The following is a 111,389-nucleotide window of genomic DNA, read 5'->3' on the forward strand; positions in this document are numbered from 1 at the left end:
ACGACCGCCGCGACCACCGTCGCCGCCACCAGCGCCGCGCCGGCGACCCACAGCAGCGTGCTCGTCCCCTCGTCCATCCGTCCACCTCTTCCAGCGTTCCTGCCCGTCCGGTCGGAACACGTCTGCCCCGCTTCGGGCCGAGCGCTCCTCCCCGCCGGGCACGGGTTGCGGAGGCGTCAGGTGGTCGACGGGACGTCAGGACGGAGTCGGGACGGCGTCCGGCCGGCCGCCGACAGGCCGCGCAGGGCGGCCGAGGTGGCTCCGTCCGCGGCCGTGTAGGCGATGACCACTTCGTGGGGGTCGCCCGTTGTGCGGAAGGTGTCCCAGGACAGGCGCAGCTGGACTCCGGACGGGCCGTTGATCCGGGTGCTGCCGCGGGTGAGGTCGACGACGACCTGCTCCGACCACAGCCGCCGGAAGCAGTCGTCGGCGTCGCCGAGTTCGCGGATCTGCCGCGCCAGGGCCCGGTCCCGGGGCCGGGCTCCCCACTCGGTCCGCAGGTAGGCGACCGTTTCGCGCGCCTTCAACTCCCAGTCGGCGTACACCGTGCGCGCCCGCGGGTGGGTGAAGACCAGCCAGCCGATGGTGCGGCGGCCCGGGGGGACCAGCGCGAAGTCGGTGAAGACCGCGGCGGCCAGGCGGTTCCACGCCAGCACGGCGCCGTCCCGGCCGACCACGTACGCGGGGGCGTCGGTGAGGGAGTCGAGCAGGTGCTGGACGCTGTCGCGCACGCCCGCGCCCGCGGGCTCCTCGGGCGGGTGCGGGGACGGCCGGGCGAGGCTGTGGAGGTAGCCGCGCTCGCCCGGCGTCAGGCGCAGGGCGTCGGCGACGGCGTGCAGGACCGCGTCCGAGACCCGCCACGCCTGGCCGCGCTCCAGCCGGATGTACTGGTCCACGCTCACGTGCGCCAGCAGCGCGACCTCCTCCCGGCGCAGGCCGCTGACCCGGCGGTGGCCGTCGTCGGGGAGCCCGACGTCCTGGAGCCGCAGCCGGGCGCGCCGGGAGCGGAGGAAGTCCCGGATGGCGTTGGTGGTTTCCACGCCCGCATTCTGCGAGGCGATCGCGGTCCGCGACAGACCGCAACCGGCCACTGTGCGCCCGGCGGCATCCGGCCGGGCCGGCCGCCAGGGCAAGGCTTGCCCTCCCCGGCCCGGGTGCCGCGCGGTGATGCTGGCCCTCCGGACGCGTCGCCCGTCATCACCGTCGAGGGAGTCCTCCGTGCCGATCACCGCTGTCAGGAGGCGTGGCGTCCTGCCCGCCGCGCTGCTCCTCTGTGCCGGGCTCACCGCGGCGGGGGTGGTCGGCGCGGAGCGGGCGCACGCCGACCCCGCCCCGCCGCCGCCCACCACGAGCTGCAATCCCGCCACCGACTCGTCCTACTACGGCGTCACCGCCGTGGTCACCCCGGTGGTGACCGACTTCCTCGCGGTGAACGTCAGCGACGGCACCACCGGCCAGCGCACCGAGACACTCAGCCAGGTCAGCACGGTGAGCACCACGGTCGACAACAGCGTCGAGATCTCCGCCTCGGCCGGCCCGGTGTTCGTGAAGGTCGGGGTGAAGGTCGGCTTCTCGGTGTCCGGCACGACGTCGTCGACCAGCACCGGCACGGTCAGCACCACCTGGAACTTCGCCAAGGCCGGCTACTACGGCCTCTACCGCGGCACCCGCCGGGTGGACGGCACGTACGCGAAGTACGTCTGCGCCCGGACCGGGCCCGCCACCGGGGTCTGGATCAACGCGCAGCGGGGCGGCTACGGCACCTACACCACGTACGAGACCCCCGAGATCGGCACCGTCACCCGCAACTGCGCGGCGCCGGAACCGGCCGGCACCGTGCGCCGCGCCGCACAGGACCGGCTCGGCGCGTGCTGACCCCGACCACCCACTCCGAGGAGAACGCCATGCTCGACGTGTCGCGGCGGACGCCGCGTTCCGCCTCCCGGACGGTTCGGGCGCTGTGCGCCGCCGCCCTCGCCCTGGCGGCGCTGGTCGCCGCCCCGACCTCCGCGTCCGCCTCCTCCGACCCCACCCGGGACGGCTGGGCGTGCGCCCCCGGGTACTACCGGATCAACACCTCCGGCGGCATGGTCTTCGACCTCTCCCAGGGGCCGGACAGCAAGGGCGCCGTGGTGCAGTACCAGTACCTGGGGCTGGCCAACCAGCAGTGGCGGGTGTGCCACTGGACGGCCGACACCTCGTCCACCACGTCCTACATCTTCAAGAACCGCATCAACGGCTACTGCCTCACCATCTGGAACAAGGCGACCGGCGACGGGGCCTGGTTCATCGAGGGCGACTGCAACGGCTGGATCTACGACGACCAGAAGTTCTGGCTGAACTACCTGCCGGGCACCTCCACCTTCGCCTTGCAGGTGATCTCCTCCTCCTCGTGGGTCTCGGTGGAACAGGGCGCCTACGGCGTCTCGCGCGCCCACCTCGTGCAGTACGCCGACCACGCGGGGGTGTTCTCCCTCTCGCCCGCCTGACCGGGCGGCACCGCCCGACCGGACGGCACCGCCTCCGGCCGCCCCGCGGCCACGGCCGCGGCCCGGGACGGCCCCGCCGTTTCAGGCCGCGGCCAGGTCCGCGCGGCCGAACAGCAGGGCGTAGCCGCGGGGCAGGTGGGCGAGGAGGCGGTCGGTGAGGGGGGCGTCGGTGAGGGTGGTGAGGGCGACCAGGACGGAGGAGGCGTCCCAGCGGGCGGTGGTGAGGCTGGTGCCCAGGGTGTGGGCGAGCGTCTCGACGAAGGCGGGGGCGCCGACGGGGCGGGGCAGCGGGATCCGGGCGGTGAGGACGGCACGGGCCCGCTCGGGCAGGGCCGCGGCGAGGTCGCGGCGTTCGTCTCCGGTGAGCTGGGAGCCCAGGACGGACAGGACGGCGTCGAGGACGCGTTCGGCCTCCTCGTCGCTGGAGTAGTGGCCGAAGTCGCGGACCTGCTGGAGGAGGTGGCGGTAACGGGTCATGGCCGTGGGACCTTCCGGGGTGGGCCGCCGACGGCGGCTGCGGTCGGGGTGGGGGTGGCGGGATGGTCGGGGTGGTCGGGGTGGTCAGGGGCGTTCGCCTGCGGCCGGGCGGCCGAACAGCAGGTCGTAGCCGGGCGGCAGTTGGAGCAGGATGCGCCCGGTGAGGTCCTCGCCGGCGGCGTCGGCCGCCGTGGACAGGACGACGCCGACGTCCCACAGGGCCGTGGCCTCGGTGGCGCCCTCGATCCAGGCGGCGGTCGCGCGGACGAAGCGGTCCGGGCCGAGCGGCTCGGCGGCGGGCAGCGGGTTGAGCAGGATCGGGGCCATCGCCCCCGGCAGGCGGGCGGCCAGTTCGGCGCGCACGTCGCCGACCAGGTGGGCGCCCAGCAGGGCCAGGACGACCCGGGCCGCGCGCTCCGCCTCCTGCGGGGTGCCGTACTCGCCGCGCTCCCGGACCTCGTCCAGGAACGCCTCCCGTCGAAGAGTCATCGCGGTTCTCCCTCCGTCTCTCCCCCGTCCCGAGGGCCACCGCGACCGGTGCCCGGTCTGGGTGCCCGGTCGGGCTCGGCTGCCGGGTACCGGTGCAGGTCCGTGAGGTTGAGCGGGCGGGCGGCGCGGCGCCAGGACCCGCCCACGGGCAGGCGGGCGACGCGCCAGTCGTTCACGGCGTTGCCCCGCTCCCCCGGCCGGCCGGCCACCGGGCGGCCGGGGTTGGAGGGCGTTCCGGCCGCTCCTTCGATCGCGGGGGGAGCGGGATCGGGGGCGGCTCGGAACGGCGCCGGGGAACGGTCTCCGGGAACGGCTTCCGGGAACGGGTCAGGCCCGGATCTGCTTGCGGTCGCCGGTGTGGCCGATGGCGATCTTGCGGGGCTTGGCCCGCTCGGCGACCGGGATCTTCAGGGTCAGGACGCCGGCGTCGTAGTCGGCGCTGATCCCGGCGGGGTCGAGGGTGTCGGAGAGCACGACCTGCCGGGAGAACACGCCGAGCGGGCGCTCGGACAGCTCCCACTTCACGCCCTCGCCCTCCTGGTGCGGGCGGCGCTCGGCCTTGACGGTCACCATGTTCCGCTCGACGTCGATGTCGATCGCCTGCGGGTCCACCCCCGGCAGGTCGAAGCAGATCACGTACTCGTCGCCGGTGCGGTACGCGTCCATCGGCATCGGGGTCGGCCGGGACCAAGTGCCGGCCGTGTTGACGAACTGCTGGGTCAGGCGGTCCAGCTCGCGGAACGGGTCAGTGCGCAGCAGCATCGCGAAACACCTCCATGGATCGAATGGGTTGCCAGTGCGCTTCACCTGACACCTTTGTAGCGCGTCATCCATCCGATGACAAGCCGTTGCGTCGCCGATAGAGTGACGGCATGAGTGAGAAGCCCCGCAGCGCCGCCCCGGACGGCCCCCCGCCGCCCGAGCCCGCCTCGTTCCTAGCCGCCGCGGCGGCACTGGCCGCCATCGACGACGCCGTCCGCACCGCCCACGCCCCCGCGTCCCGGCCCCCGGCCGCCGCCACCGCCCCTGACGCGCGCCCAGGGCCCGAGCAGGCCCTGGCCGCGCTGCTGCTGCTGCGCGAACTGCGCACCGAACTCGCCGGCTGGGAGGCCGGCCTGGTGGAGACCGCCCGGGAAGCCGGCGCCACCTGGGCCGACCTCGCCCACCCCATGGGCGTGGCCAGCCGCCAGGCCGCCGAGAACCGCTACCTGCGCCTCAAACCCGCCACCGGCCGCGGCAGCGGGACGCGGACCGCCACCGGCGCCGAACGCGTCAAGGCCGTCCGCGACCGCCGCGCCGCCGACCGCACGGTCACCACCTGGGCCCGCGACCACGCCGCCGAACTGCGCGTCCTCGCCGCCCAGCTGACCGCCACCCCCCTCCCCCGCGACGCCCGCCCGGCCCAAGCCGCCCTCACCACCGCCCTCGGCGCCACCGACCCCGCCGACCTCCTCCCGCCCCTCACCGCCATCCGCCCCCACCTCGACACCGGCCAGAACGACCTCGCCACCCGCCTCGACACCCTCCTCCACCACACCGCCCGCCTCCGCGACAGCAGCGACCGCCGCCGCGCCTGACGCCGTCGCCGCCACCGGGGAGGGCGGGTGGCGGCGGATGTTCACCGGAGACGACGCCGTCGGGAGGTCGGGCCGTGGGGAACCGGCTCCGACCGCGTCGGTGTGGAGGATCGGCTCAGCGGACTTGCCGGACCCGTTCTTCGCGGCCGCCGTCGATGCGGACGAGGAGGACGCGGTGAGTGGCCTGAGCGGTGGGTGGCCTGAGCGGCGGACGTCGTGGCGCACGATCTCGCACCCGGTGGTCGTCCCACCTGCGGCCACCGGTCGGTCTGCGTGCCGGCCCAGGTGGGAGGGGCGACAGGAGCGCGGGGGCGGGAACCGGAGCACGTGGCGCCGAACGGCGGCCGCACCTACGGCAGTTGGGCTCCTGCCCCGGTGGACGCGGGCGGGCGGTGGAGGGCGGGCGGGGTGGGCGCGTCCGGGGCCGGCTCCAGGAACGGGGAGCGGTCGACGGACAGGGGGCGCGGGTGTCCGCCTGCCGGGAGGGCCTGGTCGGCTGCGGGTTCGGAGAAGGCCAGCCCCAGGGGGCGGCGGTCGGGACTCATGGGCCCAGTCTGCCCTACCGCCGCCGGACGGCCCGCGTCCGGCCGCTCCGTTCGCGCGGCGGCGGGTGCGGCTGTTGTCCTGCCGGACCTCGACGGTCGCGCGTCGCGGGCCGCCCCGGGCGGGCTGAGCGCCCGGGGCACCGGTGGGGTCGGACGCCGTGACCGACCGGCCCGGGGTGCGGTCGGATTCCGGCTCCGGCTGAAGTACCGGGCAGCGGCCAGGCGTTGGGGGCGGGGTGCTCAGGCGCCGGTGGCCGCGTCGGCGGCGGAGTCGTCGCGGGAGGTCCAAGCCGGGGCGGCGCCGACCAGGGAGTCGAGGCGTTCCAGGCGCTGGGTGGTGGCGGCGTCGGTGGGGGTCATGACGACGATCCGGGCGTCCCGGGCCCGGTCCAGCCACAGGCTCTGGAACTGGACGTCGAGGGTGCCGACGCGCGGGGACTGGTAGCGGCGCAGCTGGGTGCGGTCGCCGACGACCTCGTACGACTCCCAGTGCCGCACGAAGTCCGGGGACTCCTGGCGCAGCCGGGTGATCAGGGCGTTCCAGCGGGGGTCGTCGCGGTGTTCGGGCTGGCGGGTGCGGAGCTTGGCGGTGATCTCGCGCAGGACGGTGTCCTCGTCGAGCAGGCTGTTGCGCCAGCTCGGTTCGGTGAACATCAGCCAGGCGCAGTTGCGTTCCTCGACCGGGTAGGCGTCCAGGTCGGCGAACAGGTAGCGGTAGGTGCGGTTGGCGGCGACCAGGTCGTAGCAGTCGGTCTGCACGGCGGCCGGGTACGGCAGCAGTTTGGCCAGCAGGGCGGTGTGCTCGGGGCGCAGGTCGATCGGCGGCCCCGGCTCGGCGGCCGTGCCGCGGCCCGCGAGCGCCATCAGGTGCCGGTGCTCGGCGGCGTCCAGGCGCAGGACCCGCGCGACCGCGTCCAGGACCTGGTCGGACGCGTTCTTGGCCCGTCCCTGTTCGAGCCAGGTGTACCAGGTGACCCCGACGCCGGCGAGCTGCGCGACCTCCTCGCGCCGCAGGCCGGGCGTGCGGCGGCGGCCGGCCGCGGGCAGGCCCACGTCGCCGGGGGTGAGGCGGGCGCGGCGGGCGCGCAGGAAGGCGCCGAGGGCGCTGCGGTCGGGCGTCGAGGTGGTCACCGCCCCAGTGTCGCGGCTCGCGGCGGGCGGATCCAGGTGGTGCTGGTACCCGTATGACCAGGCTCCTGGTACCAGGATCGGGCGGGGCGCAGGGTCGTGGTCATGACCGCACAGACCGTTCCCCTCACCCGTCCCGTGGTGCCACGTCCGGCGCGCGCCCTCACCGGCGGCGGCCTCGCCGTCCTGCTGCTCGCCTACCTGCCCGTGAACATGACGTTCGGGTCGGTCAACCTGCTCGAACCCGCGATCACCGCGGACCTCGGGGTGAGCGTGTCGGGCGGGCAGCTCGTGCTGTCCGCGTACACCACCGCGTTCGCCGCGACCCTCGTCGTCGCGGGGCGCCTGGGCGACCGGTTCGGGCGGCGGCGGCTGCTCGCGGCCGGGGTCGGCGCGTTCGGCGCGGCCTCGGTGCTGGCCGCGCTCGCGCCGGACCTGGCCGTCCTGGTGGTGCTGCGCGCCGTGCTGGGCGCCGCCGCCGGGCTGTTCACCCCGCAGGTGCTGTCCACCATCCAGTCCACGGCGCCCGGACGGCTGCGGGCGCTGGGCGTCACGCTGTTCGCCGCCGTCAGCGGCATCGCCACCGTCACCGGCCAGCTGCTGGCGGGCGCGGTGGCGCAGGCGGCCGGCGAGCACTGGGGCTGGCGGCTGGTCCAGGTGCTCACCGGGGCGCTGGGCGCGGCGGCGCTGCTCGCCCTGCGCACCGTGCCCGAGTCGCGCTCGACGGCCCCGCTGGCGCTCGACCTGCGCGGGGCCGCGCTGCTCGGCACCGGCCTGCTCCTCGTCGTGGTGCCGCTGACCCTCGGCACCTCCGCGGGCGGCCCGGCCCCGGTGTCCGTGATGCTGGCCGCGGGCGCCGCGGTGCTCGCCGTCTTCGCCCGCTCGCAGCGCGCCGCCGAGCGCCGCGGCGAACTGCCCGTCGTGCCGCCGAGCGTGCTGCGCACCCCGGCCGTGCGCCGGGGCCTGGTCATGACGCTGCTGTTCTTCACCGGTTACGGGGCCTTCCTGTACGAGTTCTCGGCGCTCGCCCAGCGCGCGTTCGGCGTGGACGCCTGGGGCACCGTCCTGCTGCTGCTCGGCTTCGGCGCGGCGTTCGTCGTCACCGCCCTCGTCCTGCCGGCCGTGGAACGCCGCACCGGGCGCTGGACGATGACCGGCGCGGCCGTCGGGCAGGCGGCCGTGCTGCTGGGCCTCGCCCTCACCGTGGACGGCACCCGCGGCGGGGCCCCGGCGGCCCTGCAGCCGCTGCTGATCCTGCTCGGCGTCACCCAGGCCCTGATGTACGGTCCGGTCCTGCGCACGGTCCTGTCGCGCACCCCCACCTGGGCGGCGGGCGTCGCCGGCGGGCTCTTCACCACGCTGCAGCAGCTCGGCCTCGGCCTGGGCGTGGCCGTGCTGGGCGGGCTCTTCCACGCCGTGGCCACCGCGACGGCGGGCGGTGGCGGTGCGGGCGGCGGACTGTCCCGCGGCTTCGCCGTCGCCGTGACCGTGCAGGCCGTGCTGGCCCTGGCGTTCGCCTTCCTGGCCGCCCGGATCGCCCGGGCCGGGGAGGGACACGGGGACGGGGACGGGGCGGAGGTGGAGGTGGACGCGGGCGAAGCGGACGGTGTGGCCGGTTCCTGACCGGTGGTCTTCCCCGGCCGGGCAGGAGCCGTCGCCGACCCGGGTGGTCGGCCCACTGACTGCGTCCGGGCCTGGGCCCGGTGGCCGACGGCTACCGCGCCCGGTCCCGTGTCGCTCCGGCGGGGGCGTGGACGTGGCGCCGGGGCGGTTCCCCACCGGGGCCCGGTCCCGGGCGTCCCGGACAAGGCCGATCAGCAGGCGGGCGGGCGGGCAGATGCGCGGCTTGGCATCGAGGCCCGGCCCCGGGCGTCCGGGACGAGATCGGTCAGCGAAGGCGTGCACGTCGCACCGGGGCAGTTCCACCCCGAGGCCCGGACCCCTGCGCTCTGGACAGGGCCGATCGGCGGACGGGCGGGTGCGCGGCTTGGTGCCGTCCAGGTCAGCGCCTACCGTGGGGGTATGGACGCGGAGCGCGGGGGGGTGTCGTCGGGCGGGGTGCAGGAGCGGCTCGGGCTGCGGGAGCGGTGGGGGGCGGCGCTGTTCGCGAGGGTGGCCGGGCCGGACGGGCCGGCGGTGCGGCAGCGGATCCACGGAACTCCGGGGGCGCGCTGGTTCGGCCCGGACCGGCCGATCCGGACGGTGCACGGTGACGCCTCGATGTTCGTCGGCGGGTTGGCCGCGCTGCTGGTCCAGTCGCTGCACCCGTCGGCCATGGCGGCGGTCGCCGCGCACTCCGGTTACCGCAGCGACCCGTGGGGGCGGCTCCAGCGCACCAGTACCTTTCTCGCCGTCACCACCTTCGGCACCGCGGACGACGCCCGGGCCGCGGTGGACCGGGTCCGCGCCGTGCACGCCCGTGTCCGGGGCACCACGGCCGCCGGGCTCCCCTACCGCGCCGACGACCCGCACCTGCTGGCCTGGGTGCACGCGGCGGAGACCGACAGTTTCCTGCGGGCCCACCAGGCGTACGGAGCACGGCCGTTGGACGCCGCGGGCTGCGACGCCTACGTGGCGGACACGGCCGAGGTGGCCGCCGCCCTCGGGGTGCAGGACCCGCCCCGCGACCGCGCGGCCCTCGCCGCCGTCCTGCGCTCCTACCGGCCGGAGTTGGCCAGGACGGCCGAGGCACGGGCCGCCGCCCGCTTCCTGTTGTTCCGCCCGCCGCTCCCCCTGGCCGTGCGTCCCGCCTACGGCGCGCTGGCCGCGGCCGCCACGGGCCTGCCCGCCCCCGAACACCGCGCCCTGCTGGGCCTGCCGTCCGATCCCCTCAGCGCCGCGGCGGTCCGTCCGCTCGGCCTGGCCGTGGTGCGGGCGATCCGCTGGGCGATGCCCGTGCCCCGCGAACAGGTCTGAGGCGGCGCGACGGCGCAGCGGTTCCGGCCCGGGTTCTGCGCTCGGGTTTTGCGCTCGGGCGCCGTCGGGTGGACCGTGGAGGTGGAAGCACGTCGACGTACCAGGCCACTCGGGAAATCGGGAGGACGCCATGTCCGTCAGCAACTCTGTTCCCGCCTCGGTGCAGTTGCCGGGCCACTCCATGCCGACCGAGACGCCCGAGTGCGAAGGCTCCACGACGCACGGCATCTCCACCCCCGAGCCGGTGGAACTGCACACGGCCTGGCCCGGCTGGATCCCCCTCCTGGTCATCGTGGTGATGGTCGTCTGCTGCATCGGCTTCGCCGTCGGGCGGATCTTCGCGTGGTGAGCGCGGTGAACGCGGTAAGCGCGTGAGCGTGGTGAGGCGGCGGCTCCGGCCACTGCGGCCGTAAGGGGCCGAGGAGTCGATGGCACGGGGGGTGCTGTCCGTCCGCCCTCCGGCTCGAACCTTGCCCAACCTATCGATTTTCGATAGATTTCCATCGCATCTCGATGGAAGGATGGGGCATGGGAGAGCTGGTGGTGCGCGCGCTGCGCGCCGTGCTCGCGGTGGTGTTCACCGGCAGCGTGCTGGTGCAGGCGTTGATGCTGTGGGTGCTGGTCAGCGGGAACGACCCGGAGGACGGGTCGCTCCCGCTGACTTCGCTGCGCGTGGTCACGATCCTGGGGATCGGGGCGGCCCAGGCCGCCATGGTCTGCGTGTGGCGGCTGGTCACGATGGTGCGGCGCGGGACGGTGTTCTCCCCCGCCGCCTTCCGGTACGTGGACGGCATCATCGGCGCGATCGTCGCGGCGGCCGTCGTGTGGTTCGCGGTCGCGGCCCTGAACGCGCCCGGCCAGCGGGACGACCCCGGCGTCACCCTCATCATGGGCGGGATCGGCGTGGCGGTCCTGGGAGTCGCGCTCATCGTGTTCGTGCTGCGCACGCTGCTCGTCCAGGCGGTCGCCCGCGACGTCGAAGCGGCCCGGATGCAGGCCGAGTTGGACGAGGTGATCTGATGCCGATCGCGGTCGACATCGACGTGATGCTGGCCAGGCGGAAGATGTCCGTCGGCGAACTCGCGGACCGCGTGGGAATCACGCCCGCCAACCTGGCGGTGCTCAAGAACGGCCGCGCCAAGGCGGTGCGCTTCGCGACGCTCGCCGCGCTCTGCGAGGTGCTGGAGTGCCAGCCGGGCGACCTGCTGCGCTGGGCGGCCGGGGCGGAAGCCGGGGCCGGGGCGGAAGCCGGGGCCGGGGCGGAAGCCGGGGCCGGGGCGGAAGCCGGGGCTGGGGCCGGGGCGGTGGTGGGCGACTGAGCCGGGCGCGGGCCCGGCCTGCCGTCACCGGTGCGGGTGGCCGTGGGCGGCGGCGAGCCGCCGCGTCGGCAGCCAGGCGCGGTAGCGGCGCAGGGCCCGGCGCTGCTGGAGCTGTTCGGTCAGCAGGGCGAGGGCCGGGTGGAGGCCGGGGCGCGGGCGGCTGCCGCGGGCGAGGCGGCGGAGCTGGCGGCGGACCTGGGCCATGGCGGCGGCGGAGGCGAGGGGCTTGTCCTTCCAGGTGACCGGCCGCATCCGCTGGTCGGCTTCGCGGCCGTGGCGCCAGCGGTGGGGGAGGTCGGGGGTGACGGCGAGGGCGGTGCCCATGCCGACGAGGGCGACGCCGCCGGCGAGGACCTGTTCGGCGGTGGCGCGGCGGGTGATGCCGCCGGTGAGCATCAGCGGGAGGGGGCTGGTGGTGACCAGGTCTTCGGCCAGTTCCAGGAAGTAGACCTCGCGGGCCCGGGTGCGGGTGTCGGTGGCGCGGCCGGTCATGGCGGGGCTCTCGTAGCTGCCGCCGGAGAGTTCGACCAGGTCGACGCCGAGCGGTGCCAGCCAGGCGATCACCCGGCGGGCGTCGTCGGCGTCGAATCCGCCGCGCTGGAAGTCCGCGGAGTTGATCTTCACGGCGACGGTGAAGGCGGGCGGGACGGCCGCGCGGACGGCGCGCACGGTGTCCAGCAGCATCCTGGCCCGGTTCTCCAGGGGGCCGCCCCAGGCGTCGGTGCGCCTGTTGACGAGCGGGGAGAGGAACTGCGACAGCAGGTAGCCGTGCGCGGCGTGCACCTCGACCCCGTCGAAGCCGGCCTGTTCGGCGCGGGCGGCCGTGCGGGCGAAGCGCTGCACGGTGGCCGCGATCTGCTCGGGGGTCATCGCGGCGGGGCGGCCGAAGCGGCCGCTGTGCCGACCGAGGTCGACGCCGAGGTCGGAGGGGCCCCAGACGACGCCGGGCATGTCGGAGGCGACCTGGCGGCCGGGGTGGTTGATCTGCATCCAGACCGCGGCGCCGCCGGACTTGGCGGCCTCCGCCCACGCGGCGAAGGGTTCCAGGGGCGCGGCGTCGTCGAGGACGACGCCGGCGGGGCCGGTCAGCGCTTCGGCGTGGACCATGACGTTGCCGGTGATCAGCAGCCCGGCGCCGCCGGCGCCCCAGCGCCGGTAGAGCTCGATCAGCTCCCGGCCCGGGAGTTGGCCGGTGCCGGCCATGTTCTCCTCCATCGCCGCCTTGGCGATCCGGTTGGCCAGCACCGCTCCGGAGTTCAGGGGCAGCGGCTCGAACAGTTCGCCGGACATCCGGTGGTCCTCTTCCCGTCGACTAGCATGTGTACATCGCTCACATTAGAGGAGTGATGTATGCACCGCAAACATCAGGGAGGGTGACCCATGCCACCGGCGAACGCCGCCTACCACCACGGCGACCTGCGCGCCGCGTGCCTGCGCGCCGCTCGGGAACTGCTGGAGGAGGACGGCAGCGCGGCCCTGTCCCTGCGGGCCGTGGCGCGGCGGGCGGGCGTGTCCGCGACCGCCCCCTACCGCCACTACGCCGACCGCGACGCGCTGGTCTCCGCCGTCGCGGCGGAGGGCTACGCCGAACTCGCCGGCCACCTGGCCGCCGCGCACCCCGCACCGCGCACGCCGGACGACCTGGCCGCGGTCGCGGTCGCCTACGTCCGGTTCGCGCTGGAGCGGCCGGCCCTGTTCCGGGTGATGTTCGCCGAGCCGTGCGACCCGACGGACGCGGACCGGGCCGCGGCGACCGCCGCCGTCCGGGAGTACGTCCGGGGCATCGTCCGCGACGTCTTCCCCGGCTCCGACCCGGAGGACCTGTCCACCGGCGTGTGGGCGGTCGTGCACGGCCTGGCCTTCCTGCACCTGGACGGGAAGCTGGACGCCTCCACCCCCGGGGCGGTGTCGGGCCAGGTCCACGGCGCCGTCCGGGCACTGCTCGGCGCGGCAGCCGCGCCGCAGCAGCCGGAGGGCGCGACGCCGGGGGCGGCCGGTTCCTAGCCGCGCCCCCGCCGCCCCGGGCGGGCCGGTCCAGGCGGGCCGGCCGGCCACCAGGCGGGGCGAGGCGGGTGGAGGAGCCGGGGTTCCGACCGGTGCAGAAGGCGCGGACGGTGCGGCCGTTCCGACCGGCCCGGCCCCGTCCCCGCCGCCGGGGGTGGTGCGGATCAGGCGCGGCGGGCCGGTGGGCGGGATGACAGGTCGTCAGGCCGTCAGGCCGTCTCGGGCGGCAGGTCGACGGGGTGGGGCTCGGCGAAGTCGGCCGAGCGGCTCACCCGCTCCCAGGCGCCGGCCTCGGCCAGTTGGCGGCGGGAGTGGTCGAGCGCCATCTCCACGGCGTTGACGCCGAGCAGCAGGTGGCCGGGGACCCGGTCGCGGTGGACGGTGCGCACGATGATCCCGGCCGCCCGCCGCGGGTCGCCCGCCGCGCCGGACGTGCCTTGGCGCACGAGGCGGTTCATCGCGCCCACGGTCTCCTCGTACGCCTCCGGGACGGGGTGGACGGTCATCGACGCGCCGGCCCAGTCGGTGGCGAAGCCGCTCGGTTCGACGACCATGAAGCGGATGCCGAACGGGGCGGTCTCCGCCGCCAGCACCCGGGTGAAGCCGTCGACGGCGAACTTGGCCGCCTGGTAGGAGGCGAGGCCCGGGGAGCCGCCGACCCGCCCGCCGATCGAGGAGAACTGGACGACGGTGCCCGACCCCTGCCGTCGCAGGGCGGGCAGCGCGGCCTTGGTGACGTGGTAGACGCCCCAGAAGTTGGTCTCGAACTGGGCCCGGAAGTCCTCGTCGTCCGCGCTCTCCACCGGCGAGACGTTGGCGTACCCCGCGTTGTTGACCAGGACGTCGATGCGGCCGAAGCGGGCGAGCGCGGCGTCGACGGCCGTGCGGGCCGCGTCGGGGCTGGTGACGTCCAGCGGCAGGGCGAGGACCCGGTCGCCGTAGCGGGCCAGTTCCTCGGCGAGGGCTTCGGGGCGGCGGGCGGTGGCGACGACGAGGTCGCCCGCGTCGAGGGCGGCGGCGGCCAGGACGCGGCCGAGCCCGCGGGACGAACCGGTGATGAACCAGACCTGCCGGGTGCTGTGCGCGTGTTCGCTCATGCAGTTAGTACAACACCGTTCTCCAAATAAAGCAACGCCGTTCTCTTATCGGCTCCTATGATGGGGCCATGAGTCAGCCAGCCTTCCGACGGGCCCGCAGCGCCGAGGCCAAGCAGGTGCGCGAGACGGCGATCCTGGACGCGGCCCGGGCGCTCGGCCGGGAGCGCGGCATCCGGGACGTCAGCCTCACCGACATCGCCGCCGAGGTCGGCATGCACAAGTCGGCGCTGCTGCGCTACTTCGAGACGAGGGAGCAGATCTTCCTCGAACTCACCGCCGAGGGCTGGCGGGAGTGGTCCGCGACGCTCCGCGCCGAGCTGGCGGCGCGGACGGCCGCCTCCCCCGCGGACGTCGCCGCGCTCCTCGCCTCGACGCTGGCGGACCGCCCGGTGTTCTGCGACCTGCTCGCGCAGGCGCCGCTCAACCTGGAGCGCAACGTGTCGCTGGAGGCGGTGCGCGCGTTCAAGCTCCTCACCCTCCAGGAAGTCGCCCTGATCGGCGAGGAGTTGGCGCGCCTGCTGGGCCTGTCCGAGCAGCAGGTGCTCGACCTGGTCGCCACCGCCACCGGGATGGCCGGCGCCCTGTGGCAGATCGCCAGCCCCGGCCCGCTCCTGCGCGAGCTCTACACCTCCGACCCCCGCCTCGCCCACGCCGTCGTCGAGGTCGAGCCCCGCCTGCGCCGCGTCCTCACCGCCTTCCTGACCGGGACCGGGGCGGCCGTCGCCGACTGAGGCGGCCGGACGCCCGGTTCGGCGCTTGTGCGGGAGGAGCCGGGGCAGACGGCGGGCGTGACGAGGGGCGACGAACACGACGACGGGCGCGGCACGGCCGCGGACACGGACACGAACCCGGGTGGCGGGAGCGCCGGGAGTGCCGGGAGGAGAGAGGGCGGCGGGCAGGGGGACGGTGAGACCAGGGGCACGGTGCTGATCGCACTGGTGGCCAACCTGGTGATCGCATTGGCCAAGGTGGCCGGCGGGCTGATCGCGAGTTCGCCCGCGCTGCTGTCGGAGGCCGCGCACTCGGTGGCGGACAGCCTCAACGAGGTGTTCCTGCTGGCCTCGCTGAGCCGCAGCCGTCGGCGCGCGGACGCGCGGCACCCGTTCGGGTACGGCAAGGAGCGGTTCTTCTGGTCGATGCTGGCGGCCGTCGGGATCTTCGTCACCGGCGGCTGCTTCTCCTTCTACCAGGGCCTGCACACCCTGCTGAACCCGGAGGCCGAGGAGACCGGCGGCTACCTGATCGTCTACGTGGTGCTGGCGGTGTCGCTGCTCGCGGAGGGCGCCTCGCTGGTCAGGGCGACGGTGCAGGTCCGCGGGCAGGCCAAGCGGGCCGGACGCGGCGTGGTGGCGCAGCTGCGGCGGGGCGACGACCCGACCGTGCGGACGGTGTTCGCGGAGGACGCGGCGGCGGTGCTCGGCGTGCTGCTGGCCCTGGCCGGCGCGGGGCTGCACCAGTGGACCGGACAGCCGGTCTGGGAGGCGGGCGCGGCGCTGTCCATCGCGGTGCTGCTGATGTACGTCGCCTACCGGCTCGGACGCGACGCCAAGGACCGGCTGGTCGGGCAGGCCGTCGACCCGGTCCTCCAGCAGCGGGCGCTGGAGGTGCTGACCGAGCGGCCCGAGGTCGACACCGTGACCCGGCTGCTGACCATGCAGCTCGGCCCGGACTCCGCCCTGCTCGCGGCCCGGATGGACCTGGTGGACGGGCTGGACAGCTCCGGGGTCGAGCGGCTGTGCGTGGAGCTGAGGCAGCGGATCAGGTCGGTGTGCCCGGACTTCGACCAGGTCTTCCTGGACATCACCGCCGCCGACGAGGACGAGCGGCGCCGGGCGACGGAGCGCCGGCGGCGGCTGCGCGAGACGGTGGCGCGTCAGGCGGCCGACGGGGGCTGACCGTTCGCGCCGCCGGGCGGCGTTCCGGCGGCGCGGACTCCGGCGTCCCCGGCGGTACGGCGGGGGCGCCCGCGAACTGACGCCGCGACGGGCGCGGGCGGGTGGTTCGTAGGATGGGGTCGGTCCCTCCGGGGAGGGGGGACCGGGCGGAGGTGTGATGTCGGATCACGTGGTGCGGCGGTTGCTCGGCCGGGAGCGGGAGTCGGGGGCGCTGGAGGAGCTGCTGCGGGAGGTGCGGGAGGGCCGTAGCCGGGTGCTGGTGCTGCGGGGGGAGGCCGGGGTCGGCAAGTCGGCGCTGCTGGACCTGGTGGCCGAACGGGCCGGGCGGGCGGGGCGGTTGCGGGTCGTCCGGGCGGCCGGGGTGGAGGCGGAGGCGGAGTTCGCCTACGCGGCGTTGCAGCGGTTGTGCGCTCCGCTGCTGGACGGGCTGGACGGGCTGCCGCCGGTGCAGCGGGAGGCGCTGCGGGTGGCGTTCGGGCTGAGCGCGGGGGCGGCGCCCGAGATGCTGCTGGTCGGGATGGGGGTGCTCGGGCTGTTCGCGGAGGCCGCCGCCGGCGGTCCGCTGGTGTGCCTGGTGGACGACGCCCAGTGGCTGGACCTGATGTCGCAGCGGATCCTGGCGTTCGTCGGCCGGCGGCTGGACGCCGAGTCGGTGGCGCTGGTGTTCGCCGAGCGGACCGTCGACGGGGTGGGTGACGCGGGCTTCGCCGGACTGCCGGACCTCCCGCTGCGCGGGCTGGGCGACGCGGAGGCCAGGGCGCTGCTGGAGCGGGTGCTGCCGGGGCCGGTGGACGCCCGGGTGCGGGACCGGGTGGTCGGTGAGACCGGCGGGAATCCGCTCGCGCTGCTGGAGTTGCCGCGCGGCCTGTCGCCCGCGGAGTTGGCGTTCGGGTTCGGCGGGCCGGGGGCCGGTCCGCTGGCGTCCCGGGTGGAGGAGGGGTTCCGGCGGCGGGTGGCGGCGCTGCCGGCCGACACCCGGGCGCTGCTGCTGGTCGCGGCGGTCGAACCGGTCGGCGACGGGCCGCTGCTGTGGCACGCGCTGCGGCTGCTGGGCATCGGGCCGGAGGCGGCGGCCCCGGCCGAGGCGGCCGGGCTGGTCACCCTGGGCGCCCCGGTGCGGTTCCGGCACCCGCTGGTGCGGTCCGCCGTGTGGCGGGGCGCGGACGCCGCCGCCCTGCGGTCCGCCCACCGGGCGCTGGCCGAGGCCACCGACGGCGGGCGCGACCCCGACCGGCGGGCCTGGCACCTGGCGCACGCCGCGGCCGGGCCGGACGAGCAGGTCGCCGCCGCGCTGGAGGACACCGCCGACCGGGCCCTGGCCCGTGGCGGCCGGGCCGCCGCGGCCGGTTTCCTGGAGCGGGCCGCCGCGCTCTCCCCCGAGCCGAAGGGGCAGGCGCGGCGGGCGCTGGCGGCTGCGGCGGCCTCCCTCGCGGCCGGGCTGACGGCCCGGGTGCCGGACCTGCTGGCCGCCGCCGAGCTGGGGCCGCTGAACCTGGTGCAGCAGGCCGACGTGCACCGGCTGCGGGCCCGGGCGTCCGCCCTGCGGGACCGGGGGGCCGGGGCGGTGGGGCCGCTGCTCGACGCGGCGGAGCGGCTCGGCGGGCTCGATCCGGCCGCCGCGCGGGAGACCTGCCTGACCGCGTTCGGCGCGGCGGTCCGGGCCGGCCGCCACGACCGGGCGGCGCTCGGGCGGGTCGCGGCGGCCGCCCGCGCGCTGCCGCCCGGGGACGAGCAGGCCGGGGTCCTGCTGCGGGCGCTGGCCGCGTGGAGCACGGACGGGCCGGTCGCCGCCCAGCCGCTGCTGGCCCGGGCGCTGCGGTCGCGGACCGAGGTCGAGGACCCGGCCCTGCTGTGGGCGGTCGTGAACGCCGCCGCCGAGCTGGGCGACCTCCGGGCCTGGCTGGACGTCACCGACCGGGCGGTGCGCTCCGCCCGGGCGACCGGGGCGCTGTCCACCCTGGCGGCGGCGCTGCCGTACCGGGCGGCCGCGCTGGGCTTCGCGGGGCGGTTCGCCGAGGCCGGGGCGCTGCTGGCCGGGGCGGCGGCCGTCGAGGAGGCCGAGGGCGCGGCGACCCGGACGGTCACGTCCGCGCTGATCGGCGCGTACCGGGGGCGGGACGGGTCGGCCCTGGCGGAGGTCGAGGGGGTGGAGCGGGAGTGCGAGCAGCGCGGTCTGGGCCGGCTGGCGGCCACCGCGGCGTTGGCGCGGGCGGTGCTGCACAACGGCCTGGGCAACTACCCGCTCGCGCTGGAGGCGGCGCTGCGGGGCACCGGGCACCGGGATCTCGCCGTGCACCACTGGACGTGCGGCGAGCTGGTCGAGGCGGCGGTCCGGGCCGGGCGGCCGGACGCGGCGGCCGGGGCGCGCGAACGGCTGGCCGACTGGGCCCGGGCCGGGACGCCCTGGGCGCGGGGGGCCGGGGCGCTGGCGGAGGCCCTGGCCGGGGCGCCGGAGCAGGCCGAGGAGCGCTACCGCGAGGCGGTCGACCAGTTCGCCCTGGGCGGGCTGGACGGGCTGGAGGCCCGGGCCCGGCTGCTGTTCGGCGAGTGGCTGCGCCGCCGGAACCGGCGGGCGCAGGCCCGCGACGAACTGCGCGCCGCGCACGGGGCGGCCGCGGCGATGGGCATGGAGGCGTTCGCGGAGCGGGCCCGACGGGAGCTGCTGGCCACCGGCGAGACGGTGCGCCGACGCGACACCGGCGGCGAGCCCGTCCTCACCCCGCAGGAGGCCCGGATCGCCCGGCTGGCGGCCACCGGGCACCCGAACGCGGAGATCGGCGCCCAGCTCTTCCTCAGCCCGCGCACCGTCGAGTGGCACCTGCGCAAGGTGTTCACCAAGTTGGGGGTCTCCTCCCGTCGCGAACTCGACGACGCCCTCGCCGGAGGGTGACGACGGGCCCGGCGGTGGCGGGCGCGGCGGCGCGACGACGGCGGATGCTGTCTGCCGGTCGGTGACGGCGCGCTCGGTGGACGGCGGCAGCGGCGGGTACCGCGACGGCAACTGCCCCTCCGCCGGTGACCGCCGGGCCGCCGCCCCGTGGTGGCGGACGTCCCCGCCGGTGGCGGCGGGCGGTGCCGCGCCCCGGCGTCGTCCGGGGCGCTGCCCGGCCGGCCGGTCGAGCGGTCAGCCGGTCGGCCGTCCGGCTGGCTGCCCGTCCGTCCGCATCCGTCATCTGACTGCACGTTGACTGGTTCCCCGGCGGGGCGTCAGTTGACCGATGTGTCCGGGTCGGTGGGTCGGCGACAGTGGGGTCGCGATTGCCGAATCCGAGGAGAGACACACATGAACCGACGGCTTCCGAGGCTCGCGGCGGCGGGGTTCTCGCTGGCGGCGGCCGTGGCCCTGTGCGCGCCGGCGGGCGCGTCGACCGGCCCGGCGGGTGGTGCGGACCGGGCCGGTCCGGGGTCCGCCGTGGTGGCCTGTGCCGCGTTCCGGCCGTCGGCGCCGGAGGGTGCCGTGGTGGAGTCGGTGGCCGCGGCGGCGGTGCCGGCGGGGACGTTCCAGGTGCCCGGGTCCCCGCCGTTGGGCGGTTACCCGGTGGCCGACGTCCCGGCGCACTGCGAGGTGACGGTCACGCTGACCCATCCGGGCGCGGACGACCGGGCCAGGGTGCAGGTCTGGCTGCCGCTGGCCGGGTGGAACGGGCGGTTCCAGGCGGTCGGCGGTGCCGGCTACGCCGCCGGGGACGTCGGCGCGGTGGCCGCGGCGGTCAAGCAGGGCTACGCGGCGGCGACCACCGACGCGGGCGTGTACACCAGTGGCCTGGACGGCGGTTGGGGGCTGGACCCGCAGGGCCGGGTGAACGCCGCGCTGCTGGAGAACTTCGCCTCGCGCTCGGTGCACGAGCTGGCGCTGGTCGCCAAGCAGGTCGTCGGCGACGGGTACGGCGGCAGCGCGTTCCACTCGTACTTCAACGGCTGTTCCACCGGTGGCCGCCAGGGCTACGTGGAGGCGCAGCGGTACCCGACCGACTTCGACGGCATCAACGCCGCCGCTCCGGGCATCAACTGGAACCAGTTCGAGGTGGCCACGCTGTGGCCGCAGGTGGTGATGAAGCAGGAGCACACCTATCCGACCACCTGCGAGTTCGACGCCTTCAACCGGGCCGCGCTGCGGGCCTGCGACCGGCTGGACGGCGTGGCGGACGGGCTGATCGGCGACCCGGACCGCTGCGACTTCGACCCGCGCCGGCTGATCGGCAGCAAGGTGGTGTGCGGGGGCGAGGAGCACACGATCGACGCGGCCGACGCCGAGGTGGTCCGCCGGATCTGGGACGGCCCGCGGGACGGCGGCGGCCGGCGGCTCTGGTACGGGCTGCCGGTCGGCGCCGACTTCTCCGCGCTGGCCGCCAGCACGCCCGGGGACGGCGGGCCCACCGGTCAGCCGTTCACCGTCCCGGCCCAGTGGGTGGCCGACTTCGTGCTGAAGCGGCCCGGGTTCGACCCGGCGGACCTGACGTACCAGCAGTTCGAGCAGGTCTTCCGGGCGGCCCGCGCCGAGTACGACACCGTGATCGGCTCCCGGGACGCGGACCTGTCGGCGTTCCGCGACGCCGGCGGCAAGCTGCTCACCTGGCACGGCAGCGCCGACCAGCTGATCCCCACCCGGGGGACGGTGGACTACCGCGAGCGCGTCGAGGCCCGGATGGGCGGCGCGGCCCGGGTCGACGGCTTCTACCGGGTCTTCCTGGCCCCGGGCGTCGCGCACTGCGGCCTGAGCGGCGGCGGCGTGGACGACCTGGCGGCGCTGACGGCCTGGGTCGAGCGCGGCCAGGCCCCGGACGTCCTGCACGCCACCCTGACCACCGCGGACGGCCGGAGCGTCGCCCGCGACCTGTGCCGGTACCCGATGGTCTCCCGCTACACCCACGGCGACCCGGCCGCGGCGGGCAGCTTCCGCTGCGTCCGGCCCTGACGCGCCCTCAAGCGCCCCTGAGTGCCGGGGCGGGCCGGTGGCGGCGTCACCGGCCCGCCCGCCCCTCACCTCCCCCACTGCGGACAAGGAGCGGACATGGACGGCAGTGATCTCTTCAACGGTTCCGCGGACCCCCGTCGGAACCCCCCGCCGAGCAGACCGCGCGCGCTCCTGCGGTCCTCCTCGCCGTTCCGCGACTACGTCCTGCACGAACTCCCGCAGGATCTGTCCGAGGTCGGCGGCGACGGCCTGACGTACCGCCAACTGGCGGACAAACAGCGCGAGTTGCTGACCGAGTACGGTCGGCGCTGCCTCGCCGACGACGACCCGCGCGCGGCCCGGGTCACCCAGCTCGACCTGCTCTTCATGCTCAACGGGTTCGTTCCGGCCGGGCCGCACGCCGCTCCGCGCGAGCTGGTGGAGCTGGTCTCCGCGTAGTGCGCGCGCTTCCCCGGCCTGGACCCGCACCTGAGCTACGAGCTGCTGATCGACGTGAACAGCGAGGAGTACGCTCGCTGCGGTGACATCCGGGTGTTCTCGCCCGGGCGGCTGGGCACCCTCGAACGGGACTTCTACCTCGGGCACCACCTCTCCGAGCCGTGGATCAGGTCGGCCGCCTACGGTCTGCGCGCGCTGGTGGCGGCGCCGGACGCCGTGAAGCCGGCCGCGGTACTGGAGGACGCCGCGCGCTGCGTCGCGGAGTTCACCTCGGACATGGCGGGCTACCGCAGGCTGTCCGGGGAGGCGTTCGGCCGCTTCCGGCCGTACCACCTGGGCCACCCCGGCGGTCCGCGCGGGGCGAGCGGGGCGTTCATGCCCAGCGTCCAGCTCCTCGAACTGGTGCTGCTGCCGCCGAGCGGGGAGTACGGCGTCTACCTGGACCAGGCGATGTCCTACTTCCCGTCCTGGGCCCGGCCGGTGGTCGCCCGCTGGCGGAGCGCCTCCGGCCTGGGCGCGAACGTGCGGCAGTCGGTGCGGGACGGCCGGCTGGTGCTCGACGACGCCGGGACGGAGCAACTGGTCCGGCTGATCGACGGGTTCGTGGACTTCCGGATGGTGCACCTGGGGATCACCCGGCGCCTGCTGCCGGAGGCGTTCCCGGACCGATCGGGGCTGACCCGGCGGGAGATCGGCGCGCAGGACGGCGAGCGGAGCGTCCTGGCCGCCGGGGACGCCCAGCGCCCCGGGGACACCGGCACCTCGGGTTTCAGCGTGCGCCACGTGCTGACGAACGCGGTGCACCGGCTGCTCGAACTCCGCCGCGAGGTGCTCGACCCCGCCGCGGCCCCGACCCACCCCCGTCCGTAGGAGGCAGGCATGGCAGCGTTCCGCGTGGCGGTCGTCGACGCGTTCGGGGCGGCCTTCGGCCACGTCGACGCGTTCGGCGCGGTGGGCGGCGAGGTCGTCCAGGTGCAGAGCACGCCCGAACTCCCGTTCGGCGTGGACCCGGTGGACCCGGGGCGGTTCGGCCGCGTGCTGGTCCACGACGGCGGGGTGGACGCCCTGGCCGAGCGGCTGGCGGCGCTGCGGCCGGTCGCGGTGCTGGCGGGCCGCGAGACCGGGGTGGAGCTGGCCGACGCGCTCTCCGAGCGGCTCGGGCTGCCCTCCAACGGCACCGCGGCCAGTGCGGCGCGCCGCGACAAGTACGTGCAGATCGAGACGCTCAAGGCCCGGGGCGTGCCCGGCATGCGCCAGCTGCGCACCGGCGACCCGGACGTGCTGCGTGCCTGGCACCGGCGGCTGGGCGGGACGGCGGTGGTCAAGCCGCTGCGCAGCTACTGGGGCGACGGCGTGTCGTTCTGCGACGCGCCCGGGGACTCGGTCGCGGCGCTGCACCGGCTGCGCGCCCGGGGGACGGTCCAGGGCGAGCCGATCGAGGAGGTGGTGGCCCAGGAGTACCTGGTCGGCACCGAGTACGTTCTCAACACGGTCAGCAGCGGCGGGACGCACCAGCTGACCGACGCCTGGCGCACCGAGCGGATCACCGCCAACGGGGTGCGGGACCTGGTGGTGGCCCAGGTGCTGCTGCGCTGCGACGAGCCGCCGGTGCCCGAACTCGCCGCGTACGGCCGCCGGGTGCTGGACGCGCTGGACATCCGGTACGGCGCCGCCCACCTGGAGGTCAAGCTGACGCCGGACGGCCCGCGGCTGGTCGAGGCGGGCGCCCGCATGTCGGGGCTGCCCTACTACACCGCCCGCCTGCTGGGCGAGGGCCAGTTGGAGTGGGTCGTGGACGCCTACGTCCGCCCGGAGCGCTTCCGGGCCCGGGCCGGCCGGGGGTACCGGCGGCGGCACGCGTTCGCCTGGGCCGCGCTGGTCGCCCCGGCGGCCGGGCGGCTGGTCCGCTACCGGGCGCTCGACCGGATCGCGGAGCTGGAGAGCTTCCGCGACCTCACCGTGCTGGTCGGCCCAGGCGACCCGATCAGCCCGACCACGTACGACCGGGGCTACCCGGCCACCCTCACCCTGGAGCACCCGGTGGACGCGGTGCTCCAGCGCGACCTCAACACGGTGCGCCACCTCGACGGCGACGGGATGTACGAGATCGAGTGACGGGGCGCGGGGGTTCGGGGCTCGGGGCGGACCGGCGGACCGGCGGGTTCAGAGGCCGAGGTCGGCCGCCAGGCAGGAGAACCGCACCGCCTGGCGGTCGGGGTCGTGGGCGTCGGCCGTCCGGTGCGGCGGCGGGACCGGGCGCTCCTCGACCAGGTCGGCGAGGGCGACCCGCTCCGGGAGCGCGCCGAACCGGGCCCGGCGGACCTCGGCGGCCCGCGCGTCGGCGTCCGGTCCGCGCACCCGCGCGTCGGCGTCCGGTCCGCCCGTCCGCCCCTCGGCGGCCGGGCCGCTCACGGCCGCGCCACCAGGTGGTCGGCGTCCACCACGGCCTGGGCGAACGCGGTCGGCGCCTCCTGCGGCGCGTTGTGGCCGATCCCGGCGAGCACCCGGTGCTCGTAGGCGCCGGTGAAGAACTTCCGGTAGGCCGTGCCGTCGGTGGAGGCCAGGAACGGGTCGAGGGCGGGGTCCAGGGTGATGGTCGGCACCGTGACGGGTGGCTGGGCGTCGAGCAGCCGCTCGTAGCGGTCGTAGCGGCGCTCGCCGTCGGCCAGGCCCAGCCGCCAGCGGTAGTTGTGGACCACGACGGCGGCGTAGTCGGGGTTCTCGAACGCGGCGGCGGTGCGCTCGAAGGTGGCCTCGTCGAAGTCCCAGGTCGGGGATACCTCATCCCACACCAGCCGGCCCAGGTCGTGCCGGTTCGCCTTGGTCTCCATGGCGACCCGGCCCCGGTCGGTGGCGAAGTAGTACTGGTACCACCAGGCCCGCTCGTACTTCGGCGGCAGCGGGGTGCGCTGCGCCGGGAGGTGGGTGACGAGGTAGCCGCTCACCGACACCAGCGCCTTGACCCGCTCCGGCCACAGCGCGGCGACGATGTCGGCGGTCCGCGAGCCCCAGTCGAAGCCGGCCAGCACCGCCCGGCGGATCCTCAGGGCGTCCATCAGGGCGACGACGTCGAGCGCGACCGCGGACTGCTGCCCGTTGCGGGGTGTGGTCGGCGACAGGAACGCGGTGGTGCCGTGGCCCCGCAGGTACGGCACGATCACCCGGTAGCCGGCGTCCGCGAGCAGCGGGGCCACGTCGACGAAGCTGTGGATGTCGTACGGCCAGCCGTGCAGGCAGATCACCACCGGGCCGTCCTTCGGGCCGGTCTCCGCGTAGCCGACGTCGAGCACGCCGGCCTGGACCCGCCTCAGGTCGGCGAACCCGGTGTGGGTGCCGGGGACGACGGCGGGGACGGTCGTGGCGGGGACGGTCGGGGCCGGGCCGGTCGGCCGGTCGTCGGCGGTGAGCGCGCCGGCCGCCGGGGCGGTGGCCGGGAGGGCGGTGGCGCCGACGCCGAGACCGACCGCGGTGGTGAAGGTGCGCCTGCTGATCATTTCCGGTCCTTTCCGGAGGCGCGCGGCGCCCCGGGGCGAGGGGGAGGGAGGGGGAGGTGACGGGCGGTCAGCCCGCGTGGCGGGTCAGCGCGTCGCGCAGGGCCGCCCGGCTGGTGACGCTCAGTTTGGGGAAGACGCGGTACAGGTGCGAGCTGACGGTGCGCGGCGACAGGTGCATCCGGGCGCCGATCTGCTTGTTCGTCAGGCCGCTGGCGGCCAGGTCGGCGATGCGGCGTTCCTGCCAGGTCAGCGCGCCCGGCGCCGGGGGCGGGGTCCGGGGTGGCGTCCCGGCGAGCCGCAGGTGGCGGGCCGTGGGCTCGTCGGGGAGGGCCGCGATCGGCAGTTCGGGCAGGGCGGCGGCGTCGAACCGGGACGGCAGGCCGGGGCGGACCGCGACCAGCAGCCGCACCGGACGGCCCGTCAGGCGGCGGCCGACGAAGCCGCAGACGTCGGCGCTGGCCTCGTCCAGCCACTGCCCGTCGTCGAGGACCAGCAGCAGCGGACGCCGCTCGGTGGCGAGGGCCAGCAGGCGCAGCACCGCGATGCCGAGCGTCATGACCGAGGGCGGGCCGCAGTCCGGGGCACCGCCCGGGCCGCCGTCCGAGCCGGCGCGCGCACCACCGCGCGGGCCGCCGAACACGGTGTCGAACGCGGTGCGGGCCGCCTCGTCCAGCCGTGCGGCGTCGGCGAGCAGCGGGTGGAGCAGCTGGTGCAGCCCGGCCCAGGGCAGCGCCGACTCCACCTCGACGCCGGCCGCCCGGACGACGGTGTGGCCCTCCCGCTCGGCGAGGGCGGCGGCGTGGCCCAGCAGCGCGGCCCGGTCGGCGTCCGCCGCTCCGCGCAGCACCAGGGCCCGGCCGGCGGCGGACGTCACGAACGCCGTCAGCTGCGCCCGCCCGGCCTCGCGGCCCGCCGCCGCCACCGCCGTCACCGCCGTCACCGGTCCCGCCGTCGTCGCGGTGCCGGCGCACCGCCCGCAGCCGCCCGCGCCCGCCCCGCCCGTGCCGCCCATGCCGCTCACGCCGGCCCACTCAGCGGCCGAGGCCGGCCGCGCGCGCCATGTGGGCGGCGTACCAGGCGGGCCGGTTCGGGTCGGCGTGGCCGAGTTCGGCCTCGTGCGCGCCGTGGGCGGTCGCGGCGTCGCGGAGCGCCGATTCGAGTGCGTCGGCGGAGCGGTACACCACGTGGTCGATCCGGCCGGGGCGCCGCTCGGTGACCTCCTGGAGGACGAAGGTGTTGCCGTCCGGGTCGGCGAACGAGGCGAACGAGCCGTACGACTGCCGCTCCGGGTGCGGGCCGGTGACCCGCTCGGCGGTGCCGGCGTGGTGGAAGACCCCGCCCGCGTCGTGGAACACCTCGCTGACCTCGACCCCGGCCGCCGCCAGCTCGGCGCGGGCCGCGACGACGTCGTCCACCACCAGGTGCACGCCGTGCTCGGAGCCCGGGGCAGCGGCGGTCACGCCGCTGCCGACGATCAGCGACGCGGCCGAGCCGGGCGGGGTCAGGTGCACCACCCGGAAGCCGCCGGGGCCGGTGCGGTCGACGTCCTCGCGGAACCCGATCCGGGTCCAGAACTCCTTGGCCCGGTCCACGTCCGAGACCGGGACGACCACGACCTCGATCTTGAATTCCACCATCGTCGGCTCCTCTGCGGCCCGGGACGCCGGTCGGCGTCCCACCGACCACGATCCCCGGACCGCGGGCCCGTCGAGCCGGTGGCGGACCCTGGTCCCCCGGGTCCCGTACCCGGGCCGGGGCACGGGTACGGGACCCGGGTCGGGCACGGGTCGGCCCGGGCCAGGGTCCGGCACCGGCTCGGCGGGGTGCGGGCACCGGGCAGTCTGGGGGACGTCCGGCAGACCGACGCGAGGAGCGCAGGGAGAAACCCCATGGCAACCATCCACTTCACCGAACGGACCCTGGCCACCCAGGAACAGTTCGTGGCCTGCCTCACCGACTTCACCCCGGGCCGCCGGGAGCTGTTCCCCAACAGCGCCGACGAGTTCCTCCGGGTCCACTCGGAGGGCCCCGACCACGCCGAGGTCACCGAGGGCTCCGGCGGCGTCTGGGAACGGCTGCGCTACGACTGGTCCGACCCGCACCGCGTGGTGATGACCACGGTCGACTCCAACCTCTGGGGCGGCGCCTCGGGCCACACCTACGCCTTCACCCCGCTGCCCGACGGCACGACCCGGCTGGACGCGGTGGTGGTCCGCGAGGGCAAGAACCTCAAGGGCCGGATCACCGGCCTGCTGCTGGGCAGTGTCGGCAGGGGCGTCCTGGGCGGCGCGCTGAAGAAGACCGTCGCGGCGGTGGAGTCCCGCCACCGGCTGACCCGGGCCTGACCCGCCCCTGAGCCGGGCCCGACCCGTACTCGATCCGAACGCCCCGCCGGGCCGGGCCGGGCCGGGCCGGACGGCGGCGCGGCCGGGGCGGGCTCAGGCCAGGCGGGTGAGCAGGATGCGACCGCCCTCGTACACGCCGCCGTCGATGGCGACGACCCGGTCCTCGGCGTAGCGCAGCGCCTCCCGGACGTGCTCCGAGGGGATGCCGAAGTGCTTGGTGAGGGTGCTGTGCCCGTGCACCAGGACGGTGCCGCCCAGGGCGTCCAGCATCCGGGCGACCGGGTCGCCGGGGTCGGTGGAGCGGGCGTCGCGGAAGGAGCCGCGGGAGCTCATCCGACGGCTGAACTCCAGCCAGGCGCCGGGGCGTTCGTCGGCCAGGGCGGTGGCGGCGGCGTGGTTGACGGCGGCGATCCCGGTGCCGAGTTCGAGGTACTGGGTGGTATCGGAGTGCACCAGCAGGTGGTCGTCGACCAGGACGGCGGCGGGGAGGGCGGCGAGCCAGGCCAGGTGGTCGGAGGTCAGCCGGCGCAGGTCCCGCTCCTGCCCGCCGAACCGGGCCCAGCCGCCGTGGAACCCGCCGGGCTGGCTCCACCCGGGTACGGGCGCGGTGCCGAAGCGGTGGGCGGCGAGCAGTTGCACCTCGTGGTTGCCCAGCAGCGCCCCCACCCGGCCGCCGGCGTCCGCGGCCTGCTCGGCGAGCCGCCGGACGTCCTCGATCACCCCGATCCCGTCCGGCCCCCGGTCGACGTAGTCCCCCAGCAGCCACAGCCGGGCCCGTCCGCCGGTCCAGTCCCCGTCCCCGCCGGTCAGCCCCGCCTCCCGCAGTGCGTCGCGGAACTCCGTGCGGTGACCGTGGATGTCGGCGGCGGCGTACAGCGGGGCGGGGGAAGCCGGGGAAGGGGACACGGCCGGGACGCTACCAGGAGGGCGGCGTCCCGGTTCGGCCGGGCCGACGGCCGTCCGCCCGTTTTGGCGCCCTTTTCGACGGTGGGTCCCGCTTTACCCGGGAGCCTTTTCTTCGGGCTCTCGAATCGGTGGGAGAACCGGGGCGACCGGAAGGGCCGGACTCCGGTACGGTACGTCAACCGATTGACTCTTTATGCACACCTTATGTCCAGTTTGGGATTTCTGTGAACATTGACTTCAGCCTCGACCCGGGCTTCTCCTGGTACGTCGTCCTGCTGATGATCAGCGGTCTGATAACGATCTGCACCGCTCTCGTGCCCGCCTCCGGCCTGAGCACCGGCCTGCGGATCTTCAGCGGCCTCGCCGGCGCCGCGTTCTTCGGCTACGGCGTCTACCTCGCTTTCTTCTTCGAGGGCGGCGAGTACTTCATCATCTTCAAGGCGTTCATCGTTCCGATCGTGCTGGTCGCCAACTTCGTCCGGTCGATGATGAACCGCGCCAAGGGCACCCCGGTCCCCCCGCAGGGCCAGGTCCCGTACCCGGGCCAGGCGCCCTTCCAGGGGCAGGCCCTCTACCCGGGCCAGGCTCCGTACCAGGGGCAGGCTCCGTACCAGGGGCAGGCTCCGCAGCAGGCCCAGGCCCAGCCGCCGTACCCGGTCCAGATCCCGGCCCAGCCGCAGGCCCCGGTGCAGGCGCAGGCGCAGGCCCCGCAGCAGATCCCGGCTCAGCCGACGGCTCCGGTCCAGCCGGCGGCCGGTGCCGTGGGCACCGAGCACAGCGCCTGACGGCTCGGCCACCGCGCCACGAAGCACTGTTCACCGAAGCGCCGTCCCGCCGCCGTGCGGGGCGGCGTTCGCGGTTCCCGGCCGGGGCCGGTGCGGCGCGGGAGGGGCGGCGGGCCTTCAAGGTCCTTGCGGGGCGGGGCCGTTGACGGACTTTACGTGGTCATGGATAGTCTCACGCGCGGGAGCGCCCCGCCGGTCGGAGGGGGTGTCGGGATGGGAGTCCACGGGGTGGCGGCGGCCGGTGCGCGGGCGGCGCGGGTCGATCCGCTGCTGGCCGACCGGGTCGTCGAGGCACTGCTCCTCGTCGGTCTGCCCGTCGCGCACGGCGGCCACGGGCCCGGCGTCCACCTGTTCGCCACCGGCGGCGCGGCCGGGGACGGGTGCGGGGACGGGGACGGGGTCGATCCGGACCGCTGGCCGCTGACGCTGCGCTGGCTCTGCTCCGCCCGGCTGGAGGACGCCGCCGCGGCGGCCGGGGCGGACAGCCCGTGGCCCCGGACCCGGCAGGTGGTGGCGGACAGCGTCGAGACCGCGCTCGCCGAACTGCTGCCCGCCCTCGGTCTGGCCGCCGTCCGCGAGACGCCCGAGGGCCCGACCCGGGTCGGGCCGGCCGACCCCGCCGCAGCAGCCGCCGCACCGGTCTCGACCGTCCCGCCGACGGACCCGGCACCGCACCTTCCCGCCGAGACCCTGGCCGCCGTCCGCCGCAGCGCCGCGCTCGCGGGCCTCCCGCTGGCCCGGCACCCCCGCGCGGCCGGTGTCGCACTCACCACCTGCCCGCCCGTACCGGGCGCACCGGACGCAGTGCTCACCCCCGGCGTCCCGGACGTCGTGGACGTGGCCTGGCACCCGTCCCCGCGGCTGCCCGGCGCCCCGGCGGTGTCGACCGCCGTGCGGGAGGCCATGCACCACGCGGTCGGCTCCGCGCTCACCGCCTGCGGCCTGCGCACCTCCTGGCACCGTCCCCCGGACAGCCCCCCGCACCTGCACGCCGACGCCCCCGGCACCTCCGCCGCCTCCGCCCCGGCCGCCGCCGCCCGCTGAGCCGTCCGCCCCGGGACGCGGACCGGCCCCGGCCGGGCGGAGTGGTTCCTCCGTCCGGCCGGGGCCGTCGCACCGGTTAGGCGAACTGCGCGAACTGCGCGGGGCGCCGGGAGCGGCTACCCGTTGGTGATCGTGAAGCTGGTGCCGGGCTGGCGGACGATGTCGCCGTCCGCGGAGTTGCTGACCTGCACGTTGGTGAGGACGGCGCTGCCGCGGGCGCCGGACATCGCCAGGATGCCCGCGCCGTTGTTCGACTTGTCGATCCGCACGTTGCTGATCCTGACGTCGGGGAGGGCCCCGCCGCCGGTCTTGAACTGGATGCCGTCGTAGGTGCTGTCGTGGATCTCGGTGTCGCGGATGACGACGCCGGGGATGTCCTGGCTGGCGGCGAACAGGGTGAGCGCGCCGAACTCCTGGGCCTCGTTCCAGAACGCGCCGCCGCTGCGGTAGATCGCGTTGTTGGCGATCAGGGTCTGCCCGGAGAAGGGCAGCGGGTCGTGGTCGGTGGCGAGCATGATGCCGGGGTAGTTGGCGGTGTCGTAGACCAGGTTGTTCTCGATCCGGTTGCCGTAGCCGCCGTACACCGCGATGCCGGTGGCGCGCCACGGGAGCTGGACGGTGTTGTTGACGAAGGCGTTGTCGTGGCCGATGTCGACGGCGGTGTTCTTGACGTACTTGTTGGCCCAGACGGCCATCGAGTCGTCACCGGTGGTGCGGAAGGTGGAGTTGAACACCGAGGAGTTGCGGGTGCCGTCGGCGAAGTTGATGCCGTCCGCGTAGGTGTCGCGGATGCGCATGCCGCTGAACTGGAGGCCGTCGGCGGGGTTCCACAGGTCGGGGATGTTGTCGTAGTCGCGGCCGACCCAGACGGCGACGTTGGCGTGCTCGATCCAGACGTTCTCGATCTTGGTGTTCTTGCCGAACCGGCCGTTCAGGCCGACGCCGCCCTCGGCGCCGTCGGAGGCGCCGCGGATCCGGCCGGAGCCGAAGATCGCGATGTCGGAGATCCTGGTGTTGTCGTCGATGTCGAAGCCGAAGTTGCCCTCGTGCGGGTGGTTGATGCTGCCGGTGGCGTTCTGCGGTTCGGTGAGCGTGTAGAACTGCGAGTACCACATGCCCGCGCCGCGGATGGTGACGTCGCGGATGCCGACCTGGTTGTACATGCCCCGGTTGAGCGGGTCGTCGGTGAGGATCTTCTTCTCCTGGCGCCACTGGCCCGACGGGATCCACACGCAGGGGATGCTGCCGTTCTGGTTGGCCGTCACGGCGGCCTGGATGGCGGCGGTGTCGTCCTGTCCGTCGTCGGGGACGGCCCCGAAGTCGGCGATCGAGGTGCACTCGGCCGGCTTGGCCTTGGGCGGGGCGACCTGCTCCAGGTCGACCAGGTCGATGGTGTAGAAGGACGCGGTGTCGCCGCTGTCGCGCTGGAGGCGCAGCTTGGTGCCGGCCGGGTAGCTCTTGGGGAGCAGCGCGTGGGTCTCGTCGAAGAGCCGGCGGGCGTCGGCCTGCGGGGTCTGGGTGAGGCCCTCGGGCTGGTCGGTGTTGCCGTACAGCCAGCTGTGCTTGGAGGAGAGGGTCAGCTTCTGCACGAACACGTTGTCGGCGTAGAGGCTGAGCGTGGCGTCGATGCCGCCGCCGCCGGGGGCGTCGGGGATCGAGTTGCGCACCACGATGGAGTTGGTCGGGACGGTGGAGGTGATCTCGACGTACTGGCCGGTGGCGGTGAGCTTCACCGACTTGCGGCCGGAGGACTCGGAGGCGTAGTTGGTGTGGCCGAAGGTGCGGGTGGCGTCGGCCTGGAGGAGTTCGCCCTGGTAGGCGCCGTCCTCGGCCTCGTAGCTGGTGAAGGGTGCGGCGGCGCCGCGGCCGACCACGATGGCCTTGCTGAGGGTGTTGTTGTTCTCGTTGGTCTCCTTGGCGGTGCCGGTGGCGTCGGCGGTGACGGTGATCGTCGCGCCGCCGGCGACGGCGGTCCAGGTGCCGGTGACCGGGAGGGTGAGGGTCTGTCCGGCGGGGATCGCCGGGGTGGTGGTGTTCAGCGTCGCGGTGCCGACGGTGAGCCGGGTGACGCCGGCGGGGGCCGGGTCGATGCCGCGGTTGTGGAGCTTGACGGTGAACGAGGTGGCCGCGCCGGCCGCGGGGCTGGCGGGGTTGGGGGTGACGTCGAGGACTTCGAGGTCGGGTCCGGGCGCCTGGCGGACGGTGATCGGGCTGCCCGCGGCGAGCAGGTTGTTGTCCTCGTTGCGCTCGCGGACGGTGTTCTTGGGGTCGACCCGGGCGCTGGGCAGGTAGCTGCCCTGCGGGCGGGTGCCGATCTCCTTGCTGACGGTGGCGGACTCGCCCGCGGCCAGTGCGGGGACGGCGACGCTGTCGGCGAGCGCGCCGCCGAGCAGCAGGTCGACGGTGGTGGCGGCGGCGGGCAGGTTGCCCGCGTTCTTGACGGTGGCCCGCAGCGTGATCGCGGTGGTCTCGTCGGGGCTGGCCGGGGACCACGCCACGTCGGTGACGGTGAGGTCGGGGTTGGGCGCGGGCGTGCCGATGGCCTGGAGTTCGGCGACCTGTCCGGCGGGGGCGCCGGTGTTGGAGGTGAACTTCAGCTGGAGGTCGGCGGCCCGGCCGGTGACCGGGACGGTGACGCTGTTGCCGCCGTTCGCGGGGTCGAAGCGGTAGTCGGCGGCGGCCTTCAGGCTGGTGAAGCCGGTGGCGCCGTCGGCCCGTCCGAGCACCTGGATGTTCTGGGTGCGGGCGCCCCACGCCGGGTCGGGGTTGAGCTTGACGACGACGCTCTGCAGGTCGGCGTCGCTGCCCAGGTGGACCGTCAGGGTGTTGGGGAACGCGCCGGAGTTGCCCTCCCAGTAGGTGGACAGGCTGCCGTCGTTGGCGTTGGCGGGGGCGAAGGTCCACGCCTGGCCGGAGGCCTCGATCGGCTTCCCGGCGGCGAGGTTGCTGCCGGGGGTGCCGGTGCCGGTTCCGGTGCGGGTGACGGACGCGCTGGGGTCGGACTGGTTGCCGGCCGCGTCCTTGGCCCGCACGGTGTACGTGACGGTGGCGGTGGCGGGCTGGCTGTCCGTCCAGGTGCGGACGGTGGCGGCGGTGCTGGCCTTCAACTGTCCGTCGGCGTACACGTCGTAGCCGGTGACGCCGACGTTATCGGTGGCGGCGTCCCAGGTCAGCTTGATCTGTCCGGCGGCGGGCTCGGTGTAGGCGAGGTTGCCGGGCGCGCTGGGCTTGACGGTGTCGCCGGGGGCCTCGCCGGTGCGGGTGACGGGGGCGCTGGGGTTGGACTGGTTGCCCGCGGCGTCCTTGGCCCGCACGGTGTACGTGACCGTCTCGCTCGCCGGGCGGCTGTCCGTCCAGGTCAGCACGTCGCCGGCCACCGAGGCCGCCAACTGGCCGTTGGCGTAGACGTCGTAGCCGGTCACCTTGACGTTGTCGGTGGCCGCGGCCCAGACCAGCTTGATCTTCCCGGCCTCGGGCTGGCTGTACGTCAGGCCGGTCGGCGCGGTGGGCGCCTGGGTGTCGCCGGAGGTCGGGCCGTACGCCTCGAACTCCGCCAGCTGGGCGGCGGGCCAGGCCGAGTTGGCGGTGAACAGCAGCCGCAGGTGGCGGGTGGTGCTGGTGGGCAGCGAGACGGTGACCTGGTTCCCGGCCGCCGGGTCGAAGCTGTAGGCGGCGGGGGCCAGCAGGTCGGTGAAGGAGCTGCCGTCGGTGGAGCCCTGGACCTTGAAGGTCTCGCTGCGCTGCTCCCAGCCGGGCGGGAGCTTCAGCACCAGCCGGTCGACCTTGACGGCGGAGCCCAGGTCGCCCTGGATCCACTGCGGGAAGGCGCTGTTGCTGCTCTCCCAGTAGCTGGCCTGGTTGCCGTCGGCGGCGTTGCCCGGGGTGTAGTTCTGCGAGGTGCCGCTGGCGGTGAGGGTGCGCCCGGCCAGCAGGTTGGCGGAGGCGGCGCTCGCCCCGTAGACCTCCAGCTCGGAGAACTGGGCGGCCGTCCAGGCGCTGTTCGCCGAGACCTGGACGCGCACCCAGCGGGCGCCGGCGGCGGGGAAGGTGATCCGGACGGTGTTGCCGGTCGCCGGGTCGAAGGAGTACCCGGCGGAGCCGACCAGCGGTGCGAAGGTGCTGCCGTCGGTGGAGCCGAGCACGGTCAGCGTCTCGGTGCGGGCGCCCCAGCCGGCGGGCAGCTTCAGCGCCACCTGGTCGATCGAGGAGGCGCTGCCCAGGTCCACCTGGACCCACTGCGGGAGGGCGCCGTTGCCGCTCTCCCAGTAGCTGGCCTGGTTGCCGTCGTTGACGTTCGCGGCCGTGTACTGGCCGTTGGCGCTGCTCGCCGTGACGGGCTTCCCGGCGGCCAGGTTGGGGCCGCCGGCCGCGTGGGCCGGTAGCACGGGGCCGGTGAGCAGGAGCATTCCCGCCACGACCGACGTCGCCGTCAGGCGTGGCAGTAGGCGCTTGGATCTCATGACGTCCCTCTGTCTGGGGGTGGGTGGGGGGAGGGGAAAGTCGAGAAAACGACAGGCATCTGTCTGTTTTTTGCGCGGAGGCACTCAAGAGTTACAGAGGGGTGATGAGAGTGTCAACGGACTCTAAAGAGGCTCCGCATACGGATCGACCGACGGGCGGCAACGGGTGCCGGTGCGCAAGGGTCGAGGGCTGGGCCGCAAGGGCGGTGCGGGGCGCGGGCTCCGCCGCCGCGCGGCGGAACGGCCCGTTTCCCCGAAGTAAACGGGGCTGCGGCTGGAAGCGCGCTTGCGCAAACAACGCAAGCGGACTGTCGACTTCTTGCGCGACTACTCCCCCGCCCGGCTTCTCAGTGGCCGCTCAGGTGGGGCTCATCGCAGGTCAAGGCGGGCGGCAGAGCATCGTCCGCATGACAGCGGCATCGGAACCCCGGACCTCCTCCCGCCGACAGGGGCGTCGGGCCGGGCGCGCCGGGCGGATCAGGCGGGCGGTCGCCGTGGCGGTGGTGCTCTCGGCGCTCGGGGCCTGGCTGGTGCTCTCCCGCTCCACCACCGGCGCCCCCGCGAGCGCGGCGACGTCCGCCTCGGCGCCGTCGGCCGGCACCACCGGCACCACCGGTACCGCCGACACCGCCACTGCCGACGACACCGCCGCTGCCGACGACGCGGCCCAGGACCCGACGGCCGACCGCGGCACCACGCCGGACGCGGACGCGGGCACGGGCGCGAACACGGCCGCCGACTCCGCGCTGGCCGCCGCACTCGGCGGCCTCGACGGGCACTTCGCCGTCACGGTGACCGACCCCGGCTCCGGTGCCACCGCCGGTTGGGGCGGCGACGCGTTCGTCACCGCGTCGATCGTCAAGGTCGACATCCTGGCGGCCCTGCTGCTGGACAACGACGGCGTGCTGACCGGCGACCAGCGGGCCGCGGCGGCGCTGATGATCGAGCAGAGCGACAACGACGCGGCGACCGCCCTGTTCGACGCGGTGGGCGGCGCGCCGGGCCTGGACCGGGCGAACGCGGCCTTCGGCCTGACCGGGACGGTCGCCGGGACGGACGGCTTCTGGGGGCTGACCAGCACCACCGCGGCCGACCAGGCGCGACTGCTGCGGGTGGTGTTCACCGCGGACTCCCCGCTGGGCTCCGCCTCCCGCGCCTACCTGGCGAAACTGATGGGCCTGGTCGCGGACGGCCAGGACTGGGGCGTCTCCGCGGCGGACCAGGGCGGCGCGGCGCAATTGAAGAACGGTTGGCTGCCCCGGGACGGCACCGGCCGGTGGGTGGTCAACAGCATCGGCCGGATCGAGTACGGCGGCCGGTCCCTGCTGGTGTCGGTGCTGAGCGACGGTTCGGCGAGCGAGGAGGCGGGCATCGCGCTGGTTGAGTCCGTGGCGACGGCGGCGGTCCGGGCCTTCGCCGCCGGTCCGCAGTAGCCCCGGCCCCGCCCGGCGGCCCGATCGGCTCCCCGCCGGTGGCCCCGTTCAGGCCGGCCGTCCGCTCCCCGCCCGGGCCGCCGCGCGGGCGACCACCCGCAGGTAGCGTTCGACCGCGAGGTGCTGGAGCAGCAGGGCGACGGGACGGCCGAGCCGGGCGTACCAGGTCGCGAGCCGGAAGAACGCGGTGATCTCGAACCACACCTCGCCGTCCGCGTCCCGGCTCACCACGAAGGACTCCTCGCCGCGTTCGGGGTGTCCGGGGAGGGTGCCGTAGGCGAAGCCGATCCGGTCGGGTTCCTCGACCGTCCAGACCACCCGGCAGGGGATGACCAGGCGGGGCAGCCGCAGTCCGGGCAGGGCGAGCCGGAGCAGGACGGTGTCGCCGGGGAGGATGCGGCCGGGCACCGGGTGGATCGCGAAGCCCGAGCCCAACTGGACGCCCCAGCCGAGCACGTACGCCCCCGCGCGCTCCAGCACGGCGGGCCCGTGGCCGAGGTGGACGCGGCGGCGCAGTGTGGCGTACCCGGCGGGCAGGGCGGCGGAGCGGGTGGCGCCGACCTCGGGGTAGCTGGGCGCGGCGGCGCGGGCGGCCCGGTGGCGCGCGCGGAGGTCGTTCGACGGCACCGGTCAGTTGTACGGCGTCCGGCGGCGGTCGGGCAACCTCGCCGCGGCGTCGGCGTCCGCGCGGTCGGCCGACCGCGCCCGGTCGGCGCGCCGCGCCGCGTGTGCCGCGCCGCGCGTGCCGACCGGGAAGGGGGCCTGTCGGCCGTCAGCCCTGGAGGGAGGCCCAGAACTCCTCGAAGGACAGCCTGCCGTCGCCGTTCGCGTCCTTGGCGTTGATGATCGCCTGGGCGACCGTCTCGGTGACGTGGTAGTCGCCGAGCTGGGCCATGACCGTCTTGTACTCACGCGCGGTGATCCGCCCGTCGCCGTCGACGTCCAAGCGCGCGAATGCCGCCCGTGCCGCTTCGATGTCCGCCACGAACCCACCCCTTTTCTCACTGTTCCACTGCTGACTCGACGCCGTGTTCGACGCGCGGGCCACAATAGCCGCCGCTCGCGGCCGCCCGACGAGCCGGTCCCGGTCCGGCGCGCGCCGGGCTCCGCACTCCCCCGGCGCGGGGCCGCACGGACGCCGTGCGACCGCGCGCTGCCGTAGGGAGCGCCGGGGCGGAAAGGATCACCTCGCACCCGGACGAGGTGGGGATCCGGGCCGGGCTTCGAGAAAGGCACCGCCATGGCGAGCGAGTTCCAGCGTCACAAGCTGACGAGCATGTTCCACGCCTTCGACACGGACCGGAACGGCTACCTGGACCAGCAGGACTTCCGGGCCCTCGCGGACCGCTGGAAGCAGCTGCCCCGGGTGGCGGCGGAGCCCGAGCTGGCGGCCCGGGTGGAACGGGTGATGCTCGGCTGGTGGGACACCCTGTACGCGGCAGCGGACGCCAACGGCGACGGCCTGGTCGACCTGGACGAGATCCTGGCCGTGGTGGACCGGCTGCCGGAGATGCGCCCGGCGGTGGCGGAGACCTCGGACACCGTCTTCGACGCGATCGACGAGAACGGCGACGGCCGGATCTCCCGGGAGGAGCACCGCCGCCTGGTCGACGTGTGGAACGGGCAGCCGACGGACACCACCGGTGTCTTCGAGCTGGTCGACCTGGACGGCGACGGCTTCCTCTCCCGGGAGGAGTTCACCGAACTGTGGGCCCAGTTCTGGATCAGCGCGGACCCGGCGGACCCGGGCAACCACCTGTGCGGGGCGCTCGCCCCGGCGGCGGACGGCGCCGCCGGAGCCTGAGGGCGGCCCCCGAACGGGCGCGGGTGCGGGGGCGTCGGCGGCTCAGCCCTGCTGGGCGCGCGGGGCGCGGGCCCGGACGAGGGCGACGTAGCGGATGGTGAAGACCATCGGGACGACGAAGCCGGCGATCTGGACGATCAGCGAGGGGGTCGAGTGCCCGTGGCCGCCGTGGGCGAGGACGCCCAGCACCACGGCGGTGACCGCGAAGGCGGCCGTCCACACCGCGGTGATGACCACGTTGACCCGGATGAACGGCTTGAGCGTCCAGAACTCCTGCGGGGTGGTGCGCTTGGCGATGCCGAGCGTGAACGGCTTGCCGATCAGCAGCGAACCGCCGGCGATCACCGCGAGGACGGCGGAGGACAGCGCCGCGGAGTAGTCGCGGACGCCGGAGTGCGGGTCGGCGAAGGCGATCGCGGCGAGCACCGCGAAGTACAGGGCGGAGCCGGTCTCGATGATCAGCGCGTCCCATCCGGCGCCCGCGAGGCGCTGCTGGACGATGACGGCGGCCGCGACCACCAGGCCGGCCAGCGCGGCCCACTGCCACTGGGACGAAGGGACCACCGCGAAGATGATCCAGGGCAGGAACGTGCGCAGGTAAGACATGGGTGCGGTATCCCCCTCGATGGTCGGCCGGCACTTCCTCAGGCCGTCTTTCCGCAGGATATCCACTGGCAGGAGCGGGCACACCGCCCGTTCGCTGGACGGATCATGACACTTCGTCGGCTGGACGGATCATGCCACCGGGCGTCCGGACGGTGACGGGGCGTCAGCCCGCGGCGGCCGGTGCCGGTCAGCGCGGGGCGAGCCCGGTCAGCAGCAGGTCGACGACGGCGTCCAGGTCGGCGTCGTCGGTCGGGGAGGTCCAGTCGGCGGCGTGGGCGGGGTGGTGGAAGCGGGCCGTGGCCTGGAAGGCGGCCCGGCCCGCGACGGCCGGGTCCGCCGCGGCGAGGTCGCCGGCGGCGACTCCGGCGGCGACGATCCGGGCGAGCTGCCCGGCCAGCTCGTCCTCGTGCGCGGTGACGACGGCGGTCGCCTCGCCGATCAGCTCCCGGAAGGTGCGCTGCAGTTCTGGGTCCTGGAGGGCGTACTGCCGCTTGGTCGCGTGGAGGGCGCGCACCCAGTGGCGCAGCCGTTCGGGGGCCGGGAGCGCCGGGTCGTCGGCGATCGCGGCCATCGGCGCGGACGTCCGGCGCAGCCAGCGTTCGGCGACCGCCTCGCGCAGGGCCGCCTTGGTGCCGAAGTGGCGGTAGACGCTGCCGTGGCTGACGCCGAGCGCGCGGGCGACGTCCACCACGGTCGCCTTCGCCGGGCCGTAGCGGCGCAGGACCTCCTCGGCGGAGTCGAGGATCCGCTCGGCGGTCAACTGTTCGGTCATGGCCTCGAGGTTACCGTTCGCCCACGTCGTCCCCGGCGCGGGCAGAGCCCGACCGGGCCGTACCCGCTCCGCGTCCGCGCCTACCGCTCGCTGTCGAGCATCGCCATCTGCGCCGGGTCGTAGCGCTCGCCGCGGGCGGCGCCGGCGGGCACGGCGGCCTCGATGGCGGCGAGGTCGGCCGGGGTCAGGGTGACGTCGAGGGCGCCGAGCGCCTCGTCCAGGCGGTCGCGGCGGCGCGCGCCGATCAGCGGGACGAGTCCGTCGCCGCGGCCGAGCACCCAGGCGATGGCGAGCTGGGCGACCGTCACCCGCTTCTCCTCGGCGATCGCCCGCAGCGCCTCGACCAGGGCGAGGTTGTGGTCGAGGGCGTCGCCGCTGAAGCGCGGCAGGTGGGAGCGGAAGTCGCCGGCGGCGGCCTGCGGCTTCCAGTGGCCGCTGATCAGGCCGCGCGAGAGCACGCCGTAGGCGGTGACGGCGACGCCGAGTTCGTCGGCGGTGGGCAGGATGTCCTGCTCGATGCCGCGCGAGATCAGCGAGTACTCGATCTGGACGTCGGTGATCGGGTGGACGGCGTGGGCCCGGCGCAGCGTCTCCGCGCTCACCTCGGACAGGCCGATGTGCCGGATCCAGCCCTTCCCGACCAGTTCGGCGAGCGTGCCGACCACGTCCTCGATCGGGAACTCGGGGCTGAGCCGGGCCGGCCGGTAGACGTCGATGTGGTCCGTCCCGAGCCGCTGGAGGCTGTAGGCGACGAAGTTCCTGATCGCGGCGGGGCGCAGGTCCACCCCGTCGAAGGCGCCGTCCGGGTCGCGCAGCGCCCCGAACTTGACGCTGATCACGGCCCGCTCGCGGTCGCGTCCGCGCAGGGCCTCCTGGAGGAGCATCTCGTTGTGCCCCATGCCGTAGAAGTCGCCGGTGTCGAGCAGCGTGACGCCCCGGTCGAGGGCGGCGTGCACGGTGGCGATGCTCTCGGCCCGGTCGGCCGGGCCGTACATGCCGGACATGCCCATCAGTCCCAGGCCGAGGCGGGAGACGGACGGGCCGGTGGTGCCGAGCGTGGTGTTCTCCATGGCTCCACCGTACGCGCGCCGCTGACAGATTTCAAAAACTGTCAGTCCAATTCTGTCGGGACGGGGTGGTGCGTCCGCAGCGACAGCGGCAGCGCGCGACCGAGCCCCCGGCCGGGATCCGGTCGGGGGCTCGGTCGGAGGTGCGGTCGCAGACGCTGCCGCTGGCGCGGTCAGATCGCGAGGAGCTGCTGGAGCAGGTCGCGGTACTCGCGCAGCGAGAGGCGCAGGTCCTCGGTGCGCGAGGAGTCGTCCGCCGCGCCCCGGCGCTCGCCGTCCTTGTCGCCGTCGGCGTGCCACGCGTCGCGCAGCGCGGTGCGGCGCTCGCGCAGGCCCTCGGTCAGCCGCTGCACCGTCTCTTCCAGCGCCTTGTCCGCCTCCTGCACGGCCTGGCGCGGGTCGTCCACGAAGGTGCCTATCGCGTGGTCCATCCGCTGCGTCAGCTGCGAGGTGAGGTCCGACGGAATGAGCGGCTGGTGGGTGCCGGAGCCGTCCGCCGTGCGCGGCTGCCCGGCGGCGGAACGGGTGCGGTCGCGGTCCTCGTCCTTCGCCACCGCGCCGGAGGTGGCGACCGCACCGGTGGACTCCACGCCGGTGGCGGCGGCCCGGACGCGGTCACGGTCCTCGTCCTTCGCCACCGCGCCGGAGGTGGCGACCGCACCGGTGGACTCCACGCCGGTGGCGGCGGCCCGGACGCGGTCACGGTCCTCGTCCTTCGCCACCGCGCCGGAGGTGGCGACCGCACCGGTGGACTCCACGCCGGTGGCGGCGGCCCGGACGCGGTCACGGTCCTCGTCCTTCGCCGTCGCGCCGGAGGTGGCGACCGCACCGGTGGTGGCGCCCGCAGCGGTGGTGGCGGCGGTGCCGCCCGCCGGCGCGGGGCGCTGGGCGGTGCCGGTCACGGGCCGGGTGTCACCGGTGGCGCGCGGCGTCTCGTCGGTCGTCACGAACCGGCCCGGGGCGCCGTTGCGCGGGACGAGGTGCGGGTCGGTCGCGTCGGCCGTCTCGCGCCGCACCTCCTCCGCCTGCCCGTCCTGCTCCGGCCGCCCCGCCTGCTCCAGCCGCTCCGGTCGGCCGGCGGCGTCGCGGTTGCGGTCGGCGTCGCGGTTGCGGTCGGCGTCGCGGTTGCGGTCGGCGGGGGTGCGGGTGCCGTCCTGAGCGGTGCCGGTGCCGGTGCCGGTGCCGGTGTCGGCATCGGTGTCGAGGGCATCGGTGCGTCGGCCGTGGTCGCTGATGGTCATGCGGTCCTCCTCGGGAAACGGTGGAGCGACGGTGTCGTCGTGGCGGGGGTCCGGGCCCGCGTTCACGCGTGGTGCTCGCGCTGCGTCGGCACCTGCCGCGGGCGGCGGGCGGTCGGCATGCGGTCCTTGGTGGTGGTGTGGGCCGCGGCGCGCTCCGGCTCGCCGTCCGGGCCGATCAGCGCGAGGAACAGGTCCCGGGCCCGGACCAGGGCCGCGCGCTGCTCCTCGGTGTTCTTGGCCCGCCCGGCGGTGTCCGGCCGGGAGATCGCGTGCAGCACCCGGTAGGACTCGACGTGCTCGCCGTGGTCGACCGAGATGGTGTCGATCTGCGCGTCCACGTCGGAGTCGGGGTAGCCGCGCTCGCGGGCCACCCGGGCCAGCAGTGCCTCCGCGTCGGCCAGTGCCTGCCGGGGGTCGTCGACGAAACGCGTCTTGACCTGCGCCCACTGCTGCTCGGCCCGGGCGCGCTCGGCGCTGCTCAGCGGGGTGAGCGTCAGTTCCCGGTGGCGTTCGACGCGCTGGGCGAGCTCACGCTCGGCCGCGGTGGTGTCGCCGTTGTGGCGGGCGACGGTGCGCTCGTACTCGGGCCCGAACTGGCGGCTCAGGCTCGGGTGCTGCTGGCGACGGCGGAGGGCGAACGCACCGAGCGCCGCCACCGCCACGACGATCACGACGATCGCCACGATCAGACCGCTGGACATGCTCTGCCTCCTGACGCGGGGGCCGCTCGGGCCGCCCTGTTCGGTTCGCTCGCGGTGTCGGGTGACCCGTATCACGCTCCCCAAACACCGCAGCTCCCCTGACGGCCCGTCAGGAAGTTCCCGCGTCCGCCGCCCCGCCCCTCCGGCGCGGGATGTCACACCCGGCGCCCCGTCCGACTCTGGGGTTCGGACGGCGGGGCAGCGGCCCCGCCGACGGAACGCGACGAGGAGCGGACACATGATCATGGTGACGGGCGCGACCGGAACGGTCGGACGCGAGGTGGTGCGGCTGCTGGCCGCCCGGGGCGTCGAGGTGGCCGCCGTGACCCGCGATCCGGCGGCGCGGTTCCCCGACGGGGTCCGGCGGGTGGTGGGCGACCCGTCCCGGCCCGGGTCGCTGGCGGGGTCGCTGGACGGGGTGGCGGCGCTGCTGCTGAGCCCGCGGGCCGTCGGCGGGGCGGCGGCCGAGCTGCTGGCGCTGGCGGCGGAGCGCGGGGTGCGGCGGGTGGTGGTGCTGTCGGCGGTGACCGTGGAGTACGGCGGCGGGTACCGCCGTTTCGCCGCGGAGTTCGAACGGGTCGAGGCGGCGGCCCGGGCCTCCGACCTGACCTGGACGTTCCTGCGCTGCGCCGACTTCGCCGCCAACACGCTCGCCTGGGCCCCGCAGATCCGGGCCACCGGCGCCGCGCGCGGCGTGCACGGCGCGGCCGCCACCTCCCCCGTCCACGAACGGGACGTCGCCGAGGCCGCCGTCCTGGCCCTGCGGGAGGACGGCCACGCGGGCCGGGCGTACGCCCTCACCGGCCCCCGGTCCCTCACCCAGTACGACCGGGCCCGCCTGCTGGGCGAGGTGCTCGGCCGGGAGGTCACCTTCGAGGAGGTCCCCCCGGAGGTGCTGCGCCGCTCGCTGCTCGCCCAGGGCCTGCCCGCCGACGTCCCCGACCGCCTGATCGGCTACGCCGCCGCCTGCCTGGCCGCCCCGGGCCCCACCACCGACACCCTCCCCCGCCTCCTCTCCCGCCCGGCCCGCACCTTCACCACCTGGGCCGCCGACCACGCCCCCGCCTTCACCTGACCGCCCGGCCCGGCCCCTCCTCCGGGTCGGGATCAGGTCAGGCCGATCCGGCCCGCGGTCTCCTCGACGTGCTTCAGGTGCTCGGGGGCCCGCTCCCCCAGCGCGGTGACGAGACCGGCGACGACGGTCTCCACCACGGCGAGGGTCGGCACCAGGCTGTCGTACGGGGACGGTGCTCCGACCTGGCTGGAGAGGACGACCTCGGCCTGGGTGCTGACGGGCGACAGCCAGGCGTCGGTGAACAGGACGACGCGTCCTCCGGCTTCGCGGACGAGTTCGGCGAGGGTGACCTTGTCCGTCTCGTAGCGGCGGTAGTCGAAGACGACCAGCACGTCGCGGCGGCCGAGCGCGGCCAGCAGCGCCGTCCGCTCGACCGGCCGGTCGGGGAGGAAGCGCACGTCGTCGCGGAGCTGCATCAGGTGCAGGCCGAGGTACTGGGCGAGCAGGTGGGTGAAGCGCCCGCCGGCCAGGGTGACGCGGCGTTTGGGGTCGGCGAGCAGTTGCACGGCCCGTTCCAGCTCGTGCGGGCTGACTTCGGCCAGGGTGCGGTCGACGGCCGCGGTGAACACCTCGCGGCCGTGTGCGAGCAGACCCGCCGTGCCCGGCTGCGGGGGGCGCCCGCCGTCCTCGCCCGTGCCGCCGTGGCGCGCGGTGCTGTAGAGGGTCAGCGGCGACGCCTGGCGTTCGTCGAGTTCGGTGCGCAGTGCGGCCTGGAAGTCGGGGAAGCCTCGGTAGCCGAGCCGGTTGACGAACCGGATCACGGTGGGGGCGCTGACGTCGGCGCGCTCGGCGAGGGTGGCGACCGTCTCGAAGCCGGCGGCCGGCCACCCGGCGAGCAGGACGCGCCCGACCTTCCGCTCGGCGGGGCTGCAGTCGCCGAGGCGCTGGCGGATGTCCTCGGCGAGCGTGACGGGTGCCATGGCGCGGTTCCTTTCCCGGGCGTCGGCGGGGTGGACGGTCCGGAGCTGTGGTGGTCCGCAGCCTAGCGAAGGGCCGGGCTGCGGAGATCTTGTTCGGGGATGTTCGTCGCCCGGCTACCCGGCGGTGGGCGCGATCGCCAGGTCGAGGTCGGTGAACGAGGCGGCGGTGGCGCCGTCGAGCGTCCAGGCCCGGGTGTCGGGTCGGCGCTGGAGGGTGACGGTGAAGGCGGGGCCGCTCTCGTAGGTGGTGGCGGTGGCGGTGCGCCGGGTGCGCTGGGCGGTGAGGGCCCGGGCGGTGCCGGAGAGCGAGTAGGGGGTGCCGTCGGGGTCGTCGATCGAGTGGAACGCGTCGTGGTTGGCGGGGACGGGGGCGGTGTCGGCGGGCTTGAGGCGGTCCTTGGCGGGGGCGGGCCGCACGGTCCAGGTGCGCGGGGCGTACCGGTCGCCGCCGGTGAGGTAGCTGTAGCGGACGCCGTCGACGCTCCAGCGGCCGCCGGTCGTGCGGGCGTGGGCGTGGCGCAGGTCGAGGACGGTGACGCCGTGGGTGCCGAGCACCCGGAGGGTCTCGTCGCGGGTGCCGGCGTGCTCGACCTCGATCGCGGTGTCCTCGTCCAGGGCGAACACCCGGTCGTGGCCGGTGTCGGCGGCCAGCCGGACGGCGCGGCCCTCGCGGCCGTAGGTGCCGGTGTGGGTGTCGAGCAGGCCCGCGTCGAAGAAGCCGAAGCCGCCGCGCGGGAGGTAGCCGAGCTTGGTGGCGTCGTCGAAGTAGCCGGGGGCGCTGCCGTCGCGCAGGGCCTGGTAGCTGTCGCCGCCGGTGACCATGTCCGGTCCGGAGGCGATCTGGGCGCCGGCGCTGGAGCCGGCCACCACGGCGCCGTCGGCGAGCTTGGCGCGGATCGCGGCCAGCACCTTGGAGTCGGTGTGGGCGTCGCCGTGCAGCAGGGTGGTGACGTAGCGGTACTGGTCGCCGCCGCCGAAGAAGAAGCCGGTCATCGACTGGACCTGGGCGACCACGGCGTCCGAGTCGGCGGCGTCGACGTGGTCGAGGTCGACCGGGATCCACTGGGCGTCGGCCGCGCCGTGGTGGCGCAGCAGGTCGGCGTAGTAGGCGCCGTTGCAGGCCGAGTTGGAGCACTTGGCGGGGTCGGCGGCGTCGGGGTCCTGGCTCTCGGGGACGGAGGCGGCGGTGAGGACGCCGATCCGGGCCTTCCCGGCGCCGCCGGCCTTGGCGATGACCTCCTGGTAGATCTCGGCGTTGTCGTCCTTGAGCCCGCCGCCGACCAGGATCAGCGTGCCGCCGGGGCGGTGCCCGCCGGGGTGGGCGGGGGCCGGGGCGGCGAGGGCGGACGGGGCGGCCGCGGCGACGGTGGCGAGGGCCGCGGCGAGGACGAGGGCGGCCCGGCGGGGGCGGGCGGGGAGGTGGCGGTTCATCCGTGGTCTCCAGGTGCGATCGGGCCGGTGCGTGCGGGGGTGCGGCGGGCCCGGACCGGCACCCGGCGGTGTCCGGTGCGGGCCCGCCGGGGGTGGGAGCGGCGGTTCGCGGGTGCCCGGGCGGAGCCGGGCCGTTCGGTGGTGCGAGGGGGACGGAGGTGCGGGCTCAGGCCCGCCGGAGGCGTTCGACCAGGCTGGCCAGCAGGGCGATCCGGGTCGGCACGCTGGCGGTGTCGAGCCACTCCTCGGGGGTGTGGTCGGCGCCGCCGACGGGGCCGAGGCCGTCGAGGGTGGGGACGCCGAGGCCGGAGGTGAGGTTGGCGTCGCCGACGCCGCCGGTGGCGGCGCCGCCCACGGTGAGGCCGAGGTCGGCGGCGGCGCTCCGGGCCAGGGCGAGGACGGCGCGGGTCGCGGGGCCGAACTCCATCGGCGGGCAGAGGTCGAGCTGGTCGACCCGGGCGGTGGTGCCGGGGACGGCGGTGCGGCTCGCGGTGTCGTGGATCGCGTCGAGGGCGGTGCGCAGGGCGGCGCTGGTGGCGGCCCTGACCTCGACCTGGAGTTCGGCCTCGGGGCAGACGATGTTCGGCCGTGTGCCGGCCCGGACGACGCCGACGTTCAGGGTGACGCCCGGCCAGGTGTCGTTGAGGGCCTGGAGGGCGACCACCAGGTGGGCGGCGGCGAGGGCGGCGTTGGCGCCGCGTTCGGGTTCGATGCCGGCGTGCGCGGCCCGTCCGGTGACGGTGACGAGCAGGTCGGCGACGCCCTTGCGCTGGACGACCAGGTCGCCGTTCTCCCGGGCGCACTCCAGGCCGAGCGCGAAGTCCGCGTCGCGGCAGAGCAGTTCGGTCACCGGGCGGCTGGCGGGCGAGCCGACCTCCTCGTCGGGGGTGGCGATGAGGACAAGTTCGGCGAAGGCGGTCCGCCGGTGGCGGACCAGCAGTTCGGCGGCGGTGACGCCGGCCAGCAGGCCGCCCTTGTCGTCGCTGACTCCCGGCCCGTACGCCCGGGTTCCGACGGCGCGGAACGGCCGGGCGGCGGCGGTGCCGTCCTCGAAGACGGTGTCCATGTGGCCGATCAGGACGATCCGGGCCCCGCCCTCCTCGGGCCGCAGGGTGCCGGGCAGCCGGGCCACCAGGACGTCGCCGAAGGCGCGGCCCTCGACGGGGTCGACGGCGAGGCGCTCGGTGCTGAACCCGATGCCGTGCAGCCGGTGCCGGAGCCAGTCCGCGACCCGGTTGACCCCGTCCCGGTGGTGGCTGCCGGAGTCGATGGTGACCAGGTCGGCCAGGTCGGCGAGGTAGCCGGGCAGGGCGGCCCGGGCGGCGTCCAGCAGCGCCGCGGCGCGCGGTTCGGGGACGGCCCGGGTGGGGGCGGCGCTCACAGGACCTTGGACAGGAAGGCGCGGGTGCGCTCCTGCTCCGGTTCGACCAGCACGGTGCGGGGGTGTCCGGCCTCGACGACCACGCCTTCGTCCATGAAGACGGCGGTGTCGCCGACCTCGCGGGCGAAGCCGATCTCGTGGGTGACCACGACCATCGTCATGCCGTCGGCGGCCAGGTCGCGCATCACGTCCAGGACGTCGCCGACGAGTTCGGGGTCGAGGGCGGAGGTCGGCTCGTCGAAGAGCATCAGCTTGGGCTTCATGGCCAGCGCGCGGGCGATCGCGACCCGCTGCTGCTGGCCGCCGGAGAGCTGGGCGGGGTAGTGGTCGGCGCGGTCGGCGAGGCCGACCCGGTCCAGCAGCCGCAGCGCCTCGGCGCGGGCGTCGGCGCGGTTGACGCCGGCGACCCGGACCGGCGCCTCGGTGACGTTCTCCAGCGCGGTCAGGTGCGGGAAGAGGTTGAAGCGCTGGAAGACCATGCCGATCTCGCGGCGGCGCTCGGCGACCTCGGCCTCGCGCAGCTCGTGCAGCCGGTTGCCGGACTGCCGGTAGCCGACCAGGTCGCCGTCGACGGTCAGGCGTCCGCCGTCGACCTTCTCCAGGTGGTTGATGCAGCGCAGGAAGGTGGACTTGCCGGAGCCGGACGGGCCGAGCAGGCAGCAGACCTGTCCGCGCTCCACGGTCAGGTCGATGCCCTTGAGGACGTCCAGCCTGCCGAAGTGCTTGCGCACGCCCTCGGCGTGCACCATGGGCCGGGCCATCGGTTCAGCCCTTCCGTTCGCGGGTGGTGGGGAGCAGGCCGGGGAGGCCGGTGAGCATCCGCCGCAGCGGGGGGACGTGCCCGGCGCGGGTGGTGCCGCGGCCGTAGCGGCGCTCCAGCCAGGCCTGCGGCACGGAGAGCACGGTGACCAGCGCCAGGTACCACAGGGCGGCGACCACCAGCATCGGGATGACCTGGTAGTTCTGGGCGTAGACGTCCTGGATGTTGGACATCAGGTCGTGCGCGGCGATCACCGAGACGTACGCGGTGGTCTTGAGCATGTTGATGGTCTCGTTGCCCATCGGCGGGATGATGACCCGCATGGCCTGCGGCAGCACGATCCGGCGCATCGTCAGGACGGGCTTCATGCCCAGCGAGTGGGCGGCCTCGGTCTGGCCGGGGTCGACGGACTGGATGCCGGCCCGGATGATCTCGGAGGCGTAGGCGGCCTCGTTCAGGCCCAGCGCGAGCAGCGCGGCGACGGACGCCGGGAGCAGGTCGTTGGTGTCGAACTCCACGAAGGTGACGGTGGTGAACGGGATGCCGATCATCAGGTGCTTGTAGAGCGCGGCCGCGTAGCCCCAGAAGAGGATCTGGACCAGGAGCGGGGTGCCGCGGAACAGCCAGACGAAGCCGGTGGACAGCCCGTACAGGACGGGGTTGTCGGACAGCCGCAGGACGGCGACCAGGGTGCCCAGGCCGAGGCCGACCGCCATCGCGGCGGCGGTCAGCCACAGGGTGGTGGCCAGGCCGTCGAAGATCAGGTCGGCGAAGAGGTAGTGGCCGACGACGTCCCAGTGCAGGTTGGGGTTCTTGGCGAGCGAGCCGACCAGGCCGACCAGCGCGACCAGGGCCGCGACGGCGGCGATCCACCGTCCCCAGTGCCGGACCGGGACGGCCACCAGGTCGTCCGGCCGGGCGGGGGCCGCCTCGGCGGGGCGTGCGGTGACGGGCATGTCAGTCCACCGCGCTGTTCTTGGTGGCCTGCCGCACGGCGATCGAGGCGACGCCGTACTTGTCGTAGATCTTGGCGAGCGAGCCGTCGTCGATCAGGGACTGGAGGGCCTTCTGCACGGCGTCGGTCAGCTGCGGCAGGTTCTTGGCGACGGCGATGCCGTTCGGGGAGGCGTTGTAGCCGCCGAGCGCGGCCGGGTCGTCGGCGAGTTCGAAGGCGGCGCCGCCGTCGGCGGTCTTGGCGGTCCAGCCGGCGGCGGGCTTGGTGAGCACGTCGGCGACCACCTTGCCGGAGCGCAGGGCGAGTTGGGCGTCGGAGTCCTTGGGGAAGGTCTGCACGTCGACGGCGCCCCTGCCGAGCTCGCGGCACTTGTCCTGGTGCTTCTCCAGCAGCTTCTGCTGGTTGGTGGCGGTCTGCACGGCGACGGGGTGGCCGCACAGGTCGTCGAGGGTGGCGATCTGCTGCGGGTTGCCCTTGGCGACCAGGATGCCGCTGCCGGAGACCGAGTAGTCGACGAAGTCGACGACCTGCTCGCGCTCCTTGTTGTCGGTGATGGCGCTGATCGCGGCGTCGTACTTGCCGGCCTGGAGGGCGGGGACGATGCCGTCGAACTTCTGTGCCTGGAACTCGAAGCGGACGCCGAGCTTGGCGCCGACGGCCTGTCCGAGGTCGTAGTCGAGTCCGGTCATCTCCTGGCTGCCCTCGGAGACGTACATCTCGAACGGGGGGTAGGGGACGTCGGTGGCGACCCGGACCTTGCCGGACTTCCTGATCGCGTCGGGGAGCGCGTCGTGCAGGGCCTGGTCCGGGGTGATGCTGACGCCCGCGACGGTCACGGGGGCCGTGGCGGAGGCACCGGCGGCGGCCGGTGAGGTGGAGCTGCCGCACGCGGTGGCGGCGAGGGCGGCGGTGAGCAGGACGGCGGGGAGGGCGGTTCTGCGCAGGGCGGAGCGAGGCATGGGGGACCTTTCAGGGGTGCCGAAGCAGGCTCCGCAGACGTTACAGATCGTCCAGTTGTAGCGCTAGATGTAATGGCGGATACGAATGGGTAACGGCGGCCTTGCGGGCGGTGGACCAGACCACAATGGCACGTCCGTGTAAAACCTCCGGCGAACCGGCTATTACATCTATCCGTCTCGACCGAGCTTCTGTATGTTCCGTTTCATCGCTCGCCGGGCCCCCACCCCCGTCGGCCGAGCATCCTCCCGTGCGCATCCGACGCCCGGGCCCCCCTGCCCGGAGCCCCACCGCGCCCGGGCCCTCCCCCACGGAGCAGCCAGTGCCCTCCACCGCTCGCCGCACCTCCGCCCTCGCCGTCGCCGCCGTCCTCACCGCGGCGCTCGGCGCCCTCGCGCCGGTCGGCGCGGCGCACGCCGCCACCGGCCCCGGCGCCCTGATCCTGGGCGGCGGCGCCATCGCCGACACCAACAGCGCCGTCTACGGCACCTTCGTCGCCAAGTCCGGCGGCTCCGCGGCGCGGATCGGCGTGATCACCGCCGCCTCCGTCGTCCCGGCCGACGACCCGGACGCCGACGACCCGGCCACCTGCTCCAACTCCGTCTGCAACGGCGCCTACTACACCGGCCTGCTGAAGAACAGCTACGGCGCGGCCGACGCCCAGTGGATCCCGATCGACCTGGACCACATCTCCAACAACGCCAGCCAGAGCGTCGTCAACCAGATCAACTCGATGACCGGCTTCTTCTTCGGCGGCGGCGACCAGAGCCGCCTGGTCACCACCCTGATGAAGAGCGACAACAGCGACTCCCCCGCGCTGGCCGCGATCCGCGCCAAGTTCGCCGCCGGTGCGGCGATCATGGGCACCAGCGCCGGCACCGCCATCGCCAACGGCCGCGACATGGTCACCGGCGGCGAGAGCTGGGACGCCCTGCGCTACGGGCCGTACACCACGATCAGCGACAGCTACCCCGACGACCTGACCTACCGGCCCGAGGGCGGCTTCAACTTCTTCACCTCCGGGCTGATCGACACCCACTTCGCCGCCCGCGGCCGCGAGGGCCGCATCGTCCGCCTCGCCGCCGCCACCGGCCACACCCGCGCCTTCGGGATCGACGAGGACACCGCCCTGGTCGTCACCAACCCCGGCACCGCGAGCGAGTCCGACGCCGTGGTCGGCACCAACGGCGTCTCGGTCCTCGACCTGCGCGGCGACACCGTCGGCACCCACAGCGGCTACTGGTCGGTCGACGGCGTCAAGTGGAGCTACCTGACCAGCGGCGACACCTACAACCCCGCCACCTGGACCGCCACCTCCGCCAAGCCCGCCTACGCCCCCACCAGCGGGACGGTCGGCAGCCGCTGGAGCGACGTCTTCTCCTCGCCCGACTCCCCCACCGACCACGCCTACCAGCTGGTCAAGATGGCCAAGGAGCTGGTCGGCGCCGGTCGCAGCACCACCCAGTACGGGATCAGCTACGAGAGCGGCCCGACCTTCGAGGCCGACCTCACCAAGGGCACCGGCTACAAGGCGTGGAAGAGCGGCAGCGCGATCTCCTTCGTCAACCTGACCACCCACCTGTACGTCTACTGACCCCCGCCGCCGGCCCCGCCGCCGGCCCCCACGGCCGGCCCCCGCCGCACCGGGCGGGCGGCGCACCCAGGCGCCGCCCGCCCGTCTTCCCGTCTTCCCACCGCCCGTCCGCCTTCCCGCCGCCCGACCCCGGAGGAACGTCCGCCATGCCCCTCTCCCCGACCCGCCGGGTGCTCCCGGCCGCCGCCGCGGCGACCGTCTGCGCGCTGGCGCTGACCGCCTGTTCGAGCTCCGGTCCGGCACCGGCCCCCACGACGACGGCGGCCGCCGTCACGGTCAAGGGCGTCACGATCAGCGCCGACGCGAAGCTGGCCGGGGCGCTGCCCGAGACGGTCCGGAAGGCCGGGAAGGTCCGGGTCGCCACCGACGTCCCCTACCCGCCGTTCGAGATGTACGTCTCCGAGGGCAGCCAGGAGATGACCGGCATCGACTACGACCTCGGGCAGGCCGTCGGCGCCCGGCTCGGCGTCCGCTTCGAGTTCACCGCGCAGAAGTTCGACGGCCTGCTACCGGCGGTCCAGGCCGGCAAGTTCGACGCGGTGATGTCGGCGATGACCGACAAGAAGGAGCGCCAGCAGGCCGTCGACTTCGTCGACTACGTCAACGCCGGGCCCGGCTGGCTGGTGAAGAAGGGCAACCCCGAGCACATCGCGGCCGTCACCGACGTCTGCGGCAAGAGCGTCTCCGTGCAGTCCGGCACCAACCACCAGAAGCTCCTGGAGCAGCGCCAGGAGCTGTGCCGGCAGCAGGGCCTGCCCGCCATCGCCGTGCTGGCCTTCGGCAAGGACTCGGAGGCCCAACTCGCCCTGCGGTCGGGGAAGGTGAGCGCCGACTTCCTGGACGAGGTGACCGCCGCGTACGTGGCCGACACCGCGGACGGCGGCGCCGTCTTCGACACCGTGGCCGGCACCGCGGCCGTCGGCCCGGTCAGCGCCTCGCCGATCGGCATCGGAGTGGCGAAGTCCGTGCCCGGCCTGAAGGAGGCGATCCAGGGCGCGCTGCAGTCCCTGATGGACGACGGCTCCTACCAGAGGATCCTCCAGGCGTACCACGTCCCGGACATCGCGATCGCGAAGGCGACCGTCAACGGCGCGGTCGACTGACGCCCCGCACCGCACGACGGCCGCCCCTCCACCCCTCCGGCGGTCAGGACGGTGCCGGTGCCGTCGGTGACGCCGCCGGAGGCCAGCGCGCGGGCACGGTGTCGGGGACCAGCCGGGCGGGCGCGTCCAGCTGGAGGGCCGCGCGGCAGCGCGCGGCGAGGAAGGCGGGCCCCGCGAGGGCGCACGACACTCGGCTGACCGACCCGGCCACGACCTCGGCCACGACCCCGGCCACGACCCCGGGCCCGGCTCCGGCCACGACCCCGGGCCCGGCTCCGGCCACGACTCCGACTCCGGCCGAGGGCGGGGTGCGGCTGCGCGGCCTGCGCCGCGCCTTCGACGGCCGCACCGCCCTGGACGGCGTCGGCCTGGACGTCGCAAGGGCGAGTTCACCGCTCTGCTGGGCCGCTCCGGCTCCGGCAGGTCCACCCCGCTGCGGGCCGCCGGCCGCCTCGACGGCGGGGGCGAGGGCCTGGTCGAGGTCCCCGAGCCCAGCGCGGTGGTCCTCCGGGCCGCCCGGCTGCTGCCCTGGAGCCGGGTGCCGGAGAACGTGGTGCTCGGTCTGCCCGGGCCCCGGTCCGCCGCGCTCGCCCGCGGCCGGGCCGCACTCGCCGAGGTCGGCCCGGCCGGGCGGGAGCGGGCCTGGCCCGGCACCCTCTCCGGCGGCGAGGCGCAGTGCGCGGCACTCGCCCGGGCCCCGGTGCGGGAACCGGAACTCCTGCTGCCGGACGAGCCGTTCGGCGCCCTGGACGCCCTCACCCGGATCCGGATGCACGCCCTGCTGCGCGACCTGTGCGCCCGGCACCGCCCGGCCGTCCTGCTGGTCGCCCAGGACGTGGACGAGGCCCTGCTGCTCGCCGACCGGGTCCTGGTCCTCGCCGACGGCCGCTTCTGCCTGGACCTGCCCCCGCCCGGCCCGGCCGGACCGGACCGCCGCTGCCGCTACCGCCGGGACCCGGCCTTCCCCGCCCACCGGGAACGCCTGCGGCGGGCCCTCGGCGTCCCGGAGTCGGAGCCGGGAGCCGAGCCGGGGGCGGAGTAGACCCGGGTGCGTCGGTCCGCCCGGTCCTCGCCGCCGGCCGCGCGTGTCCGGAACCGTCCGGGCTCAGAGCGGGGTGTCCCAGTCGAGCAGGCGCAGCAGCGCCTCGTCGGGGCGGCTGTCCGTCGGGCGTCGGGTGTCGCCGGGCGGGCGGGTGTCCCCGGAGGGGCGGGCGGCGGTCAGGCGGGCGCTGGCGGCCGTGTTCTGTTCGGCGCGGGGGCGGCGGTGGTGTTCGCGTAGCGGGCGAGCGCGGCCTCGGTGGTGGGGGTGTCCCGGAGGGCCTTGGCCAGGACGAGGGCGTCTTCCAGGGCCATCGAGGCGCCCTGTCCGGTGGCCGGGGAGGCGGCGTGCGCGGCGTCGCCGATCAGCACCGCGCGGCGGCTGCGCCAGCGGCCTCCGGGCGGCAGGTGGAGGGCGTCGGTGACCATGAGGTCGTCGCCCGTGGCCGCCACGATGTCCGCGCAGGGGGTGCGGTCGGGGCGCAGCAGTTCCTCCAGCCGGGCGCGCCACTGGGCGGGCGTGGTGCGGTCGCGCTCCCGCGGGCCGAGCGGCGGGCCGGGGACGCGGGCGAACCAGTGGGTGCGGCCGGTGGGCGGGACGAGGTGGCCGAAGGCGGCGGCGCTGCCGCGGACCATGGTGATCAGGCCGGGTGCGGCGGCGGGGCGCGGCGCGGCGTAGCTGTAGCCGTAGAAGACGCGCTGTCCGGCGTACGCGGGGCCGGGGCCGTCCGGGTCGAGCCAGGCCCGCACCGTGGAGTGCAGGCCGTCGGCGCCGACCAGGAGGTCTCCGGTGGCCGTGCTGCCGTCGGCGAACCGGGCGGTGACGGCCCGGTCGGTCTCGGTGACGCCGGTGAGCCGGGCGGCGTGCCGCAGCACGATCCCGCGCCGGCGGGCCTCGGCCCGCAGGACGGCGGCGAGTTCGGACCGGCGCAGGCAGCGGTAGCGGGTGAGCGGCCGGTCGTGCTCGCCGAGCGGTACGGACGCCAGTTCCGTTCCGGCCGCGTCCAGGACGCTCATCCGGGTGACGTCGAACCCGGCGCCGGCCACCGCCCGGGCGGCGTCGAACCCGGCCAGGGCGCGCATGCCGTTGCTGGCCAGGGTCATGAACGCGCCGATGTCCCCGTCGCTGTCGGGGTGCGCCTCGTGGACGACCGGCTGGTGGCCGGCCTTGTGCAGGGCCAGTGCGGCCGCCGTTCCGGCGATCCCGCCCCCGACCACCACGATCCGCGCCATGGGCCGCCCCTCACCGTGTCCGCTCCGTCACCGACCGTCCCATCCTCGCAGAGCGGTCCGCGCGGACGGCGCCCCGGCGGGGACGGGCGGGCAGGACGGCCGAAAACCGGCCGCGCGCCCCGCCCGCTCCCGTCCCTCCCGGTTGATTCCGCCCCTTGCATCCTTTCCGTCCCTTCCGTCCCCTTCCGGAGGATTCCGCGCGGGCTCCTTGGGCAACCGTTCGGCACGACAGGACGCGAGGGACGGACGACACCCATGGCCGAGGTACCGAGCAGCCACCGCATGCTCAGCATCTACCTGAACAACCACCTGGCCGGCGCCGAGGCCGGCACCCGGCGGGCCCGCCGGATCGCCGACGCCCACCCCGGCCCGGACCAGGGGGAGGCGCTGCGGCAGTTGGCCGCGGACATCGCCTGCGACGCGGCGTCGCTGCGCCGGGTGATGCGGGAACTCGGCGTCCGCGAACGCCGCCCGTACGCCTGGCTGGGACGCGTCGGCGAACTGGCGGGCCTGGTCAAACCGAACGGCGCCGTGCTGCGCCGCTCCCCGCTGACCGACCTGGTCGAGTTGGAGGCCCTCCGGCTGGGCGTCCTGGGCAAGCGCCAGCTCTGGGCCGTCCTGGCCGACCGGTTCGGCGCCGACTCCCGCGTCGACCGGTCCCGGCTCGACGAACTCGTCGAGCGGGCCGACCGGCAGGCCCACCTGCTGGAGGAGCTCCGGCTGCGCGCCGCCGGGGTGCTGACTCCCCGGCCGTGACCCGGCCGTGGCCGCGACGGCCCCGACCGCCCCGACGGCGGGCACCCCGAGCAGCACCCCGGGCGTTCCGGGCGTTCCGGCGCGCGCGGGCGCCCCGCCCCCTGCCGAACGGCGTGGCGGGGGCGGGGCGCCTGGTGCGGGCGGGGTCAGCTGCCGGGGACGGTGTCCTTGAACGCGGTGCCGGCCGTGCGGAGCGCGGCGACGTTCGTGGCGACCTGGGCGGGGCTGAGCACCTGGTCCTTGACGAAGTACACGTAGTCGACCTGCTGGTCGTACGAGCGCGGGGTGGTGGAGTACTGGCCCGCGAGGTCGATCAGCCAGTGGTTGAAGTCGATGAACTGCGGGGTCTCGGGCAGGTAGGGCTCGCCGTGGGTGGCGACGACCTGGCCGTCGATGTAGTAGGTGATGTTGGTGTTGTCGATGGTGAACTGCAGCAGGTGCCAGCCGTCGTAGGACTGCCGCTGCTCGCCGTGGGTGTTGACGGCGTTCCACGGGTCCGGGTTGTAGGTCTCCCAGCTGGTCTCGTACATGATGTTGCTCTGCTCGCCCCAGCCGCCGTTGGGCAGGTACTCGAAGTCCTCCTCGCTGTAGTTGGGGTCCATCGGGGCGTTGAGCGGGGTGAAGGCGAAGAAGGTCTGGTTGATGTGGTCGCCGTCGGGGCCGCTGTTGGGGGCGTCGGCGAACTTGACCCGGGCCGCGTAGGTGCCGTTCTTGAACTTGCGCGCGGTGGTCTGGATCTCGGTCTCCTTGGTGCCGGAGGCCGTGCCGTCGGTGGTCAGGCGCAGGTTGAGCACCTTGCTGCCGCCGACGGTGGGGAAGGTGACGTCGGCCGGGGACCAGGTGGCGCCGGAGACGCCGGGGCCGCCCTGGCCGGACTTGACGGTCCAGCCGTGCTGCTGGACGGCCGCGTCCGCGCTCGTGTTGTAGGAGAAGTCGTCGAACAGGACGGGCGCGTTCGGGTCGACCGGCGGGGTGGAGGTGGAGCCGGACGGCGACGGCGAGGGGGAGGAGCTCGGCGACGGGGAGGGGTTGTTGCCCGCGGGGGCGGTGCCCCAGATCAGCGCGCCGTCCTCCTGGAGGGTGACCTTCTGCCAGTCGACGTAGCTGGTCTGGGTGCCGCTGAACGAGTAGTCGTCGGACTGGGTGAGGGTCTGCCAGTCGGAGCGGTAGAAGCGCAGCTGCATGTCGCCGGTGGACTGGCCGGGGGCGAGCGAGCCGGCGCCGGCGGTGAAGCCGATCTCCAGGTAGCGGTCGGCGGTGGCGGTGGGGTTGGCCAGGGTGCCAAAGGTGCCGGTGATGTTGCCGCAGCCCTTGACCGCCCAGGAGCAGGCGAAGCGGTAGCTGACCGACGGGCCGTCGGACTTGAAGTAGTAGCGCAGGGTGATCCGGTTGAGCGCGACGGTGCTGCTGCCGGTGTTGGTGACCTGGAGCCAGGGCTCGGTCTGGTCGGCGGTCGCGCCGGAGGCGCTGGTGCGGTACTGGACGCTGAACTTGTCGGCGGCGGACGCCGGGGCGACGGTCAGCGCGGTGGCGGCCAGGCCGGCCGCGGCGATCGCGGCGGCCGTGGCGAGCCGGGCGCGCCGGCTGGTCGTGCGGGGACGTGCGGACACGGTGGTTCCTTCCGTGGGGGGAGGGCGCCCCGCGGTGCGGCGGGGCGGTGGACGTTCCGGCGGTGCACGTGCGGGGTGCGGCCGCGGAGGTGGTCCGCGTGCTGCGGGCGGCTGCTGACGGTGGGTCGGCGGCCGGGTCTGTGGGGGCGCGCGTCCGGGCGCGGGTCCGGGTCGCGCGTCCGGTGCGCGCGCGGGCCGCGGGGCCGGTGGCGGCGCGCTCAGGTGGTGAGCAGTTCGCGTTCGGCGTGGTGGACGCCGAGGGCGGCCAGCCGGGGGCGGTGCGCGGCGAGGGCGGGCAGGAAGTCCCGGACGTAGTCGCTGTCGGGGTTCCAGGCCCGGTCGGCGATGGCGCACAGCCGGGGGTAGGCGAGGTAGTCGAAGTGCTCGGCGGTGGTGACGAACTCGCTCCACAGCTGGGCCTGGGTGCCGAGCACCCGGGCCCGTTCGGCCTCGTCCCAGTGCGCGGGGGCGGCCTGGTGGGCGTGCGCGGTGGCCAGGTCGACGACGTACTCGGCCTGGCCGAGCGGTTCGTCGGGGCGGTCGGACTGCGGGTAGTCGAGGTAGGTGGCGCGGTGCGGGGCCATCACGATGTCGTGGCCGCGCCGGGCGGCGTCCCGGCCGTGCTCGGCGTCCCGCCAGGGCATCACGGTGAACTCGACCGGCAGGGTGGCGCCGTCCGTCTCGGCCCAGCAGATCGGGACCCGGCCGGCGGCCAGCAGGTGCCGGCCGACCTCGCCGAGGAACCAGCCGCGCAGGTGGGCGGGGGTGGTGAGGCCGAGTTCGGCGGCCCGGCGGCGGGCGGTGGGGCTGGTCTCCCACTCGACGGTGGGGCACTCGTCCCCGCCGAGGTGGACGTAGCGGGAGGGGAACAGCTCCGTGGCCTCGTCCAGCACGGCGCGGCAGAAGGCGAGCGCCTCGTCGTGCACGCCGAGCACGGTCTCGCACACGCCCCACTCGGTCCACACGTCGAGCTGCCGCTCGGGGTGGTTGCCCAGGTGCGGGTAGGCGGCGAGGGCGGCCCGGGTGTGGCCGGGCATGTCGATCTCGGGGACGACGGTGACGCCGCGTTCGGCGGCGTACGCCACCAGGTGCCGCAGTTCGGCCTTGGTGTACGCGCCCTGGTGCGGGAGCGCGTCGTAGCTGGTGGAGCCGGCGTGGCCGACCATGCTGCGCTCGCGGCGGGCGCCGATCTCGGTGAGCCGGGGGTAGGCGTCGACGGGCAGCCGCCAGCCCTGGTCGTCGGTCAGGTGCAGGTGCAGGACGTTGAGCTTGTGCAGGGCGATCCGGTCGACGGCGGTGAGCAGGCGGTCGAGGGGCTGGAAGTGCCGGGCGGTGTCGATCATGAACCCGCGCCAGGGGTGCCGGGGCCGGTCGGTGATCCGGACGGCGGGCAGGCTCCACTCGACGCCGGCCACCGGCTGCGCCGAGAGCACCTCGGGCGGCAGCAGTTGGCGCAGCGTCTGCACCGCGTGCCGCAGGCCGGCGGGCCGGGCCGCGAGCAGTGTCACCTGGAACGGGTCCACCGTCAGCCGGTAGCCCTCCTCCCCCAGTTCCCGGTCGTCGGGGGCGAGGACGAGCGCGACGGTGCCGTCCGCCCCGGGGGCCAGCGGCAGGCCGGTCGCGGGGCGCAGCAGGGTGCGCAGCAGGTCGGCGACGGCGGCGGCTTCGCCGGCGGCGCGCACGGTGGTCCGTTCGGTCAGGGTGAACCGTCCGGCAGCGGGAACGAGTTCGACCGGGGTCGGCAGGATCACGGGGTGGTCTTCTTCCGGGGGTAGGGAGGCTGGCGGGCTCTGCGGGCGGTGCGGGCGGGGGCCGGAGCCCGGCGGGCGGTGGGGGTCAGCCCTTGACCGCGCCGGCGGTCATGCCGGTGGTGACCTTGTTCTGGAGGAACAGGAAGACGATCAGGACGGGGAGCATGAACAGGCTCGCGGCGGCCATGGTGGCGCCCCAGTCGGTGCCGAAGACGTTGGCGAAGGAGGAGAGCCAGACCGGGAGGGTGCGGGCGTCCTGGTTCTTGATGATCAGGGTGTTGGCGAAGGCGAACTCGTTCCAGGCGGTGATGAACCCGAACAGCGAGGTGGACAGGAGGCCGGGGGCGAGCAGCGGGAGGGTGATCCGCCGGAAGGCCTGCGGCCGGGTGCAGCCGTCGACCTGGGCGGCCTCCTCCAGTTCGGCGGGGACGGCGGCGAGGAAGCCGCGCAGGGTGACGATGGTGAAGGGCAGGGTGGTCATGAAGTAGACCAGGGTGAGCATGCTGAGGCTGTCGAGCATGTCGGTGTCGCGGGCGATCACGTACATCGGGATCAGCAGCGCCTCCCAGGGCGCCATCTGCGCGGTGAACACCAGCAGCAGGAACGCCCGGCGTCCGCGCCAGCGCAGCCGGCCGACGGCGTACGCGGCGAGCAGGGCGACGATCAGGGAGAGCAGGACGGCGCCGAGGGTGACGTACAGGCTGTTGCGCCAGTAGCCGCCGAAGCCGGGGGCGTGGATCGCGGTGGAGAAGTGGTCGAGGGTGGGGTGCAGCGGGAGGAAGGCGGGGGTGGCGGCCTGGATCTCGGCGGTGGGCTTGAAGGCGGTGACCACCATCCAGTAGACCGGGAAGGCGGCGGTGGCGAGGACGGCGAGCGCGGCGAGGTTGAGCGGCAGCCGGCGCAGTCGGCGGGGGGCGAGGAGCTTCACGCCTCGGCTCCTTCCTGGCGGTGCATCCGCCGGAGGGTGGTGACGAGCGCGGCGAGCAGGATCAGCACGGTGAGCGTGGAGGCCGCGGAGCCGAGGTCGTACTTGTGCAGGTTCTGGGCGATCTGGAAGGCGTAGACGGGCAGGGTGGTGGTGGCGCCGTTGGGGCCGCCCTGGCTGACCACCCATATCTGGGCGAAGCACTTGAAGGTCCAGATCACCTCGAGCGAGGTGACCAGGGCGAACAGCGGTCGCAGCACGGGGACGGTGACCAGGCGGAAGGTCTGCCAGGCGCTCGCGCCGTCGATCCGGGCGGATTCGTAGAGCTCGGCGGGGATGGTGGTGAGTCCGCCGTACAGGGTGAGCGCGGCGAACGGGACGGACTGCCAGACCACCAGCAGCACCAGGACGGTGAAGGTGGCGCCGGAGTGGGCGAACCAGGCGTAGTCGCGGTAGCCGTGCAGTCCCAACTGGTCAAGCGCCCAGTTGACCACTCCGAAACGGGATTGGAAGAGCCACTGGAACACGGTGGTGGCGGCGATCACCGGGGTGGCCCAGACCAGCACCAGGGCGCTCATCACGGCCAGCCGCATCCGCCGGCCGAGCCGGACCAGCATCAGCGCGACGAGCGTGCCGAGGCCGGTGATCAGCACGGTGTTGAGCGCGGTCCAGCCGAGGGTGCGGAGGGTGACGGTCCAGAACTTGGAGTCGGAGAGCAGCTCGGTGTAGTTGTCGAACCCGACGAACGGGGCTCCGCCGCGGATCAGTTGGGCGAGCCGGAAGTGCTGGAAGGAGATCACCAGGTTCCGGGCGATCGGGTAGAGCAGTAGGTACGCCGCGCCCACCAGGGTCGGGGCGATGAGCAGGTAGGGCCGGATCCTGGTGCGGAGCGGCGGTGACGCGTTGGTGGGCACGGCGGGGTGTACTCCTGTTCGACGGTGGTGCGGACCCGGGGGGCCGGCGGGGGCGTGGGGGCCCGGCCGGGTCAATTGCCGCTGAGCGCCTTGGTGATGGCCTCGCTGGCGGTCTTGCCCGCGGCGGCCGGGTCGGCGCCGGTGAGGACCTGGGTCATGTACTGCTTGATCGGGTTGTCGGCCTCGACGGCGGCCCACTCCGGCGAGTTGGGGGTGGCGTGGCCGCTGACCGCGCCGGCGGCCATCGCGGCGGCGCCCTCGTTCCCGCTGAGCACGGAGGCCAGGGTGGTCCGGTTGGGGACGTAGTTCATCTGCTTGGCGATCTCGGTCTGCCACTTGTCGCCGGCCAGCGCCTTGACCACCTCGTAGGCGGCCTGCTGGTGGTGGGAGGATTCCGGGACGATCAGGTCGGAGCCGCCGGTGAACACCGCGCCGGGCTTGTCGGCGCTCTTGCCGGGGATCGGGAAGAAGCCGAGCTTGTCCTTGAGCGCGGGGTTGGCCTTGATGATCGCGTTGGCGCCGCCGGGGGTGGAGATCAACTGCGCGGTGTGGCCCTGGGCGAACACCTCGGCCTGCGGCGGCTTGGCCTCGTCGGCGTCCTTGGGGCCCTTGCCGAGCGCCTGGAGCTGCTGGTAGAAGCCGATCGCGGCCTTGGCCTGCGGGGTGTCCAGGGCGCCCTTCCACTTGCCGTCGGAGCCCTTGGCGGCGAGGTCGCCGCCCTCGTCCCAGAGGAAGCCGGCCAGCACGTACCAGGTCTGGCCGGTCAGGTAGATGCCCTCGTTGCCGCCGGCGTTGAGCTTCTGGGTGTCGGCGATCCACTCCTCGCGGGTCTTGGGCGGGGTGGTGATGCCGGCCTGCTGGAACAGGTCCTTGTTATAGATGACCACGCGGTTGGCGGCGTACCAGGGGATGCCGTACTGCTTGCCGTCGATCTTGCCCGGGTCGGCGAGGCCGGGGATCCAGTCGGAGCCCTTGAGCTCGGCGGTCTTGTCGCTGAGGTCGTGCACGCCGCCGCTGGCCGCGTACTGGGCGACCTGGGTGTTGCCGACCTCGATCACGTCCGGGGCGTCGTTGCTGGCCAGCGCACTGGTAACTTTCTGGCCGATGCCGTCCCACTCCTGGATCTGCACCTTCAGGGTGGTGCCGGAGTGCGAGGACTCGAAGTCGGCCTTGAAGTCCTTCAGGAAGGTGTCGGTGACGCTGTCCTTCATGATCCAGACCGTCAGTTCGGCCGGTCCGGCCGATTCCTGGGAGCCCGAACCGGAGCCGGAGGAACAGGCGGTCAGGGTGGCCGCACCGAGCAGCAGGGCGATCGCGGAGCGCAGGGTGGTCGGAAGTGCGGTGGATCTCACGGTGGGTGCCGCCTCAAGGTGACTGGGGGTGCATGTGGGGGTTGTTCCAAGGAGACCGACTTTTACCAGTAGAGTGAACTGGTCCGGTCGGTGGTAAGAGAAGGTGGCACAGCCGGTGCAGCCCGTCAAGGCCCCCGCATCCACTCCGACCGGCCTCCCACCTGCAAAGGAACCTTCCAGTTCGGGGGTTCCGGCGGCGGGGCGAGCACTGGTAAGGTCCGCGAACTGGTCTGGTATGGTCTGACCAGTTCGGAGCGAAGGGATGGCACGATGGCGACGGATTCGTCCGGCGGGGCGGGATTGAAACGCGATCAGGTCCGGGAGTACCTGCGCGAACTGGTCGAGTCACTGACCCCGGGCGACCCGGTCCCCTCCGAGCGGGTGCTCTGCGCCCAGCTCGGCGTCTCCCGTCCGACGCTGCGCGCCGGGGTGGACGAGCTGGTGGCCGCGGGCCTGCTGGTGCGGGAGCACGGGCGCGGCACGTTCGTCGCCCCCGCCAAGATCGTCCAGGAGCTGACCCCGTCCGTCGGCGGCGACCCGTCCTTCAACGTGCCCAGGGCGTCCGGCAGTTGGACCAGTCAGGTACTGGAGTTCACCCCGCTGCCGGCCGGCGCGGCGATCGGCCGCAAACTGCGGCTGTCCCCCGCCGCGCCGATCCTGCACCTCGTGCTGCTCCGGCTGGTCGACGGCGAGCCGATGGCCATCGAGCACCTGCACATCCCGGCCGACCTGCTGCCCGACCTGGCCCCCGCCGAGCTGGAGCACGGCGACCTCTACCAGCTCCTGGCCGCCCGCGGCGCCCACGTCCACGAGGCCGTCCAGGCCATCGAGCCCACCGTGGTCAACGACCGCGAGGCCCGCCTGCTGACCATCCCCGCCCTCTCCCCCGCCCTGCGCTTCGAGCGGCTCACCAGCGACGCCACCGGCCGCCCCGTCGAGTACACCCACTCGCTCTACCGCGGCGACCGCTACCGCATCGTCTCCCGCATCTCGCTCGCCGACCCCACCCCCGCCGCCCCCGGCGACTCCCGCCACCACCCGGGCATCCCGCCGAACGACCTGACCACCCGCGGCACCGGCCCCACCGTCACCACCGGGGACATCCAGCCGCTGCTCTGACCCGGCCGGAGCCGGACGCGGGGCCCGGCGGGTGCGGACCAGGCCCGGCGACATGGGCGCGGGCGCGGCGTGGGCGCGGCGTGGGCGCGGGGCGGTCAGCCGCGCGGGGCGCTGTACCAGCGCCAGCCGGTGGGCCGTTGGCGGCCCGGCAGGTCGCCCCGGCCGGTGGCCCACAGCAGGGTCGGCCAGGGGTCGGTGCCGGTCGGGGCCGCCGGGAAGAGCCGGGCCAGCACCCGGGCGCTGATCCCGGCGGGCGCCGTCCAGTCCAGGCCCAGGCCGAGCGCCAAGTCCTCGGCGTGGACGAAGAGTTCGACCAGCCCCATGGCGGCGCTGCCCTCCGCGTCCGCCGTCCCGAAGCCGTGGAAGGCGCGGTCCTGGGGGCGGGCCGTGCGGACCATCGCCACCAGCAGCGCCCCGCACGCCTCCAGCACCTGGACCAGTCCCCGCGGCCCGGCCGCCCGCTGGGCGAAGACCACGCTGGTGGGCTTGCCCGGCGCCTCCTGCCGGTAGGCGAACGGCACGTACCCGTCCGCGGGGGGCGACTGCGGCCCGAGCTGGGCGGCGTAGGCGAACAGGTCGTCCGCCAGGTGCTCCGCGGTCTCCCAGCAGCTCCACTCCAGCGTTCCGGCGGGCCGGTCCCAGTCGGCCGCCGCCGCGTCCGGCCCGCTCAGCAGGGCGACGACCAGCCGGACGCCCTCGGCGAGGTCCTCCGGCGTCACCGGGCCGACGTCGGCGGGGTGTTGCGCACGCGCGTGATCAACCATGGGCCGAGCGTACCCGTCGGCCGTCCCGGCCCCGGCCCCGCACCGACGCTACCTCTCGACATCAAGCATCTTGATGTCGAGAGACTTCTCGGGCAGAGTGCTCTCCGTACGGACGGACCACCCTCACACCGGACGGGGAGCACCATGGGCGAGCGGACGCGCGGCGACGGGCTGCTGGAGCAGTTGCGACGGCCACCGGGCGGACGGGACGGGCGGGCGATGCTGCTGACGCTGTTCGTCGACCGCACCGGCACCGGCGTCTGGGCGGCGGCCTGCGTGCTGTACTTCACCGAGGTCGGGCGGCTGACGGCCGCGCAGGTCGGGCTGCTGCTGGGCGTCTCCTCGGTGGCGGGCATTGCGGGGACGCCGCTGGCCGGACGGCTGGCCGCCGCGTGGGGGGTGCGACGGGTGCTGATCGGCTGCCACCTGCTGCGGGTGGCGGCGCTGACGGCGGTGCTGTTCTGCACCGCGTTCACCCCGCTGCTGCTGGTGGTGGCGCTGGCCACGCTCGGCGACCGGGCGGCCCGCGCGATGGAGATGCTGTACGCCACCGAGGTCGCGGGCGAGCGCCGCTCGGCCTACCGGGCGCTGTCGCGCACCTCGATGAACGCCGGGTACGCGGCGGGCGCCGGTCTGGCCGCGCTCGGCCTGGCGGTGGGCACCCCGGCCGCGTACCGGGCGCTGGTGGTCGCCGACGTGGCCTCCTTCCTGGTCGCCGCCGCCCTGGTGGCCACCCTCCGGGAGCCGGGCCGGGCCGCCGCGACCGCCGCGACCGCCGCAACCGGCATCGCCACGGACGGTCCGGCGGTGGCGGCGGGCGGGGCCGCCGCCCCGGCTCCCCGGCCCAACCCCTGGCGGGACGCCGGGTACCTGCGGTTCGTCGCCCTGGACGCGATGCTCACCATCGACGACGCGATCCTCAACGTGGGCCTGCCGCTCTGGCTGATCCACTCCACCCGCGCCCCGCACGCACTGGTCCCGGCCTTCCTGGCGATCAACACCGTGGTCGTGGTGCTGGCCCAACTGCGGGTCTCCGCCCTGGTCAGCACGGCCCGCCAGGCGGTCCGGGTGGTCCCGCTGTACGGGTTCGCCGTCCTGGGCTGCTGCGCCGCCGCCGCCCTGGCCCACCGGACGGGGCCGCTGCCCGCCTCGGCCCTGCTGCTGCTCGCGGCGGTGCTGGTGACGCTGGCCGAACTGATCCGCTCGGTGGTCTCCTGGGAGCTGTCGGTGGCCCTGGCCCCGGAGCGGGCCCGCCCCGAGTACCTGGGGGTGGCGGGCATGGCCCACTCCACCGAGAAGGCCGCGGGCCCGCTCCTGCTCACCGGCGCGGTCCTGGCCACCGGCCCCCTGGGCTGGCTGACCCTGGGCGCGGCCACCACCGCGGCGGCCTACGCCCAACGCCGCTACGGCGCCATCCGGTTGGCCCTCACGCCGTGAGACCGGCGACCGCCCCGGGCCGCACCGAGCGCAGCCAGCGACCGCCGTCGACCCCTCCCCGCGAGGCCCACGGCCGTCCCGGACGTCACCCCACGAGTTCGGCGACCGTCGCGGCCACCGTCCCGTACAGGTCTCCGACGGTGGCCAGCGCGGCGGCGTGCAGGTGGGCCGCCGGTACCACCCGCCCGTCCGGCCCCGGCAGGGACCGGGTCGCGCACGCCTCGGCGACCACCGTCGGCCGCCACCCGCCGCGGAAGGCGCCCTGCGCGGTGAAGGCCACGCACATGTGCGTCATGAAGCCGGCCAGCACCAGGTCGCGGCGCGGCCCGTCCCCGTCCAACTCCTGGAGCACCTCGGCCAGTTCGGTCCCGTGGAAGGAGTCCGGGAAGGTCTTGACCACCACCCGCTCGCCCTCCGCCGGGGCGACCGGCGCGCTGATCGCCCCGATCTCGGCCCGGATGTCGTACGGCGTGCCCGGCCCGCCGTCGTTGACCACGTGCACCACCGGCGCGCCGGCTTCCCGGGCCGCCGCCAGCAGGCGCGCCCCGGCGGCGAGGGCGGGTTCGGCGCCCTCCAGCGCCATCACGCCCTCCCGGTAGGTGTTCTGGTAGTCGATCAGGACCAGCACCGAATCGGCGAGGCGCGGCAGCGCGTCGTCCAGTCCGATCACCGTGCGCAGCGTCGCGGACGCATTTTCCATGCCCATGTCACTCACCCTGTTCTGTCGGGCCCGTGGTCGGGCCCGTGGTCGGATTCTTCGGTCGGGTAAATCGGGAAAAGAGGGGCTCAGGCCCCGTCCACGCCCCGGGTCGCGCCGGGTTCCACCCGGAAGCGCCTGCGGTAGGCGGCCGGTGTGGTGCCCAGGCGGCGGCGGACCGTGCGGTGCAGGGTCTCGACGGAGCCGAGGCCGCTCGCGGCGGCGACCTGTTCGAGCGGCTGGTCGGTGCCCTCCAGCAGCCGCCGGGCGGCCTCCAGGCGCGCGGCCTCGACGTACGCCGCCGGTGTCGTCCCGGTCTCCTGCCGGAAGACCCGGGCGAAGTGGCGTTCGCTCAGGCACATCCGGGCGGCCAGCGCCCGGGCCGAGAGGTCGCCGTCCGGGTGGTCGGTGATGTGCAGGCGCAGTTCGTCGATGTCCCGGCGGGAGGTGGGCGGGCTGCTGAGCGGGACGGAGAACTGGCTCTGTCCGCCCTGCCGCTTGAGGTACATCACCAGCTGCCGGGCCACCGCCATGGCGAGTTCCTCGCCGTGGTCCTCGGCGACGAGGGCCAGCGCGAGGTCCATGCAGGCGCTGATCCCGGCGCCGGTCCAGATCGCTCCGGAGCGGACGAAGATCGGGTCGGGGTCGACCGTCACCTCCGGGTGGTCGGCGGCGAGTTGGGCCGCCGTCGACCAGTGCGTGGTGGCGCGCCGCCCGTCCAGCAGCCCGGCGGCGGCGAGCAGGTGCGCGCCGACGCAGACCGAGGCGACCCGCCGGGCGGTCGGGGCGGTCCGGCGCACCCAGGCGACCACCTCGGGGTCGATCCGGGCCCGGGGCCCGTCGGGGCCGGGCCGGACCGCGCCGGGCACCAGCAGGGTGTCCAGCCGGCCGTCGACCTGGTCGAACGTCAGGTCGACGGCGAGCCGGACGCCGGCCGAGGTGCGCACCAGCCCGTGCTCCGGACCGGCCAGTTCCACCCGGTAGCCGGCCCGGCCGCCGCTCTCCCGGTCGGCCAGCGCGAACACCTCGGCCGGGCCGGTGACGTCGAGCAGGTCGACGTCGGGGAAGACCGCGATCACGACGCGGCGGTTGTTGCTGGGCATGCCCCCATCCTCGACCGCCCGGCGCGGTGTCCGCAATGACACCGTTCTGTCGGATCCGGCCGTCCCCCGGCGCCGGCCGCCTCAGCGGATGTCGTGGTCCGGGTGGGCCAGGTCGTACGCGTGGCGGGCCGCGGCGATGGCGGTGCGGTGGTCGAGCGACCAGTCGGCGAGCGCCTTGACCAGGTGGGTCAGCCCGGCCCCGGTGTCGGTCAGGCGGTAGTCGACCTGGGCCGGGACGGTCGGGTAGACGGTGCGCCGCACGAGGCCGTCGCGTTCGAGCCGGCGCACGGTGAGGGTGAGCATCCGCTGGGAGATGCCCTCGACGGCGCGCTGCAGTTCCCGGAACCGCCGCGGTCCGCCCGCCAGTTCGACGACCACCAGCACCGACCACTTGTCGCCGATCCGGTCCAGCACGTCGCGGATGCCGCAGTCGGGGTGGTCGTGGCGTCCGCAGGGGTCGAGGTCGGCGGGGGTGGTTACCCCGGTGTGCGTGAGTGACACGGAACTGCCTCCTTGTGGCGGGTCGGCGGTGCGGCCGAGGATCAAGCGTAGTTACCGAAGAGAACCACGACGGGAGGCTGGGACGGACATGATCCTGGTGACGGGAGCGAACGGGAACCTCGGCGCGGCCACCCTGGCGGCGCTGCGCGCCCGCAGCGTCGCCGCGACGGGGGGCAGCCGCTCGCCGGGCCCGGGGGCCCGGCGGCTCGACTTCGACGACCCCGCGGGCCTGGACCTCAGCGGGGTGTCGACCCTGGTGCTGGTCTCCGCCGGCTACGCCGAGGACGACCGGGTGGTCGCCCGGCACGCGGCGGCCCTGGGCGCGGCCGTCCGCGACGGCGTCCGCCACGTCGTCTACACCAGCCTGACCACGGCCGGCGACCACCTCGGTTTCGCGCTCGCGCACCGCGCCACCGAACGCCTCGTCCGGGAGAGCGGGCCGGCCTGGACGATCCTGCGCAACGGCCTGTACGCCGAACTCTTCGGCGGCCTGCTGCGCTGGTCCGGGGACGGCGTGGAGTCCGCGTTCGGGGACGGCGCGCTGGCCGCGGTCGCGCGGGCGGACCTCGCCGAGGTCGCGGCACTGGTCGCGGCGGACCCGGCGGCGCACCGCGGGCGCGTCCACGACCTGGTCGGCACGCCGGTCACGGCGGGCCGGGTCGCCGACCGACTCGGGGTGCCGCACCGCACCATCGGCCTGGGCGAGTACCGGCGCAGGCTGCTGGAGGAGACGCCGGGGCTGCTGCCCTTCCAGCCCCCCATGCTCGTCTCGATCGCCACCGGCGTCCGGCACGGCTTCCTGGACGGCACCGACCCCACCCTGACCGACCTCCTCGGCCGCCCCGCCCTCGACCCCCTGGCCGTGGCCGCGACCACCGCCTCCGCCGCCCGCCCGGCGGCGGGCGTCCGGTAGCGGCGCCGAGCGGTCGGGGCGGTCGGGGCCGTCAGATCCGCCGGGTCCGCCGGGTCCGCCAGGTCCTCGAAGGCCGCGTCACCGCCTGCCGCACCTCGGCCGACCGGCACGACCGGCACGCCTGGCACGCCCGGCATCACAGGCACGACCGGCACGCCCGGCGCGGCGGCTGACCGCCCGTCGGGGGCTCCGCTGTACGGCGCGGGGCCCCGGTGCGGGCGTGTCGCCGTCCGCGTCCGGGGCCCCGCGCCGTGTGGGGTGCGGCCGTCAGCGGCGTTCCTGTCCGAACAGGTCGACCCGGATCGGCTCGGCGGCCGGGGTCCGGCCGTCCTCCGGGTCCTGCGGGGAGAGCGCGATCGCGATGCCCGCGACGGCGAGGACGACCATGATGCCGACGGCCAGCGGGAGGATGAACTGCGAGGCGGGGGTGCCGTCGCCGAGCGGGCGGCCGTCGAGGGTGACGGTGACGGCGGCCATCGCGGTGTAGTGCATGGCGACCACCGCGACGCCGGCGATCAGGGCGGCGCCGAGCGCCGAGGGCAGGCCCTTGACGTTCAGCGTCATCCACAGCGCCGCGGTGGCCGCGGCGACGGCGATGGCCACCGAGGCGGCCACCAGCGGGACGGCGTAGGAGACCTCGCCCTCGACCTGCATCGCGGCCATGCCGAGGTAGTGCATGCCGGCGACGCCGCCGCCGGTCAGGACGCCGCCGGCCAGCAGGGTGCCGGTGCCCTTGCCGCGGTAGCCGACGAAGCCGATGCCCAGGCCGACCACGACGACCGCCACCAGCAGGCTGAGCACGGTGAGCGGGATGTCGTAGACCAGGGTGGAGGAGTCGACCATGAAGCCGAGCATCGCGATGAAGTGCATGGACCAGATGCCGCACCCGAACGCCCCGGCCGCCAGCGCCAGCCAGCCGAAGCGCCGGTTCGGGCGCAGCGTCATGGCCCGTGCGGTGCAGCGCAGTCCGATCGCGGCTCCGACGCAGGCGATCAGGTAGGCCACGACCGGGTTCACCCACCCGTACTGGAAACCGTCGAGGTGGGCCGTGGTGCCGTGGTGCATGAAGGATCCGATCGGGAACGACTGCGGGTGCGGGTTTTGCCTCCGAGACAATACCGCCCGGTAGGGATTGGTCCGTACCAGCGCCCCGCCACCCGTCCCGTCCGGACCCTGTCCCGTCCGGTCGTGGCAGGCTTGGTGTCCATGGAGCAGCCCGCCGGAACACCCCGCGTCCCGCACCCGCCCGTGCCGCCGCCGCTGCTGGTGGTGGACGGCGCGAACGTGGTCGGCTCCGTGCCGGACGGGTGGTGGCGGGACCGGCGGGGCGCGGCCGAGCGGCTGCGCGACGCGCTGGTGCCGGTGGCGGCGGCCGGGGTGCCGGGCGTGCCGGGCCCGCTGGCGGTGGTCCTGGTGGTGGAGGGCGCGGCGCGCGGCGTCGGCGGGGTGCCGGAGGTGCGGGTGGTGTCGGCCCCGGGCAGCGGGGACGACCGGATCGTGGAGCTGGTCGCCGCCGAGTCCGCCGCCGCGCCGGGTCGCCGCCTGCTGGTGGTGACGGCCGACCGCGAGCTGCGCGGGCGGGTCGCCGCACTGGGCGCGGAGCCGCTGGGCCCGCGCACGGTGCGCGGCAGCGGCAGCGGCAGCGGCAGCAACGACGGCGACGGCGACGGCGGCGTCAGCGGCAGGAACACCGGCCGGGGCAAGGGCCGGACGGACGGTGCGCGCGACGGCTGACACCGCGCCAGGAACTTTGCCTCACAGGCAAAGTGAGCCGCCGTCGAGGAGGTGACGGGGCCTCAGGGAAGACCTCAGGCCAGCCTGGTCCGGGTGGCGGCCGGGCGGGTGCGGCCGCGGGAGCTGACGGCGGGTCTGGTGGGGCGGCGGTCCGGCCTGGCGGGCCGCCCGTCGGCGGCCGGGGCGGGGCGGGCGGCGAGCGCGGCCTTGAGCGCGCGGACGGCCAACAGGACGGCGACGGCGGCGAGTTCGGCGGGTTCGACGGCACCCCGGGCGGCGGCGGCGCGCTGGCAGGCCGAGCACCAGACGGAGCTGGCCCGGCCGCCGTCGGGGTAGTCCAGGCCGAGCGGCACCAGGTAGTGGCAGCCGCAGTCCTGGCAGACGAAGAGCAGCCTCATCGCTGCACCACCCCCGAGCCGCCGCACACCGAGCACGGCGACCAGTACCTGCGCTGCACCGGTCGCTGTCCCCCGCGCTGGTCGGTCTCCACCGAGTGCTCCGTCTTCTCCGTTCCGCGCGCCCCGCCGCAGCCGGGGCAGGTCTGCTGCTCAGCCATCGGTCACCTCCAGACCACAGACCGTAGCGCGCCGATCCCGTCCGCGACAGCGGTTCGCCACCGGACCACCCCCAAGCTTTGCCCGTACGCCCGAACGCCGCCCGGCACCTGCGTGCACTTCCGGCCCAGGGGGCGCGGGCGGCCACCGGGGGCGCGGGCAGCGGGGAAAGCGCGCCGGGCGGGTGTCGGGGCGCGCCGCGGGCGGCGGTGTGCGCCGGGTCCGATCCCCGTCGGCGGGGCGGGCCCGCGGTGCGCGATGATCACGGCCATGACCACGAACCCGCCGGGCATCCGGATCGAGCACCGCGGCGCTGTCCCGCAGGTCCACCCCACCGCCTACGTCGCGCCGACGGCCACCCTGGTCGGCGACGTCCGGATCGGCCCGCGCGCCCGGGTGATGTACGGGGCGGTGCTGGACGCGGAGGGCTCCCGGATCGAGGTCGGCGAGGCGACGGTGGTGTGCGAGAACGCGGTGCTGCGCGCCTCCGCCGTCGCCGCCGACCGGCCGGTCCTGCTCGGCGACCGCGTCTTCGTCGGCCCGCACGCCACCCTGCTGGGCTGCACCGTGCGGCGGGCCTGCTACCTGGCGAGTTCGGTGCACGTGCTCCAGGGGGCCGTGGTGGGCACCGGCTCGGTGGTCGCGGTCGCGGCCCTGGTGCACGCCCGCACGGTGCTGCCCGAGGAGTACTTCGTCCCGCCGTACACCATGGCCGTCGGCGACCCGGTGCGGCTACTGGCCCCGGGCGACCCCGAGGTGCCGCAGGTGCTCGGCCGGCTCGGCTTCGCGGCCACGGCCTTCGGGGTCGACGCCTCCTGGACCGACCGCGTTGCCCGGCACGAGCGGATGGCCGAGGTCCGCGCGGCGGAGTTCGCGGCGCACCTGGACGACCGCCCCGCAACCGGCTGACCGGCCGGACCGGCCGACCGGCTGATCCTGTGTCCCGCCCGGGCCGTCCGCCCCGCCCGCCGCGCCCGGGCCGGACGGGTCAGGACGCCGGACGGCCGCGCGCCGGACGCGGCCAGTCCGCGGGGGACGCCTCGACGTCGTTGCCGCGCACCCAGACCGTGGAGACCCCGAGCAGTCGGCGCATCACCGCGAAGCCGCCCTCCCAGCCGCCGGGCAGCCGCAGCCGGCCGGAGCGGACGGTCCCGGCGCTGAACCGGGTGTCCCCGCTCTCCAGCATGCCGGTCCAGCCGGGCAGGCCCACGTCCGGGACGTTGCCGGTCAGTTCGGCCTGGACCGGGATCTCCAGTCCGTCGGCCAGCAGCAGGGCGGGGCCCCGGTACACGGGTGAGGTCATGCCTAGAGGGTGCGGGAGGCCCCCGAAACCGCGCAAATCCCGCAACCCGGACGGAGCGGGCCCGGCGGGGCCGCTCGGCGGACGGAAACCCCCCGCGCCACCCGTCCGGGTCGGCACGGCGGCTCACCCGCCGTCCCCGTCGTCGTCCTCCCTCAGCAGCCGCTCGACCAGCCCGTCGAGGTCGACGTGCTCCTGTTCGCAGCCGACCGGGACGACGCACTCGGTGCGCCGCAGGAAGTCGCGCAGGGTCCGGGCGGGCAGGCGGAGCAGGGCGTCGGCCTCCTCGCCGCGCAGGGCGAGCAGGAGGTGTCCGCGATCGGGGCCGTGGCCGGGCGCGACGGACATGTCGCCGAAGCCGGCGGGGCGCGTCAGGCCGGCCAGCAGGACGTCGCGGGAGAGCGACCAGATGACGGGGTCGGGCAGGTCGACGTGGCTGTCCAGGTGGACGGTGTAGGGCTCGTCGGCGCCGTAGCGCAGCCGGGCGACGACGGGGACGTGCAGTCCGGGCGCGACGACCACCTCCAGGACGAGGTACCGGACGACCCGGACGGCGCTGTCGCGCTGCGGCGGGACCTGCGGCTCCCCGGGCGCCTCCTCCGGGTTCACCGGGCCCCGCCGCCCCGGGTCCGGAACCGCCGGGAACCACGGAACCACCGGGAACCGCAGCGCCGCCGAGAAGCACGGAGCCGCCGAGAACCGCAGAGCCGCCGGGGGCTGCGGCGAAACGATTCTTCACTTGCTGAGCAGCGACCCGCTGCGCGCCGCAGCGCCTCTCGAACGTGCACGCCAGGACAACGACGCCGGGCGCGTTCGGTGACACCCCGGCCGTTCCGCCCCCGAACGGGCCCGCTACGCCCGGGCGAGCCGGCGGGCCAGCTCCTCCAGGTAGGCGTCCCCGTACGCGTCGGCCAGGTCGTCCAGGTCGATCATCGGGGGGATGTCGATGACGGGCTGACGCTCGACCAGGAACGCCACCGTCTCGTGCACGATCCGCCGCTCGTCGCCGTCGGCGAGGCCCGGCCGTTCCAGCACCGCGTCGGTGACCCGGACCCGCGTGGCGGCCCCGACCGGGCCGTCCTCGACCCGGACCAGGTACTCGCGGTCGCCCAGGGGCTCCACCCGGATGTCAACTGCCATGGCGCGGGCCGTCCTTCCGTCGGTGCTCAGCCGGTGCTCGGCCGTGCGGCGGTGCCGACGCCGCGTCACCTGCCGGTTCCGCCGACGGGGCACCAACCGTTCCCCACCTTACGGCCCGCCCGCCGAAGGCCCGCGCAGGCCCGCGCCCCGGTGGCAGCCGGTATCGCCGCACGTCCGCCGGGCGCCCGCCGGGCGCTTGACGAATTCTTTACCCGACGCCCGGCGCGGCCGGACCCGCCCCTAGGATGGGAGGACGAACTGTCCGAGTCGGGCGCGGGCGGCCGTGCCGGAGGGAGTCTCCCCATGGAGTTGGCGGGCGTCGACCCGGAACACGGCGGGGGCGACGAGAGCGGGCGTCCGCGCCGTCGCGGGCAGGGCGAGCTGGCGACCGAGGTGCTGTCGGTGCTGCACCGGGCACCGGGGCCGGTGACGGCGTCCTGGGTGCAGGAGCAGCTGGGCGGCGAGCTGGCGTACACCACCGTGATGACCATCCTGTCGCGGCTGCTGGCCAAGCAGGCGGTGGTGCGCAGCCGGGCGGGCCGGGCGTACGTGTGGTCGGCGGTGGCGGACGCGGCGGGGCTGACGGCCCGCCGGATGCGCCGGCTGCTGGACACCGAGCCGGACCGGGACGCGGTGCTGGCCTCGTTCGTGACGGCGCTGACGCCCGAGGACGAGCAGCTGCTGCGGTCGCTGCTGAACGCGGCGGAGCCCTCCCCGGGGGCCGGGGGCCGGGACGACGGGCGCTGAGCGATGGGCTCCTTCGTCTTCCTCCCGCTGGTGCTGCCGCTGACCTCGCTGCCGATCGCCCGGCTGGCCGAGCACCACCTGCACCCGCGCCACGCGGTGCGGCTGCTGTCCTGGATCGGCGTGACGATGGCGGTGTGCAGCACCCTGGCCCTGGGCCTGCTGTTCGTGGTGGGCACCGCGCAGATCCCGGGCAACCCGCTGCCGGACAGCTGGTCGGACCCGGAGATCCGCACGGCGGTGCCGTTCCACGAGGCGGTGGGCACGGCGGCGGTGGCGGGCCTGGTGACGGTGCTGACGGCGTGCTCCCGCTCGCTCCGCCGCCACCTGCGCATCCGGGCCCGGGCGCAGCGGGTGCTGGCCCCGATGCCGCCGGACTCCGACCTGGTGGTGCTGCCCGACGACGAGCCGTACGCGTACGCGGTGCCGGGCGGGCCGGGCCGGGTGGTGGTGTCGACGGCGATGATGGACAGCCTGGACGCGGACGAGCAGCGGGCGCTGCTGGCGCACGAGCGCTCGCACCTGGCGAACCGGCACCACCACTACCTGCTGGCGGCGCAGTTGGCGAGCTGCGTGAACCCGTTCCTGCGCCCGTTGCAGAGGGCGGTCGGGTATGCGACGGAGCGCTGGGCGGACGAGGAGGCCGCGGGTTCGGTGGGCGACCGGCGGCTGACCGCCCGGGCGGTGGCCCGGGCCGCCCTGGTCACCCGGGGCGCGGGTCCGGCCCCGTCCTTCGCGGCCTTCGCGGCGCCGGGTCCGGTGCCGCGCCGGGTCACCGCGCTGCTGAGCCCCGCGCTGGGCGAGTCCTGGCCCGCGCCGGCCTCCCCGGCGGGCCTGGCCGCGATGGTGGCCGCCGCGGGCACCGCGGTCTCGGCGGTCTCGGCCCTGAACGCGGCCGTGGCGCTGGTCCTGCTGGTCAAGGCCGCCACCCCCTGGTGACGGCGCGCCGCCGGCGCACCGCCGACGCCCCTCGGTCCTCCCGGTCCGGGGGGCGTTGCCGTCGCGCTCCGCGGCGGGTTCAGTCGACGCAGGGGACGCCGCCGGCCTTCACCGGCGGGCCCTGCATCTGGAGGGCGGGGGCGGCGGCGGGGTCGGCGCTGTCCCCGGTCGCACCGGTTCCGGCGGTTCCGGCGGTTCCGGCGGTTCCGGCGGTTCCGGCGGCGTCGGGCGCGGCGCGGTCGGCACCGAGGACGACCTGGACCCGGCCGGGGGCGAGGGCGGTGGAGGCGGTGGCGGTGACGCCGTAGCGGGCGGCGATCCGCTGCCCGGCGTCCTGCCCGCCGGTGCCGTACCTGACGGTGGTGGTGCGCGGGTGGCCGTCGGCGGTGCCGACCTTCCCGGCCCGGTAGCCGAGGGCGGCGAGCGCCTTGGACTCGTCGGCCGCGGCCCCGGTCACCGAGGACCCGTTGAGCACGTCGACGGTGGTCCCGGCGGCGGACGCCCCGGTCGGCACCGAACTCGGACTCGGGCTCGGGCTCGGGCTCGGACTCGGCGCGGTGGCGGCGCCGGTGGCCGGGGTGAGCGCCGGGTCGGCGTCGAGCGGCTGCCCGAACAGCTGCTTGACGATCCGCCGGAGCTTCACCGGGTCGACCTGGTTGACCTCCTGGCCGCCGACGGTGGCGAACCTGTCGATCGGCAGGGTGTTGAACTCGACGTTGCCGCCGGTCAGGTTGGGCGCCTGCTGGACGAAGTCGAGCAGCTGCCACTGGTCGTCGATCACCACGTCCTTCTTGACCACGTTCAGCAGGTCCTGCATCTTGCCGAGGTCCCCGATCACGCCCTGCTGCTTGAGCTTGTACTCGACGGAGGCGATGAACGCCTGCTGCCGGTGGGTGCGGTCGAGGTCGCCGTTGGTGAGGTTGTGCCGCTGCCGGACGAAGGACAGCGCGTCGGCGGCGTTCACCTGGCTGACCCCGGCCGGGAGTTTCAGCCCGGTGCCGCCGCCGGGCCTGACCACGTTGCCCTTGCTGTCGGTGACCCGGGAGACGATCGGGTCGTCGACGGCCTTGTTCAGGCAGACCGGGATCGGTTCGAGCGCCTTGGCGATGTCGTAGAAGCCGATCAGGTTGACCTCGGCGAAGTGGTCGATCGGGATGTCGAGCAGCCTCTGCACGGTCTGGATGGTGGCGGAGCGCCCGGCCTCCCGGCTCTGCTGCTCCAGGTCGGCGCCCTTGAGCCCCTTGGCGCGCAGCTTCTGCTCGGCGGCGTCCTTGGCGTAGCCGTAGGCCTCCTTGACCTTGTGCATCCTGCCCTCGGTCCCGTCGGCGTTGTACGTCTGCACCAGGTCGTCGCGCGGGACGGACACCGCCTGGGCCTTCCCGCTAGGCGGGATGTGCAGCACGATCAGCGAGTTGGTGTTGTAGCCGCCGATCTCGCTGGAGCCGGCGTGCAGTTCGTCCTGGACGAACTCCTTGGGCAGGTCGGTGCCGTCCATGTTCTTCCGGCTGTCGAGGCCGATCAGCAGGATGTTGACGGAGGCGTCGAGGTGCCGGGGGGCGTTCTTCCTGGCCTGGTCGAGGGCGTGCGAGCGGCTGACGCCGTTGAGCTGGCCGGTGGTGTACCAGGCGAAGCCGCTGACGCCCAGGACGGCCAGCGAGAGGGCGCAGGCGGCGGTCCGGCCGGCGATCAGCCCGGGGGCGGGGCGGCGGCCGAGCCGGCGCGGGCCGCGTCGTTCAGCCACGGCGGGGCCTCCGGGCGCGGAGCGTGCGCACGCCGACGGCCAGCAGGGCGGCGGCGAGCGCGGCCAGCATCCACGGGAACTGGCCGCTGACCAGTTTCAGGCCCTCGGTGCCCAGCCCGGCGCCCCGGTAACGGTCGCCGCGCGCCAGGCAGTCGACCCCGGCGGCGACGGCCAGCGTCACCACGGGGGCGCCGCTGACCACCCACCACCAGCCGGCCCGGCTGCTGACCAGCGCGGCCAGGGCGGCGCCCAGAACGGCGCAGGCCGCGTACACCGGGCCCAGGCCGGGGGCGAGCAGTTCGTCGGCGAGCGCGCCGAGCACCGGCAGGCCGAGGGCGGGCAGGACGGGGGGCATCCGGTTCGACCCGGCGGCGGCCCGGTCGCGGGCGCCCTCCCGGCGGACCGGAGGACGACGGCGCGGGGCGCTCCCGTCCGGCGCGGGCGCGCCGGCTGCCGGGCCGCCGCGCTCCGGGCCGGGCGGTCCGGGGGTGCGCCGACGCTCCCGGTCCGGGGTGCGCTGGGGCGGGACGGGGTGGCCGGCCGTCTCCGGCCGACCGGTCCGTCCGCGCGGCCCGCCTGGTCCGCGCGGCCCGCCCGGCTGGCCCGGTCCGCTCGGCTGGCCCTGTTCGCCCGGTTCGTCGTCCCGCCACAGCGGTGCGCCCCCGCGCGTACCCGTCGGCCTTCGCCCCGTCATCGACACCTCTCGTCCTCCGCCGCGCCGCGCCAGCGGCGTCCGACCGTTCCGGGCTGACAGACGCGTGGCGCGGCCCCCCGGTTCCTCTACATGGCTGTAGAGGTCAGAGCGAAGCATACAAATCCGCTCCGGGTACGTAAGCTCGCCACAGGTCGCCACCCGGCACCGGGCGACATCCGACAGAACGCGACAACCCGGCGACAGGACACGGCCACCGGGCGTCCGCGGGCCCGGCGGCCGGGTCCGCGGGGGCGGCAGCGGCGGCGCAGAGCGGCGGAAAACGACAGAAGGAGTCCTCCGGTGGCGGAACGCGGCGCGAAGTGGCCGTGGGTGGCGGTGGCCCTGGCCGTGCTGGGGATCTGGCTGTACGAGCGCGGCGGCGACCCCACCCCGCCGCCCGACGCCGCCCCGTCCGCCCGCGCCACCGCCCCGGCCTCCTCCGGCGCCCCGCCCGGGTCGTCCGCGCCGTCCGGACCAGCCTCCGCCTCCGCCTCCCCCACCGCGCGGGGCCCGGAGGACTACGCGCCGCCGCGGTTCGCGCCCGAGGTCGAGAAGTACGCGGCCGAGGCCGGGGTGAACCCGCAGCTGGTGATGGCGGTCCTGTTCAACGAGGCGTACAAGCCGCACGGGCCGGAGGTCGAGCGGGCCTGGCAGAAGATGAAGCCGGACGCCTCCTTCGGCATCGCCAACATGCACCGGGCGGCCTACGATGAGACCCGCCGCAACCGGCCGTTCGCCGACCGCCCGTGGGAGGACCTGCCGGACGACCCGGCGCTGGCCGTCCGCGCCGCCGCCTGGCACCTGCACGACCTGGGCGCCCAGCTGCCCGCCCGCTGGTCCGGCTCCTACACCCGCGACGAGCTGATGGCCCTCGGCTACAACACCGGCGCCGGGAACATGCTCGCCTTCGCCCGCGGCGTCAACCCGGGCGCCGAGGCCCGTTCCTACCTGGACCGCCTGCACGACAACTGGGCCAAGTCCGCCGACGCCCTCGCCGCGCACTGACGGCCGGTCCGAACCGGACGGCGGCACCCGGTAGGCTGACGCTCCGTCAACCGCCGCCCACCGGAGGGTCACTGTGTCAGACGACCTGCTCATCGCCAAGATCAGCCACGGGTTCGACCACCTCGACGCCGACGGGGACGGGCGGCTCACCGAGCGCGACCACGTCCTGATGGGCCAGTCGGTGGCCCGCTCGCTGGGGCACCCGGCCGGGTCGCCCGAGGAGCAGCGGATCGTCGGGGCGTACGTGGCGGTCTGGCGGGAGCTGCACCTGCCGCACCTGCCGGCGGGCGCGGTGGCGATGGGGCGGGCCGACTTCCTGGCCTCCACCGCCGCGCTGGCCGACGACCCGGAGGCCGCCGAGGCGGTCCTCGGGGCGCTCGGCCGGGCCTTCCTCGCGGTGGCGGACGCGGACGGCAACGGCGTGGTCGACGCGGACGGGTTCTTCGCCTTCCAGCACGGCCACTTCCCGCAGCTGCGGCGCAGCGACGCCGACACCGCCTTCGCGCACCTGGACCGCGACGGCGACGGTGCGCTGTCCGCCGAGGAGTTCGTGACCGCGATCATCGAGTACTGGACCAGCCGCGACCCGGACGCCCCGGGCAACTGGTGGACCGGCAGCCCGCAGGGCGACCCGGACCTCACCACGCTCTGACACCCCCGCCGCGCGGAGCCGCCCGCCCGCGGCCCTACCCGTAGCCCCACCTGCGGCGACGCGCTTCCCGGCGCCCCGCCGGACGGGGCTGCGGGGCGCGGCGCCGTCCGACGGGCACACTGGCGGCATGACCGCTTCCCGCGCCCAGGGCACGCCGCCCGACCCGCCACCGGACCACGACGAGGCGCACCACGGCGCGCTGGGCGGGCGGCTGAACTGGCTGCGCGCCGCGGTGCTCGGCGCCAACGACGGCGTGGTGTCGACGGCGGGCCTGGTGGTGGGCGTCGCGGGGGCGAACTCCTCGTCCCACGAGCTGCTGACGGCCGGTCTGGCCGGGCTGCTGGCGGGCTCGTTGTCGATGGCGGCGGGCGAGTACGTGTCGGTGAGCACCCAGCGGGACGCCGAGCAGGCGGCCCTGGCGATGGAGCGCCGGGAGCTGCGGCTGACCCCGGAGGCGGAGCTGGCCGAGCTGGCGGGCATGTACGAGGCGAAGGGCCTCGATCCGGAGCTGGCCCGGCAGGTGGCCGAGCAGTTGACCGCGCACGATGCGCTGGCCGCCCACGCGGAGACCGAACTGGGCATCGATCCGGACGAGTTGACCAATCCGTGGCACGCCGCGTGGGCGTCCTTCGCGGCGTTTACGGTGGGGGCGCTGCTGCCGCTGCTGGCGATCGTGCTGCCGCCGCAGTCCGTCCGGGTGTGGGTCACGGTGGTGGCGGTGCTGGCGGCGCTGGTGGTGACGGGCTGGTCGAGCGCCTGGCTCGGCGGGGCGGATCCGCGCCGGGCGGTGCTGCGCAACGTGCTGGGCGGCGGCCTCGCGATGGGCGTGACGTACGTGGTGGGGGTGCTGATGGGCGCGTCGGGGGACTGAGTCGGGGGCACGGGCGTGCGCACGCGCGGGGGCCCGCGCCGGGGAGTTCTCCCGGCGCGGGCCCCGGTGGCGTCCGCCGGCGGCGGTCGGTGCCCGTCAGCGGCGGTGGCCGTCGGTGGCGGTGCCCGTCGGCTCAGTAGCGCAGGTCGGCGGCGATCCGTCCGGCGTCGGAGAGGGTGCCGTCGGGGACGAAGCTGACGGTGGCGCCGGTGTCGAGGACGCGTTCGATGACCTCGTCGACGATGTCCTCGCGGGAGCCGGTCTCACCCTCCTCGGCCGGGACCAGGTGGTCGCCGTCGTCGCGGACGGTGGTGCGGAAGTTCTCCTCGACCACCAGCAGGGCGATCCGGCCCTCGGCGGCAGTCTGCCAGACCTCGTCGAGCCCGGCGGCGAACGCCTGCCGGCCGCGGGCCTTGTCGAGGCGGGCCAGGGCCTCGGTGATCTCCTGGTCGGCGTGCGCGCGCAGGGCGGGCTCGACCACCTGGCGGACGGTCTCGGCGTTGCCCTGGGCGAGGCCGCCGTGCGGGATCTGCGAGGTGGTGGCCTTGGCGATCGGGCCGACGGCGTCCAGCAGGGCGAGCGCGGGGGCGTCGCCGACCACGTACAGCGGGCGGGGGTCGGCGGCGAGCACCTTGCCGACCGCCGTGTCGGCCTGGCGGAGGAAGGTCTTGGTCTCCTCGTCCCGGAAGGTGCTGGGGGTGTCGCCGATCCGCTCCTGGCGCTCGGGGTCGGGGTTGTCGTAGACCCGGACCAGCGGGAAGCCGTGGGAGGTCTCCTCGGTGACGCGCTCCTTGTCGCCGCCCCACAGGACCACCCGGTCGGCGGCGACCGCGAGCACCCAGTAGGGGCGTTCGGCGATCTGCGAGGCGACCAGGTTGCGGGTGAGGAAGGTGTCGGAGAGGACCACCCGGGCGGGGGTGGTACGGCCGAGTGACCAGACCTGGTGCTCGCCGGGCGCGACGAGGATCGCCAGGCCGTCCTCGGCGTGCACCAGGTCGACCTCGGCGAGCGCCCTGTCGAGCTGCTCCAGGACGTCGATCCGGTCGGCGCGCGAGACGTCGGGGTCGGCCTGGACCTTCTCCTTCGCCTCGGCCAGCAGGTTGCGCAGCCGGACCGGGTCCTGCCCGTTGTCCGGCTCGCGGCGGTGCGTGGGCATCAGGATGGACACCGCCGGATAGGAGCGGGGCCGGCGCAGCTCGGCGAGGACGGCGGGGCTGAGGGCGGGGTGCATGGAGACCCTTTCCGAAGGCGGCTCGGCCTTCTGTGCGTGGACGCGCGAAGCCTGGTTCTGCTCCCGAATGTCCCAAATGTACTCATTTGCCCGCGCGAGCGGCGACCCGCCGGACCGCCCACCGCCCCGTTCAGCCCCCTACCCCGCGCGGGCGGAGCGGTGGACGGAGCGGTGGACGGCTCGACGGGCGGCTCGGCGGACGGCCAGGTGGGCAGCGAGCACGGCGGCCGCGCCGAGGGCGTAACCGAGCAGGTCGGAGGCGTCGAAGGTGGTGCCGAGGACGAGGCGGGCGAGGCGGCTGCGGCGTCCGAGGTCGGCCGGCAGGCCGGTGAGCTGGAAGAGTTCCACCGCCCAGCTCGCGGCGAGCGCGGCGGCGGCGGCGCTCCACGGGCCGAGGCGGGGCGCGGCGGCCATCAGCAGGGTGTGCAGCAGCGCGGTGTACAGCGCCCCGCCGAGCAGCGCGGCCGTCGGGGCCGGTGCCAGGCCGGGTGCGACCAGGCCGGACGCCAGCACCGCGCCCGCCCCCGCCAGCCACCCGGCCCGGGCCCGCCACTCCCCCGGTGCCGCTGTCCCCACGCCCGCCGCCCCTCCCGATCCCGGTCCCGACCCCGTTCCCGTCCCGGCCCTCCCGTGCGGGGCGGCGGTGCGGGTCCGCCCAGCCCATCACACGGGGTGGGTGCGGGCGGCGGCGGGGCCGGTCCTACGGTGGGGGCATGCGGACCATCGAGTTGACCTGCGATCCGGCGTTCGACCGGGCGGTGCGGACGGTGTGGCGGCAGTTGGCCGACGGCGGGGTGGACTCGCTCGCGGACAACCCGCACCCGACGCACCGCCCGCACCTGACCCTGGCGGCGTGCGGTGCGATCGCGCCGGAGCGGCTCGCGGAGGTCGGCGAACTCCTGGACGGCGCGCTGCCGCTGGAGGTGCGCCTGTCGGGCCTGCTGTCGTTCGGCGCGCGCAGCCGCCGCCGGGTGCTGGCCTGGGGCGTGGTCCCGGCCCCGGCGCTGGTCGACCTGCACCGCGAGGCGTGGCGGCTGCTGGCGGACGCCCCCGACCCCAACCCGCTCTACCTGCCCGGCCGTTGGATGCCGCACCTGAGCCTGACCCGCCGGGTGGAGCCGGACGGCCTGGCGCTGGCGCACCGCCTGCTGGGCCGCCACCCGGACCTGACCGGGGTCTTCGACGCGGCCCGTACCTTCGACGCCGGGAGCCAGCTGACCGCGCCGCTGCCCGGCTGAGCCGACGCGCAGCCAGCTCATCGCGCTCGCAGGCCCGTTCTCTCCTACCGCGCCGGGGCCGCCGCCAGCGAGGCGAAGAACTCCCGGACGTCGCGGGCGAACAGCCCGGGCACCTCCATCGCGGCGAAGTGGCCGCCGCGGTCGAACTCCGACCAGTGCCGGACGTCGTAGCGCCGTTCGACCAGCGGGCGCACGGCCAGGGTGATGTCGTGCGCGAAGACCGCGACGCCGAGCGGCACCGGGCAGGGTGTGCCGCCGCGCGGGGTCTCCCGGGTGAGGCGGGCGGAGGAGGCGGCGGTGGCGGTCAGCCAGTAGAGCGAGACGCCGGTGAGCAGGCGTTCGTCGTCCACCGGGGTGGCCGGGTCGGTCCATTGGGCGAACCGTTCGGCGATCCAGGCGAGTTGGCCGACCGGGGAGTCGGTGAGCGCGTAGCCGAGGGTCTGCGGGGTGGCGGCCTGGAGGGCCTGGTACGGGGGCCGGTTGGCCTGGAGGTGGCGGACCCGGTCGAGTCGGGCCTCGTCGGCGGCGGACAGCGGGCCGGCCTCCGGGTCGGGCGGCAGCGGCTGGTAGGTGACGTGCACGCCGACCACCCGGTCGGGGGCGTGCGCGCCGAGGGCGGTGGAGATGCCCGCGCCGAAGTCGCCGCCCTGGGCGCCGTAGCGCCGGTAGCCGAGGCGCTCCATGAGGGCGGCCCAGGCGCGGGCGACCCGGGGCACGTCCCAGCCGCGTTCAGTGGTGGGCCCGGAGAAGCCGAAGCCGGGGATGGAGGGGACCACCAGGTGGAAGTCGCGGCGCAGCGGTTCGAGGACGTCCAGGAACTCCAGGAAGGAGCCGGGCCAGCCGTGGGTGAGGATCAGCGGGAGGGCGTCCGGGCGGTCGGCGCGCAGGTGCAGGAAGTGGATCCGCTGGCCGTCGATCTCGGTGGTGTACTGCGGCAGTTCGTTGATCCGGGCCTCGTGGGGGCGCCAGTCGTAGCGGGTGCGCCAGTGTTCGGCGAGCTGCCGGAGGCGGGCCAGCGGGAAGCCGTAGTCCCAGCCGGCGCCGTCGATCTCGTTGGGCCATCGGGTGCGGGCGAGGCGGTCGGCGAGGTCGTCGAGGTCGGCCTGCGGGACGTGGATGCGGAAGGGCTCGATCACCGGGTTCCCCCTGGGGCGCGGCGGGTTCGGGTGCGGCGGGCGGCACATTCGTTAGCGCCATAAACGTTCGTCGCACTAACGAAGGTAGACTGTTAGTGGCACTAACGCAACAGTGGAGGACCCGCCCATGAGCCCCGCCCCCGAGGACGCCACCCCCGAACGGCTGCGCGCCATCCCCAGCCGCCTGCTGGCCGGGGCCGCCGCGGCCGCCGACCGGCTGGTGGCCGAGCGGCTGGCCGCCGAGGGCGCGCGCAAGTGGCACTTCGCGGCCCTGGCCGCGCTCGCCGAGACCGGCCCCGTCAGCCAGGCCGAACTCAGCCGCCGCACCGGCATCTACCGCAGCGACCTGGTCGCCGTGCTGAACGAACTCGCCGACGCCGGCTTCCTGGCCCGCGACCCCGACCCGGTCGACCGCCGCCGCAACGTCATCACGCTCACCCCCTCCGGCCGGGCCCGGCTGCACCGGCTGGACACCCTGGTCGACGCCGCCCAGCAGGACCTGCTGGCCCCGCTCACCCCCCACCAGCGCGCTGAACTCACCGCCCTGCTCGCCCGGTTGACCTCGTACCACCGCCCCGCGCACGAGGCCGACCACGGCTGAGCCGCTCCACCCCTCCGGGTCGAGGGCCGGGGCGGCCGGAGGCACGGGAAGCCCCGGGAGCGCCGCAACGGGCCGGGGCACCGGGGCGGACGTCAGCTCCGGCGCGCGCTCCGGGCCGGGACGGCGAGGCGGACCGGCCGTTCGACGGGGGCGGCGAGCAGGTCGTCCAGCTGGCCGGTGACGGTGGCGCGCAGTTCGTCGTCGTCGGTGAACTCGTGGTCCTGGAAGAGCGAGTGGCCGGTCCACATCAGGTTCGCGCAGATCCGGGCCGGGACCTGGCCGGTCTGCGCGCCGAGGCCGACCAGGGCGACCGAGGCGATGCTGCCGGGGGTGGCGGCGTTCTGCCGGTGGACGGCCTGGAAGGCGGCGGCGCAGGCCAGCGCGACGTTCAGGGTCTGGCTGACGTCCTGGCCGGAGGTGCGCATGGTGGGGGTGGAGATCAGGAAGCGGGGCACGGCCGCGCCGGAGGGCACGCACACCGCGCTGCCGACCCTCAGCTCGCCGCCGTGGCCGTCCCGGATGGCGCGCTGGACGCGCAGCTGGATGCCCGCGCCGAGGTGCCGCTTGATCACGGCGTCCAGCCCGCCGTCCATCCGGCCGCGGGAGTTGGTGGGGGTCACCCAGGCATCGACGTCAACGTCCAGGATCGAGCCGGTGCGGACCTCGACGCCGGGGGTGCCGGCGAACGCGGCGCGCCAGGCGGCCACCACGTCGGGGTTGAGGTCGGTCAGCACCACGCGCAGCGGCTCGGGGGCGTGCTTGACGGTCATGTGGGCGAACTCCGTTCGGCCGGGGTCTCGTTGTCGGTTCCGACCCTATCGGCGGGCACCGACAGCCCCGGGCTGACGGTCTGTCGGCGGCCCGGTCTAACGTGATCTTCCGTCCGCGTCCCCGCGTCCCTCGCGTCCGCCGCGTCCCTGTCGCCCCCTCGCCCTCCTTGGAGCACCGCCATGGCCGAGTCCACCCCGCCCCCCGCCGCCCCGGACGACCCGCTGGCGCTCGCCGAGCTGTTCGCGGGCGGCGGCGAGGACTGGCTGCCGGTGCTGGGGCCGGTGATCGCGCGGCACCCGGACGCGGCCTCGTTCATCGGGCCGGGCCGGCCGCAGGACGTGGTGCCGGTGCGGGAGTTGACGTTCCAGGCGCTGAAGCCGAACCCGCCGGGGAAGTGGAAGGTCGTGGTGTTCGGGCAGAACCCGTACCCGCGGTCGGAGAGCGCGACCGGCATCGCGATGTTCGACAACACCTTCCACGACTGGAAGGACAGCCAGTTCGGCCGGGTGGTGAGCATCCGCTGCATCATCAAGGCCGCGGCGATGTGGAAGTACGGCATCCCGAAGAAGACCCCGATCGCCGACCTGCGGGCGCTGCTGGCCCGGCACGGCACCGTGCAGCCGCCGGAGTGGTTCCAGGCGATGCTGACCCAGGGCGTGCTGCTGCTGAACGCGGCGCTGACGGCGAGCAGTGACGGTTCGACCGGCCCGGCGGCGCACACCGGGTTCTGGAAGCCGGTGGTGGAGAAGGTCGTGGAGGAGGTGCTGCGGGCCAAGCAGGAGGGCCCGGAGGAGGACCGCGGGGTGGTGTTCGCCTGGTGGGGGGCGCACGCGCGGGCGCTGAGGACGGTGGTGCGGCGGCTGGAGGGGAAGTACCCGGACGTGCGGGTGGAGCACATCGACCACCCGAACCCGGCCGCGCAGGGCGACGTCTTCTGCGACGGCGCGCACTTCGCGGCGGTGAACGCGGCCCTGGAGGGCCTGGGCGCGGACCCGGTGGACTGGCTGCCGAGCACCGGCTGGCAGGCCGCGGCGGCGGCCGAGGGCCGCACCGACGCGGGCACCGCCTCCCGGATGGGCGCGTTCATCGCCTCCACCATGCAGCTGCACCAGCTGTACCTGGAGCGGCTCGCCTCGGTGAAGGACGAGGGCCTCGAACTCCCGGCCGTCACCGGGGTGTTCGACCTGGAGCGGATGGGGTTCCGGGAGGCGGTGGAGCCGCTGGCGGCGCTGCTGCGCGGGCTGGAGCGGTACGTCGGGACGGCGCACGAGTTCGGCAAGCGGTACGCGGACGCGAGGGCCGGGGCGGGCGCCGACGCGAGGGCGGGCACGGGCGTGCTGGACGCGGAGGCGGTCGCGGCGCTGCACCTGTACACCTGCGAGTCGTCGTTCTACCGGGAGCTGAACGCGGCGCTGCGGCACCCGGACCGGGCCAGGCTGACCCCGTACCTGCCGTACCTGCGGCTGCTGTTCGACGCGGTGGACCGGCTGCCGGCCCGCCCGGAGCCGCTGTGGCGCGGCGTGGCGCTGGACCTGCGGGCGCAGTACCCGCTGGGGCGGACGGTCACCTGGTGGGGCGTGTCCTCGTGCACCTCGCGTCCGGCGGTGGCCCGTTCGTTCCTGGGCGGCCGGGGCCGGCGCACGCTGTTCGAGGTGCGTCCGGCCCGGGCGGTGGGCATCCGGGAGTTCTCGGCGTTCACCGAGGAGGAGGAGTTCATCCTGCTGCCCGGCACCCGGCTGACCGTCACGGACGTGGTCGCGGAGCGCGGCGGGCTGTGCACGGTGACGCTCACCGAGTCGGCGGAGCGGCCGCTGGTGTCCTGACCGGGCGGCTCGCGGCGTGCGCCGGGTCGGGGTCCGCCGCGGCGTCGCGGGCCGGTGCTCCCGGCGTCGCGGCCGGGGCGGCGTGGTGCGCCCCCCGGCCCGGCGTACGCCCCTTGTCCTGCCCCGTGCCGCCCCCGGGATCTTCCCTGACGGGGGCAGGTTTGATTGACTGCGCGTCATGACCTCCCGTGTGTTCGAGTCCGTGCCGCCCGATCCGATCGCCTACCTGGACCGGCTGGCCGTCTCCGAACTCGGCCGGGAGTACAAATCGGTGATGCTGGCGGCGCTGGCGGTGGAGCGCGGGCAGACGGTGGTCGACCTCGGGTGCGGCCCGGGCACCGACCTGTCCGCGCTGGCCGAGGCCGCCGGGCCGGAGGGCACCGTCCTGGGCGTGGACCACGACCTGGCGGCCGTGGACACCGCCGCCGAGCGGACCGCCCACCTGCTCCAGGTCGGCGTCCGGCTCGGCGACCTGCACGAGCTCCCGCTGGCGGACGCGAGCTGCGACCGGGCCCGGACCGACCGGGTGCTCCAGCACGTCGCCGACCCGGGCCTGGCCCTGCGCGAGGCCCGCCGGGTGCTGCGGCCGGGCGGCCTGCTGGTGCTGGGCGAGCCGGACTGGGGCACCCTGACCGTCGACCACCCGGACCCCGCGCTGACCGCCGCCTACACCCGGTACGTCACCGACCAGGCGGTGCGCAACGCCCGGATCGGCAGCCAGCTCCCGCGCCTGGCCGCCGACTCCGGCCTCGACGTGGTGGACGTCCGCCCGCTCACCCCGGTCTTCCGCGAGGTCTCCACCGCCGACCGCGTCCTGGGCCTGCAACGCGTCACCCGCCGCGCCGTGGCCGCCGGCTACTTCTCCCCCGACGACGCCGAACGCTGGCTCACCCACCTCGCCACCGGCACCTTCCTGGCCGCCGTCACCTTCCACGTGGTCACCGCCCGGGCCTGAGGCCGAGGGCCCGCGGCCGGGCCCGGGGCGGCGGTCCCTCAAGGCCGCCGGGACCGCCGGGACCGGCGACCCGTCAGGCCCCCGCGACCTGTCAGGCCCGGCCCAGGGCGCGGTCGACGGCGATCTCGATCACCACCCGCTCGGGGTTCTCCCGGGGCCGGCGGTAGCGCTCGGTGTAGCGGCGTTCGGCGTCGGCGACGGAGGCGGCGTCCTGCCGGACCACGGCCCGGCCCTCCAGGGTGGCCCAACGGGCCCGGTCGACCTGGCAGAGCGCGACCCGCTGCCCGGCCTCGCCCGCGGCGAGGACGTTGCGGACCTTGCGGCTGACCCCGCTGCTGATCACCCGGGCGGTGCCGGTCTCCGGGTCGAAGGTCGCGCCGACCGGGACGACGTGCGGGGTGCCGTCCGGGCGCAGCGTGGTGAGGGTGCACAGGTGGCGTTCGCGCCAGAAGTCGAGGTAGGCCGGGTCGAGGTGGTGGATGTCGTGTGCCATGTCGGCATGCTACGGGCGGCCCCGCCCGGCCCGGTGGACGGACCCGCCCGCGTCCGGAGCGGCCCGGCCGGGTAGCGTCACCGCTGGTGGGGGCGGTCCCCGCCGCGGTCGGAGGGGAGTGCGGGTGTCGGCGGTGGAGGCGTGGGCGGAGGATCCGGCGGCTTCGGAGGCTCCGGGGGCCCCGGGGGTGGCGGACCGGCTCGGGGGCCCGGCGGGTGCGGGGGCCGTGGCGGTGGTGGAACTGCCGTCCCGGTCGCGGGAGTTCGCGGTGGAGGGCTTCGCGGGGGACGCCGCCGCGGTGCCGGCCCGCCCGTCGGCGGTGCTGCTGGAGCCGGACGCGGTCGCGCGCGGGGAGGGCCCGAAGCGGCGCGGCAAGCTGCTGCGCGAGCGGGTGCCGCTGGAGTCGCACGCGCGGCTGGTGCTGTCGGCGTCCCGGCCGGAGGTGGTCGCGGCGGTGGAGTCGGCGAACGCGGGACGGCTGGCGCACCTGGTGCCGCTGCGGGTGGGTCGGATGGCGGCGTCGCCGTTCGCGTTCCTGCGCGGTTCGGCGGGCCTGATGGCGCACGACCTGGCGACCACGCCGGTCAGCGGGGTGGCCGCGCAGCTGTGCGGGGACGCGCACGCCGCCAACTTCGGCCTGTACGGGGACGCCCGGGGCCGGCTGGCGCTGGACCTGAACGACTTCGACGAGACGGTCTCCGGCCCGTGGGAGTGGGACCTCAAGCGGCTGGCGGCCAGCCTGGTGCTGGCGGGCCGGCAGGCCGGGGCGGACGAGTCCGCCTGCCGGCAGGCGGCGTTCGACGCGACGGCGACCTACCGGCGGACGGTGCGGCGGTTGGCGAAGCTCCCGGCGCTGGACGCCTGGAACGCCTGGGACGCCATCGCGGACCACCAGTTGGTGGAGTTCGCGGGTGCGCACGAGCTGAGCGAGCTGCTGGCGGCGGTCTCGGCGAAGGCGCTGCGCAACACCGGGGCGAAGTTCGCGGCGCGCTCCACCGTCCGCACCGGGGACGGGGGTTGGCGGTTCGTCGCGGCGCCGCCGATCCTCAGCGAGGTGAAGGACCGTCAGGCCGGGCTGGTGGCGGGGTCGTTGGCGTCCTACCGGCACACCGTCCCGGCGGAGCTGCATCCGCTGCTGGCCCGGTTCCGGGTGCAGGACGTGGCGTTCCGGGTGGTGGGCACCGGCAGCGTCGGCACCCGCTCGTACGTGGTGCTGCTCACCGACCGGCGGGGCGGGCCGCTGGTGCTCCAGGTGAAGGAGGCCCGGGCATCGGTGCTGCTGCCGCACCTGGTGCGGGCCGGGTTCCCGGTGCCGCCGGAGGGCGGGCACGAGGGGCGGCGGGTGGTGCTCGGGCAGAAGCGGATGCAGGTGGTGTCCGATCCGCTGATGGGCTGGACCAGTGTCGACGGACTCCCCTACCAGGTACGGCAGTTCCGCAACCGGAAAGGCAGTGTCGACCCGGCCGCGCTGTCGCCCGCCCAGCTCGACGACTACGGCCGCCTCACCGGCGCCCTGCTGGCCCGCGCCCACGCCCACACCGCGGACGCCGCGCTGATCGCCGGCTACTGCGGCAAGGACGACCGCCTGGACGACGCCGTCGCCCGGTTCGCGGTCGCCTACGCCGACCGGTCGGAGGCCGACCACGCGGCCCTGCTCGCCGCGATCCGCACCGGCCGCCTCGCCGCGGAGCCCGCGCCGGGCGCGTGAACCGGCCGCCGGGACGGCGGCGATCACGGCGGTCCCACGGGTGCGCACAATGGAGGCATGCGCATACGTGAGGCCCGGGCCGAGGAACTGCCGCTGCTCCAGGAGATCGAGCGGGCGGCCGGACGCTGCTTCCGCGAGGTCGGCATGGCCGCGATCGCGGACGACGAGCCGCTCTCGGTCGAGGAGTTGAGGCCGTTCCTGGACGCGGGCCCGGCCCTGGTCGCGGTAGACGGCGCCGACCGGCCGGTCGGCTACCTGATCGCCGAGCGGATCGACGGCGCGCTGCACGTCGAGCAGGTCTCGGTGCACCCCGCGTACGCCCGCCGGGGCATCGGGCGCGACCTGCTGGAGCACCTGGCCGCGCTGGCCGCCGCCGAGGGGCTCCCGGCGCTGACCCTCACCACCTTCGCCGAGGTGCCGTGGAACGCCCCGTACTACGCCCGCTGCGGCTTCCGCCCGGTGCCGCCGGACGCGCTCGGGCCGGGCCTGCGCGAGGTCCGGGCCCGCGAGGCGGCCCACGGCCTGGACCGGTGGCCGCGCCTGGTGATGCGCCGCGACCTCTGACGCCTCCGCCCGGCCGCGCCCGGCCCGCCGGATTTCCGGGCGCGAGCGGGCGGGCGGAGGGCGCTGCCACCGTCCTGCCGCATGGGCCCGGAAGTGCCGCTGCCGGATGGGGAACCGCCGTCGGTGCGCGAGGTGCACCCGAAGCTGGTCCGGGAACTGGTCCGGGAGCTGGTCGCGCTGCCGGCGGCCGAGGGCGAGTGCTGGCCGAGGCTCGGCGTCCGGGGCGTCCGGCTGATCGCGCCGTGCCCCTGCCGGGACGACTTCCGCCAGGGCTTCGCCACCGCCGCGCACGACCCCACCGCCGCGCACGGCCCCGGCACCCCGTGCCGCCCCGGGCACCACTGCGTGCCGCACGGGGTGCCGGAGCGGGGTGAGCCGGCCCTCGACGTCGTCGACGGGCGGATCGTGCACGTCGGGGTGCTGTTCCGCCCGCCGCCGCACGACGCCCGCCGCCCGGCGGCGGGGCCGGCCGTCCACTGATGTCGGGGCCCGCCGTCGGCCGGTGCCGGTGACCGGCGGAAAACCCGTGGCCCGGGTCGGCCGCGGCAGGGCAGGATCGCGGGCATGTCCCCCACCGGCACCGGCCCCACCCTGCTGCTCGCCCCCCGGATCAACGAGACCGGCCTGCAGCTGCGCACCGCCGCCGGGCGGCGCGGGCTGCGGGCGTGCACGGCGGCGTCCTGGCGGGCCCCTCGGGAGCTGGCGGGGGCGCGGGTGCACCTGTACGGCGGGCCGCTGTTCGCCGACGCGGTCGGGCGGGAGCTGGGGGTGGCCCCGCTGGATCCGGCCGAGGGCTGGCTGGCCGCGCTGCCGCGCGAACTGACGCGCCGCCGCGTCGAGTTGACGACACTGGCGGAGGCGCGCGGGCGGTCCGGCCCGGCCTTCGTGAAGGCCCCGGCGGACAAGCACTTCACCGCCCGGGTGTACCGGGACGGCCGCGGCCTGCCCGGTCCCGAACTGCTGGACGGCGGCACGCCGGTGCTGGTCAGCGAAGTGCTGCGGTTCGAGGCCGAGTTCCGCCTGTTCGTGCTGGACGGCGCGGTGCGCGCCGCGTCCCGCTACGCCCTGGGCGGTGAACTCTCCATCGCCGCAACGGGGTCGGACGCCCCGGAGCTGTCGGCCTTCGCCTCCGACGTGCTGGCCGCGGCCACCGGCTCCGCCGCGCTGCCGAGCGCCGTCGTGGTCGACCTCGGCCGCACCGAACGCGGCTGGGCCGTGGTCGAGGCCAACGCCGCCTGGGCGAGCGGCGGTTACGCCTGCGACCCGGACGCCGTGCTGGACGTGGTGCTGCGCGCCGCCGGTCCGCTCACCGAACTCTCGCCGGCCGACCGCCCGTTCCTGCGCCCGCTGCCCGAGGTGGTCGGCTGACACCTCTCCGCCCTGAATCGAACTCTCGCACCTAGTAGGCGACTTGACCGTCCCACCGGGCGCGCGGCGGCCGTGGGCGGGGAAACTCCGGTGCGTCCGGGGCGGGGGTGGGTGAGGATGACCGCCATGAGCACTTCTCACCTCACCCACATCACCGAGCCGCCGGGCGTCGCCCCCGGCACGGGCTACACCCAGGTGGTCACCGGAACGGGCCGGCTGGTCCAGGTCTCCGGGCAGGTCGCGTTCGACGAGCGGGGCGACCTGATCGGCCCGGGCGATCCGGCGGCGCAGGCCCGGCAGGTGTTCGAGAACCTGCGGCGCTGCCTGGCGGGGGCCGGGGCCGACTTCTCGGACGTCGTGAAGTTCACCGTGTTCGTCACCGACGTGGCATACCTGCCCGCGATCCGCGAGGTCCGGGACGCGTACGTCGACACCGCGCGGCCCCCGGCGAGTTCGGCCGTCCAGGTCGCGGCGCTGTTCCGGCCGGAGGTGCTGATCGAGATCGAGGCCCTGGCCGTCGTCGCCGACCGAGCCGCCGCCACCGGCTGAGCGACCGTCACCGGCCGAGCCGCCGACTCCCGCCGGAGGTCGGGGGACGGGGACCCCCGTCCCCCGACCCACAGCTCCCGGCCCACAGCCCATCGACCCGGCTCCCGATTCACACCAACATCCGCTCCTCGAACACCAGTTGGCGGAACTCCGGGTCCAGCACTGGCTGATTTGCGTGCTACTCCCGGGCGGGGTCGGCCGCATACGGTCGGGGGACGAGGAACCGCCGCCCGGCGGCGTCCTCGGCCCGTGCAGGTGCCTTGCAGGAGGACGGATGACCACCGACGCGACCACCGACGCGACCGCAGCCGCCACCGGAGCCCCCGGCACGCCGCCGCTGGTGCCGCTGCACTGCCTGCTGCGGGCCGAGGCCGGGCCGCCCCGGCTGGCCGCGCTGCCGACCGGGACGCCGGTGTGGGTGCTGACCCGGCACGCGGACGTCCGGCAGGCCCTCGCCCACCCGGACCTGGGCCGGGCCACGCTGTACGCGCCGGACGCGCCGCCGACCACCCTGACGCCGAACATCCTGGACGACCCGTCCTCGATCCTGAACAGCGACGGGCCCGACCACCAGGCGATCCGCCGCACCGTGCAGCGCGCGTTCACGCCGCGGGCGATCGAGCGCTGGCGGCCCTGGGTGGACGGGGTGGTGCGGGAGCTGGTGGACGGCCTGGTCGCGTCGGGGTCGCCGGTCGAGGTGGTCGGGGCGCTCACCAAGCCGCTGCCGGTGCGGGTGATCAGCCGGCTGATGGAGCTGGAGGGGCTGGACACCGAGCGGCTCGGCTACTGGAGCGACCACGCGCTGTCCACCACGGCGTACAGCGCCGAGGAGATCCGGGCCGCGATCGAGGAGTTCGGCGCGTTCGGGCAGCAGTTGGTGCGGGAGCGGCGCGAGGACCCGGGCGAGGACCTGGTCAGCTCGCTGGTGCTGGCCGCCGACCGGACCGGCGGCATGACCGAGCGGCAGATCACCTCGCTCACCATCGGGCTGGTGATCGCCGGGCACGAGACCACCATGACCAGTTTCGGCAACGCCCTGGTCTACCTGCTCGACCCCGAGCGCGCCGAGCAGCCGGAGCACGCCGGGGCGTGGCGGCGGATCGGCGCCGACCCGGCGGCGGCGGTCGCCGCGACCGAGCAGATCCTGCGCACCGTCCCGCTCGGCGACCGCACCAACGCGCCGGGCGCGCTCCGCCGGGCGACGGCCGACTTGGAGATCGGCGGCGTGACCATCCCGGCGGGCGCGATCATCGCCGCCGACATGACGGCCGCCAACGCCGACCCGGAGGTCTACCCGCCGGGCCCGCTCGACCTGTTCGCCCCGCTCGGCACCCCGTCGCTGACCTTCGGCGCCGGCCCGCACCACTGCCTGGGCGCCTGGCTGGCCCGGATGGAGCTCGAACTGGGCCTGCACCACCTCGCCCGCGCCCTGCCCGAGGTGCGGCTGGCCACCCCGGTCGACCGGATCGAGTGGCGCACCGGCCTGCTCACCCGCAGCCCGCTGCGCCTGGAGGTGGCCTGGTGAGCGACGCCCCGCAGCTGGTCGTGACGGTCGACCGGGTCCGCTGCATCGGCAGCGGCCTGTGCGCCCGCACCGCCCCCGCCGACCTCGCCCTGGCCCCCGACGGCCGGGCCACCCCGGTCCGGCCGTCCACCGCGGGCTCCGAGCAGCTCACCGAGGCCGCCGAGATGTGCCCGGTCGAGGCCATCACCGTCCGCGACGCCACCACCGGAGACCTGGTCGCCCCCGCCTGGTGACCCGCCGCCGGGCCCCGTGCGCCGCCGGCCGGCGCGGCGCGCGGGGCCACCGCGATGCCCGGGTCCGCCGCGATGCCCGGGTCCGACGCGGCGCGCGGGCCGGGCGGCGGTCCTCAGTGTCCTTCCGGGCGCGGTCCGAGTTCCAGCGCGCCGACCCGCTGGTCGCCGCTGGTCTCCCCGGTGGGGCGGAAGCCCAGGCGCAGGTAGAAGCGCTCGGGGCCGTCCTCGCCGACGTGCCAGGTGGTGGTGAGCCGGGTGCCGCCGCGTTCGCGGATCTCGGCGGCCACCGCCCCGACCGCGAAGCGCCCGTAGCCGCGGCCCTGTTCGCCCGCCGCGATGGTGAGCCGCCACAGGCCGGAGCGGAGGTCGGTGCCGTCCCCCGCGAAGTCGAGGCCGAAGAAGGCCATCAGGAACCCGACCGCGCGGTCGCCGTCCAGGATCAGCCGCGGCCAGGCCACCCCGGGGTGCACGTACGCCTCGGCGAGCGACTTCACCACCGGCGCCACCAGGTGCTCCTGCTCCGGCCGGACCTCGAGGGCGAGCGCGGTGTCGAGGTTGGCGGCGGTGACCGCTTCCAGCCGGAGTGTGCTTGTCATACGGAAACCGTAGTCAGTCGATCAACCGGTTTCCCGGCCCGCCCCCCGGCACCGCCCCGGTCCGGTCCGGCCGGCCGGCCGTTCAGGCGGACTGGCGCTCGATCAGGGTCGGTTCGAACAGGACGGTGGTGGCGGCGCGGGCGGGCCGGGCCAGGTGGTCGAGCAGGACGCGGGTCATCTCGGCGGCCATCTCCTCGACCGGCTGGCGCACGGTGGTCAGGTGGGGCCGGCCGGCCGTCGCGGCGGAGGAGTCGTCGAAGCCGATCACCGCGATGTCCTCGGGGACGCGGCGGCGCTGCTCGGCCAGGACGGCCAGCGCGCCCTGGGCCATCAGGTCGTTGGCGGCGAAGACGCCGTCCAGGTCGGGGTAGCGGCGCAGCAGCGAGGTCATCGCGCGCTCGCCGTCCTCGCGGGTGAAGTCGCCTTCGACGTGCGGGAGTTGGTGGATGCCGCGGTCGGCCATCGCCTCCCGGAAGCCGGACAGCCGGTCGCGGGCGGCGCGGACGCCGAGCGGGCCGGAGATGGCGGCGACCCGGCGGCGGCCGCGGGCGGTGAGGTGGTCGGCGGCGATCCGGCCGCCCTCGCGGTTGTCGAGGTCGACGCAGGAGAGCGAGAGCGGCGTCGGGGGGCGGCCGAACAGGACGGTGGGGATGCCGGCGGCGAGCAGTTGGGCGGGCAACGGGTCGCGGCTGTGGGTGGAGACCACCATCGCGCCGTCGGCGTTGCCCTGCCGGAGGTAGGTGAGCGCCTTGTCGCGGGCCTCGCCGCTGTCGGCGAGCATCAGGACAGGGTGCAGGTCGAGCGGGCGCAGGCCGGTGAAGACGCCGCTGACGACGCGTCCGAAGAACGGGTCGGAGAAGATCTCGCCGCCGACGTGGTGGTCGGGGGTCTCGGGGGCGTCGCTGCCGGAGATCACCAGGGCGAGGGCGCCGGTGCGCCGGGTCACCAGGGAGCGGGCGGCGCTGTTGGGGACGTAGCCGGTGCGGGCGATGGCCTGGCGGACGGCTTCCTGGATGGCGGGGTCGACGTTGCGGACGCCGTTGATGACGCGGGAGACGGTGGCACGGGAGACGCCCGCGACCCGCGCCACGTCCTCCAGGGTGGTGGCGCGCTTGAGGGCTTCGCTGCTCATGAGGCCCTTTATAGCACGCTCGGAGAGCGCTCTCCCAACACGTTCCGAAGCGTGATCCGCGCCCCGGCCCGCCGGGTGCTCCGGCGCGCGCTGCGGCCCGCGGCCGGGGGCGGTCCCCCGGTCGCGTCCGGTCGGCAGCGGGCCTCCGCGTCCGGTCACGAACTGTGCTCCTTCCAGCAGATCATGACGGTGGTGGCGGTCATCACGGCGACGTCGGCCCGGCTGCGCGGGGGCGTGCCGAAGGTCTCGGGCAGCCGGGCGACGTCGACGGTGAGCACGAAGCCGTCCTTGCGGACCACGGTGGTGCCGTCGGCGCGCTTGTAGGCGGCCTCGCCGAGGCCGTTGAGGTCGGTGACGGCCCCGGCGCTGCCGCGCAGCCCGTCGTACTGGGCGAGCGCGGTGGCGGGGTCGGGGAGTTCCTTGACCGAGAGCGTCATGCTGCCGGCGGGGTAGTGGTACTCGCAGCTGTAGACGCGCTTCTCCCAGCTGGGGGCGAGCGGCCGGTCGATGTCGGTGCCGAGGGCGCCGGCGAGTTCCTGCCGGAAGTACGGGTTGCAGATCATCGAGGTGGCGTCGGAGGGCCGGTCGGACGCGGCGGCCCCGGCGGAGGCTCCCGCGGCGGCGGCCGCGGACGGGCTCGCGGACGGGCTCGCGGCGGGGGGCGCGGCGGCGGGGCCGGGGCTGCCGGCGCTCCCGCAGCCGACGGCGGTGAGCAGCAGGAGCAGCGCGGCGGTGCGGCGAAGCCTCATCGGTGGTCCTCCGTGGGGGTGGTGCGCGGGCCGGCCCCGCCGCCGGACGTGGGGGTCCGTGGCGGCGGGGCCGGTGTCGCGCGTTCGGGCTACGGCTCGGTGCTACGGCAGAAGGTACTGCTCGTTGAGCGCGGCGCCCTTACCGGGCTGGTTCTCGTCGTAGCCGCGGGCGTTGCACTGGAGACCGCCGACGATGCAGTGGTTGACCAGTGCGGCCAGGGTCGGCGCGTCCCAGGCGTTGAAGAAGTCGTAGTGGAAGGAGAAGCCCCGTCCGCTGGAGAGGTGGAGCTGGGCGAGGTCGTTCAGGTTGGCCGGGAAGGCCATCTTGAACTCGATCATCGGCAGCGCGACCGGGTGGTCGGCGGGGCAGACCCCGTCGATCGGGTAGGCCATGTGGCTCTTGTGGTCGGGCGTGTCGAGGTACAGGCCGTTCCAGCAGCTGGGCGCCTGGAAGCGGATGTTGAGCGCGCCGCCGCCGGGGCAGCTGGTGGGCAGGTCGGAGGTGTGGTAGCTGGTGCCGCACTCCCAGCCGGCCACGTACCCGGGGTGGGTGGTGAAGTCGGTGGCGCTGTCGTTGGGGCTGGCGACCAGGAACCGCAGGCCGGGCGGGAACGGCCGGACGGCGGTGTAGTCGTTGATCGCGCTCTTGTAGTAGATGGTCTGGAGGCCGACCGGGTCGACGGGGGTGTTCCCGTCGTACATGGTGGGCATCCAGTAGCCGGACTTGTCGCCGGGGGCGATGCAGGTGGTGCCGCCGGCCTGCAGCGAGGCGAGCGTGGAGGCGGCATTGGTGGTGGTGTTGCCCATGAAGGTGTGCATGTGCGAGGCGCCGGACTGGCCGGGGAAGACGATCGGGTCGTCCGGCAGGTCGTGGTTGGCGCTGCAGTTCGCCTGGAACTCGTGGAAGTAGGCGTGCGGCGGGTTCCCGGTGGCCGGGGTGGCGCCGGTGACCTGGGGGTTGGCCAGGACGTAGCCGTTGCCGGGCGTGGTGACCTGCCCGTAGACCTTGAACTCCTCCAGCGAGTACCCGTACTGGGTGCCGCGCTTGGTGAGGTTGAGCCGGATGTAGCGCCCGCCGGCGTTGAGGTTGATCTGCTCGGTGCCGCCGGTGCCGCCCGCCTTGGTGTAGACGGTGTTCCAGCTGGTGGCGTCGTTGCTGGTCTGCACCTGGTAGCCGCTGGCGTACGCGGCCTCCCAGTCCAGTTCGACGTGGCTGATGGTGGCCGTGCCGCCGAGGTCGATCTGGACCCACTGGGAGTCGGTCCAGGCGCTGGCCCAGCGGGTGGCGAGGTTGTTGTCGGCGACGGCCGCGGCGGGGAAGCTGGCGCTCTCCACGGACGAGGCGGTGACCGGCTTGGACTGGCTGATCAGCGGGTCGGACGCCGCGGCGGCCGACTGGGTGAGGACGCCGCCGGTGAGGGCGCCGGCCGCGAGGATCGCGGCGACGGTCCCGGCGAGGGCGGTGCGGTGGGGCGCGCCGCGGGACGTGCGGTGTTTCATCGGACCTCCGGATGAGGAACGGTGGGTGGGGGGACCCGGTGCCGCGCGGCGCTCCCTGCCGCGCGGCACCGGGGGCTCATCGGGGGGGTGTCCGGTCCGGTGGCACGGGCCGGACGCCCCTTCCTCGCCGGTGCCGGGTCAGGCGTAGACGCCGAACTCGTACAGCGAGTCGCCGTAGGCGGTGCCGCGCTGGGTGATGTTGACCCGGACGTAGCGCCCGCTGCCGTTGACGTCGAAGTCGTCGATGCCGCCGGTGCCGTTGGCCTGGGTGTACACCGTGGTCCAGTTGGTGCCGTCGGTGGAGGTCTGCACCTGGTACGCCTTGCCGTAGGCGGACTCCCAGCCGAGCTGCACGTGCTTGAACGAGGTGGTCTGGCCCAGGTCGACCTGGATCCACTGCGGGTCGGCCCACTCGCTGGCCCACCGGGTGGACCAGTTGCCGTCGGTGGCGTTGGACGGCGGGTAGGGGGCGCCGTTGCCGGCGGCCTGGTAGGTGGAGGCGGTGGTGGCCTTGCCCTTGGCGACGTTGGTGCCGCCGGGGGTGGGGGCGACGGTGCGGAAGGACTTCGACTCGATGCCGACGTTGCCGTGGCCGTCGTAGGCGTAGACGTAGACCTTCCAGACGCCCAGGGTCTTGGGCGCGGTGACGGTGAACTGGCCGTCGCCGGTCTGGGTGAAGCGGACCTGGCTGAAGCCGGTGCCGCCGTCCACGTACTTGGAGCTGTAGTACAGCTGGTAGCGGACCAGGTCGCCGTCGGGGTCGGTGGCGGGCGAGCTGAGCGTGAAGGTGCCGCCGGCCGGGACGTCGGCGGTCCGGCTCAGGGTGACGCTGTTCATCACCGGCGGGGTATTGCCGCTCTTGGCGCTGCCGCCGTAGGACTTGGCGACGGAGTAGTACGCGGGCTGCTTCCAGCCGCCGGGAATCAGGTTGAACCAGGTGCCGCCGAAGTCGTTCTCGGTGCCGTAGTTGAAGATGGTGGCGCCGAGCGCGACGCCGGTGTGGCCGGCGATGCAGTTCCAGGCGCTGGTGTAGCCGTCGCGCTTCTGGGTGTCGGTGGGCTGGGTCGGGACGCCGTTGGCGTCGTTGGGGACCTCCCACTCGCCGGCGTCGCCGGTCTCGGTGACGATGTACGGCTTGGTGTAGCCGCCGTTGATCCAGTCCTGCTTGACGTTGCAGACCGCGCCGTAGGAGTTGACGGCCAGCAGGTCGAGGCTGGGGGCGTACTGCTTGTAGTACGTCCAGGCGCCGGTGTAGGCGTCGGTGGAGGTGACCGGGTGGTCGGGGTCGACGGCGTGGATGGCCTGGGTGACCTGCTCGACGAACTTGGCGTAGGCGACCCGCTCCTGTTCCACCGTGGCGCCGTTGTAGGCGTGGTCCTGGGTGGTGAGGATGACCTCGTTGCCGACGTCCCACATCAGGGTGCCGGGGTGGTCCTTGTAGGTGGTCACCCACTGCTTGATCGAGTCGAGGGTGCTGTTCTTGTAGGCGGTGTCGTTGACGTAGTCGGCGCCCTGGTTGAGCCAGAAGCCGTTGACCACCTTGAGGCCGTACGCGGCGGCGGCGTCCAGCAGCGGCTTGCTGCCGGCGTCGGTGCCCCAGGTGCGGACGGTGTTGACGCCCAGCGCCTTGAGGTCGCGCATGTGCGCGTCGGCGGTGGACTGGGCCGGGCCCCAGGTGACGCCCTTGAGCTGGTAGGGCTGGCCGTTGACGCTGAGCGCCCAGTTGCCCTGGCCGCCGGTGACCTTGACGGTGCTCCTGCCGGTGGCCGCGGGCGGGTCGGCGAGCGGGGCGGGGGCGGTGCCGGTGGTGGTGGCGACGGTGACGGCGCCGATGGAGAGCGCGCCGCCGGAGGTGGTGGTGGCGGCGGGCGTGGTGCAGCCGCAGACGCTGTCCGGGAAGGAGCCGCCGACGGCGAGGTTGAAGACCAGCTTGAAGCCGTGGTCGACGGCGTTCTTCCAGTCGGTGGTGCCGACCTGGGACTCGTTGACCTGCCAGATCTGCTTGCCGTCGAGGTACCAGCGGATCTGCTCGTCGCTGACGGTGCGGTCGATGACCTGGCTGTAGGTGTGGTAGTCGCTCTGGCAGCCGGGGCAGGAGGCGAGTCCGCTGGTCATGCCGTTGTACTCGTTGCAGTTGCCGCCGGGGGCGGTGCCGCAGTGCAGGGTGGCGGAGGTCTGGTTGCGGCCGTTGACGTCCTCGAGGATGTCGGTCTCGCCGGTGGCGGGCCAGCCGCCGCTGCGGTCGTTGGCGCCGATGGCGCGGAAGGACGGCCAGTAGCCGGTGGCGTCGGCGACGCCGGGCTGCTTGATCTGCGCGGAGATCAGCAGCTGTCCGCCGGCGGGGGCGGCGAAGTCGCCGCGCTTGCTCTCGACCCGGCCGGAGGTCCAGTTGCCCGCGCCGTCGCGCACGGCGGTCAGGTTGAGGTGGTGGTTGCCGTCCAGGGAGACGTTGGCGGGGTTGGCGGTGTCGGTCTGGACCTCGCCGGTGCCCCACTTGGCGGCGCCGCCGGGCTCGGAGGTGCCGGTGCGCACCGTCCAGTTGGCGGCGGAGGGGGCGCCGCCGCTGCCGCCCGCGAAGTCGTCGCTGAACACGGTGGTCCAGTTGCCGGGCGGGGTGGTGCCGGTCGGCGGCGGGCTGGTCGGCGGGTTGCTGGGCGTGCCGGTGGAGCCGCCGCCGGCGGTGAAGACCTGGAACTCCCAGACGGAGTAGCCGTAGCCGGTGGCCCGGGCGGTGCCGTACAGCCGGACGTAGCGGGCGGTGCCGGAGACGTTCTGGGTCTCGGTGCCGCCGGCGCCGTTGGCGGTGGTGTACGCGTCGGTCCAGGTGGTGCCGTCGGTGGACAGCTGGATGCGGTACGCCTTGGCGTAGGCGCTCTCCCACTTCACCGCGGTGCCGCAGACGCTCTGCGCGGAGCCGAGGTCGACCTGGAGCCACTGCGGGTCGGCGGCGGCCGAGGACCAGCGGGTGTTCGCGTCGCCGTCGACGGCGTTGGACGCGGGGGTGCCGTAGTTCTCGGTGCTGGAGGCGGTGGCGGTCTTGCCCTGGGCGGCGTTGGCGGTGCCGCAGCCCTGGGTGCCGCCGCCGTCGGCGCCGTAGACCTGGAACTCCCAGAGCGAGTAGCCGTAGCCGGTGGCCCGGGCGGTGCCGTACAGCCGGACGTAGCGGGCGGTGCCGGTGACCGGGACGGTCTCGGTGCCGCCGGCGCCGTTGGCGGTGGTGTACGCGGTGGTCCAGGTGGTGCCGTCGGTGGACAGCTGGATCTGGTAGCCCTTCGCGTACGCCGCCTCCCACTGGAGGGTGACGGAGCTGAGCGCGGCGGGCGCGCCGAGGTCGACCTGGAGCCACTGCGGGTCGGAATTCGCCGAGGACCAGCGGGTTCCGGTGTTGCCGTCGACGGCGTTGGACGCGGGGGTGCCGTAGTTCTCGGTGCTGGAGGCGGTGGCGGTCTTGCCCTGCGAGAGCAGGACGGGCGCGGCCTGGGCGCGGGTGGCGGGCAGCAGCAGGACCAGGGCCGCGACCAGCGCGGCGGCCAGGGCGGCCGCCAGGGTGCGGGTCGGGGGTGCGGTGCGGGCCGGCCCGGTGGGCCGGGGGGTGCGCGGGGGCGGGGCGGGCATGGGGGCTCCCGATCGGGTGGGGTGGGGGCGGCACCGTCGAAGGCCGGTGCCCGGATCAGGGAGAGCGCTCTCTCACTACGCCAGTGATGGTTGCCCCGTTGTTTCATCCGTGTCAAGGGCAGCGACCACTGGTTCGCTGGCGAAACTCCGCCAAACCCCTAGCCCGCCAGTGATGTTCTACGTCCGAACCCCTTGACGTGACCCCGGTGGAGCGGCCAAGCTCCGGTTGCCACCCCGGGAGAGCGCTCTCCCACCCGAGCGTCCCGGGGCTTACTCAGCCATCCCCCGCGAGGAGCCGTTCCATGCCCGTTTCCCTGCCCCGCACCGGCCCCAGAGGCCGCCGCCTGCTCGTCGGCTCGGCGCTGCTGGTGCTGGCCCTGACCGCCGTGACCTCCTGCTCCAGCAGCGGCGGCGGCTCGTCGGCGGACGAGGACCCCAACGCCAAGATCACCCTCACGGTGAACCTGTTCTCCGACTTCGGCTACGCGGACCTGTACAAGGAGTACGAGCAGGCCCACCCGAACGTCACCATCAAGGAGAACCGCGCCGACATGGGCGCGCACCACCAGAACCTGCACGCCCACCTGATGGCCGGTTCCGGCACCGCCGACATCGAGGCGATCGAGATCGGGCAGGTGGCCGGCTTCCAGCCGGACGCCGGGAAGTTCCTCAACTTCCTGGACAACGGCGTCAGCAAGGACCAGTGGGTGCCGTCCAAGACCGCGCCCGCCTCCAGCCCGGACGGGAAGGTGCTGTTCGGCCTGGGCACCGACATGGGCGGCATGGCGCTGTGCTACCGCAGCGACCTGTTCAAGGCCGCCGGGCTGCCCACCGACCGCGAGCAGGTCGCGGCGCTGATGAAGGACTGGCCTTCCTACCTGGCCGCGGGCAAGCAGTTCCTGGCCGACAGCCCCAACAAGGACGCCCGCTGGTTCGACAGCGGCGGCAACCTGTTCAGCGCGATCCTGGCCCAGGCCCCGCAGGGCGTCTACGACGCCGAGGGCAAGGTCGTGGTGACCTCCAACCCGGCCGTCAAGCAGTCCTTCGACCTGGTGGCCGGCGCGATCAAGGACGGCGAGTCGGCGGGCATCCAGGCGTTCACCCCCGCCTGGGACACCGGCTTCCAGAAGAGCCAGTTCGCCACCGTCGCCTGCCCGGCCTGGATGAGCTACGAGTTCAAGGCCAACCCGCCCACCGACGGCGGCACCTGGGACCTGGCCCGGATCCCCGGCGGCGGCGGCAACTGGGGCGGCTCGTACCTGTCGGTGCCGAAGTCCGGCAAGCACACCAAGGCCGCCGCCGAGCTGGCCAAGTGGCTGACCGCGCCCGAGCAGGAGGCCCGGCTCTTCAAGGAGAAGGGCTACTTCCCCTCCGACCAGGCGCTGTGGACCCAGCCCGACATCGCCGAGCACACCGACCCGCTGTTCAACAACGCGCCCACCGGCAAGATCTTCTCCCAGTCGGCCCGGGACCTGAAGCCGCAGCCGCTCGGCGCGCACGGCGCGGAGATCGGCACCGCCCTGGGCAACGCGCTGACCTCGGTCGAGCAGGGCCAGGCCGACCCGGAGGGCGCCTGGAAGAAGGCCCTCGCGGACGTCGACAACATCGTCAACTGACGCTCCGCCTCCCGTAGCCGCGGTGCCGGTGCGGACCTGACGCCGCACCGGCACCGCGATCACCCCTTCTCCCCCGCCCCGCCGCTTCTGCCCCTGGGAGCTCCCCTTGGCCGCATCGACCGCCGCCGCGCCCGGCGCCCGCGCCCCCGCCCGCACCACCGGCCACCGCTGGCACCGGCTGGACCGCACCGTCTCGCCCTACCTGTACCTCTCCCCGTTCTTCCTGGTCTTCGGCGTCTTCGGCCTGTTCCCGATGCTGTACACCGGCTACGTCTCGTTCACCGGCTGGCGCGCCGACCGCCCCGGCAGCTCGGGCGACTGGGTCGGGTTCGAGAACTACCGCAAGCTGCTGGACGACCCGTTCTTCTGGAACGCCGTCAAGAACACCCTGGGCATCGGCGTGCTGGCCACCGTCCCGCAGCTGCTGCTCGCGCTGGGCCTGGCCCACCTGCTGAACTACCGGATGCGCGGGCGCACCCTGCTGCGGCTGGGCGTCCTGCTGCCGAACGTCACCTCGGTGGCCGCCGTCACGCTGATCTTCGTCCAGCTGTTCGGCCGCGACTTCGGCATGGTCAACTGGTTCCTCTCGCTGTTCGGCGTCGACCACGTCGACTGGCAGGCCGGCACCCTCTCCTCCTGGACGGCCATCGCCTCGATCGTGACCTGGCGCTGGACGGGCTACAACGCGCTGCTCTACCTGGCCGCGATGCAGTCCGTCCCGTTCGAGCTGTACGAGGCGGCGGCGCTGGACGGGGCGAGCCGCTGGCGGCAGTTCCGCTCCATCACCGTCCCGATGCTGCGGCCGACGATCCTGTTCACCGTCATCGTCTCCACCATCGGCGCGCTCCAGCTCTTCGGCGAGCCGATGCTGTTCAGCCAGCAGCAGGACCCGACCACCGGCGGCTCCCAGCACCAGTTCCAGACCCTGGCGCTGTACTCCTACAACCAGTTCTGGGGCCGCTTCAAGTACGGCTACGGCGCCGCCATCTCCTGGGCGATGTTCCTGCTGATCGTGCTGGTGGCCGCCGTCAACTTCCTGGCCGCGCGCCGGATGCGAGGTGCCGAATGACCACCACCGCCCCGGCTCCGGTCCCCCCGGTCCCGGCCCCGGCCTCCCCGGCGCCCCGGCGCCGCCGGCAGCGGAGCAACCGGCAGCTGACCGCCGGGCGCAGCGTCTACGCCGTCCTCGGCGTGGCCGTCCTGCTCTCGCTCTTCCCGCTGTACTGGACGCTGGTCGCGGCCTCCCGCACCAACACCGAGATCCACCGGATGCCCCCGGTGCTGCTGCCCGGCGGCCGGCTCTGGCACAACCTCACCCAGGTGTTCGCCCAGACCGACCTGCGCCTGGCCATGGTCAACTCGCTGGTCGTGGCGGGCACCGTCACCGTCAGCGTGGTCTTGACCAGCACCCTGGGCGGCTTCGCCTTCGCCAAGCTGCGCTTCCCCGGCCGCGGCCCGCTGCTCGCCTCGGTGGTCGCCACCATGATGGTCCCCACCCAGCTCGGCATCATCCCGCTCTACATCATGATGGCCAACTGGTTCCACTGGGCCGACCACCTCCAGGCCCTGATCGTGCCGGCCGCCGCCAACGCCTTCGGCCTGTTCTTCATGCGCCAGTACCTGATCGGCGCCGTGCCCGACGAACTCCTGGACGCCGGCCGGATGGACGGCTGCACCACCCGCGGCCTGGTCTGGCACGTCGTGCTGCCCGCCGCCCGCCCCGCGATGAGCGTCCTGGGCATGCTCACCTTCATGGCCGCCTGGAACGACTTCTACTGGCCCAAGGTCGTCATGACCCAGCAGAACCCCACCGTCCAGCTCACCCTCTCCGAGCTGGCCAGCGGCTACATCAAGGACTACTCGCTGGTCCTCACCGGCGCCCTGGTCGCCAGCGCGCCCGTCCTGGTCGCATTCCTCCTGATGGGCCGCCAGATCATCGACGGCATCATGCAAGGAGCCACGAAAGGATGACCCAGCTCTCCATGCCACCTCACCTCACGTCGCCCGCGGCCCCGTCGGCGCCCCCGGCGCACCACCTGCTCGACCTGGAGCACAAGGCCCGGCTGGTCTCCGGCGGGGACACCTTCCGCACCAGCGGGGAGCCGGCCGTCGGGATGCACCCGATCGTCTGCTCGGACGGGCCGGTCGGGGTGCGCGGCGAGCGCTGGGACGAGGCGGACACCGCGCTGCTGCTGCCGTGCGCGACCGCGCTGGCGGCGTCCTGGGACGAGGAACTGGTCGCCCGGATGGGCGGGCTGCTGGCGGCCGAGGCCCGGCGCAAGGGCGTGCACGTGGTGCTGGCGCCGACGCTGAACCTGCACCGCTCGCCGCTGGGCGGGCGCAACTTCGAGTGCTTCTCGGAGGACCCGCTGCTGACCGCCCGGATCGGGGCGGCGTACATCGCGGGCGTGCAGGGCGGCGGGGTCGCGGCGACCGCGAAGCACTACGTGGCGAACGACTCCGAGACCGAGCGGCTGACGGTGGACGCCCGGGTGGACGGGCGCACCCTGCGCGAGGTGTACCTGGCGCCGTTCGAGGCGGCCGTGCGGGCCGGGGTGTGGGCGGTGATGTCGGCGTACAACCGGGTCAACGGCACGTCGATGGTCGAACACCCGCTGCTGGCCGAGCCGTTGAAGGGCGAGTGGGGCTTCGACGGGCTGGTGGTCTCCGACTGGGGGGCGGTGCACGAGGCGGACGGGCCGGGCGCGGGGGGCTGCGACCTGGCGATGCCGGGGCCGAACCCGGCCTGGGGTCCGGCGCTGGCGGCGGCGGTGCGGGCCGGACGGGTCCCGGCGGCGGTGCTGGACGACAAGGTGGAGCGGCTGCTGCGGCTGGCGGGCCGGGTCGGCGCGTTCGACCCGCCGGCGGCGGGCGGCCCGGCGCCGGTGCCGGTGGACCCGGCGACCCGGGGCGCGCTGCGGGCGGCGGCCGTGGCGGGCACCGTGCTGCTGCACAACCCGGACCGGCTGCTGCCGCTGGACGCCCCGGCGCTGCGCCGGGTCGCGGTGCTGGGCCCGAACGCGGCGACCGCCCGGGTGCAGGGCGGCGGCAGCGCCTCGGTGTTCCCGGCCGCGCCGGTCTCCCCGCTGGACGGGCTGCGGGCGGCGCTCGGCCCGGCCGTGGCGGTCACCCACGCGCCGGGGGTGCGCACCGGCCTGCGCCCGACGCCGCTGACGGCGGCGGACTGCGTGCTCCCGGACGGTTCGGGGCCGGGGGTGCTGGTGCGCTACCTGGCCGCCGACGGCTCGCTCGTGCACGCCGAGTCCCGGTCGACGGGGCGGGTGCTGGAGCCCTCGGCGGAGGTCGACCTGGCGCCGGTGCGCACCATCGAGGTGGCGACCCGGTTCACCCCGCCGACCCCGGGCCGCTGGCGGCTGGGCGTGGTGGGCCTGGGCGCGCTGCGGCTGGAGGCGGACGGCGAGGAGCTGCTGGCGGAGTACGTCGAGCCGCTCTCGGACGACCCGACGTACCTGCACGTGACGCCCTCGTTCCGGCAGGTGGAGCTGGAGCTGGCGGCCGGCCGGCCGGTGGCGCTGCTGGCCCGGCGGACGGTGGAGTCCGCGCACGGGCGGGTGCTGGTGCTGGCCGCCGACCCGCCGGAGGCGGAGCTGGAGCGGGAGTTCGCGCACGCGGTGGAGCTGGCCGCGGCGGCGGACGTGGCGGTGGTGGTGGTCGGCACCACGGACGAGCACGAGAGCGAGGGCTTCGACCGCTCCTCGCTGCGGCTGCCGGGCCGCCAGGACGAGCTGGTGGCGGCGGTGGCCGCCGCCAACCCGCGCACGGTGGTCGTGGTGAACACCGGCAGCCCGGTGCTGCTGCCCTGGCGCGAGCGGGTCGGCGCGGTGCTGACCTGCTGGTTCCCGGGCCAGGAGGGCGGTGACGCGCTGGCCGAGGTGCTGCTGGGCCGGGCCGAGCCGGGCGGGCGGCTGCCCACCACCTGGCCGGACGCCGCCGAGGACTGCCCGGTCTACGCGACCGCCCCGACCGACGGGCGGCTCGACTACGCGGAGGGCCTGCACCTGGGCCACCGCGGCTGGCTGCGCGCCGGGCGCGCCCCCGCGTACTGGTTCGGGCACGGCCTGGGCTGGGGCGAGTGGCGCTACCTCGCGCTCGGCGCGCCCTCGGCCCCGGCGGCGGACGGCTCGCGCACGGTGCGGGTGACGCTGCGCAACGAGGGGCCGCGCCGCTCCCGGGAGACGGTGCAGCTGTACCTGTCCCGGCCGGGCTCGGCGGTGGACCGGCCGGTGCGCTGGCTGGCCGCCTTCACCGCCGCCGAAGCGGACCCGGGCGAGCAGGTCGACGTCGAACTGGCGCTTCCGGCAAGGGCGTTGGAGCACTGGTCGGCGGACGGGACCGGCTGGGAGACCGAGCCGGGCGCCTTCGTCCTGCGGGTCGGCCCGCACTGCGGCGAACTCCCGCTGACGGCGGCCCTGACCGTCGGGCCCTGACCGGCGCGCCCCGGCCCCCGCGTCCCGGCCCCCGCGTCCCGCGAGCCCTGCCCCGACCCCGCTCCCCCGGGGTCGGGGCAGTACGCCTCGCGGCCCCGGCTACTCGACGACCTCGGCGCTGACCAGCAGCACGTCCTCCTTCGGGACGTCCGCGTGGCCGCCCTTGGAGGTGGTGGGCACCGACTTGATCGCGTCCACCACCTCCCGGCCCTCGACCACCTCGCCGAAGACGGTGTAGCCCCAGCCCGGGCCGCTCTTGGCGGTGTGGTCGAGGAAGGCGTTGTCCGCGACGTTGACGAAGAACTGCGCGGTGGCCGAGTGCGGGTCCGCGGTGCGGGCCATCGCCACCGTGTAGCGGGTGTTCTTCAGCCCGTTGTCGGCCTCGTTCTGGATCGGCGCCCGGGTCTCCTTGCGGCGCAGGCCCGGCTCCATGCCGCCGCCCTGCACCATGAAGCCGTCGATGACCCGGTGGAAGACGGTGCCGTCGTAGAACCCGTCCTGCACGTACTGCAGGAAGTTCGCGACCGTGGCCGGGGCCTTCTCGGCGTCCAGCCGGATCACGACGTCGCCGTGGTTGGTGCTCAACTTGACCTTGGACAAGGCAACCTCACTGTCTGTCTGCTGGCGGGGACGAAGATCGTCACCCCCATTGTCGCAGCCCGCCCCCGCCACCCCCTCCCCGCCACCCCGTCCCGCCACCCCGGCCCCGGCCGGCGGGCCGCCCGCGCAGGGCGCCTAGGGTGGGCGGATGGACGACGCGCCCGTGCCCCGGCTGTTCGAGAACCGCTTCCCCGAGCGGGTCGGCCCGGTCGACCCCTGCGACTGCGTGCGGGCGCGGCGGGCGCGGTTCCACGGGGAGCGGCAGGACGTCTCGGCGCCGGGCTGGCTGCGGTTGCTGGAGCTGGTGGAGGAGGCGGCGGCGGACGGGCGGGAGGAGTTCGCGCCGCTGAAGGAGCTGACGGACGAGCAGCGCCGCCAGGTGGTGACGCTGCCGGCGGGCATCGGGCGGCTGACGCGGGTGCGCCACCTGCACCTGTACCGGTCGAACCTGGTGCGCCTCCCGCCGGAGATCGGCGGGATGCGGGCGCTGGAGGAGTTCACCCCGTACACCTCGTACCGGCTGCACTGGTTCCCGTACGAGCTGGCGCGGCTGCCGCTGCTGCGGCGCAGCACGGTCAGCACCCGGGCGGTGTTCGGGAACCCGGGGACGCGGCCGCCGTTCCCGGTGCTGGCCGAGCCGTCGCCGGGGGCGGACCTTCGGGCACTGGACCCGGGGGTGTGGGGGGCGGAGTCGGTCGGGGCGTGCTCGGTGTGCGACGGTCCGGTGGCGGGGGCCGCCGGGCTGCACCAGGCGTGGATCTCGCTGCGCACCTCGGGGCGGGACGTACTGCCGCTGCTGGTGAACGCCTGCTCCCGGGAGTGCCTGGCCGCGCTGCCGTCCCCACCGGAGGGCTACCTGCCGGGCCCGCACCGGGGCCGGGGGCTGGACGGGCTGCTGGCGACGGCGGAGCTGGAGCTGTTCGCGGACTCCTCCCAACTGCACGTGCGCGACGCGGACTCGGACGAGGACCTGCTCGGCGCGTGGACGGCGCAGGCCCGGGCGGACGGTCTGGTGCCGGCTCGGCGGGGGGTGGGGGTCGGCACGGTGGGCGAGGGGGGCGTCGAGGTGACGGTGGAGGTCTTCGCGGCGGAGCCCGGGGCGGACCACGGGGCGTTCGAGCAGGTGGTGGAGGCGACGATCGAGGCGCCCTCGGGCCGGGTCGCCGTGCTCTCGCCGACCGGGCACCTGCCCGACGCGGAGTTCTTCGACCTCCCGCCCGGCCCGGTCCGGGTCCGCGCCTCCCGTGCCGCGCCGGCGGCGGGGCGGGGTGCGGCGGAACGGCTGCGGGTCCGGCTGTGGCCGGTGGCCGGGCAGGAGGGCCCGCGGGTGTTCCGCCGCCGGGGCTGAGCGTCCGGCGGCGCGGGGGCGCCGGCGGGTCGGGGCCCGCGACGGGGCGTTCGGTGGGGTCGGTCGTGGGGTCGGTCTCGGGGCATCGCACTCCGCTGGCCTGGTCGGTTCCGGTGGGCGGCCTGTCCGTCGCTTCCCCGGCGGCGGATAGGGTGGCGCGACGGCGTGTCTGCGGAGCCGGGCACCGTCCTCATCCTTCGGGTTCGTGCGGGGCGGCGACAAGGTGTTGCCTGTTGCCAGCGCCGGGTGTCAACACCTCCGGGCTCCGCGCGCCGCCGGGCAGTGACAGCACATCAGGAAGTGGGGGGCCGGGGCCGGTGACGTTCGGCGAGCGGCTGCGGGGGTTGCGGGAGGAGCGCGGGATCTCCCTCGCGGAGCTGGCCCGGGCCACCAGTTACAGCAAGAGCTACCTGAGCCGGGTGGAGACCGGCCGGCGGCCCGGCAACGCGGCGCTGGCCGCGGCCTGCGCCCGGGCGCTGGGCGTCGACCCCGACCGGCTCGGCCCGCCGGACGCCCCCGGCACCGGTGTTGCCGCCCCTGGCAACACCGTCGCCGCCGGTGCCGCCGCCCCGCCGCCCCCGGCCGTCCCGGTGCAGCTGCCGCCCGCGCCGGGCGTCTTCGCGGGGCGCGAGGCCGCGCTCGCCGAGCTGGACGGGGCGCTGTCCTCGGCCCGGCCCCGGTGGGGCGAGGGCGGGCCCCGGGTGTGGGTGATCGACGGGATGGGCGGGATCGGGAAGACCGCGCTGGCCGTGCGGTGGGCGCACCGGGCCCGGGACCGCTTCCCGGACGGGGTGCTGTTCAGCGACCTGGCGGGCCACGGCAGCGCGGGCGCGCCCCGGGAGCCGGGCGAGGTGCTGGACGGTTTCCTGCGGGCGCTGGGCACCGACACCGGCCTGATCCCGCCCGGGGTGGCCGACCGCAGCGCGCTGCTGCGCACCCTGCTGGCCGGGCGCCGGGTGCTGCTGGTGCTGGACAACGCGGCGGCGCCCGCCCAGGTCCGCCCGCTGCTGCCGGGGGCGCCGGGCTGCGTGGTGCTGGTGACCAGCCGGACCAGGATGGCGGGCCTGGTGGTGCGGGACGGGGCCCGGCGGGTGACGCTCGACCCGCTGCCGGAGGAGCAGGCCGTGGAGCTGCTGCGCCGCACGCTGGGCCCGGAGCGGGTGGACGCCGATCCGGCGGCGGCCCGCGAGCTGGTGCGGCGCTGCGGGCGGCTGCCGCTGGCGCTGCTGGTGGCGGCCGAGCGGGCGCTGTCCCGGCCGGGCCTGACGCTGACCCGGGTCAACGAGGAGCTGCGTTCGGACCGCACCCGGCTGCACGTGCTGGCCGCCGCGGCCGACGGCGACTCGGCGCTGCGGGTGGTGTTCTCCTGGTCGTACCGGGCGCTGGCCCCGGAGCCGGCCCGGGCGTTCCGCCTGCTGGCCCTGCACCCGGGGGCCGCGCTGACCGCGGAGAGCGCCGCCGCGCTGCTGGGCACCACGGCGGGCAACGCGGGCGAGCTGCTGGACGTGCTGGCCGACGTCCACCTGCTGGAGCTGGAGGCCCCGGAGCGGTTCCGCTTCCACTCGCTGCTCCAGGTGTACGGCCGGGAGCTGGCGGAGGGCCAGGACCCGCCGCGGGACCGGGCGGCGGCGCTGGACCGGCTGTACGACTGGTACCGGCAGGGCGCGGACGCGGCGGGCCGGCTGCTGGAGCCGGGGGCCCGCCCGGCGGGGGCGGCGCCGCTGCCGGGGGTGCGTCCGCCGGTCTTCGCGGGCGTCCCGGACGCGGTGGCCTGGTGCGAGGCGCACCTGGCGGACCTGCTGTCGGTGATCCGGTACGCGGCGCTGGCCGGTCGTCCGCCCGCCGCCTGGCAGCTGCCGTTCGCGCTCTGGTCGTTCTTCCACCGGCGCCACCACCGGGCGGAGTGGCTGAACGCGGCCCGGATCGCCGTCGCGGCGGCGGCCGACAGCCCCGACCCGCGGGCCCTGACGGTCTCGCTGG

Annotated in this window: 106 protein-coding genes and 6 pseudogenes (2 of these 112 running past the window's edge); 53 read left to right on the top strand and 59 right to left on the bottom strand. The window is 75.2% G+C overall.

The window, feature by feature from the left end; translation table 11 throughout:
* Positions 1-77, bottom strand: the beginning of a protein-coding gene (locus tag K353_RS17535; RefSeq protein WP_111554548.1) for a YkvA family protein. It extends 247 nt beyond the left edge of the window; the window shows 77 of its 324 coding nt (coding positions 1-77); its start codon is at positions 75-77; its stop codon lies off the left edge, out of view.
* Between the two features lie 99 nt (positions 78-176).
* The gene (locus K353_RS17540; protein ID WP_158585427.1) at positions 177-1,040 is read right to left on the bottom strand and encodes a helix-turn-helix domain-containing protein; all 864 of its coding nucleotides are present in this window, start codon (positions 1,038-1,040) and stop codon (positions 177-179) included.
* A gap of 178 nt (positions 1,041-1,218) precedes the next feature.
* Between K353_RS17540 and K353_RS17545 the strand changes: the two genes are divergently transcribed.
* The gene (locus tag K353_RS17545) at positions 1,219-1,875 is read left to right on the top strand and encodes a hypothetical protein (protein WP_158585428.1); all 657 of its coding nucleotides are present in this window, start codon (positions 1,219-1,221) and stop codon (positions 1,873-1,875) included.
* Positions 1,869-2,489: an RICIN domain-containing protein gene (locus tag K353_RS17550; RefSeq protein ID WP_111554551.1), complete on the top strand. Its 621-nt coding sequence runs from the start codon at positions 1,869-1,871 to the stop codon at positions 2,487-2,489. Before K353_RS17545 ends, K353_RS17550 begins: the two co-directional genes overlap by 7 nt.
* A gap of 81 nt (positions 2,490-2,570) precedes the next feature.
* On the opposite strand, the gene K353_RS17555 is transcribed toward K353_RS17550, so the two are convergent.
* The 3 genes from K353_RS17555 to K353_RS17565 all read right to left on the bottom strand — a co-directional run bounded on the left by K353_RS17555 (position 2,571) and on the right by K353_RS17565 (position 4,217).
* Positions 2,571-2,966, bottom strand: coding sequence for a DUF2267 domain-containing protein (locus tag K353_RS17555; RefSeq protein WP_111554552.1), 396 nt, complete (start codon positions 2,964-2,966; stop codon positions 2,571-2,573).
* Positions 2,967-3,050: 84 nt separating this feature from the next.
* A complete protein-coding gene (locus K353_RS17560) occupies positions 3,051-3,455 on the bottom strand; it encodes a DUF2267 domain-containing protein (protein ID WP_111554553.1) in 405 nt (134 codons plus the stop codon).
* Positions 3,456-3,782: 327 nt separating this feature from the next.
* Entirely contained in the window at positions 3,783-4,217 is a 435-nt protein-coding gene (locus tag K353_RS17565) for an Hsp20/alpha crystallin family protein (RefSeq protein WP_111554554.1), read from the bottom strand.
* Between the two features lie 110 nt (positions 4,218-4,327).
* Here K353_RS17565 and K353_RS17570 point away from each other — a divergent pair, with 110 nt between their 5' ends.
* Positions 4,328-5,032, top strand: coding sequence for a type III effector protein (locus K353_RS17570; RefSeq protein WP_111554555.1), 705 nt, complete (start codon positions 4,328-4,330; stop codon positions 5,030-5,032).
* A 350-nt stretch (positions 5,033-5,382) separates the two neighbouring features.
* Here K353_RS17570 and K353_RS17575 read toward each other — a convergent pair whose 3' ends face one another.
* Together K353_RS17575 and K353_RS17580 are read right to left on the bottom strand one after the other, a co-directional pair.
* Complete coding sequence (locus K353_RS17575) at positions 5,383-5,577, bottom strand: hypothetical protein (RefSeq protein WP_111554556.1); 195 nt, start codon at positions 5,575-5,577, stop codon at positions 5,383-5,385.
* A 240-nt stretch (positions 5,578-5,817) separates the two neighbouring features.
* Complete coding sequence (locus K353_RS17580) at positions 5,818-6,708, bottom strand: helix-turn-helix transcriptional regulator (RefSeq protein WP_111554557.1); 891 nt, start codon at positions 6,706-6,708, stop codon at positions 5,818-5,820.
* A gap of 102 nt (positions 6,709-6,810) precedes the next feature.
* On the opposite strand from K353_RS17580, the gene K353_RS17585 reads away from it, so the two are divergent.
* The 5 genes from K353_RS17585 (at position 6,811) to K353_RS17605 (ending at position 10,940) form a co-directional block, all read left to right on the top strand.
* Positions 6,811-8,328 (top strand): MFS transporter, encoded by a 1,518-nt coding sequence (locus K353_RS17585; protein WP_111554558.1) that lies wholly within the window; start codon positions 6,811-6,813, stop codon positions 8,326-8,328.
* A gap of 399 nt (positions 8,329-8,727) precedes the next feature.
* On the top strand, positions 8,728-9,621 hold the full coding sequence (locus K353_RS17590; protein ID WP_111554559.1) for an oxygenase MpaB family protein: 894 nt from the start codon (positions 8,728-8,730) through the stop codon (positions 9,619-9,621).
* Between the two features lie 130 nt (positions 9,622-9,751).
* Positions 9,752-9,970: a DUF6480 family protein gene (locus K353_RS17595; protein WP_111554560.1), complete on the top strand. Its 219-nt coding sequence runs from the start codon at positions 9,752-9,754 to the stop codon at positions 9,968-9,970.
* A gap of 179 nt (positions 9,971-10,149) precedes the next feature.
* Positions 10,150-10,641, top strand: coding sequence for a DUF2975 domain-containing protein (locus tag K353_RS17600; protein ID WP_111554561.1), 492 nt, complete (start codon positions 10,150-10,152; stop codon positions 10,639-10,641).
* Complete coding sequence (locus K353_RS17605) at positions 10,641-10,940, top strand: helix-turn-helix transcriptional regulator (RefSeq protein ID WP_111554562.1); 300 nt, start codon at positions 10,641-10,643, stop codon at positions 10,938-10,940. Before K353_RS17600 ends, K353_RS17605 begins: the two co-directional genes overlap by 1 nt.
* A gap of 24 nt (positions 10,941-10,964) precedes the next feature.
* On the opposite strand, the gene K353_RS17610 is transcribed toward K353_RS17605, so the two are convergent.
* Entirely contained in the window at positions 10,965-12,230 is a 1,266-nt protein-coding gene (locus tag K353_RS17610; RefSeq protein ID WP_111554563.1) for an NADH:flavin oxidoreductase/NADH oxidase family protein, read from the bottom strand.
* Positions 12,231-12,320: 90 nt separating this feature from the next.
* Here K353_RS17610 and K353_RS17615 point away from each other — a divergent pair, with 90 nt between their 5' ends.
* A complete protein-coding gene (locus tag K353_RS17615) occupies positions 12,321-12,944 on the top strand; it encodes a TetR/AcrR family transcriptional regulator (RefSeq protein ID WP_111554564.1) in 624 nt (207 codons plus the stop codon).
* A 209-nt stretch (positions 12,945-13,153) separates the two neighbouring features.
* On the opposite strand, the gene K353_RS17620 is transcribed toward K353_RS17615, so the two are convergent.
* Positions 13,154-14,041 (bottom strand): SDR family NAD(P)-dependent oxidoreductase, encoded by an 888-nt coding sequence (locus tag K353_RS17620; RefSeq protein WP_111554565.1) that lies wholly within the window; start codon positions 14,039-14,041, stop codon positions 13,154-13,156.
* A 68-nt stretch (positions 14,042-14,109) separates the two neighbouring features.
* On the opposite strand from K353_RS17620, the gene K353_RS17625 reads away from it, so the two are divergent.
* The 7 genes from K353_RS17625 to K353_RS17660 all read left to right on the top strand — a co-directional run bounded on the left by K353_RS17625 (position 14,110) and on the right by K353_RS17660 (position 23,404).
* Positions 14,110-14,772, top strand: coding sequence for a TetR/AcrR family transcriptional regulator (locus K353_RS17625; protein WP_111554566.1), 663 nt, complete (start codon positions 14,110-14,112; stop codon positions 14,770-14,772).
* A 192-nt stretch (positions 14,773-14,964) separates the two neighbouring features.
* Positions 14,965-15,936: a cation diffusion facilitator family transporter gene (locus tag K353_RS17630; RefSeq protein ID WP_233533645.1), complete on the top strand. Its 972-nt coding sequence runs from the start codon at positions 14,965-14,967 to the stop codon at positions 15,934-15,936.
* 157 nt (positions 15,937-16,093) lie between these two features.
* Positions 16,094-18,826, top strand: coding sequence for a LuxR family transcriptional regulator (locus K353_RS17635; protein WP_111554568.1), 2,733 nt, complete (start codon positions 16,094-16,096; stop codon positions 18,824-18,826).
* Between the two features lie 393 nt (positions 18,827-19,219).
* Entirely contained in the window at positions 19,220-20,851 is a 1,632-nt protein-coding gene (locus K353_RS17645) for a tannase/feruloyl esterase family alpha/beta hydrolase (protein ID WP_111554569.1), read from the top strand.
* Positions 20,852-20,947: 96 nt separating this feature from the next.
* A complete protein-coding gene (locus K353_RS17650; RefSeq protein WP_111554570.1) occupies positions 20,948-21,289 on the top strand; it encodes a hypothetical protein in 342 nt (113 codons plus the stop codon).
* Positions 21,290-21,343: 54 nt separating this feature from the next.
* Positions 21,344-22,159, top strand: a complete 816-nt coding sequence (locus K353_RS17655) for a hypothetical protein (protein ID WP_146616495.1) — start codon at positions 21,344-21,346, stop codon at positions 22,157-22,159.
* 9 nt (positions 22,160-22,168) lie between these two features.
* Positions 22,169-23,404, top strand: a complete 1,236-nt coding sequence (locus K353_RS17660; protein ID WP_111554572.1) for a biotin carboxylase — start codon at positions 22,169-22,171, stop codon at positions 23,402-23,404.
* A 48-nt stretch (positions 23,405-23,452) separates the two neighbouring features.
* On the opposite strand, the gene K353_RS17665 is transcribed toward K353_RS17660, so the two are convergent.
* From K353_RS17665 to K353_RS17680, 5 genes and pseudogenes are all read right to left on the bottom strand, one after another.
* Complete coding sequence (locus K353_RS17665) at positions 23,453-23,701, bottom strand: hypothetical protein (protein WP_233533646.1); 249 nt, start codon at positions 23,699-23,701, stop codon at positions 23,453-23,455.
* Positions 23,698-24,783 (bottom strand): alpha/beta fold hydrolase, encoded by a 1,086-nt coding sequence (locus K353_RS17670; RefSeq protein ID WP_111554573.1) that lies wholly within the window; start codon positions 24,781-24,783, stop codon positions 23,698-23,700. The genes K353_RS17665 and K353_RS17670 overlap by 4 nt, the downstream gene beginning before the upstream one ends.
* Positions 24,784-24,850: 67 nt before the next feature.
* Positions 24,851-25,039: pseudogene (locus K353_RS37210) on the bottom strand (response regulator transcription factor); the annotation flags it as partial.
* Positions 25,040-25,201: 162 nt separating this feature from the next.
* A pseudogene (locus tag K353_RS37215) lies at positions 25,202-25,795 on the bottom strand (AAA family ATPase); the annotation flags it as partial.
* 19 nt (positions 25,796-25,814) lie between these two features.
* Positions 25,815-26,420, bottom strand: a complete 606-nt coding sequence (locus tag K353_RS17680; RefSeq protein ID WP_111554575.1) for a VOC family protein — start codon at positions 26,418-26,420, stop codon at positions 25,815-25,817.
* 252 nt (positions 26,421-26,672) lie between these two features.
* Here K353_RS17680 and K353_RS17685 point away from each other — a divergent pair, with 252 nt between their 5' ends.
* Entirely contained in the window at positions 26,673-27,128 is a 456-nt protein-coding gene (locus K353_RS17685) for a hypothetical protein (protein ID WP_111554576.1), read from the top strand.
* Between the two features lie 93 nt (positions 27,129-27,221).
* On the opposite strand, the gene K353_RS17690 is transcribed toward K353_RS17685, so the two are convergent.
* Positions 27,222-28,034 carry a metallophosphoesterase gene (locus tag K353_RS17690; RefSeq protein WP_111554577.1) on the bottom strand — a complete coding sequence of 271 codons (813 nt, stop codon included), beginning with the start codon at positions 28,032-28,034 and terminating at the stop codon, positions 27,222-27,224.
* A 224-nt stretch (positions 28,035-28,258) separates the two neighbouring features.
* Here K353_RS17690 and K353_RS17695 point away from each other — a divergent pair, with 224 nt between their 5' ends.
* Together K353_RS17695 and K353_RS17700 are read left to right on the top strand one after the other, a co-directional pair.
* Positions 28,259-28,819: a hypothetical protein gene (locus tag K353_RS17695; RefSeq protein ID WP_111554578.1), complete on the top strand. Its 561-nt coding sequence runs from the start codon at positions 28,259-28,261 to the stop codon at positions 28,817-28,819.
* A gap of 213 nt (positions 28,820-29,032) precedes the next feature.
* Positions 29,033-29,863 carry a hypothetical protein gene (locus tag K353_RS17700; protein WP_146616497.1) on the top strand — a complete coding sequence of 277 codons (831 nt, stop codon included), beginning with the start codon at positions 29,033-29,035 and terminating at the stop codon, positions 29,861-29,863.
* Between the two features lie 116 nt (positions 29,864-29,979).
* On the opposite strand, the gene K353_RS17705 is transcribed toward K353_RS17700, so the two are convergent.
* Positions 29,980-34,269 (bottom strand): discoidin domain-containing protein, encoded by a 4,290-nt coding sequence (locus K353_RS17705; RefSeq protein WP_111554580.1) that lies wholly within the window; start codon positions 34,267-34,269, stop codon positions 29,980-29,982.
* Between the two features lie 461 nt (positions 34,270-34,730).
* Between K353_RS17705 and K353_RS17710 the strand changes: the two genes are divergently transcribed.
* Positions 34,731-35,756, top strand: coding sequence for a serine hydrolase (locus tag K353_RS17710; RefSeq protein ID WP_111554581.1), 1,026 nt, complete (start codon positions 34,731-34,733; stop codon positions 35,754-35,756).
* A gap of 48 nt (positions 35,757-35,804) precedes the next feature.
* Here the strand turns inward: K353_RS17710 and K353_RS17715 are convergent, their stop codons facing one another.
* Positions 35,805-36,383, bottom strand: coding sequence for a DUF1990 family protein (locus tag K353_RS17715; protein WP_111554582.1), 579 nt, complete (start codon positions 36,381-36,383; stop codon positions 35,805-35,807).
* A 145-nt stretch (positions 36,384-36,528) separates the two neighbouring features.
* Entirely contained in the window at positions 36,529-36,741 is a 213-nt protein-coding gene (locus K353_RS17720) for an EF-hand domain-containing protein (RefSeq protein ID WP_111554583.1), read from the bottom strand.
* Between the two features lie 255 nt (positions 36,742-36,996).
* Between K353_RS17720 and K353_RS17725 the strand changes: the two genes are divergently transcribed.
* A complete protein-coding gene (locus tag K353_RS17725) occupies positions 36,997-37,560 on the top strand; it encodes an EF-hand domain-containing protein (protein ID WP_111554584.1) in 564 nt (187 codons plus the stop codon).
* Positions 37,561-37,602: 42 nt separating this feature from the next.
* Here K353_RS17725 and K353_RS17730 read toward each other — a convergent pair whose 3' ends face one another.
* The 5 genes from K353_RS17730 to K353_RS17750 form a co-directional block, all read right to left on the bottom strand.
* On the bottom strand, positions 37,603-38,166 hold the full coding sequence (locus K353_RS17730) for a hypothetical protein (protein ID WP_111554585.1): 564 nt from the start codon (positions 38,164-38,166) through the stop codon (positions 37,603-37,605).
* Positions 38,167-38,353: 187 nt separating this feature from the next.
* Complete coding sequence (locus K353_RS17735) at positions 38,354-38,938, bottom strand: TetR family transcriptional regulator (protein WP_111554586.1); 585 nt, start codon at positions 38,936-38,938, stop codon at positions 38,354-38,356.
* A gap of 80 nt (positions 38,939-39,018) precedes the next feature.
* The gene (locus K353_RS17740; protein WP_111554587.1) at positions 39,019-40,008 is read right to left on the bottom strand and encodes an aldo/keto reductase; all 990 of its coding nucleotides are present in this window, start codon (positions 40,006-40,008) and stop codon (positions 39,019-39,021) included.
* Between the two features lie 170 nt (positions 40,009-40,178).
* Positions 40,179-41,246: a hypothetical protein gene (locus tag K353_RS17745; protein ID WP_111554588.1), complete on the bottom strand. Its 1,068-nt coding sequence runs from the start codon at positions 41,244-41,246 to the stop codon at positions 40,179-40,181.
* Positions 41,247-41,308: 62 nt separating this feature from the next.
* Positions 41,309-41,947, bottom strand: a complete 639-nt coding sequence (locus K353_RS17750; RefSeq protein WP_111554589.1) for a hypothetical protein — start codon at positions 41,945-41,947, stop codon at positions 41,309-41,311.
* A 238-nt stretch (positions 41,948-42,185) separates the two neighbouring features.
* Between K353_RS17750 and K353_RS17755 the strand changes: the two genes are divergently transcribed.
* Positions 42,186-43,022, top strand: coding sequence for an NAD(P)H-binding protein (locus K353_RS17755; protein ID WP_111554590.1), 837 nt, complete (start codon positions 42,186-42,188; stop codon positions 43,020-43,022).
* Positions 43,023-43,054: 32 nt separating this feature from the next.
* On the opposite strand, the gene K353_RS17760 is transcribed toward K353_RS17755, so the two are convergent.
* The 6 genes from K353_RS17760 to K353_RS17785 all read right to left on the bottom strand — a co-directional run bounded on the left by K353_RS17760 (position 43,055) and on the right by K353_RS17785 (position 49,428).
* Positions 43,055-43,942: a MurR/RpiR family transcriptional regulator gene (locus K353_RS17760; protein ID WP_111554591.1), complete on the bottom strand. Its 888-nt coding sequence runs from the start codon at positions 43,940-43,942 to the stop codon at positions 43,055-43,057.
* A gap of 114 nt (positions 43,943-44,056) precedes the next feature.
* On the bottom strand, positions 44,057-45,373 hold the full coding sequence (locus K353_RS17765) for a cyanophycinase (protein WP_111554592.1): 1,317 nt from the start codon (positions 45,371-45,373) through the stop codon (positions 44,057-44,059).
* Between the two features lie 166 nt (positions 45,374-45,539).
* A complete protein-coding gene (locus K353_RS17770) occupies positions 45,540-46,754 on the bottom strand; it encodes a M20/M25/M40 family metallo-hydrolase (RefSeq protein ID WP_233533647.1) in 1,215 nt (404 codons plus the stop codon).
* Complete coding sequence (locus K353_RS17775; RefSeq protein WP_100838206.1) at positions 46,751-47,503, bottom strand: amino acid ABC transporter ATP-binding protein; 753 nt, start codon at positions 47,501-47,503, stop codon at positions 46,751-46,753. Before K353_RS17775 ends, K353_RS17770 begins: the two co-directional genes overlap by 4 nt.
* A gap of 16 nt (positions 47,504-47,519) precedes the next feature.
* A complete protein-coding gene (locus K353_RS17780) occupies positions 47,520-48,470 on the bottom strand; it encodes an amino acid ABC transporter permease (RefSeq protein WP_111554593.1) in 951 nt (316 codons plus the stop codon).
* 1 nt (position 48,471) lies between these two features.
* Entirely contained in the window at positions 48,472-49,428 is a 957-nt protein-coding gene (locus K353_RS17785; protein WP_111554594.1) for an ABC transporter substrate-binding protein, read from the bottom strand.
* A gap of 320 nt (positions 49,429-49,748) precedes the next feature.
* Here K353_RS17785 and K353_RS17790 point away from each other — a divergent pair, with 320 nt between their 5' ends.
* The 3 genes and pseudogenes from K353_RS17790 (at position 49,749) to K353_RS17800 (ending at position 53,165) form a co-directional block, all read left to right on the top strand.
* A complete protein-coding gene (locus K353_RS17790; RefSeq protein ID WP_111554595.1) occupies positions 49,749-51,020 on the top strand; it encodes a cyanophycinase in 1,272 nt (423 codons plus the stop codon).
* Positions 51,021-51,166: 146 nt separating this feature from the next.
* The gene (locus tag K353_RS17795) at positions 51,167-52,123 is read left to right on the top strand and encodes an ABC transporter substrate-binding protein (protein ID WP_111554596.1); all 957 of its coding nucleotides are present in this window, start codon (positions 51,167-51,169) and stop codon (positions 52,121-52,123) included.
* Between the two features lie 308 nt (positions 52,124-52,431).
* Positions 52,432-53,165 (top strand): annotated as a pseudogene (locus K353_RS17800) (ABC transporter ATP-binding protein).
* 176 nt (positions 53,166-53,341) lie between these two features.
* Here the strand turns inward: K353_RS17800 and K353_RS17805 are convergent.
* On the bottom strand, positions 53,342-54,394 hold the full coding sequence (locus K353_RS17805; RefSeq protein WP_370447619.1) for an FAD-dependent monooxygenase: 1,053 nt from the start codon (positions 54,392-54,394) through the stop codon (positions 53,342-53,344).
* 255 nt (positions 54,395-54,649) lie between these two features.
* On the opposite strand from K353_RS17805, the gene K353_RS17810 reads away from it, so the two are divergent.
* Positions 54,650-55,150: a hypothetical protein gene (locus tag K353_RS17810; protein ID WP_111554597.1), complete on the top strand. Its 501-nt coding sequence runs from the start codon at positions 54,650-54,652 to the stop codon at positions 55,148-55,150.
* Positions 55,151-55,296: 146 nt separating this feature from the next.
* Here the strand turns inward: K353_RS17810 and K353_RS17815 are convergent, their stop codons facing one another.
* The 5 genes from K353_RS17815 to K353_RS17835 form a co-directional block, all read right to left on the bottom strand.
* The gene (locus K353_RS17815; protein ID WP_111554598.1) at positions 55,297-56,760 is read right to left on the bottom strand and encodes a cellulose binding domain-containing protein; all 1,464 of its coding nucleotides are present in this window, start codon (positions 56,758-56,760) and stop codon (positions 55,297-55,299) included.
* Positions 56,761-56,978: 218 nt separating this feature from the next.
* Positions 56,979-58,511 (bottom strand): beta-N-acetylhexosaminidase, encoded by a 1,533-nt coding sequence (locus tag K353_RS17820; RefSeq protein ID WP_111554599.1) that lies wholly within the window; start codon positions 58,509-58,511, stop codon positions 56,979-56,981.
* Positions 58,512-58,596: 85 nt separating this feature from the next.
* Positions 58,597-59,439, bottom strand: coding sequence for a carbohydrate ABC transporter permease (locus K353_RS17825; RefSeq protein WP_111554600.1), 843 nt, complete (start codon positions 59,437-59,439; stop codon positions 58,597-58,599).
* A complete protein-coding gene (locus tag K353_RS17830; protein WP_233533648.1) occupies positions 59,436-60,350 on the bottom strand; it encodes a carbohydrate ABC transporter permease in 915 nt (304 codons plus the stop codon). The genes K353_RS17825 and K353_RS17830 overlap by 4 nt, the downstream gene beginning before the upstream one ends.
* A 71-nt stretch (positions 60,351-60,421) precedes the next feature.
* Positions 60,422-61,702: an extracellular solute-binding protein gene (locus K353_RS17835; RefSeq protein ID WP_111554601.1), complete on the bottom strand. Its 1,281-nt coding sequence runs from the start codon at positions 61,700-61,702 to the stop codon at positions 60,422-60,424.
* Between the two features lie 270 nt (positions 61,703-61,972).
* Here K353_RS17835 and K353_RS17840 point away from each other — a divergent pair, with 270 nt between their 5' ends.
* A complete protein-coding gene (locus tag K353_RS17840) occupies positions 61,973-62,821 on the top strand; it encodes a GntR family transcriptional regulator (protein ID WP_111554602.1) in 849 nt (282 codons plus the stop codon).
* Between the two features lie 95 nt (positions 62,822-62,916).
* On the opposite strand, the gene K353_RS17845 is transcribed toward K353_RS17840, so the two are convergent.
* The gene (locus tag K353_RS17845; RefSeq protein ID WP_111554603.1) at positions 62,917-63,585 is read right to left on the bottom strand and encodes a maleylpyruvate isomerase N-terminal domain-containing protein; all 669 of its coding nucleotides are present in this window, start codon (positions 63,583-63,585) and stop codon (positions 62,917-62,919) included.
* Positions 63,586-63,729: 144 nt separating this feature from the next.
* Between K353_RS17845 and K353_RS17850 the strand changes: the two genes are divergently transcribed.
* Positions 63,730-65,022, top strand: a complete 1,293-nt coding sequence (locus tag K353_RS17850; RefSeq protein WP_199528147.1) for an MFS transporter — start codon at positions 63,730-63,732, stop codon at positions 65,020-65,022.
* An 85-nt stretch (positions 65,023-65,107) separates the two neighbouring features.
* Here the strand turns inward: K353_RS17850 and K353_RS17855 are convergent, their stop codons facing one another.
* The 3 genes from K353_RS17855 to K353_RS17865 all read right to left on the bottom strand — a co-directional run bounded on the left by K353_RS17855 (position 65,108) and on the right by K353_RS17865 (position 67,323).
* Complete coding sequence (locus tag K353_RS17855; RefSeq protein ID WP_111554605.1) at positions 65,108-65,728, bottom strand: isochorismatase family protein; 621 nt, start codon at positions 65,726-65,728, stop codon at positions 65,108-65,110.
* An 80-nt stretch (positions 65,729-65,808) separates the two neighbouring features.
* Complete coding sequence (locus K353_RS17860) at positions 65,809-66,822, bottom strand: GlxA family transcriptional regulator (RefSeq protein ID WP_111554606.1); 1,014 nt, start codon at positions 66,820-66,822, stop codon at positions 65,809-65,811.
* A gap of 81 nt (positions 66,823-66,903) precedes the next feature.
* Complete coding sequence (locus tag K353_RS17865) at positions 66,904-67,323, bottom strand: helix-turn-helix domain-containing protein (protein ID WP_111554607.1); 420 nt, start codon at positions 67,321-67,323, stop codon at positions 66,904-66,906.
* 88 nt (positions 67,324-67,411) lie between these two features.
* On the opposite strand from K353_RS17865, the gene K353_RS17870 reads away from it, so the two are divergent.
* A complete protein-coding gene (locus K353_RS17870; RefSeq protein ID WP_111554608.1) occupies positions 67,412-68,236 on the top strand; it encodes an NmrA family transcriptional regulator in 825 nt (274 codons plus the stop codon).
* Positions 68,237-68,503: 267 nt separating this feature from the next.
* Here K353_RS17870 and K353_RS17875 read toward each other — a convergent pair whose 3' ends face one another.
* Positions 68,504-69,301 carry an MHYT domain-containing protein gene (locus K353_RS17875; protein ID WP_111554609.1) on the bottom strand — a complete coding sequence of 266 codons (798 nt, stop codon included), beginning with the start codon at positions 69,299-69,301 and terminating at the stop codon, positions 68,504-68,506.
* A 141-nt stretch (positions 69,302-69,442) separates the two neighbouring features.
* On the opposite strand from K353_RS17875, the pseudogene K353_RS17880 reads away from it, so the two are divergent.
* Positions 69,443-69,862 (top strand): annotated as a pseudogene (locus K353_RS17880) (hypothetical protein); the annotation flags it as partial.
* A gap of 182 nt (positions 69,863-70,044) precedes the next feature.
* On the opposite strand, the gene K353_RS17885 reads toward K353_RS17880, so the two are convergent.
* A complete protein-coding gene (locus K353_RS17885; protein ID WP_111554610.1) occupies positions 70,045-70,368 on the bottom strand; it encodes a hypothetical protein in 324 nt (107 codons plus the stop codon).
* On the bottom strand, positions 70,365-70,526 hold the full coding sequence (locus K353_RS34395; RefSeq protein WP_158585429.1) for a hypothetical protein: 162 nt from the start codon (positions 70,524-70,526) through the stop codon (positions 70,365-70,367). The genes K353_RS17885 and K353_RS34395 overlap by 4 nt, the downstream gene beginning before the upstream one ends.
* 268 nt (positions 70,527-70,794) lie before the next feature.
* Here K353_RS34395 and K353_RS17890 point away from each other — a divergent pair, with 268 nt between their 5' ends.
* The gene (locus K353_RS17890) at positions 70,795-71,433 is read left to right on the top strand and encodes a gamma carbonic anhydrase family protein (RefSeq protein WP_111554695.1); all 639 of its coding nucleotides are present in this window, start codon (positions 70,795-70,797) and stop codon (positions 71,431-71,433) included.
* Positions 71,434-71,512: 79 nt separating this feature from the next.
* Here the strand turns inward: K353_RS17890 and K353_RS17895 are convergent, their stop codons facing one another.
* The 3 genes from K353_RS17895 to K353_RS17905 all read right to left on the bottom strand — a co-directional run bounded on the left by K353_RS17895 (position 71,513) and on the right by K353_RS17905 (position 72,964).
* Positions 71,513-71,827: a hypothetical protein gene (locus tag K353_RS17895; RefSeq protein WP_146616498.1), complete on the bottom strand. Its 315-nt coding sequence runs from the start codon at positions 71,825-71,827 to the stop codon at positions 71,513-71,515.
* 123 nt (positions 71,828-71,950) lie between these two features.
* Entirely contained in the window at positions 71,951-72,433 is a 483-nt protein-coding gene (locus K353_RS17900) for an SsgA family sporulation/cell division regulator (protein ID WP_111554612.1), read from the bottom strand.
* A gap of 243 nt (positions 72,434-72,676) precedes the next feature.
* Positions 72,677-72,964 (bottom strand): hypothetical protein, encoded by a 288-nt coding sequence (locus K353_RS17905; RefSeq protein ID WP_146616499.1) that lies wholly within the window; start codon positions 72,962-72,964, stop codon positions 72,677-72,679.
* A gap of 303 nt (positions 72,965-73,267) precedes the next feature.
* Between K353_RS17905 and K353_RS17910 the strand changes: the two genes are divergently transcribed.
* Positions 73,268-73,711, top strand: a complete 444-nt coding sequence (locus tag K353_RS17910) for a BlaI/MecI/CopY family transcriptional regulator (protein WP_100834452.1) — start codon at positions 73,268-73,270, stop codon at positions 73,709-73,711.
* Between the two features lie 3 nt (positions 73,712-73,714).
* Entirely contained in the window at positions 73,715-74,647 is a 933-nt protein-coding gene (locus K353_RS17915) for a M56 family metallopeptidase (RefSeq protein WP_111554614.1), read from the top strand.
* Between the two features lie 79 nt (positions 74,648-74,726).
* On the opposite strand, the gene K353_RS17920 is transcribed toward K353_RS17915, so the two are convergent.
* Together K353_RS17920 and K353_RS17925 are read right to left on the bottom strand one after the other, a co-directional pair.
* Complete coding sequence (locus K353_RS17920; RefSeq protein ID WP_111554615.1) at positions 74,727-76,388, bottom strand: LCP family protein; 1,662 nt, start codon at positions 76,386-76,388, stop codon at positions 74,727-74,729.
* On the bottom strand, positions 76,381-76,743 hold the full coding sequence (locus K353_RS17925; protein WP_111554616.1) for a DUF6542 domain-containing protein: 363 nt from the start codon (positions 76,741-76,743) through the stop codon (positions 76,381-76,383). The genes K353_RS17920 and K353_RS17925 overlap by 8 nt, the downstream gene beginning before the upstream one ends.
* 639 nt (positions 76,744-77,382) lie before the next feature.
* Here K353_RS17925 and K353_RS17930 point away from each other — a divergent pair.
* The 3 genes from K353_RS17930 to K353_RS17940 all read left to right on the top strand — a co-directional run bounded on the left by K353_RS17930 (position 77,383) and on the right by K353_RS17940 (position 79,610).
* Positions 77,383-78,087: a lytic transglycosylase domain-containing protein gene (locus K353_RS17930; protein WP_199528148.1), complete on the top strand. Its 705-nt coding sequence runs from the start codon at positions 77,383-77,385 to the stop codon at positions 78,085-78,087.
* A 73-nt stretch (positions 78,088-78,160) separates the two neighbouring features.
* The gene (locus tag K353_RS17935) at positions 78,161-78,739 is read left to right on the top strand and encodes an EF-hand domain-containing protein (RefSeq protein ID WP_111554617.1); all 579 of its coding nucleotides are present in this window, start codon (positions 78,161-78,163) and stop codon (positions 78,737-78,739) included.
* A gap of 127 nt (positions 78,740-78,866) precedes the next feature.
* The gene (locus K353_RS17940; protein WP_111554618.1) at positions 78,867-79,610 is read left to right on the top strand and encodes a VIT family protein; all 744 of its coding nucleotides are present in this window, start codon (positions 78,867-78,869) and stop codon (positions 79,608-79,610) included.
* A gap of 133 nt (positions 79,611-79,743) precedes the next feature.
* Here K353_RS17940 and K353_RS17945 read toward each other — a convergent pair whose 3' ends face one another.
* Together K353_RS17945 and K353_RS17950 are read right to left on the bottom strand one after the other, a co-directional pair.
* Complete coding sequence (locus K353_RS17945) at positions 79,744-80,841, bottom strand: chemotaxis protein (RefSeq protein ID WP_111554619.1); 1,098 nt, start codon at positions 80,839-80,841, stop codon at positions 79,744-79,746.
* A 138-nt stretch (positions 80,842-80,979) separates the two neighbouring features.
* Positions 80,980-81,417 (bottom strand): DUF2809 domain-containing protein, encoded by a 438-nt coding sequence (locus tag K353_RS17950; RefSeq protein ID WP_111554620.1) that lies wholly within the window; start codon positions 81,415-81,417, stop codon positions 80,980-80,982.
* 137 nt (positions 81,418-81,554) lie between these two features.
* Between K353_RS17950 and K353_RS17955 the strand changes: the two genes are divergently transcribed.
* A complete protein-coding gene (locus K353_RS17955) occupies positions 81,555-82,079 on the top strand; it encodes a 2'-5' RNA ligase family protein (RefSeq protein ID WP_111554621.1) in 525 nt (174 codons plus the stop codon).
* Positions 82,080-82,123: 44 nt separating this feature from the next.
* Here the strand turns inward: K353_RS17955 and K353_RS17960 are convergent, their stop codons facing one another.
* A complete protein-coding gene (locus tag K353_RS17960) occupies positions 82,124-83,215 on the bottom strand; it encodes an epoxide hydrolase family protein (protein ID WP_111554622.1) in 1,092 nt (363 codons plus the stop codon).
* 127 nt (positions 83,216-83,342) lie between these two features.
* Here K353_RS17960 and K353_RS17965 point away from each other — a divergent pair, with 127 nt between their 5' ends.
* Positions 83,343-83,816, top strand: coding sequence for a MarR family winged helix-turn-helix transcriptional regulator (locus K353_RS17965; RefSeq protein ID WP_111554623.1), 474 nt, complete (start codon positions 83,343-83,345; stop codon positions 83,814-83,816).
* A gap of 92 nt (positions 83,817-83,908) precedes the next feature.
* Here the strand turns inward: K353_RS17965 and K353_RS17970 are convergent, their stop codons facing one another.
* The gene (locus K353_RS17970; RefSeq protein ID WP_111554624.1) at positions 83,909-84,586 is read right to left on the bottom strand and encodes a macro domain-containing protein; all 678 of its coding nucleotides are present in this window, start codon (positions 84,584-84,586) and stop codon (positions 83,909-83,911) included.
* Between the two features lie 180 nt (positions 84,587-84,766).
* On the opposite strand from K353_RS17970, the gene K353_RS17975 reads away from it, so the two are divergent.
* On the top strand, positions 84,767-86,410 hold the full coding sequence (locus K353_RS17975; RefSeq protein ID WP_111554625.1) for an ADP-ribosyltransferase domain-containing protein: 1,644 nt from the start codon (positions 84,767-84,769) through the stop codon (positions 86,408-86,410).
* A gap of 178 nt (positions 86,411-86,588) precedes the next feature.
* Positions 86,589-87,365 (top strand): methyltransferase domain-containing protein, encoded by a 777-nt coding sequence (locus K353_RS17980; RefSeq protein WP_111554626.1) that lies wholly within the window; start codon positions 86,589-86,591, stop codon positions 87,363-87,365.
* A gap of 91 nt (positions 87,366-87,456) precedes the next feature.
* Here K353_RS17980 and K353_RS17985 read toward each other — a convergent pair whose 3' ends face one another.
* A complete protein-coding gene (locus K353_RS17985) occupies positions 87,457-87,858 on the bottom strand; it encodes a pyridoxamine 5'-phosphate oxidase family protein (RefSeq protein WP_111554627.1) in 402 nt (133 codons plus the stop codon).
* A 232-nt stretch (positions 87,859-88,090) separates the two neighbouring features.
* On the opposite strand from K353_RS17985, the gene K353_RS17990 reads away from it, so the two are divergent.
* The 7 genes from K353_RS17990 (at position 88,091) to K353_RS18020 (ending at position 93,805) form a co-directional block, all read left to right on the top strand.
* A complete protein-coding gene (locus tag K353_RS17990; protein ID WP_199528157.1) occupies positions 88,091-89,566 on the top strand; it encodes a DUF2252 domain-containing protein in 1,476 nt (491 codons plus the stop codon).
* A gap of 57 nt (positions 89,567-89,623) precedes the next feature.
* Positions 89,624-90,130, top strand: coding sequence for a GNAT family N-acetyltransferase (locus tag K353_RS17995; RefSeq protein WP_111554629.1), 507 nt, complete (start codon positions 89,624-89,626; stop codon positions 90,128-90,130).
* A gap of 81 nt (positions 90,131-90,211) precedes the next feature.
* Positions 90,212-90,610 (top strand): hypothetical protein, encoded by a 399-nt coding sequence (locus K353_RS18000; RefSeq protein WP_111554630.1) that lies wholly within the window; start codon positions 90,212-90,214, stop codon positions 90,608-90,610.
* An 84-nt stretch (positions 90,611-90,694) separates the two neighbouring features.
* Complete coding sequence (locus tag K353_RS18005) at positions 90,695-91,498, top strand: ATP-grasp domain-containing protein (RefSeq protein WP_111554631.1); 804 nt, start codon at positions 90,695-90,697, stop codon at positions 91,496-91,498.
* A gap of 126 nt (positions 91,499-91,624) precedes the next feature.
* Positions 91,625-92,047: a RidA family protein gene (locus K353_RS18010; protein ID WP_111554632.1), complete on the top strand. Its 423-nt coding sequence runs from the start codon at positions 91,625-91,627 to the stop codon at positions 92,045-92,047.
* A gap of 274 nt (positions 92,048-92,321) precedes the next feature.
* Entirely contained in the window at positions 92,322-93,572 is a 1,251-nt protein-coding gene (locus tag K353_RS18015; RefSeq protein ID WP_111554633.1) for a cytochrome P450, read from the top strand.
* Positions 93,569-93,805, top strand: a complete 237-nt coding sequence (locus K353_RS18020; protein WP_111554634.1) for a ferredoxin — start codon at positions 93,569-93,571, stop codon at positions 93,803-93,805. Before K353_RS18015 ends, K353_RS18020 begins: the two co-directional genes overlap by 4 nt.
* 113 nt (positions 93,806-93,918) lie before the next feature.
* On the opposite strand, the gene K353_RS18025 is transcribed toward K353_RS18020, so the two are convergent.
* The 6 genes and pseudogenes from K353_RS18025 to K353_RS18045 form a co-directional block, all read right to left on the bottom strand.
* Positions 93,919-94,401, bottom strand: coding sequence for a GNAT family N-acetyltransferase (locus K353_RS18025; RefSeq protein WP_111554635.1), 483 nt, complete (start codon positions 94,399-94,401; stop codon positions 93,919-93,921).
* An 82-nt stretch (positions 94,402-94,483) separates the two neighbouring features.
* Complete coding sequence (locus tag K353_RS18030; RefSeq protein ID WP_111554636.1) at positions 94,484-95,533, bottom strand: LacI family DNA-binding transcriptional regulator; 1,050 nt, start codon at positions 95,531-95,533, stop codon at positions 94,484-94,486.
* A 155-nt stretch (positions 95,534-95,688) separates the two neighbouring features.
* Positions 95,689-96,282 carry a hypothetical protein gene (locus K353_RS18035; protein WP_111554637.1) on the bottom strand — a complete coding sequence of 198 codons (594 nt, stop codon included), beginning with the start codon at positions 96,280-96,282 and terminating at the stop codon, positions 95,689-95,691.
* Between the two features lie 102 nt (positions 96,283-96,384).
* A pseudogene (locus K353_RS37220) lies at positions 96,385-97,263 on the bottom strand (DUF1996 domain-containing protein); the annotation flags it as partial.
* A 96-nt stretch (positions 97,264-97,359) separates the two neighbouring features.
* A pseudogene (locus tag K353_RS37225) lies at positions 97,360-97,782 on the bottom strand (discoidin domain-containing protein); the annotation flags it as partial.
* A gap of 138 nt (positions 97,783-97,920) precedes the next feature.
* Positions 97,921-101,397: a discoidin domain-containing protein gene (locus tag K353_RS18045; RefSeq protein ID WP_111554638.1), complete on the bottom strand. Its 3,477-nt coding sequence runs from the start codon at positions 101,395-101,397 to the stop codon at positions 97,921-97,923.
* Positions 101,398-101,699: 302 nt separating this feature from the next.
* Between K353_RS18045 and K353_RS18050 the strand changes: the two genes are divergently transcribed.
* From K353_RS18050 to K353_RS36875, 4 genes are all read left to right on the top strand, one after another.
* Entirely contained in the window at positions 101,700-103,013 is a 1,314-nt protein-coding gene (locus tag K353_RS18050; protein WP_111554639.1) for an ABC transporter substrate-binding protein, read from the top strand.
* A gap of 106 nt (positions 103,014-103,119) precedes the next feature.
* Entirely contained in the window at positions 103,120-104,082 is a 963-nt protein-coding gene (locus K353_RS18055) for a carbohydrate ABC transporter permease (RefSeq protein WP_111554640.1), read from the top strand.
* Positions 104,079-104,984, top strand: a complete 906-nt coding sequence (locus K353_RS18060; RefSeq protein WP_233533649.1) for a carbohydrate ABC transporter permease — start codon at positions 104,079-104,081, stop codon at positions 104,982-104,984. The genes K353_RS18055 and K353_RS18060 overlap by 4 nt, the downstream gene beginning before the upstream one ends.
* Entirely contained in the window at positions 104,981-107,461 is a 2,481-nt protein-coding gene (locus K353_RS36875) for a glycoside hydrolase family 3 C-terminal domain-containing protein (protein ID WP_111554641.1), read from the top strand. Before K353_RS18060 ends, K353_RS36875 begins: the two co-directional genes overlap by 4 nt.
* Before the next feature lie 99 nt (positions 107,462-107,560).
* Here K353_RS36875 and K353_RS18070 read toward each other — a convergent pair whose 3' ends face one another.
* Positions 107,561-108,061, bottom strand: coding sequence for a peptidylprolyl isomerase (locus K353_RS18070; RefSeq protein WP_111554642.1), 501 nt, complete (start codon positions 108,059-108,061; stop codon positions 107,561-107,563).
* Between the two features lie 148 nt (positions 108,062-108,209).
* Between K353_RS18070 and K353_RS35715 the strand changes: the two genes are divergently transcribed.
* Together K353_RS35715 and K353_RS18080 are read left to right on the top strand one after the other, a co-directional pair.
* Positions 108,210-109,409, top strand: coding sequence for a hypothetical protein (locus K353_RS35715; RefSeq protein WP_233533650.1), 1,200 nt, complete (start codon positions 108,210-108,212; stop codon positions 109,407-109,409).
* A gap of 317 nt (positions 109,410-109,726) precedes the next feature.
* Positions 109,727-111,389, top strand: partial view of a tetratricopeptide repeat protein gene (locus K353_RS18080; protein WP_158585430.1) — the 5' portion only. Its footprint extends 695 nt past the window's final position; the window shows 1,663 of its 2,358 coding nt (coding positions 1-1,663); the start codon lies at positions 109,727-109,729; the stop codon falls past the right edge of the window.

Source organism: Kitasatospora sp. SolWspMP-SS2h (genome assembly GCF_003259315.1).
GTDB lineage: Bacteria > Actinomycetota > Actinomycetes > Streptomycetales > Streptomycetaceae > Kitasatospora > Kitasatospora fiedleri.

Coding starts and splice junctions, on each gene's coding strand:
- K353_RS17895 (WP_146616498.1), bottom strand. CDS start 71,827: ATGACCTCACCCGTGTACCGGGGCCCCGCCCTGCTGCTGGCCGACGGA.
- K353_RS17610 (WP_111554563.1), bottom strand. CDS start 12,230: ATGTCCGGCGAACTGTTCGAGCCGCTGCCCCTGAACTCCGGAGCGGTG.
- K353_RS18000 (WP_111554630.1), top strand. CDS start 90,212: ATGGGCCCGGAAGTGCCGCTGCCGGATGGGGAACCGCCGTCGGTGCGC.
- K353_RS17775 (WP_100838206.1), bottom strand. CDS start 47,503: ATGGTGCACGCCGAGGGCGTGCGCAAGCACTTCGGCAGGCTGGACGTC.
- K353_RS17560 (WP_111554553.1), bottom strand. CDS start 3,455: ATGACTCTTCGACGGGAGGCGTTCCTGGACGAGGTCCGGGAGCGCGGC.
- K353_RS17855 (WP_111554605.1), bottom strand. CDS start 65,728: ATGGGCATGGAAAATGCGTCCGCGACGCTGCGCACGGTGATCGGACTG.
- K353_RS17870 (WP_111554608.1), top strand. CDS start 67,412: ATGATCCTGGTGACGGGAGCGAACGGGAACCTCGGCGCGGCCACCCTG.
- K353_RS17925 (WP_111554616.1), bottom strand. CDS start 76,743: ATGCCCCCCGTCCTGCCCGCCCTCGGCCTGCCGGTGCTCGGCGCGCTC.
- K353_RS17760 (WP_111554591.1), bottom strand. CDS start 43,942: ATGGCACCCGTCACGCTCGCCGAGGACATCCGCCAGCGCCTCGGCGAC.
- K353_RS17785 (WP_111554594.1), bottom strand. CDS start 49,428: ATGCCTCGCTCCGCCCTGCGCAGAACCGCCCTCCCCGCCGTCCTGCTC.
- K353_RS18025 (WP_111554635.1), bottom strand. CDS start 94,401: ATGACAAGCACACTCCGGCTGGAAGCGGTCACCGCCGCCAACCTCGAC.
- K353_RS17620 (WP_111554565.1), bottom strand. CDS start 14,041: ATGAGCGAACACGCGCACAGCACCCGGCAGGTCTGGTTCATCACCGGT.
- K353_RS17845 (WP_111554603.1), bottom strand. CDS start 63,585: ATGGTTGATCACGCGCGTGCGCAACACCCCGCCGACGTCGGCCCGGTG.
- K353_RS36875 (WP_111554641.1), top strand. CDS start 104,981: ATGACCCAGCTCTCCATGCCACCTCACCTCACGTCGCCCGCGGCCCCG.
- K353_RS17590 (WP_111554559.1), top strand. CDS start 8,728: ATGGACGCGGAGCGCGGGGGGGTGTCGTCGGGCGGGGTGCAGGAGCGG.
- K353_RS17660 (WP_111554572.1), top strand. CDS start 22,169: ATGGCAGCGTTCCGCGTGGCGGTCGTCGACGCGTTCGGGGCGGCCTTC.
- K353_RS17905 (WP_146616499.1), bottom strand. CDS start 72,964: ATGGCAGTTGACATCCGGGTGGAGCCCCTGGGCGACCGCGAGTACCTG.
- K353_RS17965 (WP_111554623.1), top strand. CDS start 83,343: ATGAGCCCCGCCCCCGAGGACGCCACCCCCGAACGGCTGCGCGCCATC.
- K353_RS17700 (WP_146616497.1), top strand. CDS start 29,033: ATGGGAGTCCACGGGGTGGCGGCGGCCGGTGCGCGGGCGGCGCGGGTC.
- K353_RS17970 (WP_111554624.1), bottom strand. CDS start 84,586: ATGACCGTCAAGCACGCCCCCGAGCCGCTGCGCGTGGTGCTGACCGAC.
- K353_RS17980 (WP_111554626.1), top strand. CDS start 86,589: ATGACCTCCCGTGTGTTCGAGTCCGTGCCGCCCGATCCGATCGCCTAC.
- K353_RS17810 (WP_111554597.1), top strand. CDS start 54,650: ATGGCCGAGGTACCGAGCAGCCACCGCATGCTCAGCATCTACCTGAAC.
- K353_RS17725 (WP_111554584.1), top strand. CDS start 36,997: ATGGCGAGCGAGTTCCAGCGTCACAAGCTGACGAGCATGTTCCACGCC.
- K353_RS17750 (WP_111554589.1), bottom strand. CDS start 41,947: ATGTCCAGCGGTCTGATCGTGGCGATCGTCGTGATCGTCGTGGCGGTG.
- K353_RS34395 (WP_158585429.1), bottom strand. CDS start 70,526: ATGGCTGAGCAGCAGACCTGCCCCGGCTGCGGCGGGGCGCGCGGAACG.
- K353_RS17745 (WP_111554588.1), bottom strand. CDS start 41,246: ATGACCATCAGCGACCACGGCCGACGCACCGATGCCCTCGACACCGAT.
- K353_RS17735 (WP_111554586.1), bottom strand. CDS start 38,938: ATGACCGAACAGTTGACCGCCGAGCGGATCCTCGACTCCGCCGAGGAG.
- K353_RS18010 (WP_111554632.1), top strand. CDS start 91,625: ATGAGCACTTCTCACCTCACCCACATCACCGAGCCGCCGGGCGTCGCC.
- K353_RS17910 (WP_100834452.1), top strand. CDS start 73,268: ATGGAGTTGGCGGGCGTCGACCCGGAACACGGCGGGGGCGACGAGAGC.
- K353_RS18035 (WP_111554637.1), bottom strand. CDS start 96,282: ATGAGGCTTCGCCGCACCGCCGCGCTGCTCCTGCTGCTCACCGCCGTC.
- K353_RS17885 (WP_111554610.1), bottom strand. CDS start 70,368: ATGAGGCTGCTCTTCGTCTGCCAGGACTGCGGCTGCCACTACCTGGTG.
- K353_RS17575 (WP_111554556.1), bottom strand. CDS start 5,577: ATGAGTCCCGACCGCCGCCCCCTGGGGCTGGCCTTCTCCGAACCCGCA.
- K353_RS17585 (WP_111554558.1), top strand. CDS start 6,811: ATGACCGCACAGACCGTTCCCCTCACCCGTCCCGTGGTGCCACGTCCG.
- K353_RS17890 (WP_111554695.1), top strand. CDS start 70,795: ATGACCACGAACCCGCCGGGCATCCGGATCGAGCACCGCGGCGCTGTC.
- K353_RS18050 (WP_111554639.1), top strand. CDS start 101,700: ATGCCCGTTTCCCTGCCCCGCACCGGCCCCAGAGGCCGCCGCCTGCTC.
- K353_RS17765 (WP_111554592.1), bottom strand. CDS start 45,373: ATGAACCGCCACCTCCCCGCCCGCCCCCGCCGGGCCGCCCTCGTCCTC.
- K353_RS17795 (WP_111554596.1), top strand. CDS start 51,167: ATGCCCCTCTCCCCGACCCGCCGGGTGCTCCCGGCCGCCGCCGCGGCG.
- K353_RS17645 (WP_111554569.1), top strand. CDS start 19,220: ATGAACCGACGGCTTCCGAGGCTCGCGGCGGCGGGGTTCTCGCTGGCG.
- K353_RS17570 (WP_111554555.1), top strand. CDS start 4,328: ATGAGTGAGAAGCCCCGCAGCGCCGCCCCGGACGGCCCCCCGCCGCCC.
- K353_RS17650 (WP_111554570.1), top strand. CDS start 20,948: ATGGACGGCAGTGATCTCTTCAACGGTTCCGCGGACCCCCGTCGGAAC.
- K353_RS17705 (WP_111554580.1), bottom strand. CDS start 34,269: ATGCTCCTGCTCACCGGCCCCGTGCTACCGGCCCACGCGGCCGGCGGC.
- K353_RS17740 (WP_111554587.1), bottom strand. CDS start 40,008: ATGGAGAACACCACGCTCGGCACCACCGGCCCGTCCGTCTCCCGCCTC.
- K353_RS18030 (WP_111554636.1), bottom strand. CDS start 95,533: ATGAGCAGCGAAGCCCTCAAGCGCGCCACCACCCTGGAGGACGTGGCG.
- K353_RS17555 (WP_111554552.1), bottom strand. CDS start 2,966: ATGACCCGTTACCGCCACCTCCTCCAGCAGGTCCGCGACTTCGGCCAC.
- K353_RS17860 (WP_111554606.1), bottom strand. CDS start 66,822: ATGCCCAGCAACAACCGCCGCGTCGTGATCGCGGTCTTCCCCGACGTC.
- K353_RS17875 (WP_111554609.1), bottom strand. CDS start 69,301: ATGCACCACGGCACCACGGCCCACCTCGACGGTTTCCAGTACGGGTGG.
- K353_RS17755 (WP_111554590.1), top strand. CDS start 42,186: ATGATCATGGTGACGGGCGCGACCGGAACGGTCGGACGCGAGGTGGTG.
- K353_RS18015 (WP_111554633.1), top strand. CDS start 92,322: ATGACCACCGACGCGACCACCGACGCGACCGCAGCCGCCACCGGAGCC.
- K353_RS17940 (WP_111554618.1), top strand. CDS start 78,867: ATGACCGCTTCCCGCGCCCAGGGCACGCCGCCCGACCCGCCACCGGAC.
- K353_RS17730 (WP_111554585.1), bottom strand. CDS start 38,166: ATGTCTTACCTGCGCACGTTCCTGCCCTGGATCATCTTCGCGGTGGTC.
- K353_RS18045 (WP_111554638.1), bottom strand. CDS start 101,397: ATGCCCGCCCCGCCCCCGCGCACCCCCCGGCCCACCGGGCCGGCCCGC.
- K353_RS17985 (WP_111554627.1), bottom strand. CDS start 87,858: ATGGCACACGACATCCACCACCTCGACCCGGCCTACCTCGACTTCTGG.
- K353_RS17915 (WP_111554614.1), top strand. CDS start 73,715: ATGGGCTCCTTCGTCTTCCTCCCGCTGGTGCTGCCGCTGACCTCGCTG.
- K353_RS35715 (WP_233533650.1), top strand. CDS start 108,210: ATGGACGACGCGCCCGTGCCCCGGCTGTTCGAGAACCGCTTCCCCGAG.
- K353_RS17565 (WP_111554554.1), bottom strand. CDS start 4,217: ATGCTGCTGCGCACTGACCCGTTCCGCGAGCTGGACCGCCTGACCCAG.
- K353_RS17995 (WP_111554629.1), top strand. CDS start 89,624: ATGCGCATACGTGAGGCCCGGGCCGAGGAACTGCCGCTGCTCCAGGAG.
- K353_RS18005 (WP_111554631.1), top strand. CDS start 90,695: ATGTCCCCCACCGGCACCGGCCCCACCCTGCTGCTCGCCCCCCGGATC.
- K353_RS17680 (WP_111554575.1), bottom strand. CDS start 26,420: ATGGTGGAATTCAAGATCGAGGTCGTGGTCGTCCCGGTCTCGGACGTG.
- K353_RS17605 (WP_111554562.1), top strand. CDS start 10,641: ATGCCGATCGCGGTCGACATCGACGTGATGCTGGCCAGGCGGAAGATG.
- K353_RS17710 (WP_111554581.1), top strand. CDS start 34,731: ATGACAGCGGCATCGGAACCCCGGACCTCCTCCCGCCGACAGGGGCGT.
- K353_RS17975 (WP_111554625.1), top strand. CDS start 84,767: ATGGCCGAGTCCACCCCGCCCCCCGCCGCCCCGGACGACCCGCTGGCG.
- K353_RS17840 (WP_111554602.1), top strand. CDS start 61,973: ATGGCGACGGATTCGTCCGGCGGGGCGGGATTGAAACGCGATCAGGTC.
- K353_RS17955 (WP_111554621.1), top strand. CDS start 81,555: ATGCGGACCATCGAGTTGACCTGCGATCCGGCGTTCGACCGGGCGGTG.
- K353_RS17685 (WP_111554576.1), top strand. CDS start 26,673: ATGGCAACCATCCACTTCACCGAACGGACCCTGGCCACCCAGGAACAG.
- K353_RS18060 (WP_233533649.1), top strand. CDS start 104,079: ATGACCACCACCGCCCCGGCTCCGGTCCCCCCGGTCCCGGCCCCGGCC.
- K353_RS17850 (WP_199528147.1), top strand. CDS start 63,730: ATGGGCGAGCGGACGCGCGGCGACGGGCTGCTGGAGCAGTTGCGACGG.
- K353_RS17600 (WP_111554561.1), top strand. CDS start 10,150: ATGGGAGAGCTGGTGGTGCGCGCGCTGCGCGCCGTGCTCGCGGTGGTG.
- K353_RS17670 (WP_111554573.1), bottom strand. CDS start 24,783: ATGATCAGCAGGCGCACCTTCACCACCGCGGTCGGTCTCGGCGTCGGC.
- K353_RS17635 (WP_111554568.1), top strand. CDS start 16,094: ATGTCGGATCACGTGGTGCGGCGGTTGCTCGGCCGGGAGCGGGAGTCG.
- K353_RS17615 (WP_111554564.1), top strand. CDS start 12,321: ATGCCACCGGCGAACGCCGCCTACCACCACGGCGACCTGCGCGCCGCG.
- K353_RS17595 (WP_111554560.1), top strand. CDS start 9,752: ATGTCCGTCAGCAACTCTGTTCCCGCCTCGGTGCAGTTGCCGGGCCAC.
- K353_RS17805 (WP_370447619.1), bottom strand. CDS start 54,394: ATGGCGCGGATCGTGGTGGTCGGGGGCGGGATCGCCGGAACGGCGGCC.
- K353_RS17625 (WP_111554566.1), top strand. CDS start 14,110: ATGAGTCAGCCAGCCTTCCGACGGGCCCGCAGCGCCGAGGCCAAGCAG.
- K353_RS17780 (WP_111554593.1), bottom strand. CDS start 48,470: ATGCCCGTCACCGCACGCCCCGCCGAGGCGGCCCCCGCCCGGCCGGAC.
- K353_RS17945 (WP_111554619.1), bottom strand. CDS start 80,841: ATGCACCCCGCCCTCAGCCCCGCCGTCCTCGCCGAGCTGCGCCGGCCC.